Annotated in this window: 109 protein-coding genes, 4 tRNA genes and 1 pseudogene (2 of these 114 only partly in view); 51 read left to right on the top strand and 63 right to left on the bottom strand. The window is 59.5% G+C overall.

All coding sequences use genetic code 11. The features are described 5' to 3' along the window. The 4 genes in view from KHO07_RS04255 to yacG are tightly spaced (at most 1 nt apart) and all read left to right on the top strand, a layout consistent with a single transcriptional unit that may run on beyond the window. On the top strand, positions 1–184 hold the 3' portion of the coding sequence (locus KHO07_RS04255; RefSeq protein ID WP_212626540.1) for a type II secretion system F family protein. It extends 1,034 nt beyond the left edge of the window; 184 of the gene's 1,218 nt are visible here — the last part of the coding sequence; the start codon falls outside the window, past its left edge; the stop codon is at positions 182–184. Between the two features lies 1 nt (position 185). After that, the gene (locus KHO07_RS04250; protein ID WP_212626539.1) at positions 186–1,058 is read left to right on the top strand and encodes an A24 family peptidase; all 873 of its coding nucleotides are present in this window, start codon (positions 186–188) and stop codon (positions 1,056–1,058) included. Beyond that, positions 1,055–1,678: a dephospho-CoA kinase gene (coaE, locus tag KHO07_RS04245; protein WP_212626538.1), complete on the top strand. Its 624-nt coding sequence runs from the start codon at positions 1,055–1,057 to the stop codon at positions 1,676–1,678. The genes KHO07_RS04250 and coaE overlap by 4 nt, the downstream gene beginning before the upstream one ends. Next, positions 1,675–1,875, top strand: coding sequence for a DNA gyrase inhibitor YacG (gene yacG, locus KHO07_RS04240; protein WP_056855639.1), 201 nt, complete (start codon positions 1,675–1,677; stop codon positions 1,873–1,875). Before coaE ends, yacG begins: the two co-directional genes overlap by 4 nt. A gap of 28 nt (positions 1,876–1,903) precedes the next feature. Here yacG and KHO07_RS04235 read toward each other — a convergent pair whose 3' ends face one another. After that, positions 1,904–2,593 carry an energy-coupling factor ABC transporter permease gene (locus tag KHO07_RS04235; RefSeq protein ID WP_150734764.1) on the bottom strand — a complete coding sequence of 230 codons (690 nt, stop codon included), beginning with the start codon at positions 2,591–2,593 and terminating at the stop codon, positions 1,904–1,906. A 250-nt stretch (positions 2,594–2,843) separates the two neighbouring features. Here KHO07_RS04235 and KHO07_RS04230 point away from each other — a divergent pair, with 250 nt between their 5' ends. Next, complete coding sequence (locus tag KHO07_RS04230) at positions 2,844–3,086, top strand: DUF2790 domain-containing protein (protein WP_150734763.1); 243 nt, start codon at positions 2,844–2,846, stop codon at positions 3,084–3,086. Between the two features lie 8 nt (positions 3,087–3,094). On the opposite strand, the gene KHO07_RS04225 is transcribed toward KHO07_RS04230, so the two are convergent. Genes KHO07_RS04225 through KHO07_RS04215 form a run of 3 tightly spaced genes read right to left on the bottom strand, consistent with a single transcriptional unit; the run spans position 3,095 to position 6,947 of the window. Further along, positions 3,095–4,363: an OprD family porin gene (locus KHO07_RS04225; RefSeq protein ID WP_212626537.1), complete on the bottom strand. Its 1,269-nt coding sequence runs from the start codon at positions 4,361–4,363 to the stop codon at positions 3,095–3,097. A 16-nt stretch (positions 4,364–4,379) separates the two neighbouring features. Continuing rightward, complete coding sequence (locus KHO07_RS04220) at positions 4,380–5,600, bottom strand: benzoate/H(+) symporter BenE family transporter (protein WP_212626536.1); 1,221 nt, start codon at positions 5,598–5,600, stop codon at positions 4,380–4,382. Positions 5,601–5,603: 3 nt separating this feature from the next. After that, positions 5,604–6,947 carry an aromatic acid/H+ symport family MFS transporter gene (locus tag KHO07_RS04215; protein WP_212626535.1) on the bottom strand — a complete coding sequence of 448 codons (1,344 nt, stop codon included), beginning with the start codon at positions 6,945–6,947 and terminating at the stop codon, positions 5,604–5,606. Between the two features lie 219 nt (positions 6,948–7,166). On the opposite strand from KHO07_RS04215, the gene KHO07_RS04210 reads away from it, so the two are divergent. From KHO07_RS04210 to KHO07_RS04195, 4 genes are read left to right on the top strand one after another with little or no spacing between them, the layout of a single operon-like run. Next, entirely contained in the window at positions 7,167–7,793 is a 627-nt protein-coding gene (locus KHO07_RS04210) for a DUF1780 domain-containing protein (RefSeq protein ID WP_007970534.1), read from the top strand. Next, a complete protein-coding gene (locus KHO07_RS04205) occupies positions 7,790–8,317 on the top strand; it encodes an MOSC domain-containing protein (protein ID WP_150734759.1) in 528 nt (175 codons plus the stop codon). The genes KHO07_RS04210 and KHO07_RS04205 overlap by 4 nt, the downstream gene beginning before the upstream one ends. A 51-nt stretch (positions 8,318–8,368) precedes the next feature. Next, positions 8,369–8,542, top strand: coding sequence for a DUF3094 domain-containing protein (locus KHO07_RS04200; protein ID WP_008022453.1), 174 nt, complete (start codon positions 8,369–8,371; stop codon positions 8,540–8,542). Between the two features lie 60 nt (positions 8,543–8,602). After that, positions 8,603–9,901, top strand: a complete 1,299-nt coding sequence (locus KHO07_RS04195; RefSeq protein WP_150734758.1) for an NAD(P)/FAD-dependent oxidoreductase — start codon at positions 8,603–8,605, stop codon at positions 9,899–9,901. Between the two features lie 121 nt (positions 9,902–10,022). On the opposite strand, the pseudogene KHO07_RS04190 reads toward KHO07_RS04195, so the two are convergent. From KHO07_RS04190 to rluD, 8 genes and pseudogenes are all read right to left on the bottom strand, one after another. After that, positions 10,023–10,486, bottom strand: a pseudogene (locus KHO07_RS04190) (methyl-accepting chemotaxis protein); the annotation flags it as partial. A 197-nt stretch (positions 10,487–10,683) separates the two neighbouring features. Further along, positions 10,684–10,760 (bottom strand) — tRNA-Pro (locus KHO07_RS04185). 95 nt (positions 10,761–10,855) lie between these two features. Beyond that, positions 10,856–10,931 (bottom strand) — tRNA-Lys (locus KHO07_RS04180). Positions 10,932–10,936: 5 nt separating this feature from the next. Next, positions 10,937–11,013: transfer RNA gene (locus KHO07_RS04175), tRNA-Pro, on the bottom strand. A 9-nt stretch (positions 11,014–11,022) separates the two neighbouring features. After that, positions 11,023–11,098 (bottom strand) — tRNA-Asn (locus tag KHO07_RS04170). A gap of 300 nt (positions 11,099–11,398) precedes the next feature. Beyond that, the gene (clpB, locus tag KHO07_RS04165) at positions 11,399–13,963 is read right to left on the bottom strand and encodes an ATP-dependent chaperone ClpB (RefSeq protein WP_212626534.1); all 2,565 of its coding nucleotides are present in this window, start codon (positions 13,961–13,963) and stop codon (positions 11,399–11,401) included. Between the two features lie 130 nt (positions 13,964–14,093). Beyond that, positions 14,094–14,819 carry a peptidoglycan editing factor PgeF gene (pgeF, locus tag KHO07_RS04160; protein ID WP_212626533.1) on the bottom strand — a complete coding sequence of 242 codons (726 nt, stop codon included), beginning with the start codon at positions 14,817–14,819 and terminating at the stop codon, positions 14,094–14,096. Beyond that, a complete protein-coding gene (gene rluD, locus KHO07_RS04155) occupies positions 14,816–15,778 on the bottom strand; it encodes a 23S rRNA pseudouridine(1911/1915/1917) synthase RluD (protein ID WP_075948414.1) in 963 nt (320 codons plus the stop codon). The genes pgeF and rluD overlap by 4 nt, the downstream gene beginning before the upstream one ends. A 151-nt stretch (positions 15,779–15,929) precedes the next feature. On the opposite strand from rluD, the gene KHO07_RS04150 reads away from it, so the two are divergent. From KHO07_RS04150 to KHO07_RS04135, 4 genes are all read left to right on the top strand, one after another. Beyond that, positions 15,930–16,952, top strand: coding sequence for an outer membrane protein assembly factor BamD (locus tag KHO07_RS04150; RefSeq protein WP_075948413.1), 1,023 nt, complete (start codon positions 15,930–15,932; stop codon positions 16,950–16,952). Positions 16,953–17,089: 137 nt separating this feature from the next. Then, the gene (locus KHO07_RS04145; protein ID WP_212626532.1) at positions 17,090–17,323 is read left to right on the top strand and encodes a PP0621 family protein; all 234 of its coding nucleotides are present in this window, start codon (positions 17,090–17,092) and stop codon (positions 17,321–17,323) included. After that, positions 17,313–18,902, top strand: a complete 1,590-nt coding sequence (locus KHO07_RS04140) for an ATP-binding protein (protein WP_212627585.1) — start codon at positions 17,313–17,315, stop codon at positions 18,900–18,902. The genes KHO07_RS04145 and KHO07_RS04140 overlap by 11 nt, the downstream gene beginning before the upstream one ends. Before the next feature lie 2 nt (positions 18,903–18,904). Continuing rightward, the gene (locus KHO07_RS04135; protein WP_150734754.1) at positions 18,905–20,236 is read left to right on the top strand and encodes a sigma-54 dependent transcriptional regulator; all 1,332 of its coding nucleotides are present in this window, start codon (positions 18,905–18,907) and stop codon (positions 20,234–20,236) included. Between the two features lie 15 nt (positions 20,237–20,251). On the opposite strand, the gene thiO is transcribed toward KHO07_RS04135, so the two are convergent. Genes thiO through KHO07_RS04100 form a run of 7 tightly spaced genes read right to left on the bottom strand, consistent with a single transcriptional unit; the run spans position 20,252 to position 27,027 of the window. Continuing rightward, the gene (gene thiO / locus KHO07_RS04130) at positions 20,252–21,352 is read right to left on the bottom strand and encodes a glycine oxidase ThiO (RefSeq protein ID WP_212626531.1); all 1,101 of its coding nucleotides are present in this window, start codon (positions 21,350–21,352) and stop codon (positions 20,252–20,254) included. 56 nt (positions 21,353–21,408) lie between these two features. Beyond that, a complete protein-coding gene (locus tag KHO07_RS04125) occupies positions 21,409–21,810 on the bottom strand; it encodes a type IV pilin protein (RefSeq protein WP_150734752.1) in 402 nt (133 codons plus the stop codon). Between the two features lie 14 nt (positions 21,811–21,824). Further along, positions 21,825–24,920, bottom strand: coding sequence for a PilC/PilY family type IV pilus protein (locus tag KHO07_RS04120; RefSeq protein WP_212626530.1), 3,096 nt, complete (start codon positions 24,918–24,920; stop codon positions 21,825–21,827). Continuing rightward, positions 24,907–25,386, bottom strand: coding sequence for a PilX N-terminal domain-containing pilus assembly protein (locus KHO07_RS04115; RefSeq protein ID WP_212626529.1), 480 nt, complete (start codon positions 25,384–25,386; stop codon positions 24,907–24,909). The genes KHO07_RS04120 and KHO07_RS04115 overlap by 14 nt, the downstream gene beginning before the upstream one ends. 11 nt (positions 25,387–25,397) lie before the next feature. Then, the gene (locus tag KHO07_RS04110) at positions 25,398–26,111 is read right to left on the bottom strand and encodes a prepilin-type N-terminal cleavage/methylation domain-containing protein (RefSeq protein ID WP_212626528.1); all 714 of its coding nucleotides are present in this window, start codon (positions 26,109–26,111) and stop codon (positions 25,398–25,400) included. Then, positions 26,108–26,557, bottom strand: a complete 450-nt coding sequence (pilV, locus tag KHO07_RS04105) for a type IV pilus modification protein PilV (RefSeq protein ID WP_150734748.1) — start codon at positions 26,555–26,557, stop codon at positions 26,108–26,110. The genes KHO07_RS04110 and pilV overlap by 4 nt, the downstream gene beginning before the upstream one ends. Beyond that, the gene (locus tag KHO07_RS04100; protein ID WP_212626527.1) at positions 26,554–27,027 is read right to left on the bottom strand and encodes a GspH/FimT family pseudopilin; all 474 of its coding nucleotides are present in this window, start codon (positions 27,025–27,027) and stop codon (positions 26,554–26,556) included. Before KHO07_RS04100 ends, pilV begins: the two co-directional genes overlap by 4 nt. Positions 27,028–27,156: 129 nt before the next feature. Here KHO07_RS04100 and KHO07_RS04095 point away from each other — a divergent pair, with 129 nt between their 5' ends. Next, entirely contained in the window at positions 27,157–27,714 is a 558-nt protein-coding gene (locus KHO07_RS04095) for a GspH/FimT family pseudopilin (protein WP_150734746.1), read from the top strand. On the opposite strand, the gene ispH is transcribed toward KHO07_RS04095, so the two are convergent. From ispH to murJ, 6 genes are all read right to left on the bottom strand, one after another. Beyond that, positions 27,683–28,630 carry a 4-hydroxy-3-methylbut-2-enyl diphosphate reductase gene (gene ispH / locus KHO07_RS04090; protein WP_150734745.1) on the bottom strand — a complete coding sequence of 316 codons (948 nt, stop codon included), beginning with the start codon at positions 28,628–28,630 and terminating at the stop codon, positions 27,683–27,685. The genes KHO07_RS04095 and ispH overlap by 32 nt on opposite strands. Before the next feature lie 163 nt (positions 28,631–28,793). Next, on the bottom strand, positions 28,794–29,231 hold the full coding sequence (gene fkpB, locus KHO07_RS04085; RefSeq protein ID WP_172668667.1) for an FKBP-type peptidyl-prolyl cis-trans isomerase: 438 nt from the start codon (positions 29,229–29,231) through the stop codon (positions 28,794–28,796). A gap of 7 nt (positions 29,232–29,238) precedes the next feature. Next, a complete protein-coding gene (gene lspA / locus KHO07_RS04080; RefSeq protein ID WP_150734744.1) occupies positions 29,239–29,751 on the bottom strand; it encodes a signal peptidase II in 513 nt (170 codons plus the stop codon). Continuing rightward, a complete protein-coding gene (gene ileS / locus KHO07_RS04075) occupies positions 29,744–32,575 on the bottom strand; it encodes an isoleucine--tRNA ligase (RefSeq protein WP_212626526.1) in 2,832 nt (943 codons plus the stop codon). Before ileS ends, lspA begins: the two co-directional genes overlap by 8 nt. Continuing rightward, a complete protein-coding gene (gene ribF, locus KHO07_RS04070; protein WP_212626525.1) occupies positions 32,576–33,526 on the bottom strand; it encodes a bifunctional riboflavin kinase/FAD synthetase in 951 nt (316 codons plus the stop codon). Positions 33,527–33,655: 129 nt separating this feature from the next. Then, on the bottom strand, positions 33,656–35,194 hold the full coding sequence (gene murJ, locus KHO07_RS04065) for a murein biosynthesis integral membrane protein MurJ (protein WP_150734741.1): 1,539 nt from the start codon (positions 35,192–35,194) through the stop codon (positions 33,656–33,658). A gap of 388 nt (positions 35,195–35,582) precedes the next feature. Here murJ and rpsT point away from each other — a divergent pair, with 388 nt between their 5' ends. Beyond that, positions 35,583–35,861: a 30S ribosomal protein S20 gene (gene rpsT / locus KHO07_RS04060; protein WP_020798646.1), complete on the top strand. Its 279-nt coding sequence runs from the start codon at positions 35,583–35,585 to the stop codon at positions 35,859–35,861. A gap of 180 nt (positions 35,862–36,041) precedes the next feature. On the opposite strand, the gene KHO07_RS04055 is transcribed toward rpsT, so the two are convergent. The 5 genes from KHO07_RS04055 to rplU form a co-directional block, all read right to left on the bottom strand. Then, positions 36,042–36,506: a CreA family protein gene (locus tag KHO07_RS04055; protein ID WP_150734740.1), complete on the bottom strand. Its 465-nt coding sequence runs from the start codon at positions 36,504–36,506 to the stop codon at positions 36,042–36,044. Positions 36,507–36,518: 12 nt separating this feature from the next. Beyond that, positions 36,519–37,637, bottom strand: coding sequence for a glutamate 5-kinase (gene proB / locus KHO07_RS04050; protein WP_077047080.1), 1,119 nt, complete (start codon positions 37,635–37,637; stop codon positions 36,519–36,521). Between the two features lie 138 nt (positions 37,638–37,775). Continuing rightward, positions 37,776–38,999, bottom strand: a complete 1,224-nt coding sequence (gene cgtA / locus KHO07_RS04045) for an Obg family GTPase CgtA (protein ID WP_075948392.1) — start codon at positions 38,997–38,999, stop codon at positions 37,776–37,778. A gap of 195 nt (positions 39,000–39,194) precedes the next feature. Then, entirely contained in the window at positions 39,195–39,452 is a 258-nt protein-coding gene (gene rpmA / locus KHO07_RS04040) for a 50S ribosomal protein L27 (RefSeq protein ID WP_003281574.1), read from the bottom strand. 35 nt (positions 39,453–39,487) lie between these two features. After that, complete coding sequence (gene rplU / locus KHO07_RS04035) at positions 39,488–39,802, bottom strand: 50S ribosomal protein L21 (RefSeq protein WP_003176051.1); 315 nt, start codon at positions 39,800–39,802, stop codon at positions 39,488–39,490. 240 nt (positions 39,803–40,042) lie between these two features. On the opposite strand from rplU, the gene KHO07_RS04030 reads away from it, so the two are divergent. From KHO07_RS04030 to KHO07_RS04020, 3 genes are all read left to right on the top strand, one after another. Beyond that, positions 40,043–41,011 (top strand): polyprenyl synthetase family protein, encoded by a 969-nt coding sequence (locus KHO07_RS04030; RefSeq protein WP_150734739.1) that lies wholly within the window; start codon positions 40,043–40,045, stop codon positions 41,009–41,011. Between the two features lie 296 nt (positions 41,012–41,307). Continuing rightward, positions 41,308–41,649, top strand: a complete 342-nt coding sequence (locus KHO07_RS04025; RefSeq protein WP_212626524.1) for a zinc ribbon domain-containing protein YjdM — start codon at positions 41,308–41,310, stop codon at positions 41,647–41,649. 207 nt (positions 41,650–41,856) lie between these two features. Continuing rightward, the gene (locus tag KHO07_RS04020; protein ID WP_150734737.1) at positions 41,857–42,114 is read left to right on the top strand and encodes a hypothetical protein; all 258 of its coding nucleotides are present in this window, start codon (positions 41,857–41,859) and stop codon (positions 42,112–42,114) included. A gap of 129 nt (positions 42,115–42,243) precedes the next feature. Here KHO07_RS04020 and KHO07_RS04015 read toward each other — a convergent pair whose 3' ends face one another. The 3 genes from KHO07_RS04015 to KHO07_RS04005 form a co-directional block, all read right to left on the bottom strand. After that, the gene (locus KHO07_RS04015; RefSeq protein WP_053162553.1) at positions 42,244–42,861 is read right to left on the bottom strand and encodes an FKBP-type peptidyl-prolyl cis-trans isomerase; all 618 of its coding nucleotides are present in this window, start codon (positions 42,859–42,861) and stop codon (positions 42,244–42,246) included. 121 nt (positions 42,862–42,982) lie between these two features. After that, a complete protein-coding gene (locus KHO07_RS04010) occupies positions 42,983–43,291 on the bottom strand; it encodes a DUF6482 family protein (RefSeq protein ID WP_212626523.1) in 309 nt (102 codons plus the stop codon). A 215-nt stretch (positions 43,292–43,506) separates the two neighbouring features. After that, on the bottom strand, positions 43,507–43,995 hold the full coding sequence (locus tag KHO07_RS04005) for a TIGR00645 family protein (RefSeq protein ID WP_150734735.1): 489 nt from the start codon (positions 43,993–43,995) through the stop codon (positions 43,507–43,509). Between the two features lie 170 nt (positions 43,996–44,165). On the opposite strand from KHO07_RS04005, the gene KHO07_RS04000 reads away from it, so the two are divergent. Further along, complete coding sequence (locus KHO07_RS04000) at positions 44,166–45,995, top strand: hypothetical protein (protein ID WP_212626522.1); 1,830 nt, start codon at positions 44,166–44,168, stop codon at positions 45,993–45,995. 6 nt (positions 45,996–46,001) lie between these two features. Here KHO07_RS04000 and KHO07_RS03995 read toward each other — a convergent pair whose 3' ends face one another. Then, positions 46,002–46,343 carry a hypothetical protein gene (locus KHO07_RS03995; RefSeq protein WP_075948382.1) on the bottom strand — a complete coding sequence of 114 codons (342 nt, stop codon included), beginning with the start codon at positions 46,341–46,343 and terminating at the stop codon, positions 46,002–46,004. A 318-nt stretch (positions 46,344–46,661) separates the two neighbouring features. After that, the gene (locus tag KHO07_RS03990; protein ID WP_150734733.1) at positions 46,662–49,100 is read right to left on the bottom strand and encodes an ATP-binding protein; all 2,439 of its coding nucleotides are present in this window, start codon (positions 49,098–49,100) and stop codon (positions 46,662–46,664) included. A 276-nt stretch (positions 49,101–49,376) separates the two neighbouring features. Between KHO07_RS03990 and KHO07_RS03985 the strand changes: the two genes are divergently transcribed. The 3 genes from KHO07_RS03985 to KHO07_RS03975 all read left to right on the top strand — a co-directional run bounded on the left by KHO07_RS03985 (position 49,377) and on the right by KHO07_RS03975 (position 52,498). Next, positions 49,377–49,865: a DUF3015 domain-containing protein gene (locus KHO07_RS03985; protein WP_020798660.1), complete on the top strand. Its 489-nt coding sequence runs from the start codon at positions 49,377–49,379 to the stop codon at positions 49,863–49,865. Between the two features lie 102 nt (positions 49,866–49,967). After that, complete coding sequence (locus tag KHO07_RS03980; RefSeq protein WP_212626521.1) at positions 49,968–51,821, top strand: DUF4105 domain-containing protein; 1,854 nt, start codon at positions 49,968–49,970, stop codon at positions 51,819–51,821. A 182-nt stretch (positions 51,822–52,003) separates the two neighbouring features. Beyond that, complete coding sequence (locus KHO07_RS03975; protein WP_212626520.1) at positions 52,004–52,498, top strand: GreA/GreB family elongation factor; 495 nt, start codon at positions 52,004–52,006, stop codon at positions 52,496–52,498. Here the strand turns inward: KHO07_RS03975 and gdhA are convergent. Both gdhA and ettA read right to left on the bottom strand, forming a co-directional pair. Next, the gene (gene gdhA / locus KHO07_RS03970; protein WP_150734730.1) at positions 52,495–53,832 is read right to left on the bottom strand and encodes an NADP-specific glutamate dehydrogenase; all 1,338 of its coding nucleotides are present in this window, start codon (positions 53,830–53,832) and stop codon (positions 52,495–52,497) included. The two genes, KHO07_RS03975 and gdhA, sit on opposite strands and share 4 nt — an antisense overlap. A gap of 358 nt (positions 53,833–54,190) precedes the next feature. Next, positions 54,191–55,855: an energy-dependent translational throttle protein EttA gene (ettA, locus tag KHO07_RS03965; RefSeq protein WP_075948376.1), complete on the bottom strand. Its 1,665-nt coding sequence runs from the start codon at positions 55,853–55,855 to the stop codon at positions 54,191–54,193. A 285-nt stretch (positions 55,856–56,140) separates the two neighbouring features. Between ettA and KHO07_RS03960 the strand changes: the two genes are divergently transcribed. From KHO07_RS03960 to KHO07_RS03930, 7 genes are all read left to right on the top strand, one after another. After that, on the top strand, positions 56,141–59,989 hold the full coding sequence (locus tag KHO07_RS03960) for a bifunctional diguanylate cyclase/phosphodiesterase (RefSeq protein ID WP_212626519.1): 3,849 nt from the start codon (positions 56,141–56,143) through the stop codon (positions 59,987–59,989). A gap of 107 nt (positions 59,990–60,096) precedes the next feature. After that, complete coding sequence (glyA, locus tag KHO07_RS03955; protein WP_150734728.1) at positions 60,097–61,350, top strand: serine hydroxymethyltransferase; 1,254 nt, start codon at positions 60,097–60,099, stop codon at positions 61,348–61,350. 295 nt (positions 61,351–61,645) lie between these two features. Further along, on the top strand, positions 61,646–62,218 hold the full coding sequence (locus tag KHO07_RS03950; RefSeq protein ID WP_150734727.1) for a hypothetical protein: 573 nt from the start codon (positions 61,646–61,648) through the stop codon (positions 62,216–62,218). A gap of 81 nt (positions 62,219–62,299) precedes the next feature. After that, the gene (locus KHO07_RS03945) at positions 62,300–62,854 is read left to right on the top strand and encodes a hypothetical protein (protein WP_212626518.1); all 555 of its coding nucleotides are present in this window, start codon (positions 62,300–62,302) and stop codon (positions 62,852–62,854) included. Between the two features lie 262 nt (positions 62,855–63,116). Then, on the top strand, positions 63,117–64,430 hold the full coding sequence (locus tag KHO07_RS03940) for a C4-dicarboxylate transporter DctA (protein ID WP_150734724.1): 1,314 nt from the start codon (positions 63,117–63,119) through the stop codon (positions 64,428–64,430). 65 nt (positions 64,431–64,495) lie between these two features. After that, positions 64,496–65,200: a FadR/GntR family transcriptional regulator gene (locus KHO07_RS03935; protein ID WP_150734723.1), complete on the top strand. Its 705-nt coding sequence runs from the start codon at positions 64,496–64,498 to the stop codon at positions 65,198–65,200. 24 nt (positions 65,201–65,224) lie between these two features. Further along, positions 65,225–65,914 (top strand): GntR family transcriptional regulator, encoded by a 690-nt coding sequence (locus KHO07_RS03930; RefSeq protein ID WP_212626517.1) that lies wholly within the window; start codon positions 65,225–65,227, stop codon positions 65,912–65,914. Here the strand turns inward: KHO07_RS03930 and yjiA are convergent. The 3 genes from yjiA to KHO07_RS03915 form a co-directional block, all read right to left on the bottom strand. Beyond that, positions 65,911–66,882, bottom strand: coding sequence for a GTPase (gene yjiA / locus KHO07_RS03925; protein WP_212626516.1), 972 nt, complete (start codon positions 66,880–66,882; stop codon positions 65,911–65,913). The genes KHO07_RS03930 and yjiA overlap by 4 nt on opposite strands. A 121-nt stretch (positions 66,883–67,003) precedes the next feature. Next, positions 67,004–67,201: a YbdD/YjiX family protein gene (locus tag KHO07_RS03920; protein ID WP_054616680.1), complete on the bottom strand. Its 198-nt coding sequence runs from the start codon at positions 67,199–67,201 to the stop codon at positions 67,004–67,006. Between the two features lie 2 nt (positions 67,202–67,203). After that, positions 67,204–69,270, bottom strand: coding sequence for a carbon starvation CstA family protein (locus KHO07_RS03915; RefSeq protein WP_212626515.1), 2,067 nt, complete (start codon positions 69,268–69,270; stop codon positions 67,204–67,206). A gap of 159 nt (positions 69,271–69,429) precedes the next feature. Here KHO07_RS03915 and KHO07_RS03910 point away from each other — a divergent pair, with 159 nt between their 5' ends. Continuing rightward, positions 69,430–69,798 carry a PilZ domain-containing protein gene (locus KHO07_RS03910; protein WP_150734719.1) on the top strand — a complete coding sequence of 123 codons (369 nt, stop codon included), beginning with the start codon at positions 69,430–69,432 and terminating at the stop codon, positions 69,796–69,798. A gap of 55 nt (positions 69,799–69,853) precedes the next feature. Here the strand turns inward: KHO07_RS03910 and radA are convergent, their stop codons facing one another. Then, a complete protein-coding gene (gene radA / locus KHO07_RS03905; protein ID WP_150734718.1) occupies positions 69,854–71,221 on the bottom strand; it encodes a DNA repair protein RadA in 1,368 nt (455 codons plus the stop codon). 705 nt (positions 71,222–71,926) lie between these two features. Between radA and mscL the strand changes: the two genes are divergently transcribed. Beyond that, a complete protein-coding gene (gene mscL, locus KHO07_RS03900; RefSeq protein ID WP_150734717.1) occupies positions 71,927–72,340 on the top strand; it encodes a large-conductance mechanosensitive channel protein MscL in 414 nt (137 codons plus the stop codon). Between the two features lie 41 nt (positions 72,341–72,381). Here mscL and KHO07_RS03895 read toward each other — a convergent pair whose 3' ends face one another. Next, entirely contained in the window at positions 72,382–73,158 is a 777-nt protein-coding gene (locus KHO07_RS03895) for a ferredoxin--NADP reductase (protein ID WP_212626514.1), read from the bottom strand. Between the two features lie 336 nt (positions 73,159–73,494). Here KHO07_RS03895 and KHO07_RS03890 point away from each other — a divergent pair, with 336 nt between their 5' ends. Both KHO07_RS03890 and KHO07_RS03885 read left to right on the top strand, forming a co-directional pair. Then, positions 73,495–74,226, top strand: a complete 732-nt coding sequence (locus KHO07_RS03890; RefSeq protein WP_212626513.1) for an autoinducer binding domain-containing protein — start codon at positions 73,495–73,497, stop codon at positions 74,224–74,226. A gap of 161 nt (positions 74,227–74,387) precedes the next feature. Beyond that, on the top strand, positions 74,388–75,512 hold the full coding sequence (locus KHO07_RS03885) for a methyltransferase (protein ID WP_212626512.1): 1,125 nt from the start codon (positions 74,388–74,390) through the stop codon (positions 75,510–75,512). Between the two features lie 74 nt (positions 75,513–75,586). On the opposite strand, the gene KHO07_RS03880 is transcribed toward KHO07_RS03885, so the two are convergent. The 3 genes from KHO07_RS03880 to KHO07_RS03870 form a co-directional block, all read right to left on the bottom strand. Continuing rightward, positions 75,587–75,754 (bottom strand): DUF2474 domain-containing protein, encoded by a 168-nt coding sequence (locus tag KHO07_RS03880; RefSeq protein WP_212626511.1) that lies wholly within the window; start codon positions 75,752–75,754, stop codon positions 75,587–75,589. 85 nt (positions 75,755–75,839) lie between these two features. Further along, entirely contained in the window at positions 75,840–76,847 is a 1,008-nt protein-coding gene (gene cydB / locus KHO07_RS03875) for a cytochrome d ubiquinol oxidase subunit II (protein WP_150734713.1), read from the bottom strand. A 3-nt stretch (positions 76,848–76,850) separates the two neighbouring features. Continuing rightward, positions 76,851–78,287 (bottom strand): cytochrome ubiquinol oxidase subunit I, encoded by a 1,437-nt coding sequence (locus tag KHO07_RS03870; RefSeq protein WP_150734712.1) that lies wholly within the window; start codon positions 78,285–78,287, stop codon positions 76,851–76,853. Between the two features lie 516 nt (positions 78,288–78,803). On the opposite strand from KHO07_RS03870, the gene KHO07_RS03865 reads away from it, so the two are divergent. The 3 genes from KHO07_RS03865 to KHO07_RS03855 all read left to right on the top strand — a co-directional run bounded on the left by KHO07_RS03865 (position 78,804) and on the right by KHO07_RS03855 (position 80,706). After that, entirely contained in the window at positions 78,804–80,042 is a 1,239-nt protein-coding gene (locus KHO07_RS03865; protein WP_212626510.1) for an MFS transporter, read from the top strand. 84 nt (positions 80,043–80,126) lie between these two features. Beyond that, positions 80,127–80,405: a type II toxin-antitoxin system RelE/ParE family toxin gene (locus tag KHO07_RS03860; RefSeq protein WP_212626509.1), complete on the top strand. Its 279-nt coding sequence runs from the start codon at positions 80,127–80,129 to the stop codon at positions 80,403–80,405. A gap of 13 nt (positions 80,406–80,418) precedes the next feature. After that, the gene (locus tag KHO07_RS03855) at positions 80,419–80,706 is read left to right on the top strand and encodes a HigA family addiction module antitoxin (RefSeq protein WP_150734709.1); all 288 of its coding nucleotides are present in this window, start codon (positions 80,419–80,421) and stop codon (positions 80,704–80,706) included. A gap of 6 nt (positions 80,707–80,712) precedes the next feature. On the opposite strand, the gene KHO07_RS03850 is transcribed toward KHO07_RS03855, so the two are convergent. Further along, the gene (locus tag KHO07_RS03850) at positions 80,713–81,264 is read right to left on the bottom strand and encodes a DJ-1 family glyoxalase III (protein WP_150734708.1); all 552 of its coding nucleotides are present in this window, start codon (positions 81,262–81,264) and stop codon (positions 80,713–80,715) included. A gap of 67 nt (positions 81,265–81,331) precedes the next feature. Beyond that, positions 81,332–81,781 (bottom strand): DUF4879 domain-containing protein, encoded by a 450-nt coding sequence (locus tag KHO07_RS03845; protein ID WP_150734707.1) that lies wholly within the window; start codon positions 81,779–81,781, stop codon positions 81,332–81,334. Positions 81,782–82,001: 220 nt separating this feature from the next. Here KHO07_RS03845 and KHO07_RS03840 point away from each other — a divergent pair, with 220 nt between their 5' ends. Both KHO07_RS03840 and trmA read left to right on the top strand, forming a co-directional pair. Continuing rightward, a complete protein-coding gene (locus KHO07_RS03840; RefSeq protein ID WP_075948352.1) occupies positions 82,002–83,297 on the top strand; it encodes an NCS2 family permease in 1,296 nt (431 codons plus the stop codon). Continuing rightward, a complete protein-coding gene (trmA, locus tag KHO07_RS03835; protein WP_212626508.1) occupies positions 83,294–84,373 on the top strand; it encodes a tRNA (uridine(54)-C5)-methyltransferase TrmA in 1,080 nt (359 codons plus the stop codon). Before KHO07_RS03840 ends, trmA begins: the two co-directional genes overlap by 4 nt. 57 nt (positions 84,374–84,430) lie before the next feature. Here trmA and KHO07_RS03830 read toward each other — a convergent pair whose 3' ends face one another. Next, positions 84,431–84,637 carry a 4-oxalocrotonate tautomerase family protein gene (locus KHO07_RS03830; RefSeq protein ID WP_034148192.1) on the bottom strand — a complete coding sequence of 69 codons (207 nt, stop codon included), beginning with the start codon at positions 84,635–84,637 and terminating at the stop codon, positions 84,431–84,433. 119 nt (positions 84,638–84,756) lie between these two features. Between KHO07_RS03830 and KHO07_RS03825 the strand changes: the two genes are divergently transcribed. The 3 genes from KHO07_RS03825 (at position 84,757) to KHO07_RS03815 (ending at position 87,174) form a co-directional block, all read left to right on the top strand. Continuing rightward, a complete protein-coding gene (locus KHO07_RS03825) occupies positions 84,757–85,668 on the top strand; it encodes a LysR family transcriptional regulator (protein ID WP_212626507.1) in 912 nt (303 codons plus the stop codon). Positions 85,669–85,873: 205 nt separating this feature from the next. Next, entirely contained in the window at positions 85,874–86,314 is a 441-nt protein-coding gene (aroQ, locus tag KHO07_RS03820) for a type II 3-dehydroquinate dehydratase (protein WP_150734704.1), read from the top strand. A 5-nt stretch (positions 86,315–86,319) separates the two neighbouring features. Beyond that, complete coding sequence (locus tag KHO07_RS03815; RefSeq protein ID WP_150734703.1) at positions 86,320–87,174, top strand: shikimate dehydrogenase; 855 nt, start codon at positions 86,320–86,322, stop codon at positions 87,172–87,174. Positions 87,175–87,268: 94 nt separating this feature from the next. On the opposite strand, the gene KHO07_RS03810 is transcribed toward KHO07_RS03815, so the two are convergent. Together KHO07_RS03810 and quiC are read right to left on the bottom strand one after the other, a co-directional pair. Beyond that, entirely contained in the window at positions 87,269–87,946 is a 678-nt protein-coding gene (locus KHO07_RS03810; RefSeq protein ID WP_150734702.1) for a TetR family transcriptional regulator, read from the bottom strand. Positions 87,947–88,048: 102 nt separating this feature from the next. After that, complete coding sequence (gene quiC, locus KHO07_RS03805; protein ID WP_150734701.1) at positions 88,049–89,950, bottom strand: 3-dehydroshikimate dehydratase QuiC; 1,902 nt, start codon at positions 89,948–89,950, stop codon at positions 88,049–88,051. A gap of 352 nt (positions 89,951–90,302) precedes the next feature. Between quiC and KHO07_RS03800 the strand changes: the two genes are divergently transcribed. After that, on the top strand, positions 90,303–91,604 hold the full coding sequence (locus KHO07_RS03800) for an MFS transporter (protein ID WP_224791280.1): 1,302 nt from the start codon (positions 90,303–90,305) through the stop codon (positions 91,602–91,604). A gap of 126 nt (positions 91,605–91,730) precedes the next feature. Here the strand turns inward: KHO07_RS03800 and KHO07_RS03795 are convergent, their stop codons facing one another. The 4 genes from KHO07_RS03795 to KHO07_RS03780 form a co-directional block, all read right to left on the bottom strand. After that, positions 91,731–92,609, bottom strand: a complete 879-nt coding sequence (locus KHO07_RS03795) for a DMT family transporter (protein ID WP_150734699.1) — start codon at positions 92,607–92,609, stop codon at positions 91,731–91,733. Positions 92,610–92,739: 130 nt separating this feature from the next. Then, positions 92,740–93,555, bottom strand: coding sequence for a sugar phosphate isomerase/epimerase (locus tag KHO07_RS03790; protein ID WP_150734698.1), 816 nt, complete (start codon positions 93,553–93,555; stop codon positions 92,740–92,742). 2 nt (positions 93,556–93,557) lie between these two features. Continuing rightward, complete coding sequence (locus tag KHO07_RS03785; protein ID WP_212626506.1) at positions 93,558–94,613, bottom strand: Gfo/Idh/MocA family oxidoreductase; 1,056 nt, start codon at positions 94,611–94,613, stop codon at positions 93,558–93,560. A gap of 151 nt (positions 94,614–94,764) precedes the next feature. After that, positions 94,765–95,541: an IclR family transcriptional regulator gene (locus tag KHO07_RS03780; protein ID WP_150734696.1), complete on the bottom strand. Its 777-nt coding sequence runs from the start codon at positions 95,539–95,541 to the stop codon at positions 94,765–94,767. A 173-nt stretch (positions 95,542–95,714) separates the two neighbouring features. Here KHO07_RS03780 and KHO07_RS03775 point away from each other — a divergent pair, with 173 nt between their 5' ends. From KHO07_RS03775 to KHO07_RS03760, 4 genes are all read left to right on the top strand, one after another. Beyond that, positions 95,715–97,463, top strand: coding sequence for an FAD-dependent oxidoreductase (locus KHO07_RS03775; RefSeq protein WP_212626505.1), 1,749 nt, complete (start codon positions 95,715–95,717; stop codon positions 97,461–97,463). Then, complete coding sequence (locus tag KHO07_RS03770; protein ID WP_212626504.1) at positions 97,447–98,280, top strand: aldo/keto reductase; 834 nt, start codon at positions 97,447–97,449, stop codon at positions 98,278–98,280. Before KHO07_RS03775 ends, KHO07_RS03770 begins: the two co-directional genes overlap by 17 nt. Before the next feature lie 213 nt (positions 98,281–98,493). Continuing rightward, the gene (locus KHO07_RS03765) at positions 98,494–99,384 is read left to right on the top strand and encodes a neutral zinc metallopeptidase (RefSeq protein WP_212626503.1); all 891 of its coding nucleotides are present in this window, start codon (positions 98,494–98,496) and stop codon (positions 99,382–99,384) included. Beyond that, positions 99,385–100,344, top strand: a complete 960-nt coding sequence (locus KHO07_RS03760; protein WP_212626502.1) for an alpha/beta hydrolase — start codon at positions 99,385–99,387, stop codon at positions 100,342–100,344. It abuts the gene before it with no gap. 94 nt (positions 100,345–100,438) lie between these two features. Here the strand turns inward: KHO07_RS03760 and KHO07_RS03755 are convergent, their stop codons facing one another. The 3 genes from KHO07_RS03755 to KHO07_RS03745 form a co-directional block, all read right to left on the bottom strand. Further along, complete coding sequence (locus tag KHO07_RS03755) at positions 100,439–101,032, bottom strand: HAD family hydrolase (protein WP_150734692.1); 594 nt, start codon at positions 101,030–101,032, stop codon at positions 100,439–100,441. Continuing rightward, positions 101,029–101,898 carry an acyl-CoA thioesterase II gene (tesB, locus tag KHO07_RS03750; RefSeq protein ID WP_150734691.1) on the bottom strand — a complete coding sequence of 290 codons (870 nt, stop codon included), beginning with the start codon at positions 101,896–101,898 and terminating at the stop codon, positions 101,029–101,031. The genes KHO07_RS03755 and tesB overlap by 4 nt, the downstream gene beginning before the upstream one ends. Before the next feature lie 106 nt (positions 101,899–102,004). Next, positions 102,005–102,574, bottom strand: a complete 570-nt coding sequence (locus KHO07_RS03745) for a GNAT family N-acetyltransferase (protein ID WP_212626501.1) — start codon at positions 102,572–102,574, stop codon at positions 102,005–102,007. A gap of 74 nt (positions 102,575–102,648) precedes the next feature. On the opposite strand from KHO07_RS03745, the gene KHO07_RS03740 reads away from it, so the two are divergent. Both KHO07_RS03740 and KHO07_RS03735 read left to right on the top strand, forming a co-directional pair. After that, positions 102,649–103,569: a histone deacetylase gene (locus tag KHO07_RS03740; RefSeq protein ID WP_150734689.1), complete on the top strand. Its 921-nt coding sequence runs from the start codon at positions 102,649–102,651 to the stop codon at positions 103,567–103,569. 280 nt (positions 103,570–103,849) lie between these two features. Continuing rightward, positions 103,850–105,091 carry a TIGR03862 family flavoprotein gene (locus KHO07_RS03735; RefSeq protein ID WP_212626500.1) on the top strand — a complete coding sequence of 414 codons (1,242 nt, stop codon included), beginning with the start codon at positions 103,850–103,852 and terminating at the stop codon, positions 105,089–105,091. Between the two features lie 116 nt (positions 105,092–105,207). Here the strand turns inward: KHO07_RS03735 and KHO07_RS03730 are convergent, their stop codons facing one another. Together KHO07_RS03730 and yedA are read right to left on the bottom strand one after the other, a co-directional pair. Continuing rightward, positions 105,208–106,545, bottom strand: coding sequence for a DEAD/DEAH box helicase (locus KHO07_RS03730; RefSeq protein WP_212626499.1), 1,338 nt, complete (start codon positions 106,543–106,545; stop codon positions 105,208–105,210). 65 nt (positions 106,546–106,610) lie between these two features. Next, positions 106,611–107,540, bottom strand: a complete 930-nt coding sequence (gene yedA, locus KHO07_RS03725) for a drug/metabolite exporter YedA (RefSeq protein ID WP_212626498.1) — start codon at positions 107,538–107,540, stop codon at positions 106,611–106,613. Between the two features lie 165 nt (positions 107,541–107,705). Here yedA and KHO07_RS03720 point away from each other — a divergent pair, with 165 nt between their 5' ends. Next, positions 107,706–108,161, top strand: a complete 456-nt coding sequence (locus KHO07_RS03720; protein ID WP_212626497.1) for an Lrp/AsnC family transcriptional regulator — start codon at positions 107,706–107,708, stop codon at positions 108,159–108,161. Positions 108,162–108,285: 124 nt separating this feature from the next. On the opposite strand, the gene KHO07_RS03715 is transcribed toward KHO07_RS03720, so the two are convergent. From KHO07_RS03715 to KHO07_RS03705, 3 genes are all read right to left on the bottom strand, one after another. Beyond that, the gene (locus KHO07_RS03715) at positions 108,286–108,897 is read right to left on the bottom strand and encodes a 3'-5' exonuclease (RefSeq protein WP_150734684.1); all 612 of its coding nucleotides are present in this window, start codon (positions 108,895–108,897) and stop codon (positions 108,286–108,288) included. A gap of 22 nt (positions 108,898–108,919) precedes the next feature. Further along, positions 108,920–109,399, bottom strand: coding sequence for an NYN domain-containing protein (locus tag KHO07_RS03710; protein WP_008022614.1), 480 nt, complete (start codon positions 109,397–109,399; stop codon positions 108,920–108,922). A gap of 279 nt (positions 109,400–109,678) precedes the next feature. Then, complete coding sequence (locus KHO07_RS03705; protein ID WP_212626496.1) at positions 109,679–110,440, bottom strand: DUF2076 domain-containing protein; 762 nt, start codon at positions 110,438–110,440, stop codon at positions 109,679–109,681. A gap of 178 nt (positions 110,441–110,618) precedes the next feature. Here KHO07_RS03705 and KHO07_RS03700 point away from each other — a divergent pair, with 178 nt between their 5' ends. Further along, positions 110,619–111,293, top strand: a complete 675-nt coding sequence (locus KHO07_RS03700; protein ID WP_150734682.1) for a YciC family protein — start codon at positions 110,619–110,621, stop codon at positions 111,291–111,293. A 66-nt stretch (positions 111,294–111,359) separates the two neighbouring features. Beyond that, positions 111,360–112,439: an endonuclease/exonuclease/phosphatase family protein gene (locus tag KHO07_RS03695; RefSeq protein WP_212626495.1), complete on the top strand. Its 1,080-nt coding sequence runs from the start codon at positions 111,360–111,362 to the stop codon at positions 112,437–112,439. 15 nt (positions 112,440–112,454) lie between these two features. On the opposite strand, the gene KHO07_RS03690 is transcribed toward KHO07_RS03695, so the two are convergent. Further along, positions 112,455–112,879, bottom strand: the 3' portion of a protein-coding gene (locus KHO07_RS03690; RefSeq protein WP_150734680.1) for a RidA family protein. It continues 1 nt past the right edge of the window; only the last 425 of its 426 coding nucleotides appear in the window; only part of the start codon is in view: it crosses the right edge, with 2 bases visible at positions 112,878–112,879; it ends in the stop codon at positions 112,455–112,457.

Raw genomic sequence — 112,879 nt, 5'->3', positions numbered from 1 at the left:
GTCCGGCGCACTGGATGACATGCTCGACAAGGTCGCCGGATTCTACGAGGACGAGGTCGACAACATGGTCGATAACCTGACCAGCCTGATGGAACCGTTCATCATGGTGGTGCTGGGTGTTATCGTCGGCGGATTGGTGGTTGCCATGTACCTGCCCATCTTCCAACTCGGCTCAGCGATCTGACATGCCCTTGAACGAAATACTGATTCAATACCCGCTGGCGTTCGTTGTGATCGCCGGGGTGATCGGCCTGCTGGTCGGCAGCTTCCTCAACGTGCTGGTCTGGCGCCTGCCGAAAATGCTGGAACGCGAATGGCGCGTGCAGGCCCACGAGATCCTCGGGCAGCCCGGCGAATCAACGCTGCCGACCTTCAATCTGTTTCTACCCCACTCCCAATGCCCCCATTGCAGCCACCGGATACGCCCGTGGGAAAATATTCCGCTGCTCAGTTTTCTGTTCCTGCGCGGCCGCTGTTCAGGCTGCGCAGCACCGATCAGCAAGCGTTATCCGCTGGTCGAACTGGCCTGCGGCCTGGGGTCGGCTTTCATTGCCTGGCATTTCGGCTTCGGCTGGCAAGCGTGCATGACATTGCTCCTGAGCTGGAGCCTGTTGGCCATGAGCCTGATCGACGCCGAGCACCAACTGCTGCCGGACGTGCTGGTGCTGCCCTTGTTGTGGCTGGGGCTGATCGTCAACAGTCTCGGTCTGTTCGTGCCGTTACCGGACGCGGTGTGGGGCGCCGTGGCCGGCTACATGACGCTGTGGTCGGTGTTCTGGCTGTTCAAGCTGCTCACCGGCAAGGACGGCATGGGCCATGGTGACTTCAAGTTGCTGGCGATGTTTGGCGCGTGGGGCGGCTGGCAAATTCTGCCGCTGACGATCCTGTTGTCATCCTTGGTGGGCGCGGTGATTGGCGTGATTTACCTGCGCTTGCGCAATGCCAGAACATCGACGCCGATCCCCTTCGGCCCCTATCTGGCAATTGCCGGCTGGATTGCCTTGCTCTGGGGTGGTCAAATAACCGACTTCTATTGGCAGTTTGTCGGTTTGAAATGAATACCCCTGTGGAAAAACCCTGGATTCTCGGCCTGACCGGCGGCATCGGCAGCGGCAAGAGCGCGGCTGCCCAGCATTTCATCGACCTGGGTGTGCACGCGGTCGATGCCGATCACGCCGCACGCTGGGTGGTGGAACCGGGTCGGCCGGCGCTGGCGAAAATCGCCGAACACTTCGGCCCTGGCGTCTTGCAGGCCGACGGCCAACTGGATCGCGCCGCATTGCGCAAACTGATCTTCGAAGTGCCGGATGAACGTCGCTGGCTGGAAGCCTTGCTGCATCCGCTGATCGGCGAAGAAATCGCCCATCACCTGGCGCTGGCAAAATCACCTTACGCGATCCTGGTTTCACCGCTGCTGATCGAGTCCGGCCAGTACGCCATGACCCAACGGGTGCTGGTCATCGATGCCCCTGAACAGCTACAGATCGAACGCACCTTGCGGCGCGACCAGACCAGCGAACAGCAGGTTCAGGCGATCCTCAAGGCCCAGTCCAGCCGTCAGGATCGCATCAGCCATGCCGACGATGTGGTGGTCAATGACCGCGACCTCGCCTGGCTGCACAGCGAAGTCGAGCGCCTGCATCACTTTTACCTAACTTTGCGTGGAGGCCAGTCATGAGCCAAACCCCAACCGTCGAATGCCCGACCTGCGGCGCCCCTGTCGAATGGAGTGCCGAGAGTAAATTCCGGCCGTTCTGTTCGGACCGTTGCAAACTGATCGACCTCGGCGCCTGGGCGTCGGAAGAACACAAGATCCCCGTCGCCCCCGATGCCGAGGACGAACTGTTCAGCGGCGATTTCGACCCGCGTCACTGATCCTTCTCATCGACGATCCCGGGACTCATCAAGGCTTGGGATCGTCGTCTTTCCACGGCGCCGACAAGTAACGCGTGCGGTTGAACGTCTCCAGCCACTCGGGACAAAACACCACCAGCGCACTGACCACCATGCCGTTGATGAATGCCTCCGGGAAAATGATCAGCCACAGGTAGCCGACGAAATCCTCCAGCCAGTACGGCATGGCAAACACCCCGTCGAACCACAGCAACCAGAGCGCCAGCAGCAGGCACAACAACGCCGACAGCGCCGCCGCGAAGAAGCCGGAAACGAAGATGTACACAAAGGGATTACGCGGCTGCGCGCGCTCCACGAGAATCGCACAGCACTCGGTGACCAGCACCGGTAACGCAATCAGCAAGGCGCCGTTGACCCCGACAGCAGCCAGGTCCTGACGTCCCAGCAGCACCAACCCCATTTGCGCCACCAGCCCGCCGACGAGCGCCAGCGGCCAGTCCAGCAGCAACGTCACCGCCGTCATGCCGATGAAGTGATAGGACACGCCGGTATCGAAATCCCGCCGCACCAGCCACAACAGAAACAATGCGAACACTGTCCCGAACAGCAAATGCTGACGACGGCTGTCGGTAAACAACTCCACCCAGGGCGCCCGCGCAACGGCCCATATCAAAACCGGTACGTAGATCAGCCACCCCACGGTAAGGGTTGCAGATGACAGTAACTCGGCACCGATCATGGCTGGGCGCACTCCCTTGTCTTGCCGTAAGCGAACAGGCCTCCAGTCTACACCGCCTCTTTTGATCTCACGTTCAATGCCGCACATCGTTGATGAGCGAGTCATGCGCGGCGCACAACTTTGGCAATCCGGGAGCGAACAACTCGTGATTGTTACGTTTTCCGCAAGACTGCATCCGGCGTTCGCCCCTTTATCGGAGGGTGGCAAAGACTAAAATTCAAGCATCAACGCCGAACCGGAGCACCACAACATGAAATCGTTAATCAGCCTGTTACTGGCCGTTATCGCCACCTCGGCCATGGCCGCTGAAAACCAAGCTCCTGCGCAGATGTACAACCCCGCGCAGCCACTGGACATCGCCAAAGTGATTTCGATATCCGACACAGCGACCGAGTGCGGGGTTGTGCCGGCGACCATGGAGTATGTCGACCATCAGGGCCAGACCCATCGCGTGACCTACAACGTCATCGGTGATTGCACCAGCAACCTGTGATCAGAGGCTCATAGCAACGTCCACGTGTAACTGAGGATCAAGCGGTTCTCGTCGATATCACTGCGGTAGTTGGAACGCGCCATGGCATTGCGCACGCGAATGCCCAAGCCTTTGAGGCTGCCACTCTGCAGCACATAGCCGATGTCCAGGTCACGTTCACGGTCCTTCCCCTCAAAGCCCTGCCCGGTATCGACATTGTTGCCACTGATGTAGCGCACGGTACTGGTCAATCCCGGCACGCCAAGCGCGGCGAAATCGTAGTCATAGCGCGCCTGCCAGGAACGCTCATCGGTGTAGGCGAACTCGTAGGTCGGCACTTCGTTGCCCAGGGGCGAGATGTTGGCAAACACCCGTGGAAATGCGCTGTCACCGAACATGCCCTGATAGCCGACGTAAAACGTATGGCCGCCACGCTTGGCCGACAGCAACGAGAAGAACGCCTGGTTGTCGATGTTGCCCAGCAGTTTTTTGCCGTCCTCGCGTGAGCCGTAGTAGCCGAGGTTGGCACCGAGAACCCAGTCCCCCACCGGCTCACTGTGCTTCAGACCCAGGAAGCGCTGGTTGTAGATATCTTCCAGTTGCCCGTACCAGGCGCTGACCGAACTGCGCTTGTCGTTGAAAGCATAATCGGCGCCGGCAAAATTGAACCCGTCACTGCTGACCTGGCGCTGCGGCACATGGCCGAGCATTGCTTGCATCTTCTCGTCGCCGGCTTCGTTGCGCAGGCTGGTTGAGCGTAAATGGCCACCCTGCAGTGTCAGGCCATTGATCTCGTTGGAGGTGATACTTGCGCCTTGGTAACTCGGTGGCAGCAGGCGAATATCGCTGAATGCCAACACTGGCAAATTGGGTTGCAGCTCTCCGACTTTCAGCTCGGTTCTGGAGTAGCGCATTTTCAAAGCGCCTTCGAGGCGGCTGTAGTTATCCGCCGCACGACCGTCGTCCTGCACCGGCAACAAACCGGTATTGGTGCGGTCCGGAGCGCTGTCGAGCTTGAGGCCGAGCAGGCCGATGACGTCCAGACCAAAACCGACGGTGCCCTGGGTGTAGCCGGACTTCACGTTGAGAATAAAGCCCTGCGCCCACTCTTCAGCCTTCGACTGCTGGTTGGCACCGACGATGTCGGAAAAGTCGCGACTGAAGTAATAATTGCGCGCCTGCAACGTCGCGCTGGTGTCTTCGATAAAGCCTTTTTCTGCGGCCATCGCGCCTGCGGAAAAACCCGAGACGACAGCCAGGGACAACACCGAACCGGTTGTTGGGAGAGTCTGTTTCATTGTCTTTCTCTTATTGTTATTGATCGACAGGTTGAACAACTTCAGTTGCAGCGGATTTGCGAAGGGGAACGGGACGACGAGCGTTTAACAGCACATGGGTGACCATGCCGAAAATCAGCCCCCAGAAAGCGGCAGACAACCCGAACAGCGACATGCCCGAAGCGGTGACCAGAAAGGTCACCAGCGCGGCTTCGCGATCGCCCGCCACAGCCATGGCGCCCGTCAACGCACCGGCAATGGCGGCGAACAGCGCCAACCCGGCCAGCGCCGCGATCAGTTCTTTGGGGAACGCCGAAAACAGTGAAACCAACGTGGCACCGAAAATCCCGAACAGCAGGTAACACAGGCCGCCGACGACTCCGGCCACGTAGCGTTTACGTGGATCTTCGTGGGATTCGCGCCCGGTGCAGATCGCCGCGGTGATCGCCGCCAGGTTCAGCCCATGGCAACCGAACGGCGCCAGCAGCGCCGTGCCCAGCGCGTTGCTGGCGATGATCGGGCTGGCCGGTATGGAATAACCGCTGGCGCGCAGCACCGCCATGCCGGGCACGAACTGACCGGTCAGCGCCACCATCACCAGCGGCAAGGCGATGTTCAGGATCGCGCCGAGGCTGAATTCGGGCGTGATCCACACCGGCGTGGCCAGGCCGATCACCAACGTTTCACGATGTAAATCGCCAGTGAACGCGGCAATCGAACAGCCCACCAGCAGCACCATCATCACCGCATAGCGCGGCATCAACCGCTTGCAGATCAGGTAGCAGGCAAACATCGCCAGGACCAGCATCGGCTTGTGCTGCATCGACACAAACAACCCGGTGCCAAAGCTGAACAGGATCCCCGCCAGCATCGCCGCGGCAATGGCGCCGGGCAGCTTGCTGATGATCCGGTCGAACGCCCCCGAAATGCCGACCACGAAAATGATCAGGCTGCTCACCAGATACGCCCCCACCGCCTCTGCCATGGAGATTTCCGGCAACAGCGCCACCAGCAACGCCGAGCCCGGCGCCGACCAGGCAATGATCACCGGCACGCGGTAGCGCAGGCTCAAACCGATACCCAGCACTGCGCTGCCAATGGAGATCGCCCAGATCCAGGACGACAGCACTTCCCGCGAAAGATGTGCCGCTTCAGCCGCCTGAAAAATGATCACCAACGGGCCGGCGTAGGAAATCACCGTGGCGATGAATCCAGCCACGGCGGCAGACAGGGAGAAGTCCCGGAAAAAACCTTTCATGACTCAGGCACCGGTCGCTGACAGCGCCGGGCTGACGCTGGAAGCGCTGCGTCGGCTGCTGATGGCGAATACGGTCATGGCCAGGGCTGCCACCGCCCCGGGCAAGGCAAACGCCATGAAGTTCAGTTGCAGGGGCAGGCTGATCCCGAGCAAGGCACCGCCCAGCAGCGGACCGACGATGGCACCGTTGCGCCCGATGCCCGACGCCCAACCCAACCCGGTAGAACGAATCGTCATGGAGTAAAACTGCGCGGCACAGGCGTACAGCAAAATCTGCGAACCAATGGTGGTGGCACCCGCAATGGCGATCAGCAGGTACAACACCGGCATCGGGCTGTTGAAGCCCAGCAGGGTGATCGACACCGCCGCCATGGCAAAAAACACCGCCAGTACTTTCGGCAGATTGAGTTTGTCACCCAACACCCCGCCGCCCACCGCGCCGAAAATCGCCCCGAAGTTCAACACCAGCAGGAACGACAGGCTCGAGCCCAGGCTGTAACCGGCGTTGGCCATCAATTTCGGCAGCCAGGAACTCAGCGCATACACCATCAGCAGGCAGCAGAAAAACGCCAGCCACAGCATCAGCGTGCGCAGCGCACGGCCCTCACGGAACAACTGCAACACCGGGGCGCCCGTGCCTTTCACTTCATCCATGTGCAACTGATCGGACGTTTGTGCGACGTACGCGGGGTCGACGCGTTGAAGAATGTTGCGCGCCTCTTCATTGCGTCCCTGACGCAGCATGAAACCCACCGATTCGGGCAGGAAATACATGATCAGCGGCAACAACAGCAACGGCAGGACCGCCACGTAAAACACCGACTGCCAGCCGAAACTCGGGATCAACACAATGCCCAGCCCGGCGGACAACATGCCGCCCACCGAGTAACCACTGAACATGATCGCCACCAGTGTGCTGCGGATTTTTTTCGGCGCGTATTCGTTCATCAGCGCCACGACGTTAGGCATCACGCCGCCAATGCCGAGCCCGGCAATGAAGCGACAAATGCCGAACTCGGCAGGGTTTCGGGCGAAACCGTTGAGCACGGTGAAACCACTGAAGAGGATCACGCAAAGGGTGATGGCTTTCTTGCGGCCGATCTTGTCCGACAACGGGCCAAAGAACAGCGCGCCGAACATCATGCCGAACAATGCGTAACTCCCCAGTGCACCGGCTTGCAGAGGACTGAGCCCCCACTCTTTCATCAGCATTGGCAAGACCACGCCGTAGATCACCAGATCGTAACCGTCGAAGATGATGATCAGGGCACACCAAAACAGCACCATCCAGTGAAAGCGGTTGAAACGAGCGTTGTCGATAACCTCATGTACGTCGATCTTGCGCATGGCATTCATCTCTTGTTGTTGTTTTTGTAGAGCGTCGGTAACACGGCTTACGTCCGTACAGCCGAGGGTAGAGCCATCCGATACGTGGCAATATCCAGTGCGCGCAGATCACTATCCGTTTTGTGCAGAGCCCTGAATTGGGCATGAGAACCGGAGGAATTGACCCTCTCCGACAAACTGTCTTCTTTGCGATCACATTTGAACGCTAAGCTTGGGCCTATGGATGACTCAGATTACTTACGCCTGCTGACCATCGCGGCCGAGCAAGCCAACGCGTTCCTGTCCAATGCCCGCAAATGGGAGCGTGAGCGTTGGGTCTGCCAACGCCTGCTGCAAGGGCTGAACATTCCCTATCGCGCCGACGAATTCGCCCCGGCCGGGGAACCGCCGGACGTCCTGTTTCGCGACGCCAGTTTCGAAGTGTTCTTCGTGCTCGACGAGGGGCGGCGCCTCAATGATGAGTGGCGCGATGAACTGCAACGCCGGCGCAGCGCGTTCTCCCTGAGCCAGCTGGTGCGACGCGAAGCCAAGCCGCGACGCATCCCCGCCAACGAGTTCCTGCTGCGGCTGGCGCCGACCTTGCGCAAGAAGGCGCATAACTACAAAGAGCGCGGCATGGACTTGGGTGAGTTGGACATCATCGCCTTCGCCAGCCTCAAACGCGAAGTGCTGGACCTCAACAGCCATTTCCCGCCGCCCACCGAATACCTGCGCCAGGGCTGGCGCTCGCTGTCGCTGGTAGGGCCGACGTTCGCCCGCGTCCTGTTCGCCCATCCCGACGCACCGGATTTCCTGCGCAGCAACCTGGGACGCAGCATCGTCTTCGATGTCGGGATCAGCCTGTGAGTCCATTGCAGGCACTGATTGCCGATGTCCCGCAAACCGGCCGCGTGCGCTGGATCGGCGTGCGCCCGGAACGTAACGCGCCGATGATCGAACTGGATGCGGTGGAAGCGCGACTGGAGGCCGGTTTGACCGGTGACCGCGCCCGTCCAGGCGTACGCAATGCGCGGCAAGTGACACTGATTCAGTGGGAACATCTGGCGGTGATCAGTTCGCTGATGGGCCGCCCGAGCGATCAACCGGTCAAACCTGAAGATCTGCGGCGCAATCTCGTTATCAGCGGGATCAACCTGTTCAGCCTCAAGGGCCGGCGTTTCCGGATCGGCCAGGCGATTTTCGAAACCACTGGCTGGTGCCAGCCTTGCGCACGCCTGCAAAACAACCTCGGCCCGGGCACCTTTCAAGCTGTACGCGGGCATGGCGGGATCACTGCCCGAGTGTTACAAAGTGGCATCATTCGCCTGGACGATACGGTGAACGTCGAGCCTGTTCCGGACACCGGCTATGCTCCGTTCATCGTTCGTTAAATCAGCCTGTAGCTTCTACACATTCAGCAACGTCTACCTGACGAGGCCTTTATGACCAGCCGCCTGAACCCCGACGACCAAAAACATGTCGAAGAGTACCTGCAACTGTCCCAGCACCAAGTCGAGCGCCGACCTTTCCGGCCGTGGATGCTCCTTGTACTGGTATTGGCAGTGACCATTGGTTTAGGCCTGTTGAGCCGTTTTATCAGTTACCTGACGCTATGAGCTGCCTTGCGCTCGCGCGGTTGACTGTACCGATTTCTTTTAGCCTTGCGAGTTATCCCCATGTCCCATCGTATTGTTATTGTCGGCGGCGGCGCCGGCGGTCTGGAGTTGGCTACCCGTCTGGGTAAGACTCTGGGCAAGCGCGGCACTGCCAGCGTCATGCTGGTCGACGCGAACCTGACCCACATCTGGAAGCCGCTGTTGCACGAAGTGGCGGCCGGGTCGCTGAACTCTTCCGAAGACGAACTCAACTATGTCGCCCAGGCCAAATGGAACCACTTCGAGTTCCAGCTGGGGCGCATGAGCGGGCTCGATCGCGAGAACAAGAAAATCCAGCTGGCCGCCACCTACGACGAAGCCGGTCTGGAACTGGTGCCCGCCCGTGAAGTGCCGTACGACTCGCTGGTGATCTCCGTCGGCAGCACCACCAACGATTTCGGCACCTTGGGCGCGGCCCAGCACTGCTTGTTTCTCGATACCCGCAAACAGGCTGAGCGCTTCCACCAGCAACTGCTCAACCACTACCTGCGCGCCCATGCCGGGCAGACCGACAAAGTCGAGCAGATCAGCGTGGCCATCGTCGGCGCCGGTGCCACCGGGGTCGAACTGGCTGCCGAACTGCACAACGCCGCCCATGAGCTGGCGGCTTATGGCCTGGACCGGATCAAACCGGAAAACATGCACATCACCTTGATCGAAGCCGGTCCACGGGTATTGCCAGCGCTACCGGAACGCATCGGCGGGCCTGTGCATAAAACCCTGGAGAAACTCGGGGTCAACGTGATGACCAACGCAGCGGTCAGCGAAGTGACGGCTGACAGCCTGATCACCGCGGATGGCAAAGTGATCAACGCCAGCCTGAAAGTCTGGGCGGCGGGGATTCGCGCACCGGGGTTCCTCAAGGACATCGACGGCCTGGAAACCAACCGCATCAATCAGCTGCAAGTGCTGCCGACCCTGCAAACCACCCGCGACGAAAACATTTTTGCCTTCGGTGACTGCGCCGCCTGCCCACAACCAGGCACCGACCGCAACGTCCCGCCGCGCGCCCAGGCTGCGCATCAACAAGCATCGTTGCTGGCCAAATCGCTGAAGCTGCGCATCGAAGGCAAGGCGCTGCCGGAGTACAAGTACACCGACTACGGCTCCTTGATTTCGCTGTCGCGTTTTTCCGCTGTGGGTAACTTGATGGGCAACCTCACCGGCAGCGTGATGCTCGAAGGCTGGCTGGCGCGGATGTTTTATGTCTCGTTGTACCGCATGCACCAGATGGCGTTGTACGGCCCGTTCCGCACGGCGATGCTGATGCTGGGCAGCAAGATCGGACGCGGCACCGAGCCCCGCCTGAAGCTGCATTAATACCGCCCAACCAACGTGGGAGCGAGCCTGCTCGCGATGACGGTTTAACATTCAACTGATGTGCTGAATGTCTTACCGCTTTCGCGAGCAGGCTGGCTCCCACATTTCTATCCGGGAAAAATTACACCCGGAAACGCCGCACCATCCCCTGCAAGGCATTGGCCAACTGCGACAGCTCATGGCTCGATGCATTGGTCTGATCGGCCCCGGCGGCCGAACGCACCGACAGATTTCGAATGTTCACAAGATTGCGATCGACCTCACGTGCCACCTGAGCCTGTTCTTCGGCCGCGCTGGCGATCACCAGGTTTCGCTCATGAATCTGATGCACCGAGGCCGTGATAGTGTGCAGCACCCGCGGTTTTGCTGCCTGGTCGCCAAGGCCTTGAGCAAACGGCTGACTTCGTCATTGCCGTGGGTTTCGATCGGTCGGGTCAGATCGCCCTGTGCCACATGTTCTGCAGCGCTTACGGCTTCGCTCAGAGGACGGACGATGCTGCGGGTCAGCAACATTGCCAGGGCAACGGTCGCCAATGCGGCAAGCGCAATGAACAGGCTGACGATGGTCCGCGATGTGTCGTAGTGCGCTCGGCGGTGTCCACCAGTTGGTCGTGCCCCCCATTCAACCCGTCATCACGCGTTATCGTTGACCACCATCGCCAGCAAGCCGGCTCCTACAGGGGGCGTGTACTCCGACGGGTGGACCCATTGCAGCCGAAGTGCTCACACCAAAAAAAATCCAAAAAAAATCCCCGTATCTTTCGATACGAGGATTTTTAATATGGTCGGGGTAAGGGGATTCGAACTCCTGACATCCTGCTCCCAAAGCAGGCGCGCTACCGGACTGCGCTATACCCCGGTAAAAAAAAGGCACCTTCGAGAGGCGCCTTCTGCGAACAGAGCTTTTGGCGTCTGATCTTAAGATTCGATTCCAGCGTTAACTGGTTTCAAAAATGGTGGGTCGTGTGGGATTCGAACCTACGACCAATTGGTTAAAAGCCAACTGCTCTACCAACTGAGCTAACGACCCAAAAATGGTCGGGGTAAGGGGATTCGAACTCCTGACATCCTGCTCCCAAAGCAGGCGCGCTACCGGACTGCGCTATACCCCGGTTTGAAATTGGCTCCGTGACCAGGACTCGAACCTGGGACCCAATGATTAACAGTCATTTGCTCTACCGACTGAGCTATCACGGAACTACATATTTCAATTTACAACTTTGAAGCTTTACTGCGTTCTCTTCGACTCGTTCGCATCGCTGCGTTCGTGTGTCTGAGGCGCGCTATTCTACAATCTTCAGCACCTCTGTCAACCCCCTAAATTGCTTTCAAGTTAATGATTTGCAACTTATTTTGGATTCCTGCTTGGGGAGCGGAAACCCTGGCGGGTGACTGACTGCGGGGCGCACTTTACAAGCCTTTTCCTTTGAGTTCAACAGCCTAACGAAAAAAAGACCTCGCAATGCGAGGCCTTTTCATTTTTGCTGCCGTCGAGGATCAGGTGAAGACGATTTCGTCGTTTTCCACCACACCATGGGCCGTGTCCCCAGGCATGAATCGTCCCGACAGAATCAACTGCGCCAGCGGGTTCTCGATCCAGCGCTGAATCGCTCGTTTGAGCGGGCGTGCACCGTACACCGGGTCGTAACCCACCGCGATCAGCTTATCCATGGCCTCAGGGCTGAGTTCAAGCTTCAGCTCACGCTCGGTCAGGCGGCTACGCAGACGACCCAACTGAATCTCGGTGATGCCGGCGATCTGATCCCGCGCCAATGGCTCGAAGATCACCACTTCGTCGACCCGGTTGATGAACTCAGGCCGGAAGTGCGTGGAAATGGCATCCATGACCGCCGCACGCTGCGCCTCACGATCACCGACCAGCTCCTGGATCTGCACCGACCCCAGGTTAGAGGTCATGACAATCACGGTGTTCTTGAAGTCCACCGTGCGGCCATGGCTGTCAGTCAGGCGACCATCTTCGAGCACTTGCAGCAAGATGTTGAACACATCCGGGTGCGCCTTCTCGACTTCATCCATGAGGATCACCGAATAAGGCTTGCGACGCACTGCCTCGGTCAGATAACCGCCCTCTTCATAACCGACATACCCTGGTGGCGCGCCGATCAAGCGAGCCACGGAATGCTTCTCCATGAACTCGGACATGTCGATCCGCACCATCGCCTCTTCCGTATCAAAGAGGAACTCGGCCAACGCCTTGCACAGCTCGGTTTTACCGACACCGGTCGGGCCGAGGAACATGAACGAGCCACTTGGCCGGTTCGGGTCGGACAACCCGGCGCGGGAACGCCGTACCGCGTTGGAAACCGCGACCACCGCCTCTTCCTGGCCAATCACACGTTTGTGCAACAGGCTTTCCATCTTCATCAGTTTGTCGCGCTCGCCTTCGAGCATCTTCGACACCGGGATACCGGTCCACTTCGACACGACTTCGGCGATCTCTTCTTCAGTCACCTTGCTGCGCAGCAACTGGTTTTCGGGTTTGCCATGCTGATCGACCATTTGCAGGCTGCGCTCCAGGTCCGGGATCACCCCGTACTGCAATTCGGCCATGCGGTTCAGGTCGCCTTTACGGCGAGCGGTTTCCAGTTCCTGCCGGGACTGTTCGATCTTTTGCTGGATCTGCGCAGAACCCTGAACTTCGGCTTTTTCCGAGTTCCAGATTTCTTCGAGATCAGAGTACTCACGCTCATGCCGAGCGATTTCTTCCTGCAGTTTTTCCAGACGTTTCTTCGCTGCGTCGTCGCTTTCTTTCTTCAGCGCCTGGGATTCCACCTTCAGCTGAATCAGGCGACGCTCCAGGCGATCCAGCACTTCCGGCTTGGAGTCGATCTCCATGCGGATGCGGCTGGCGGCCTCGTCGATCAAGTCGATGGCCTTGTCCGGCAACTGCCGGTCAGTGATGTAGCGATGGCTGAGCTTGGCCGCCGCGATGATCGCACCGTCGGTGATCGCCACCTTGTGGTGAACCTCATAGCGTTCTTTCAAACCACGCAGGATGGCGATGGTGTCTTCTTCGCTCGGTTCGTCCACCAACACTTTCTGGAAGCGTCGCTCAAGCGCGGCGTCCTTCTCTATATATTGGCGATACTCGTTGAGCGTGGTTGCGCCGACGCAATGCAGCTCACCGCGTGCCAGGGCGGGCTTGAGCATGTTGCCCGCATCCATCGAGCCTTCGCCTTTACCGGCGCCGACCATGGTGTGCAGCTCGTCGATGAACAGAATGATCTGCCCTTCCTGCTTCGACAGCTCATTAAGCAGGGATTTCAGGCGCTCTTCGAACTCACCGCGATACTTGGCACCGGCAATCAACGCCCCCATGTCCAGGGACAACAGGCGCTTGCCCTTGAGGCCATCCGGCACTTCGCCATTGATGATGCGCTGGGCCAGGCCTTCGGCGATGGCGGTTTTACCCACGCCAGGTTCACCGATCAGCACCGGGTTGTTCTTGGTGCGGCGTTGCAGTACCTGGATCGTTCGGCGAATTTCGTCGTCACGGCCGATCACCGGATCAAGCTTGCCGTCTTCGGCGCGCTTGGTCAGGTCAACGGTGTATTTGTCGAGCGCTTGGCGCGCCTCCTCGTGGTTCGGGTCGTTGACGGCCTCGCCACCACGCAAGTTGTTGATCGCGTTTTCCAGGGCTTTCTTGCTCACGCCCTGACCGAGCAACAGCTTGCCGAGCTTGCTGTTTTCGTCCATGGCGGCGAGCAGCACCAGCTCACTGGAGATGAACTGGTCGCCCTTCTGCTGGGCCAGACGGTCAGCCTGATTGAGCAGTCGCGCCAGATCCTGCGACATATTGACGTCGCCGGTCGGGTTCTGGATTTTCGGCAGTTGGTCGAGTTCTTTGGTCAGCTCTTTACGCAGGCTGTTGACGTCGAAGCCCACCTGCATCAGCAGGGGCTTGATCGAACCGCCCTGCTGTTCGAGCAAGGCTTGCATCAAGTGGGCCGGCTCGATGGCCGGATGATCGAGGCCGACAGCCAGGGATTGGGCATCGGACAACGCTAACTGCAATTTGCTGGTTAAACGGTCTATACGCATGGGTCACCTTCCTTTTGAGCAGGCCGGACCTATAAAACATCCTGAATGAAGAAACCTGCCAGATATCACAATAGATGTGGTCGATTCTGGGAGTTTCAAGCGTCGAGACGTTGATGCAGATCAGACAAGTCTAGCGTTCGAGCCAGATAAGGGAGGCGAATCGACCGGTGCGGGACGCACGACGGTAGGAAAAGAAGCGTGGATCGGTGACGGTGCAGAAACCGCCGCCATAGACCGCCGTCACACCGCGAGCGGCCAAGCGCAAGCGCGCGAGCATATAGATGTCGGCCATGAACTTGCCGGCGTTTGCGCTGGGCACAAAGGCTTCATCTGCTTGTGGCAGTTGCTGCACAAAGGTTTCGCGTACTTCAGGGCCGACTTCAAAGGCTCGCGGGCCAATGGCTGGGCCGAGCCATACCAAGACTTCGGCAGGTGGCACCTCCAGACTGTCGAGCGTTGCTTCGAGTACACCCGCCGCCAACCCGCGCCATCCAGCATGAGCTGCCGCGACGCGAGTACCGGCACGGTTGCAAAACAGCGCTGGCAGGCAGTCGGCAGTCATTGCCGCACAGGCAATACCTGGGGTGGCCGTCCAACTGGCGTCGGCGGTCACCACTCGGCTCGGGTCCGCGTGCGCCACGACAATGCCGTGAACCTGCTGCAACCAGGCCGGCCGGATGGAAAAATGATCGGTGAGGCGACGGCGATTCTCGGCGACAGCTTCAGGGCTGTCGTCGACGTGATCGCCGAGGTTGAGGCTGTCGAACGGCGCCAGACTGACGCCGCCCGCCCGGGTGGTGACGCAGGCTTTGACCCCGGCCGGCGCGGGCCAGTCAGGAATCAGCCAGTCACTCATCCGATGAACGCCTCGCGGTCTTGCTTGAGCAGGGTCAGCAACCAGACGAAATCTTCCGGCAGCGGCGATTCCCAGCTCATGCGTTGACCGGTCGTCGGATGATCCAGCTCCAGGAACCGCGCATGCAGTGCCTGACGCGGGAAGTTTTTCAGCGACTCGACCATGGTCGGGTTGGCTGCCGGCGGAATCCGGAAACGACCGCCGTAGGCAGGGTCTCCGACCAACGGGTAGTTGATGTGCGCCATGTGCACGCGAATCTGGTGCGTACGACCGGTTTCCAGCTTCACCCGCACGTGGGTGTGGGAACGGAAACGCTCAAGCACGCGGTAATGACTGACGGCTGGCTTGCCGCCTTCCATCACGGCCATGCGCTGGCGTTGCTGGCCATGACGACCGATCGGCGCATTGATCTTGCCACCCGCCGTCACCACACCAATCACGATGCATTCATAGATGCGGCTGACGCTGCGGCTCTGCAACTGTGTAACCAGCTGCGTCTGCGCCTGAATGGTCTTGGCCACCACCATCAGACCGGTGGTGTCCTTGTCCAGACGATGCACGATACCGGCGCGGGGCACATTGATGATGTCCGGCACGTGGTGCAGCAAAGCGTTGAGCAAGGTGCCATCGGCATGACCGGCTGCCGGATGCACCACCAGGCCCGCAGGCTTGTTGATCACCAGGATTTCGTCGTCTTCATAGACGATGTCGAGCTCGATGTCTTGAGCGATCCATTCGCCCTGAGCTTCCTGCTCGGCAGTGAGTTCAAGAATGGCGCCACCGTGAACGATGTCTCGCGGGCGGATAACCGCCCCATCCACAGTCAGGCGGCCGTCTTTGATCCAGGCGGAAAGGCGCGAGCGCGAGTGCTCAGCGAATAATTGTGCGGCGACTTGATCGAGGCGTTGGCCGCCCAATTCGGACGGCACCTCTGCGCGAAGTTCAATTTTATCGGACATGCTCAGACTAGGCGTCGGCACAGCCTTTGGTTTCGGCTGCGCGCTTGTGGTTAAATACGGCGTCTTTTGCCCCGAGGCTATTCAACGGGGCGCTCATCATAACAGGACGGCCACGCCCAAGACAGCGGCCGTCATAGGGACGCAAGCCGCCATGCAAGTGAAACACCTGCTGCTGATCGCCATCCTCGCATTGACCGCTGCTTGCTCATCGAAGGAAGTCGTAGACGAAAACCTGAGTGAAGTCGAGTTGTACCAACAGGCTCAAGCCGACCTGGACAACAACAGCTACACCAGTGCCACCGCCAAGCTGAAGGCTCTGGAATCGCGTTATCCGTTCGGTCGTTATGCCGATCAGGCGCAACTCGAGCTCATCTACGCCAACTACAAGAACGCCGAACCAGAGGCTGCAAAAGCCGCTGCGGAGCGTTTCATTCGTCTGCATCCACAGCACCCGAATGTCGATTACGCGTATTACCTCAAAGGCCTGACGTCTTTCGACCAGGACGTTGGCCTGCTGTCGCGCTTCCTGCCGCTGGACATGACCAAGCGTGACCCGGGGGCCGCGCGCGACTCTTACAACGAGTTCGCCCAGCTGACCAGCCGCTTCCCGAACAGCCGCTACTCGCCTGACGCCAAGCAGCGGATGATCTACCTGCGCAACCTGCTGGCAGCCTACGAGATCCACGTGGCCGACTATTACCTGACCCGTCAGGCCTATGTCGCTGCTGCAAACCGTGGTCGCTACGTAGTGGAAAACTTCCAGGAAACCCCTTCGGTCGGTGACGGCCTGGCGGTGATGACCGAGTCCTACCAGCGTCTGCACCTGGACGATCTGGCCGCCACCAGCCTTGAAACCCTGAAGCTCAACTACCCGAACCACCCATCGCTGGTTGATGGTCAGTTCGTGCCGTCGGTTGCCGAAGCCGACAACCGTTCGTGGCTGAGCAAGGCCACCCTGGGCCTGATCGAATCCCGTCCTCCGCTGCCGCCGGGAGAGACCCGTGCCAACCAGGACGTGCAGAAGCAGTTCCAGGACGCGAAAGAAGCCATTCCGAACGAACTCAAGCCTAAAGATGCTGACGGCGAAGTGATCGAGGAAGAAGAGCACGAAGCGCAAGGCAACAACGAAGACCGTTCGTGGTTCAGCTACATGACCTTCGGCGTGTTCGACTGACACGACCGGCGGTACAAAAAGGGAGACTCTTGAGTCTCCCTTTTTTATTGCCGTTTTTTTGTGAATGCCAATTGCACTGTGCGCCTGTCATGTCCCCGGCTAAACTGCCGGTTCATCAGCCAATAAAGCAGCTCATCATGCTTCGTTTACTCTTCTGGATCGCCGTGATTGCCGCCGCGGTGTGGTTCTGGCGCAAGTACAAGAGCCAGGTGTCCTCCCCCAAGCCCAATGCCGAGCTGGAAGCCGCGCCGATGGTCCGATGCGCCCATTGCGGCGTGCACCTGCCTCGCGACCGCGCGCTGAGCCTTCAACAACAGTGGTATTGCAGCCAGGCTCACCTTGAGCAAGGCCCCGGTTCCAGTGATCGCTGAGGCGTCCAGTCACGGCGGCAAACAGGCTCAGCGACTGCTGCGCCTTTATCATCTCTACCGTTTAAGCGTCGGCATCATTCTGGTGTTGCTGATCTCCAGCAACATGGACAACCAGTTGCTGACGTCAGCCAATGACGACCTGCTGCGCAGTGGCAGCTGGTTGTACCTGGTGCTGAATATTCTGCTGGTGGTCTTCTTCGAGAACACCCGCCGCCCGGCACAACTGTTCAGCCTGGCGCTGCTCGACGTCTTGCTGCTGTGCGGCCTGTTCTATGCCGGCGGCGGTGTGGCCAGCGCCATCGGTAACTTGCTGATCGTCTCGGTGGCCATCAGCAATACCTTGGTGCGAAGGCGCATCGGCCTGTTGATTGCCGCCGTCGCGGCGATCGGCATCGTCGGCTCAAGCTTTCTGCTGGGTTTTACCCACCGCGCCAGTCCCAATGACTACTTGCAGGTCGGCACCCTCGGCGCCCTGTGTTTTGCCGCCGCACTGCTGGTACAAGGCCTGGTCCGACGCCTGGAAGTCAGCGAAACGCTGGTGGAACAGAAGGTCAGCGAAGTCGTCGGCCTTGAAGCGCTCAATGCCCTGATCCTGCAACGCATGCGCACCGGCATCCTGGTGCTCGACGACCAGCGCCGCGTGCAATTGGCCAATCAGAGTGCCTTGGCCCTGCTGGGTTGCGATCGCCTTGAAGGCCAACTGATCGACGACCACTTCCCGTCGCTCGTCGAACGTCTGCACCTGTGGCTCAACAACCCGACACTGCGCCCCCAAAGCCTGAAAATCGCCAGCAGCGGCATGGAGCTGCAACCCAGTTTCATCGCCCTGGACCCGAGCCCCCAACACCAAACCCTGGTTTTTCTGGAAGATCTCGCGCAAATCGCCCAACAAGCCCAACAACTGAAACTCGCCGCCCTCGGCCGCCTGACCGCCGGCATCGCCCATGAAATCCGCAATCCGTTGGGTGCCATCAGTCATGCCGCGCAGCTATTGCGAGAATCTGAGGAACTGAACAGCGCGGATCAACGTCTGACGCAGATTATTCAAGACCACTCTCAGCGCATGAATCGGGTAATCGAAAACGTCCTGCAATTGTCCCGCCGCCAGCAGACCGTGGCGCAACGCCTCGACTTGAAGCCGTGGCTGCAACAGTTCGTCACGCAAACCCGCGAGGCCGCGACCGAGCGCCAGCAGATCCACCTGAACATCGGCCCCGGTGACTTCACGACCCTGATGGACCCGAACCAACTGCACCAGATCATCGACAACCTGATACGCAACGCGTGGCGCCACAGCGCGCAAAACCACGACATGGCGCAGGTCTGGCTTGAGTTGTTCATCGAACCCGGCAGCCAGTTGCCGATCCTCGAAGTGCTGGATGACGGCGCCGGCGTGCCGCTGGATCATCAGGCGCAACTGTTCGAACCTTTCTTCACCACCAGTCACCAGGGCACCGGCCTTGGGCTGTATCTGTCCCGTGAGCTGTGCGAAAGCAACCAGGCCCGCCTAGACTTCAAACCACGCCAAGGCGGCGGCTGCTTTCGCATCACCTTTGCTCACGGACGGAAACAAAGTTGAATATGAGCCCACGGCAAAAAGTCTTGATCGTCGACGACGAACCGGACATCCGCGAACTCCTGGAAATCACCCTGGGACGGATGAAACTCGACACCTACAGCGCGCGTGACGCGAGCGAGGCCCTGGCCCTGCTCAAGCGCGAGACCTTCGATCTGTGCCTGACCGACATGCGCCTGCCGGATGGCACCGGCCTGGAGCTGGTGCAGCACATCCAGCAACGCTACCCCCAGACCCCGGTGGCCATGATCACCGCGTACGGCAACGTCGACACGGCGATTAACGCGCTCAAGGCCGGTGCATTCGACTTCCTCACCAAACCGGTGGACCTTAATCGCTTGCGGGAACTGGTCAGCAGCGCCCTGCTCCTGCCTGCCCCCGGCGGCGTGATTGATCGACGCCTGCTGGGCGACTCATTGCCCATGCGCAATTTACGCAAACAGATCGACAAACTGGCGCGCAGCCAGGCCCCGGTGTACATCAGTGGCGAATCCGGTAGCGGCAAGGAACTGGTGGCCCGATTGATCCATGACCGCGGCCCGCGGGCCAACCAGGCGTTCGTTCCGGTCAACTGCGGAGCGATTCCGTCGGAACTGATGGAAAGCGAGTTTTTCGGTCATCGCAAAGGCAGCTTCAGCGGCGCCATCGAAGACAAGCCGGGACTGTTCCAGGCCGCCCAGGGTGGCACGCTGTTTCTTGACGAGGTGGCAGACCTGCCGCTGCCGATGCAGGTCAAACTGTTGCGGGCGATTCAGGAAAAAGCCGTTCGCAGCGTCGGTGGCCAGCAGGAAATGGTGGTCGATGTGCGCATTCTTTGCGCTACCCACAAGGACCTTGGCGCCGAAGTCGCCGCGGAACGCTTTCGCCAGGATTTGTATTACCGCTTGAACGTGATCGAACTGCGCGTACCGCCCTTGCGCGAACGCCGTGACGACATCGAGCCGTTGGCCAGCCACGTGCTCAAGCGCCTGGCTGCCGACACCGGTCAACCGGTGGCAAAACTGCACCCACAAGCACTCGACGCGCTGAAAAGCTACCGTTTCCCCGGCAATGTGCGGGAACTGGAGAACATGCTCGAGCGGGCTCACACCCTCTGCGAGAACAAACAGATCGAGGCCGGCGACTTGCGACTGGCCGAGGGAAACTGCATGCCTGAGGGTGGGTTGCCGGATTTGACGCAGATCGACAATCTTGAAGCGTATCTGGAAAACGTCGAGCGTCAGCTGATTCTCCAGGCACTGGAAGAAACCCGCTGGAACCGCACGGCGGCGGCTCAGCGGCTGAATCTTTCGTTCAGGTCAATGCGTTACAGGCTGAAGAAGCTGGGTCTGGATTGATCTTTTGGTCCTGCTTCAGATCCGCCCCGTCGGCGCATACGGCGCCGGATCAATGATCGGCTCGCGCCCCAACATCACATCGGCAAACAACTGACACGACGCCGGTGCCAGCACCAAGCCATTGCGGAAATGCCCGCAGTTTAGCCACAACCCGTCAAACCCCGGCACCTGGCCAATGTACGGAATGCCTTCCGGCGAGCCCGGACGCAAGCCGGCCCAATGCCCGACCACTTCGGCATCCGCCAGCGCTGGAATCAGCTCCACCGCCGAGGCCTTGAGGCTCTCCAGGGCCGATTCGGTTGGCGTCTTGTCGTAGCCTTCATGCTCCAGCGTACTGCCAATCAGAATGTGCCCGTCACGGCGAGGAATCGCATAGCGCCCCTTGGCCAGCACCATGCTCGGCAGAAAATCCGCCGCGCACTTGTAGAGAATCATCTGCCCTTTCACGGGTTCGACCGGCAGCGTGAGATCGAGACTCTTGAGCAAGTCGCCGCTCCAGGCGCCGGCCGTCAGGACCACTTGATCACCTTTGATCGCGCCCGTGGAAGTCTGCACACCGACAATCTTCTCGCCTTCGCGAATGAACCCGCTGACCTCACACTGCTCATGAATCGTCACGTTCGGCAGTGCCTGCAGCGCAGCCCTGAGCGACTTCACCAAGCGCGGATTGCGCACGTTAGCGACATCGGCCATGTAGATGGCCCGGGAAAAACCACCACCCAGTACCGGCACCGCGTCGTGCGCCACCGAGATATCCACAGACCGCAACGGACGATTCTCCCGTGCCGCCCAGGCCAGCGCCTCGGCTTCGTCGTCCAGATCGAGCCAGTACAGGCCAGTGACATGCACCTCGGGATCGACCCCGGTGGCAGCAAACAGGCGCTCACCCAGCTGTGGATAAAAATCCTGGGACCAATGAGCCAGGGCGGTGACCGCCGGGTTGTAACGCCATGGGTAGAGCGGCGAAACGATGCCACCCCCCGCCCACGACGACTCTTGCCCGACGTTCGATCGGTCCAGCAGCACAACGCTCTGCACTTCGGACGCGAGATTGAATGCCGTCAGCAGGCCGATTACCCCGCCACCGACAATCACCACTTGCTGTTGCCTGTTCATATTCTGATCCAACCGATAAATAGACAGAGGGCGCAAAAGGCGCCCGAAAAGAACACTCAGCGACCCCAGCAATCCTTGGTGGTCAGGCCAGCCGTGGCGTTGACCATGCTGCGCACGCCAGTATTGGTGATGGTGAAATCACCGCACTTGTCCGTCGCCATGGATGTACCGGCTTTGCGCACAGCCGTCAGCAGGAAGGTCTGGTCGGTCAGGGTCGACGCGATGGTGTAGTAATCGTTACCGGGGCTCAGGCCGGCAACGCCGGTGTAGACATTCTTTTGCGAATAGAACCGTTCGAGAAGCTGCGCCTGCTCGGACAGCAGACCGGCCACTTCGGCGCGACGGCCCTTCTTCAGGTACTCGGTGAAGCTCGGTGCCGCGATGGTCATGACAATCCCGATGATCGCAATCACGATCATGATTTCGATCAGGGTAAAACCACGATTGGATCTGTGCATGCCTCAACTCTCACTTACTGTATTTGTCGCCACATGATGCGACGGCTGCCGCCACCGGATTTTTCCACCAGTGTGGTGATGCCGCCACTGGAATCGTTCACGACCTTGCGGGTCCCGCCATTGACGATGGCGTTCAAGGTCGGATTGCCACCGGTGAAAATTACACCGCTGGACACCGTATCGTTGCTGTCGACCAGGCCATCGCCATTGGTGTCGAGCACGGCGTAGTTGAGCATCTTACCGCTGAACGCATCGAGTTCGACCAGTTTGCCGGTACCGAAGCTGGCACACGGATCAGTGGTGTCGACGCTGGCCGTGGTAAAGACGATTCGCCCAAGGATCAGACTGGCCTGATTGATCACCCGCTCGCCAGTCAGTGCGCTGTTGTACACCAGCGGCAAATACCAGCCTTTTTCCGCCGGATAGGTCACCTCGTTCTGGCTGGTGGTGATGAATTGGCCTGAGCTGCCCGAGAACACACCGGTCACCGCCTGCACCTGCAGGTTCGAGGTGCTGATCTGCCCGGAACCGCCATCCGCATCCCACACCGCGTAGAACGCCTGTAAATCCTTGTTGGTCTTGTCCGCCGTTTCGTTGAATTTCCCCGTGCCGAAAAATACCACCTTGCCACCCAGCGAGTTATCCGCCAGCAGAGGTTGCGCGGTGATTGGCTGGGTCGCGCCCCCCGCAGCGGTAAACAACGGTTTGCCGGAAAACGCTACGCCCCAGGTGTCCGTGGCGGTACCGCTCAAATCAAACTTCCACAGCCGCCCCTTCAAGTCTCCGCCATACGCGGCCTGCACGACGTTCTGCGAGTTGACCTTGAGCTTCACCGAGGACAACCCGTTGCTGGTTTCGGTGTTGTCGATGATGATTTTCCTGATCAGCGAGCCGTCGCGAACATCGACCACGTACAACGCCGCGACCCCGGAGTTGCTGCCGTAGCCATTGGAAATGAATGCAGCCCACCGACCGTCAGCCAAGCGTGCCACTTCCGGACGGGCATAGGCATAACCCAGATCATTGAAAGCGTTGGCCGTGTTCGGGGTGGCCGGCGCGCTGATTTCCCACAACGCCCTGGTCGCGTTACCGGCCGATGCATCGAACAATTGCAGCGCATAGAACGTTCGCCCTCCCGCCCCGGTGCCGCCCAGCGCGAGGGTTTTCCAGGCACTGTTGAACTGGGCATCGAACACCCCCACCTGGCCGTCCACCAGGAACTTGTGGCTGACACCGTTGATGTACGCCGTATCGGCGATATAGCGCAACGACGGCAGCACACTCGACGGCATATAGGCGTAACGTCGAGCGCCGTTGGCGGAGTTGATGACGTTTACAAAACCGTCGTTGGCGTTGACCACCAGGCTGGCATTCATGTTGGCCGCTTTGCTGGCCAGGTAAGTGCTGTAGGTGTTGTCGCCGGAAAGATCGGAAGCGGTTTTATCCGTTGGTGACGCCAGGGCCAACGGTGAGTTGATGATGTCTCCCAACAGAACACTGCGCACTTTGAGTCCGGTCTTGTTGATGCCTTTGCTCCACTCCACCAGATCACTGCCGGTGATGCCGGTGGGCAGGCCCTGATTGAGGGTGGTTTGCTGGATTGTGGAAAAGTTGGCGTAGGCTAACGTCACGGCCGTGTTGGTTTGGCTGTTCCAGGACTGATAGACCGGTGCTGTGGCTGCGGGCACGATGGCTGTGTCAGTCGTCCACAGCACTGCACTGGTATTGACCGCGCCACTGGCGGTAAAGCCGTAGGCCTTGATCGTGCCGCGCCAGTCCTTGGGGTCGTAGCTGGTCTGGAAGTAGCTGGTGCCGCTGGCGAGAGTCGTCCCGCTGGTGGCGCCGCTGCCGCCGGAACCGGCCTTCGAGGTGATATCGCTCAGAGCGTTAGACAGCGCGGCGTTCAAGCCGGCGCTGTCCGTCGCCTGATAGTACTTGCCCTGACCGTAGCTGGCGGCATCCGACAGCATCTGGTTCGCCGCAGTAAAACCGACGGTGTAGGTGTTCATGTTCTGCTTGGGGAAATCGCTGGCGTCCCAGCTTTTACCCGCCAGGTCGGTCCCGGTGGAACGCATGTCGATGTCAAAGGCGAATTTGGCGATGTCGTCGAGGTAAAGAGCGTCGCCTTCTTCATCCCCGGTTTCCGGAGCATCTCCATCGTTGTTGACACTGTCCCAATTGGGAAGTCGAGGACCTCCTTTGGTGACAGCCTGGGGATCATTGCCCGGGAGGGTCCGGTCGAACGTGGGTAAACCATCGGTGATCACTACACCGTAATTTTTCTGACAACGATACTGAATCGGACTGGTATAGGTGGCGGGCGACGAGTTGTAGTAAGGCGCCATCCCACGCATGTAACGGGTCACTTCGTAGTAGGTTTCCGCCAATGGCGTGTTGGCGACGGCGCTCAGGCCATTGATCGAAGAAATCAGCGCGTTGTAGTTGGCGTCCACCGACAGATCACTGACCGCCCGGGCAATGTAGCCGCCGTTGCCTGGGTTATTGCTGACGGGGGGATTGAACGTCGCCAGACCGATACGCAACGAGCGATTGCTGGTGACCAGATTCTTGGAGACGTCCTGTGCAACGCTGATCCGGTACTCATCGGGAATGGCATTGGCGCCCGAGGTGAAATCGCGATTTGAACCGTTGGCCAGCCCCAACAGATACGCCAGATAGTTCGCCGTGTAGCGGGTGTTTTCATTGCCGACGGGGTCGGGCAGTTTCAGGCAGATCCGCGTCAACCCGAGAAATCCGCGATAGAAACCGTACCAATTGCCGTTGGTCGAGCAACCACCGCGGTTCAGGCTCGACAGGGCGATGTTGGTGTCACTCATATCGAGATTCTGACCACCGATGCATGACAGGTTGGAGTTGCACATCGCAATCTGCGCACGACTGGCCGTGGGATCGAAGCCCGGCGCCCAGATGATGTTGTTCATGCTCCCCGAATTGTCGATCATCAACATCACATTCGGCGCCACGGCCGCCGCGCTCAATAGCGGCGAGTCCGACGGCGTGAAGGCATAGACCGGTGCCGCCAGATACAGCCCCAGAGCAACGCCACACAGCATCCGCCACAGCCCGGCGCCCCCATCAGTACTTCGCATAAATACTCTCCACCACACTGCGCGAACTACCCGCGATGCCCACGGCGGTCACCCGGTACAACGTCGCCGACGTGTTGCTCGGCACGTTCACGGCCGTGAGGGTGGTGCCAATATTCTGCACCCCATAAAAGCCATTGCCCGAAGCGATCCAGGTCACACCCGAGGTGGCATTGAAACCGGCGGCCTTGACGGTGGCAGACTCGGCCGGCGGCGCGCACTGACTGGTGCCGCTGCACACTGCCAATGAATAGCTGTCGAGTTGCACCGCACTTTCACCGACACGCAACGCCGCTTCGGCGCCCTGAAACGATTGATTGCGCAAGCTCACACTGCCGGCCATCTTTTCCTGCAGGGTGGCGTTCTGCATCGATGAAACACCAATCAACGTCAGCAACAACAGAAACACCAGACTGACCAGCAACGCCATGCCACGCTGAGGATGAGAAGCCACGGCAGAGAAATTCATCGGCCCTCCGCTCATGGCAGGCGGTTGCGCAGCGCGGCAACCACGTTGAAGGTTTGATTGCTGACCCGGTTTTTAGGGTCGGTGAGGGTCAGGCTCAATCGCACGCTACGAATGCGCGCGGGGTCAGACGGGTTGCTGCTGTAACTGGAGGCCGACGAATCGGCCGCAGAACTGGCGAGGCCGAAACTCACGTTGAAGGCACTGACGTTATCCACCAGCACCTGCTGGGCCGGTGTGCCTCTGCCGACACCCATCGTCAACTGGCCATTCTTCAAGCTGTAGATCAACCGTCGGATCGGGAATGCCAGTTGCCCCGAGGCCGGCGTGCGCGAGTCGCTATAGGCCGTCGCCGTGTTTCGACAATCCGATATCACCGTCCAGGTCGGCGTCCCGCCGCTGCTGCCGACGTCCGCCGTCACCAGGGTCAGCTTGAGATTGGCGTTATCCCAACTGATCGGGGTAATTTGAGCCCCGTTGAATTCACCTGCCGAACTGGCGTCGGTAATCGTTCCCAGACAACCGAACATGCCCACCATGCGGATTTCCTGAATCATTTTGCTCAGCACGAAACGTGCGTCTTCCTGCATCGCAGCGGCGGCGTTCTGGCTGACGTAGGTGTTTTTCGAGGCAATGAAAACCTGCACAACCCCCAGCACCACCACCAGGCTCAAGGCCAGGGCGATCAGCAATTCGATCAGGCCGAAGCCTCTTTGCCGGCGGTTCATGGCGTCGATACCGGGTCGACGGTGGCACGGCTGGTGAGGACGAAGCTGCGACGCGAATTGGCACTGTTGGCAGCCCGGGAGTCGTCCCAGGTGATGGTGATCGTATAAACCCGCTGATTGAGCGCAATGCTGCCCGTGGCGGTGGGACCACCGAAATTGACGATATTGCTGGTGAAGTCGTAGAGATCCTGGTCCCGGGCTACGTTGAGGTTGCCGGAAGTCGGCGGTGTCACGGTGTAGTCGGCGGCTGAATTGGCGCGGATGCGGTCCATCATGTCGTAGGCGATGAAACTGGCCTGACTGGTCATGCGCGCACTGTCGGTGTATTTCAGCGCATTCAATTGAAAAGCAGCAGCGCCCAGTAGCCCTACGCTCAGAATCAACAACGCCACCAGAACTTCAATCAACGTCATGCCGTCCTGTGCATGCTTGCGCCCTTGCCTCATCCGCAACTTCCACCCAATAGAATTCGTCCGTTCAAACACACATTCAGCGTCCTGCTTTGCGCCCCCAGTACATAGCTGATCACCACCGCCGTAGACGATGACGACAGCCCTCCGAGATTGTTGAAATCAATGGCGGTCACTCCTGAGGTTAGCGTCAGAGTCGCTCCGCTGCCCATCGCTGGAACAACCCGCAATACATTGGCCGAAGTGCCAGTACTGTCATAAACCGCCAGCTCCCCGGTCCAGACGCTGCCGCCCGCCGTGGGCCGAAGCCGTGTCGTCACGCCCCGGTCAATGGCCTCCAGCCGGGCGAAATTAAGACTGCGTTGCAGGTCGCCGATTTCCGTGTCGGCCCTGGTCGTTTGTGCCGAACGGGTAAACGCCGGGACGGCCAGAGTGATCAGCACCAGAAAGATCCCCAACGCGATCAGCAACTCGACCAGCGTGAAACCTTTTGAACGATGTTCCATCAGTGCCCTCCGTTGCCGTCGGCTATACCTGCAGTTACACGCTAGAACATTCAGCCGCCCCAGCGCGGTTGATTTGCCATCTGCCGTGCATGGATTGTGCGGACCACACCACTCCAGGGAGGGGATGTCATGCGTCAGCAAGGTTTCAGCCTGGTTGAACTGCTTATGGGACTGACGATTGTCGGGATTGTTCTGCATTTGGTCAGCCCGGCGTTCGCCGCAGTCACCGAATCGAACCTTCGCGAGCAGGCGGCAGAGTCGCTTTACAGTGGCATCCGCACCGCCAGAACCGAGGCCATTGCGCGCCATCAGAGCGTGATGATCCACGCCATCAATGGCGACTGGAGCCAAGGGTGGCGAATCATTCTGGATATCAGTGGCAAGGGACAAAAAGACGCCAGCAATCCGCTGCTGGTGGAGCGTCAGAGCGGTACGCGGGTGCCGATCGTCGGCAACCGACCGGTCAGCACATTCGTGCGTTTCAGCAGTCTGGGTGAGCCACAGTTCGCCAGGGGGGAATTTCAGGCAGGAACATTACATGTTTGCGCCGCTCGCGAACCGGTGAGCCAGTACCAGGTGGTGCTGGCGCCGACCGGTCGCGTCAGCCTGCGCAGCGTGCAGGCTGAGCAGGCGTTGTGCGCAGAGGGGAAAACGCTTAAAGCAGGGAGCGCACGCGCAGTTCTTTAGGCATGGAGAACGTAATGTTCTCCTCACGACCGGCCAGTTCATCGGCACCGGTAGCGCCCCAGGCCTGCAACTGCTGGATCACACCACGCACCAGCACTTCCGGTGCAGAGGCACCAGCGGTAATGCCGATGCGCTCGACACCGTCGAACCAGCTCTTTTGCAGATCTTCGGCACCATCAATCAGATAAGCCGGCGTGGACATACGCTCAGCGAGTTCACGCAGGCGATTGGAGTTCGAGCTGTTCGGACTGCCGACCACCAACACCACATCGCACTCGTCAGCCAGTTGCTTGACCGCGTCCTGGCGGTTTTGCGTGGCGTAGCAGATGTCGTCCTTGCGCGGGCCACCGATGGCCGGGAAACGCGTACGCAGGGCGTCGATGACGCGGCTGGTATCGTCCATGGACAAGGTGGTCTGGGTCACGAACGCCAGTTTTTCGGGGTTGTTCACTTGCAGTTCGGCGACATCCTTTTCGTCTTCGACGAGGTAGATCGCGCCGCCATTGCTGGCATCGTACTGGCCCATGGTGCCTTCGACTTCCGGGTGTCCGGCGTGGCCGATGAGGATGCACTCACGACCGTCGCGGCTGTAACGGGCGACTTCGATGTGCACCTTGGTCACCAGCGGGCACGTGGCGTCGAACACTTTCAGGCCACGGCCGGCAGCTTCGGTACGCACGGCTTGGGACACGCCGTGGGCACTGAAGATCACGATCACGTCGTCCGGCACCTGATCCAGCTCTTCGACGAAGATCGCCCCGCGGTTACGCAGGTCTTCGACGACGAATTTGTTGTGGACCACTTCGTGGCGCACATAGATCGGCGGCCCGAATACTTCCAGGGCGCGGTTGACGATTTCGATCGCCCGGTCCACGCCGGCGCAGAAGCCACGGGGGTTGGCGAGTTTGATTTGCATGCTGTGCCTCGTGTCTTGCGCGCAAGAAATAGCGAAAACTATGGAAACCTGCCGTGGGAGCGAGCCTGCTCGCGAAAGCGGTGTGTCAGACGACATCAATGTTGAATGTCAGTCAGCCTTCGCGAGCAAGTTCGCTCCCACATTTTTGACCGTGTCCGATCAGTTACAGCGCTTTGACGGAAATGATTTCCACGTCAAAGGTCAGCGTCTTGCCAGCCAGCGGATGGTTGAAGTCGATGGTCACTTGCGCGTCATCGAACTCTTTGACCACACCCGGCAACTCAGTATTGGCCGCATCGTTGAAGATCACCAGCAAACCCGGCGACAGGTCCATGTCCTGGAACTGTGAACGCGGGATGATCTGCACGTTTTGCGGGTTGGGCTGGCCGAAAGCATTTTCCGGCTCAATGCTCAGGGTACGCTTGTCGCCAGCCTTGAAACCGAACAGCGCCGCTTCGAAACCTGGCAACAGGTTACCGTCGCCGACCTTGAAGGTCGCCGGGGCTTTGTCGAAGGTGCTGTCCACCGTGTCGCCGTTCTCCAGGCGCAATGCGAAATGCAAGGTGACTTCCGTGTTCTGGCCGATGCGTTGCTCAGCCAATACCTGTTCAGTCATGAACGGCTTCTCCGGTCTTTTTACTTTTGAACATATCCAGGGCCAGCATCACGGCACCGACAGTGATTGCACTGTCAGCAAAGTTGAATGCCGGGAAGTACCAGCGGTTCTGCCAGTGCACCAGAATGAAATCGATCACATGGCCCAGGGCAATGCGGTCATACAGGTTGCCCAGCGCGCCACCGAGCACCAGTGCCAGCGCAACCGCCAGCCAGGTTTCGTTTCGCCCCAGACGCTTGAGCCACACCACCAGCACCGCGCTGACCACAATTGCGATCAGGGCAAACAACCAGCGCTGCCAGCCGGAGCTGTCAGCCAGGAAGCTGAACGCCGCGCCAGTGTTGTAGGCCAGGGTCCAGCTGAAGTAATCGGGAATGATCACGATCTGCTGGTACATCTCGAGCTTGCCTTCGAAGTAGAACTTGCTGGCCTGGTCGATGACCAGGACCAACAAACTCAACCAGAGCCAGCTCAGTCGCCCGAAGCGACCAACGGCATTAGGCATAGTGACGGACCTCGCCGGCGCCGCTGATGTTGTCGACGCAACGACCGCAGATTTCCGGATGCTCAGGGTTCACACCGACGTCTTCACGGCAGTGCCAGCAACGGGCGCACTTGGCGAAGGCCGACTTGACGATCTTCAGCTTCAGGCCGCTGACTTCAGTAACGACTGCATCGGCAGGCGCCTGTACGAATGGCGCAACGCTGGCGGTCGAGGTGATCAGTACAAAACGCAGCTCGTTGCTCAGCTTGGCCAGATCGGCGCTCAAGGCGTCTTCGGCGAACAGCGTCACTTCGGCTTGCAGGTTGCCACCGACGGCCTTGGCCGCCCGCTGGATTTCCATCTCTTTGTTGACCGCGACCTTCACTTCCATGATGCGATCCCAGTAGGCGCGACCCAGCTCGAAGCCTTCCGGCAGTTCGGTCAGGCCTTCATACCAGGTGTTGAGCATGACGGACTCGTTACGCTCGCCCGGCAGGTACTGCCACAGCTCGTCGGCGGTGAACGCCAGGATCGGCGCGATCCAGCGCACCAGCGCTTCGCTGATGTGGAACAGCGCGGTCTGGCACGAGCGACGGGCCTTGCTGTCGGCACCGGTGGTGTACTGGCGGTCCTTGATGATGTCGAGGTAGAAACCGCCCAGTTCCTGCACGCAGAAGTTGTGGATCTTCGAATACACGTTCCAGAAACGGTATTCGCCGTAGTGCTCTTGCAACTCGCGTTGCAGCAGCAAAGTACGGTCCACGGCCCAACGGTCCAGTGCGAGCATTTCTTCAGCCGGCAGCAGGTCGGTGGCCGGGTTGAAACCGGTCAGGTTGGAAAGCAGGAAGCGCGCGGTGTTACGGATACGCCGGTAGGCGTCCGCACTGCGTTGCAGGATCTGCTCGGACACCGCCATTTCACCGGAGTAATCGGTCGAGGCAACCCACAGACGCATGATGTCGGCGCCCAGGGTGTCGTTGACCTTTTGCGGTGCAATCACGTTGCCCAGGGACTTGGACATCTTGCGGCCGGACTCGTCGACGGTGAAACCGTGGGTCAGCAGCTCGCGGTACGGCGCGTGGTTGTCGATGGCGCAACCGGTCAACAGCGACGAGTGGAACCAGCCACGGTGTTGGTCCGAACCTTCCAGGTACAGGTCGGCGCGAGGACCGGTTTCGTGACCCATCGGGTGAGAACCGCGCAGGACGTGCCAGTGCGTGGTGCCCGAGTCGAACCAGACGTCGAGGGTGTCGCTGATCTTGTCGTACTGCGGTGCTTCATCGCCCAGCAGCTCGGCGGCATCCAGCTTGAACCAGGCTTCGATGCCTTCGACTTCGACACGCTTGGCAACGTCTTCCATCAGCTCAACGGTCCGTGGGTGCAGCTCGCCGCTTTCCTTGTTCAGGAAGAACGGGATCGGCACGCCCCAGTTGCGCTGCCGGGAAATGCACCAGTCCGGACGGTTGGCGATCATCGAGTGCAGGCGCGCCTGGCCCCAGGCCGGAACGAACTTGGTGTCTTCGATGGCTTTGAGCGAGCGTTCGCGCAGGGTGTCGCCCGTGGTCGGCTGCTTGTCCATGCCGATGAACCACTGCGCGGTGGCGCGGTAGATCAGCGGGGTCTTGTGGCGCCAGCAGTGCATGTAGCTGTGTTCAATGACAGTGGTGTGCATCAGCGCACCGACTTCGGTCAGTTTGTCGACGATGGCCGGATTGGCCTTCCAGATGAACTGGCCGCCGAAGAACTCCAGCGAGGTCGCGTAAACGCCGTTGCTTTGAACCGGATTGAGGATGTCATCGTTGACCATGCCGTATTTCTTGCAGGTCACGAAGTCGTCCACACCGTAGGCCGGCGCGGAGTGAACCACACCAGTGCCTGCGCCCAGTTCAACGTAGTCGGCCAGGTAAACCGGCGACAGGCGGTCGTAGAACGGGTGGCGGAAGTTGATCAGCTCCAGCGCTTTACCGGTGGTGGTCGCGATGACCGAACCTTGCAGCGAATAGCGCGCCAGGCACGACTCGACCAGCTCTTCGGCCAGCACCAGCAGCTTGTCGCCGACATCGACCAGGGCGTAGTTGAATTCCGGGTGGACGTTCAGCGCCTGGTTGGCCGGGATGGTCCACGGGGTGGTGGTCCAGATCACGATCGAAGCAGGCTTGGCCAGCGATGGCAGACCGAACGCGGCAGCCAGTTGGGTTTCATCGGCAATCGGGAACGCCACATCGATGGTCGAGGACTTCTTGTTCTCGTACTCGACTTCGGCTTCGGCCAGGGCCGAACCGCAATCGAAGCACCAGTTCACGGGCTTGAGGCCCTTGAACACGAAACCGCCTTTTACGATTTCAGCCAAGGCACGGATTTCACCGGCCTCGTTCTTGAAGTCCATGGTCTTGTACGGGTTGGCGAAGTCGCCCAGCACGCCCAGACGGATGAATTCGGACTTCTGGCCTTCGATCTGCTCGGTGGCGTAGGCACGGCACAGTTCGCGGGTCTTGTCCGCGCCCAGGTTCTTGCCGTGGGTCACTTCGACTTTGTGCTCGATCGGCAGACCGTGGCAGTCCCAGCCCGGAACATAAGGCGCGTCGAAGCCCGACAGGGTCTTCGAGCGAATGATCATGTCCTTGAGAATCTTGTTCAGTGCGTGACCGATGTGGATCGTGCCGTTGGCGTACGGAGGACCGTCGTGCAGGACGAACTTCGGACGATCCTTGCCAATCTCGCGCAACTTTCCGTACAGGCCAATACTGTCCCAGCGCTGCAGAATCTGCGGTTCGCGCTGTGGCAGGCCGGCCTTCATTGGGAAGGCGGTGTCCGGAAGGTTTAGCGTGGCTTTATAGTCGGTCATTTAAGGCTCTTCATTAGCGATTGGCGCTAGGTGCGACAGGGCACGGGCGGCGGCGACATCCGCATTGATCGCCGTCTTAAGCGCCTCCAGAGAGGCGAAGCGCTGCTCTTCACGCAGCTTTTGGTGGAAAACCACCGTCATACGCCGGTCATACAGATCGCCGGCAAAATCTAAAAGATGGACTTCGAGGTGGGCTTTGCCATCCCCTTGGACCGTAGGTCGAACGCCGATATTGGCGACACCCGGCCAGGTCTTGCCGTCGAGGTCGACACTGACCAGGTAAACCCCGGTGAACGGCACGCGACGGCGCTTGAGTTGAATATTGGCAGTGGGCGTGCCCAGTTGGCGCGCCAGTTTCTGCCCATGCAGCACGCGACCGGCAATCCGGTACGGGCGACCGAGCAACCGTTCGGCGAGGCCAAAATCGGCAGCCGCCAGGGCATTACGCACCTGGGTACTGCTGACCCGAATGCCATCGAGCTCGACGGTCTGCGCCGCTTCAACGGTGAAGCCCTGTATGACGCCGGCCTGTTGCAGGAAATCGAAATCCCCTACCCGGTCACAGCCGAAACGGAAGTCGTCACCGACTTCAAGATGCTGCACGCCAAGGCCATCCACCAGAATGGTGTCGACGAACTCGCTGGCGCTGAGCTTGCTCAGGCGATGGTTGAAAGCCAGGCACAAGACCCGGTCGACGCCTTCGGCGGCCAGCAGTTGCAGTTTGTCACGCAAACGGGCCAGACGGGCCGGTGCGGTGTCCGGCGCGAAAAACTCTCGCGGCTGCGGCTCGAAAATCACCACGCAGCTGGGCACGCCCAACTCCAGCGCACGCTCACGCAAACGCGCCAGGATAGCCTGGTGGCCACGGTGTACACCGTCAAAGTTGCCAATAGTGGCGACACAGCCCCGATGCTGGGGGCGCAGATTGTGGAGGCCTCGAACCAGCTGCATAACGCGCTTCTTGCTCATAAAGTGGTCGATTATAACCACACCCGGCGGCCGACGACAGGCAACACCGTATCCCAAAGTAATCGAGCCGACAAAAATGTCGGCTCGCCCGTATTTATGGAGGTTTTATCTTCAGCCCAGCGCCTTGCGGTTGAAGTCACGCAAACGGAAGCCCATCAACATTAACATGCCGAAATAGGCCACCACACCGGCAATCACCAAGGCGCCCAGGCGCAGGAAACGCTCAAGCATCTGCCCCTCGCCCCAGGCCGGCATGAAATGCATCCCGGCCAGCAACACGCCAGACATCACTGCCACCGCAATCACCAACTTGAAGCCGAACTTGGCCCAGCCCGGTTGCGGCTGATACATCTGCTGTTTACGCAGTTGATAGAAGAGCAGCCCGGCATTGAGGCAAGCGCCGGCACTGATGGCGAGCGCCAGGCCCGCGTGAGCCAGCGGACCGATCAGCACCAGGTTGAACAACTGCGTGACGACCAGTGTGAAAATTGCGATTTTTACCGGCGTACGGATGTTTTGTTGCGCATAAAAGCCCGGCGCCAACACTTTGATCACGATAATCCCGAGCAATCCGACGGAATAAGCGATCAACGCGCGCTGGGTCATGGCCGCGTCATGGGCATCGAACTGGCCGTACTGGAACAGCGAAACCGTCAGCGGCTCGGCCAGTATCGCCAGCGCCAGGGCACACGGCAACACCAGCACGAAACACAGCCGCAGCCCCCAATCGAGGATGCGCGAGTACTCGTGGCGATCCTTACTGGCGTACGTCTTGGCCAGGGTTGGCAGCAGGATTGTGCCCAACGCCACACCCAGCACACCAGACGGCAACTCCATCAGACGGTCGGCGTAGTACATCCAGGACACGGAACCGGCGACCAGGAACGACGCGAAGATTGTGTTGATGATCAGCGAGATCTGGCTCACCGACACCCCGAGAATCGCCGGCAGCATCTGCTTCATCACCCGCCAGACACCGGTATCGCGCAAATTCAGGCGCGGCAGCACCAGCATGCCGATCTTTTTCAGGTGCGGCAGTTGATAAAGCAATTGTGCAAGGCCACCCACCAGGACCGCCCAGCCGAGCGCCATCACGGGCGGATCGAAGTACGGCGTCAGGAACAGCGCAAAAATAATCATGCTGACGTTGAGCAGCGTTGGCACGAACGCCGGCACCGAAAAACGGTTCCAGGTGTTGAGGATTGCGCCCGCCAGCGAAGACAGGGAAATCAGCAATATGTAAGGAAAGGTCACCCGCAACAGGTCGGTCGTGAGCTCGAATTTTTCCGGGGTATCAGTGAAACCCGGTGCGGTGACCCAGATGACCCAGGGTGCGGCAAGCATGCCCAACGCCGTGACCAGCGCCAGCACCAGCGTCAACAGGCCCGAAACGTAAGCAATGAATGTTCGCGTCGCCTCATCGCCCTGCTGGCTTTTGTATTCGGCGAGAATCGGCACGAAAGCCTGGGAAAATGCCCCTTCGGCAAAAATTCGCCGCAACAGATTGGGCAATTTGAAGGCGATAAAGAAGGCGTCGGTCGCCATTCCCGCGCCAAATGTGCGCGCAATGAGGGTGTCACGAACGAACCCCAGAACCCGGGAAAGCATCGTGATAGAGCTGACGGCGGCCAACGATTTGAGCAGATTCATTGAAAGAGTTTGTGCCTATCGATAAACAGCAGGCGAATAAAGCGCCCACTTATGCGATACTCCGCGCCGCAACAGCACAGAGCCAAAGCTCGCGAGTTTACAGGTCACACGCCGGAAAGAAATATTCTGTGCCACCGACCTCATGAAAACGTGACGAGCGAAGGCAAGACAAGGCGAAAACAGGCGAGAAAGCGGAGTTGACGAACGTCAATGAGCATTTCGAGGCTGTTTTCAACGCAGTATTGTCGAGCGCAGTAGTTTTCATGGGGTCGGGACCGACCACTTAGCGGAACGTTTCCTCCGCCCTTGACAAGACTTCAACTCATCGGCATGATTCGCGGCCTATTTTGTTTGCTATTTCCTAAAAAGTCTTTCGAGGAGCTCGACGGTGGCCAACTCACCTTCCGCCAAAAAACGTGCAAAACAGGCTGAGAAGCGTCGCAGCCACAACGCCAGCCTGCGTTCCATGGTTCGTACCTACATCAAGAATGTAGTTAAGGCCATCGACGCAAAAGACGCTGAAAAAGCTCAAGCTGCTTACGTTCTGGCTGTGCCAGTTATCGACCGTATGGCCGATAAAGGCATCATCCACAAGAACAAGGCTGCTCGTCATAAGAGCCGCCTGAATGGCCACGTTAAGGCCCTGAACGTTGCCGCTGCTGCCTAAGCGACCCGTTCATTAAAAAACCGACCTCAGGGTCGGTTTTTTATTGCCTGCGATTTAGTGAACGCAAAAAAACTGCGGGAGCGAGCCTGCCCGCGAAGAGGTCGTCACATTCAACATTATCGTTGACTGTTACACCGCTTTCGCGAGCAGGCGCGCGCCCACAGTTTGAATTGCGTCAGATTATTGGGCGCTTGCCCACGGCAAAATCGGAATCGCCGTTACCGCATTCTGCGGACTGCCCTCGATCAAACGATCGCTGTAGACCAGATACACCAGCGTATTGCGCTTCTTGTCGAGGAAACGCACCACCTGCATGGTCTTGAACACCAGCGACGTGCGCTCCTTGAACACCTCATCACCATCCCTCAGCTCACCCTTGAAGCTGATCGGCCCGACCTGACGACAAGCAATGGAGGCTTCGGCGCGATCCTCGGCCAGACCCAGACCACCCTTCACACCGCCGGTCTTGGCGCGTGACAGGTAACAGGTCACACCGTCGACCTTCGGATCATCAAACGCTTCGACCACGATCCGGTCGTTCGGCCCGACAAACTTGAACACCGTCGACACCTGACCAATTTCTTCAGCCGAAGCCAACAGCGGCATCGCCAACAGCAGCCCCAGTAATCCTTTTGCCAAACGCATTCAGATATTCCTTTAAACCAGAATCAGGTTATCGCGGTGAACCAGTTCCGGCTCCGCCATGTAACCCAACAAACCGACAATCGCATCAGACGACTGACCGATGATTTTTTGTGCCTCCAGCGCGCTGTAGTTGGCCAGGCCACGGGCAATCTCACGACCGTCCGGCGCCACGCACACCACCATTTCGCCACGACGGAAGCTGCCCTGAACCAGCTTGACCCCAACCGGCAACAAACTCTTGTTACCTTGCGACAACGCCGTCACAGCCCCCGCATCGAGCACCAGGGTGCCGCGGGTTTGCAGATGCCCCGCGAGCCACTGCTTGCGCGCCGCCAGCATGCCGCGCTCAGGCGAAAGCAAGGTGCCGATGCGCTCGCCCGCCTTGAGGCGATCGAGCACACGCTCAAGACGCCCGCCGACGATGATGGTATGAGCACCGGAACGCGCCGCCAGACGCGCAGCGCGCAGCTTGGTCTGCATGCCGCCACGCCCCAGCGCACCACCGGTACCGCCCGCCACCGCATCGAGCGCCGGATCATCGGCGCGCGCTTCGTAAATCAGCTGCGCATCGGGGTTGTTGCGCGGATCGGCGTCAAACATGCCGTCGCGATCCGTCAGGATCACCAGCAAGTCCGCCTCGACCAGGTTGGCCACCAGCGCCGCCAGGGTGTCGTTGTCGCCGAAACGAATTTCGTCGGTGACCACGGTGTCGTTCTCGTTGATCACCGGGATAACCTTCAGCTCGACCAGCGCACGCAAGGTGCTACGGGCGTTCAGGTAGCGCTTGCGGTCAGACAAGTCGTCGTGGGTCAGGAGAATCTGCGCCGTGTGCCGACCATGCTCGGCAAAGCTCGACTCCCAGGCCTGCACGAGCCCCATCTGGCCGATTGCAGCAGCAGCCTGAAGTTCGTGCATTGCACTGGGTCGCGAGGTCCAGCCCAAACGGCTCATACCAGCCGCCACCGCCCCGGAGGACACCAGCACCAGCTCGACGCCCGCTTCATGCAGGGCCACCATCTGCTCTACCCAGACACCCATTGCCGCGCGATCCAGGCCTTTGCCGTCCGCCGTCAGCAAAGCGCTGCCGATCTTCACGACCCAACGCTGCGCACCTGTCACCTTGCTCCGCATCATCTTCAACCTTAGCTTGAGGAACAGTGCGACCTGGCACTGCCCATGACGTTATTCGTGGTTATTCGTGACCAACGATCGATTTCCGGATACTAAAACGCCGCTCGATTGAGCGGCGCTTAAGTTTATCGCAACGAATCAGTCACGCACGTAAATGATTTCCGGACCGTCTTCATCATCCACATCTTCTTCGTCCCAATCATCGTCGCCGATGTCGTGGACCGACTTCACGCCACTGCGACGCAGGGCACGCTGATCGTCCAGCGCCTGCAACTGGGCACGGGCTTCATCTTCGATGCGCTGATCGAGATCGGCCAGCTCTTCCTTGTAGGCGGGATCGTTGGCCAGGCGGTCAGCACGATCCTCCAGGTAACGCATGATGTCGTGGCACAGACGCTCGGTGTTTTGCTTGGCGATGGCCGAAATCACGTACACCGGACCGGTCCACTCCAGACGATCAACAATCTCTTTGACGCGAGCATCGTGCTCTTCGTCGAGGATCTGGTCGCACTTGTTCAGGATCAACCAACGATCGCGCTCAGCCAGGGACGGACTGAACTTGGTCAGCTCATTGACGATGACTTCAGCGGCGTCCGGGGCACTGGTTTCATCCAGTGGCGCCATGTCGACGAGGTGCAGCAGCAGACGAGTACGCGACAAGTGCTTGAGGAAGCGAATCCCCAGGCCCGCGCCATCGGAAGCGCCTTCGATGAGACCCGGGATGTCCGCGACCACGAAACTCTTCCAGCGATCAACGCTGACCACACCCAGGTTCGGCACCAGAGTGGTGAACGGGTAATCGGCGACTTTCGGCTTGGCGGCCGATACCGAACGAATAAAGGTGCTTTTGCCGGCGTTCGGCAAACCCAGCAGACCCACGTCAGCCAGTACTTTCATTTCCAGCTTCAGGTCGCGCTGCTCACCCGGCTTACCTGGAGTGGTCTGGCGCGGCGCACGGTTGGTACTGGATTTGAAACGGGTGTTGCCCAGACCGTGCCAACCGCCCTGCACCACCATCAATTTCTGGCCAGCCTTGGTCAGGTCGCCGATCACTTCTTGAGTGGCCGAGTCGATCACCGTGGTACCAACAGGTACACGCAGGATCAGGTCCTCGCCCTTCTTGCCGGTGCAGTCAGTGCTGCCGCCGTTGGAGCCACGCTCGGCATCGAAGTGCCGGGTGTAACGGTAATCGACCAGGGTGTTGAGGTTTTCGTCGGCCATCATGTAGATGGAACCGCCGTCACCGCCATCACCGCCGTTCGGGCCACCGTTCTCGATGAATTTTTCCCGACGGAAACTCATGGCGCCATTGCCGCCATCACCAGCCTTTACGCGAATCGATACTTCATCAACAAACTTCATAACAAACGCCTCTCGCCATACGGACGAGCCGAAAAACAATCAAGACATAAGACTCTTGCAAAAATGAGCGCAGCGACCCCAAACCACGACACCTACATCGTACGCCGACAGCCCATACAAACAGCTTTGCAAGAGACTCACCCCACAAACGAAAAAGCCCCGTCGCGAGACAGGGCTTTTCCAGCGATCGCGCAATTAAGCTGCGACTACGCTCACGTAACGACGACCGAAGGCGCCTTTTACTTCGAACTTGATCACGCCTTCGACTTTAGCGAAGAGAGTGTGATCTTTACCCATGCCAACGCCGTAGCCAGCGTGGAATTGGGTGCCGCGCTGACGCACGATGATGTTGCCTGCTTTGATAGCCTGGCCGCCATACATCTTCACGCCAAGGCGTTTGGCTTCTGAGTCGCGACCGTTACGGGTACTACCACCAGCTTTTTTGTGTGCCATGAGTTCAATTCTCCTAGTGAGGAATTAGGCTGAAATTAAGCCTGAATACCGGTGATTTTGATCTCGGTGTACCACTGGCGGTGGCCCATACGCTTCATGTGGTGCTTACGACGACGGAACTTGATGATGCGGACTTTATCGTGACGACCTTGGGAGATCACTTCAGCCACAACGGTAGCGCCAGCAACAACTGGAGCACCGATATTCACGTCGTCGCCGTTGGCAACCAACAGAACGCGATCAAAGGTAACGGATTCGCCGGTAGCGATTTCCAGTTTTTCGATCTTCAGGTATTCACCTGGGGCGACTTTGTACTGCTTGCCGCCAGTAACGATTACTGCATAAGACATGGTATTTCTCCGATAATCCTGCTCACCCAGCTCTTTATAAGAAGAGGTATTGGCTGGCATGGCTGCATGGGGCTGGAAGGCCCGCTTGCAATTGCGTAAGGCAGGTGCTGCCCAGGAAGTTCAGGGTGCGCGATTGTACGCAAGGCACGAGCGCCTTGCAATAGGCCGTCTATCGCGCCTTGACAGGCCCGGACGTGGGTCCTAGCATGCCGCGCAACCCTTCTGGAGCGACTGTCGCTGATGCAACCCCAAGCTTTCTACCGCGCGGTGGCGGACGATTTTAGCGCCGTCGACGGCATCATCAAGAAGCAGCTGACTTCCCGAGTGCCGCTGGTATCGAAAATCGGCGATTACATTACCTCGGCCGGTGGTAAACGCCTGCGTCCTTTATTGGTGCTGCTGTCTGGCAAGGCCCTTGGACGTGAAGGCGATGACCTGCGACTTTTGGCCGCGACCATCGAATTCCTGCACACCGCCACCCTGCTGCATGACGATGTGGTCGACATGTCCGGCATGCGCCGTGGCCGCTCGACCGCCAACGCCATGTGGGGCAATGCACCGAGCGTGCTGGTGGGCGACTTCCTGTATTCGCGTTCTTTCGAAATGATGGTCGAGCTGGGCTCCATGCCCGTGATGAAGATCCTGTCGCAAGCCACGCGCATCATCGCCGAAGGCGAGGTGTTGCAACTGTCGAAGGTTCGCGACGCCAGCACCACCGAAGAAACCTACATGGAAGTCATCCGCGGCAAAACCGCGATGCTCTTCGAAGCTTCGACCCACAGCGCCGCGGCCTTGGCCGGTGCAACGCCGGAACAGAGCGAAGCACTGCGCATGTTCGGCGATCACCTGGGTGTGGCGTTCCAACTGGTCGACGACCTGCTCGATTATAAAGGCGACGCGCAAACCCTGGGCAAGAACGTCGGTGACGATCTGGCCGAAGGCAAGCCAACCCTGCCGCTGATCTACACCATGCGCGAAGGCACGCCGGAACAGGCCGCCCTGGTGCGTAAGGCGATCCAGAAAGGCGGCATCGAAGACCTCGAGAGCATCCGCGCCGCCGTGGAAGCCTCGGGTTCGCTGGAGTACACCGCGCAACTGGCTCGCGATTACGTCGCCCGCGCGATCAAATGCCTCGACGTGTTGCCGCCGAGCGAATATCGCGATGCGCTGATTGAGCTGAGCGAGTTCTCGGTCGCGCGCACGCACTGATACGCGCTCTGTAGGAGCCGGCTTGCTGGCGATTCATGCAATTCGGTGTTTCAGGAACTCCGGGGTGATGCAATCGCCAGCAAGCCGGCTCCTACAGACAAAGCATCCATCGCCAGCAAGCCGGCTCCTACAGATAAAGCATCCATCGCCAGCAGGCTAGCTTCTACAGATAAAGCATCCATCGCCAGCAGGCCGGCTCCTACAGGGAATCGGCGCCAGCCAGCATCCCACCCCTCTCCCGCCTAAAACCCTATACAATGTGCGCTTTTTAGCGATCCTGAATCCAAGGAGCCTTAGTGAGCACGTTGCCACCCTGCCCGAAATGCAATTCCGAATACACCTACGAAGACGGCGCCCAGCTGATCTGCCCTGAGTGCGCCCACGAATGGTCGGCCGTCGGCGAAGCCGAGAGCGTGTCCGATGATGCAGTGAAAAAGGATTCGGTCGGCAATGTCCTGCAGGACGGCGACACCATCACCGTGATCAAGGACCTCAAGGTCAAGGGCACGTCGCTGGTGGTCAAGGTCGGCACCAAGGTCAAGAACATCCGCCTGTGCGATGGCGATCACGACATCGACTGCAAGATCGACGGCATCGGCCCGATGAAGCTCAAATCCGAGTTCGTCAGAAAAGTCTGAGCCTGCCGTATTCCATCCCGCGCCCGGCGTGGGATGGTGCTTCGCCCTCCCCCGCTTCACCCAACAAATCCTCGCGATAGCCAAACGCCAGCCGTTTTGACCTTACGCAATCTTTACCCAGAAAAAAGCCCGAACCGCTAATAGGCCCTTGCTATTTATTGAATAGGAATTATTCTCATTGAACCCAATCAATGGAAATGAGAACCCATGACTTATTTGATCGATGCCTGGCTGGACCGCCCGCACCCTTACCTCAGGATCCTTCATCGGGAAACCGGGGAAGTCTGTGCCGTACTGGAAGAGGAGGCCTTGAGCGAACTGCAGGATCAGGGCGACCTGGACCTCAATGGCTTGAACTCGAGCGAGCCTGTGGTGCTTAAGGAGGTGGTGCGAAACCTGTTTCTGTTCTGCTACGCCCGGGCATTGCGCCCGTCGAATGAGCTGCATCACAAGATAGAAATATGATGCTGCACAAAAACTGTGGGAGCGAGCCTGCTGGCGATTGCGACCTGACAGTCGACATTGCTGACTGACACACCGCCTTCGCGAGCAGACTCGCTCCCACATTAGCCCGATGTCATATCGGGCCGGGCATTACAGAACGTCGAGCAGCTCGACGTCGAATACCAGAACGCTGTGCGGCGGGATGCTGCCAACGCCTTGAGCGCCGTAAGCCAGTTCGCTCGGAACGTAGAGGCGCCATTTGCTGCCGGCATTCATCAGTTGCAGGGCTTCGGTCCAGCCAGCGATCACGCCGCCAACCGGGAATTCTGCAGGCTGGCCACGATCGTAGGAACTGTCGAACACAGTGCCGTCGATCAGGGTGCCGTGGTAGTGGGTACGCACGGTGTCTTCACGGGATGGCTTGGCGCCTTCACCGGCAGTCAGTACTTCGAACTGCAGGCCCGAAGCCAGGGTGGTGATGCCGTCACGCTTGGCGTTTTCAGCCAGGAAGGCCAGGCCTTCGCCAGCGGCCGCTTCAGCCTTGGCTGCAGCTTCGGCTTGCATGATTTCACGGATCACTTTGAAGCTGGCGGACATTTCTTCCTGGCCAACGCGGCTTGGCAGACCGGCGAACGCGTCGGTCAGACCTGCCAGGATTGCGTCCAGGCTAACGCCCGGTGGCGGGTTGTCGCGCAGTTGGTCGCCCAGCTGACGGCCGATACCGTAGCTGACGCGCGTTTCGTCGGTGGACAGATTTACTTCGGACATGACACTGCTCCGCTGTGCGGACGGCCCGGGAACTTGCCGTGCGTGCACAGCGCGTCCCGGAGCGCCCGGAACCAAAAGGGCCAGCAGACTAGCACAGATGCCATGGCGTTGATCAGGGGGGTCAGCCCTGACGTGGGGAGCGCTGCTCGAGCGGCACCTTCAGGCTTTCTTCAATGCCACCGAGCCCGCACATCTCGTCATGCACCAGCGTATGTACGAGGTTGAAGTTCAACTTGGGAAAGGAACGCAGCACATCACGGGCATGTTCCACCGATCGCAGGTGCATCATTTGTCCGCGGGTATCACTCAACGGATACGCCGCGCCATGCATCCGCGCTTCCAGCAGATAGATGCCACCCTCCATCGAGATCAGATTCAGCTCGTCGACCTTCCCGGCGACGGCATAAGCATTCAGCTCTTGCAGGTTCATGAAACACACCTCACGCATTGGCGAGCCACGACCCTTACAGGCATATGCCTAGGCGCGTCAAAGCACAAGCCACTGGCTGGACCGTTTGTCTGTTATCGCGGGAGTTCGTGGCGAGCGAGTTTGCTCGCGTCGGGCTGCGCAGCGGCCCAAAAAAGCGGGATTGCTTCGCAATCCAGCGGGAGCAAGCTCCCTCGCCACAAGGGAGCTTGTCCGGATCAGTGCTTGGTCAGTTTATCCAGGTAACCCATGGCAAACGCTGACACCACGAAAGTCATGTGAATGATCACGTACCACTTCAAATGCTCGGGATCGACATTTTTGGCGTCCATGAAAATGCGCAGCAGGTGGATGGACGAGATCGCCACGATCGAGGCAGCCACCTTCATTTTCAGCGACGACGAGTCCATGGTGCCCAACCAGTTGAGCTTTTCCTTGTGATCGTCGATGTCCAGTTGCGATACGAAGTTTTCGTAACCGGAAATCATCACCATCACCAGCAAGCCGCCTACCAGCGCCATGTCGATCAGCGACAGCAAGACCAGGATCAGGTCCGATTCAGCCATCGAGAAAACATTGGGAATGACGTGGAAGACTTCCTGGAAAAATTTAAGCGCCAGTGCCAACAACCCTAGGGACAAGCCGAAATAGATCGGCGCCAGCAACCAGCGGGAGGCATACATTGCGTTTTCGATAAAGCGTTCCATTGAATCTCACAGGTGGTCTGAAAATGGAAGCGAGTATAACAGCCACCTGCCCATACTCAGAAGTCGTCATAAACCAACGGTAAATCCGTTACCTGCGCGTGTAAGGCGAAGTTTTTCTGCTAGTGTCCAAATCATTGACATCGCCGTGACATCGGACAGGAAGACTGGAAATGGATGTGCGACTACCCCTGACGAGTGCCGGAATCTTTCTAGCCTTGCTGCTGAGTGGCTGTTCGCCAAGCGAAGAGAAACGCCAGATCAGCCTCGAGGAAAAGACCGCGCAGTTCGAAAAGTCGCTGGACGCAATCGAGGATCCGAAACTCAAGAATGCCGTGGCCGAGCTCGGCGGTTCGCTGCTTTTACTCGAGCGGGCGCAACTCAAGCTCGACAGCAAACCGCTGGAAACCGAATACGGCGAAGACGTCCTCGCCGTGCTCAAGCACTACCCCACGCCACAAGCGCTGGTCGACACCTACATCAACGGCCTGTTCGTGCTGCTCAAAGACTCCAGTTCCGACTACCTGACCGACCTGCAGCCGGTGTTTCCCTTCAACTTCAGTATTCCGGCGGCCTTCCTCTTTCCCCATGGGCTGGAATGGCAATCGGTCACCCTGAGCAACAAACGCGTGATTGCCTTTCAACCGGAATGGTCGGAAACCGATCCGGGCATTCAATTGAGCCCATCGAGTTCAAACCTGACCAACCCTGATGACCTGACCGTGGCTTATCCCTTCATCGATGGGCTTGACGCCGACATCAAGAACCAGCCGCAACCGGTGAGCCTGCAAGGCACGGTGGAGGTCATCGCGCCACGTCGCCTCTATAGCTTCGACCTGACAAAAAACGACGTGGGCCAGACCCGCACCAACGACAATCTCAGCGTCACGCTGCTCAAGCTGGGCACCAACTACGCCGAAGTCGAGTTCAGTAACAGTGCGCCACAAGCACCCGAAATCGGTGAAGTTCCACTGAACCCGCTGATCGTCCAGGCCAGGGACGCCACCGGGCAATTTCTCTCGCGCTCAGGATCCATCAACGAAACCGCTGCACAAATCGCCTTTTATCAAAAACAGTTGGCGAAGATGCAGCAACAGAAAGTCTGGAGCGAGGCGCTGGAAAAACAGCTTGATGACGAGCAACGCAACTTCGAGAAACAACAGACCCATCGTTACTCGAAGGTATATTTCAACGGCCCCATCGAAACCCTCGAAGTCAGCCTGCTGGATTTCTCGACCGCTACAGTGACCCGAAAAGACTTGAACCTGCCGCTACGCCGCTTCGACCGCATCACCACGGAGAAAACCATCCAGCCGCTGAACCTGCCCGTGGTGGTGTATGACGATCAAGCCCCGAGCTGGCTCAAGGGTGCGGCGTTGACCGAGGAACAACTGAAAAAAGGCGTGAACATCAGCCAATCGGTCGAAGACCCCAGTGCCGCACGCATCGAGTTCAATCACCTGCGAAGCTTCAATGATGAGTTGCTTGGGACGTCATTCAACCCCGGCGAAAGTCCTGTCAGTTTCTTCACCGAGGACAGCCGCGGCAAACGTGACGAACCCATTGAATTGCCACCGGAGGCCTATCAGGTCGACCCGTTGCGCGGCAGCATCACCTACGATCTGAACCTGTTTCCGCAAACCCCGGCTTATGTGGTGGGCTCCATTCCGTTGTTTCTTGCGACAGTCGATAAAAAGACCCTCGATGCCCATCAATTGCCCAAAGGGCTTGAGCTCAAAGGCAACACGTTGGTGGTGGACCTGAAGCTGTTTCCCGAGCAGGACTGGCGCTTCTTCGCCAAGGACGACAGCGGCCATTACCTCAAGGAAATTCTCGCGGTCAATCACGTCGCGAGCACAGAGGGGCCGGCGCTGTTTGCCGTGCATTATTTCTACGGGCAACCGACGCGCCTGGAGACCTATCAACGAACTGACCTCGCCACCGTGCCCTACGGGTTCGAGGTCAAGCTCGACAAGGCCGATCTGACCAAACTGCCCCAATAGCCGGGGTCAGTGTTCGGGGCGAAACTCGAAGCCACCGACGTTCCGGCAACGACCGCCATTGATTTCCCGCAATTGGGCTTGCAGATGCAGGCACCAGATCTGCGGATCATTGGCCAGCTCATAGCCGTGCAGCGTCAGGCTTTCAACAATGGTGTCGAGGATGGATTCAGCCGCGAACGGGCCATGGAACGGGCCTTGGGCTTTGATGGCTGAAGGTTGCTCGCCTGCCATTCCGGCGGCGAAGAGCAAGGTCCACATCCCCGTATCCCCGGCCAACGGCTTGATGGCGCATTCGATACGGGTCACAAGACCCAGGCATTGACGAGTGAGGCAGAGGTTGCGCGACATGGCGGCGACCCTCGGTCGATCCGGTATTCAGCCCCCATCGGAAGGCTGTTTCGATCCAGTGATTACTGTCCTTGTCCTTGAGCAGAGAATAGAAGAAAAGTACGAGATGCAGGCCAATCGACACCAGAAGGCGCCGAATGGTCATAGTGTGAATATTGACGTCAGAGTGATGGCGTTTTTCGTAGATACAGCGGGTAAAAAAAGGGGAGCGAGACGGCTCGCGATGGCGGTGTGCCAGACAACACAATGTTGAATGTCAGACCGCTATCGCGAGCAGGCTCGCTCCCACATTAGATCGAAGTGGAGCTCAGGCTTGCATCAAGCCGGCTTGGCTTCCACCAGCGCCTCGACCGCCATTTCCTTCTCGGCTTCTTTCAGATCGTCCTCGCTGATCATCTCCGCGATGACCCGCAAACGCTCCACCACCCGTGCGTTAACGCTACCTTCAGGGAATTCGCCGTTCTCGTCCGGCTCACCCGCAGGCTCACCAACCAGCAGGCTCAGCGCCTCATCGGCCTGGCGTACCGCGTAAACGTGGAACTGCCCGGCGCGCACCGCCGCCAAGACTTTTTCATCAAGCATCAGCGTGGCGACGTTGGCCTGAGGAATGATCGCCCCCTGCTCGCCAGTCAACCCACGGGCTTCGCACAGACGGAAGAAGCCCTCGATTTTCTCGTTGACCCCTCCCACTGCCTGCACTTCACCAAACTGGTTGATCGATCCGGTGATCGCAAAGCATTGCTTGAGCGGGGTTTTCGACAAGGCCGAAATCAGCGTGCACGCCTCACCCAGGGACGCACTGTCACCATCCACGTAACCGTAGGACTGCTCCAGGGCGATACTCGCGGAAATCGCCAACGGGAATTCCTGGGCGTAACGGCTGCCCAGGTACCCGGTGAGGATCATTACGCCTTTGGAGTGAATCGGCTGGCCGAGGTTGACCTCACGCTCGATGTCGACGATGCCGCTGCCGCCCGGGTACACCGTGGCGGAAATCCGCGCCGGCACACCGAAGGCCGAATCGCCGACTTCCAGCACCGTCAAACCGTTGCACTTGCCGACTGCCGCGCCATCGGTGTCGATCAGGATGATCCCGGCCAGCATGTCATCGAGAATCCGCGCCGACACACGTCCGGTGCGTGTCGCCTTGGCCTTGAGCGCACGCTCGATGTGCCCGGCGTCGGTCATCTCATCGCCGGCCAGATGGCGAATGAAATCCGCTTCGCTGACCAGTTGGAACAAATCACCGATACGCGCGGACAGGCGCCCCTGATGCTCGGCCAGACGCGCGCTGTAGGTTGCCAGACGCGCCACTGCATCGGCGGTCAGCGGCGCCATGCCTTCTTCGGAAGTACGGGTTTTGAGCAACTGGGCGAACTGCTCCAGGCTCTCGTCGACCATCGGGATGTCTTCGTCGAAATCCACCAGGACGCGGAACATCTCCTGGAAGTCCGGATCGAGGTCCTGCAGTGTGTAATAGAGCGAACGGGCACCGATGATGACGACTTTGACCTGCAACGGAATGTGCTGCGGATTCAACGTGACGGTGGCGAAACGGCCCATCTCACCCAGCGGCGATTCCATTTTCAGCTTGCGCGATTGCAGGGCGCGTTTCAGCGCGTCCCACACGAACGGTTCACTGAGCATTTTCTCCGCTTCAAGGATCAGGAAGCCGCCGTTGGCCCGGTGCAACGCACCCGGACGCAACTGGCGATACGTGGTGTAGAGCGCACCCTGATCGGTGGTGTACTCGATGCGGCCGAACAGATTTTCGTAAGTCGGGTGCGGCTCGAAGACCACTGGCGCACCGCCGCTGAACGGATGACCGACCACCAGGCTCGGCGCGTATTGCTCCTCCAGCAGCTTGCGGGCAACCGCATCGGTCTTGCTGTCGTCCACCAACTGCTCGACCACAGTCTTGAGCAGATATACCTGCATCGCTTGCAGATAACCACACACGGCGGCGTTCTCGGCGTACTTCTCCGACAACGGCGACAGCAGCGGCTGCAAAGCCAGGGTGATGGTTTCTTCGTTGAGCTGGCGCAATTGATTGCTTGATTCGCGCTTCCATTGCGGCAGGCTGGCGAGTTCCTCGTTCAGGCGCTCTTCGAGGTTGGAGATATCCTCGTGGAAACGTTCGCGCTCGGCTTCAGGCAATTGGGCGAATTCCGCCTCGTCCAGCGCCTTGCCTTCGAGCATCGGCGTGAAGGCGATGTTGCTGGCATCGCGGTACAGCGCGACTTCTTTTTCCAGGGCCAGGCGCTCGATCACGTCCAGCGCCTTGTCATAACGCTGGTTGAAAGCGCGGTCGATGGCGCTTTTTTTCTGCTGGTAGGACGGGTGCTCGAACACCGCCGGAAAGGTCGCCAGCAGGTTATCGATCAAACCGTTGATGTCACCGATGAAAGCACCGGCGGTGCCCGAGGGCAGCTCCAGGGCACGCGGTTCGCGCGGCTCATCGAAATTATTGACGTAGACCCAGTCCGCCGGGGTCTGCAGGCGTTTGCCTTCGGCCTTCAAGTAGCGTTTGACGAACGAGAACCGGCCAGTGCCGGGTTCGCCCATGACAAATACGTTGTAACCGGGGCGTGGCATGGCCACACCGAACTGCAAGGCTTCGACCGCACGTTCCTGGCCAAGCACACCGCGAAAGGGCTCCAGATCATTGGTGGTAGAGAAGCTGAACTGTTCAGCGGAAAACGGACGGGTCAGCGCTTCGGGCGCTAGACGCAAGCTGGCAGCAACAGGATCAGGCATCGGGCTTCCTTACATCAGGCGGGGCAGATAGCGGCATTCTGGCGCTGCCTGTGCCTGACTGGCAAGGAGCGCCTAAGGCCAAAGCATAGACAAGTCGGTGCGCCACGGCGGGCGTGCGTCAAATCACTGTTTTCAACGAATGTTTTGCAAAAAATCACGGAACCGCGCGATCGTGCCTAAACTCCAAACTGCGCGGCTGGATTAATAACCGGCCCACTGGCACCGGAACGGGCCAGATCCCTTGTCCATTGGTTTGCACATAAAGAGAATAAAGCTATGAAACGGATTCTTCTCGGTACTCTCTTCACCGCTGTATCCATCAACGCCATGGCTCAGGCGCCAGGCGGCCCGGATTGCGGTTGGGGCAACATGCTGTTCGAAGGTCAGCGTGGCACCCCGGCTCACTTCCTGGCATCCACCACCAACGGCACCTCCGGCAACGCGACCTTCGGTATGACTTCCGGTACCAACGGTTGCTCGACCAACGCGTCGCTGACCTATGGCGGCAAATCCTGGTTTGCCATGAATGGCATGATGAACGAGCTGTCCGAAGACATGGCCAAGGGTCAGGGCGAAGCGCTGACCACTTACGCCGTGGTACTGGGCGTGGCGCCGGAAGACCGTGCGCACTTCGCCGCTGTCACTCACGAGCACTTCCAGCAGATCTTCAGCAAGGCTGACGTGACCGCGGAAGATGTGCATACCAACACCCTGGCCGTTCTGAAGAGCGATCCTCGTCTGGCCAAGTACGCAACTCAGGCTTAAGCTCGACCCGCCCGCTTCTCGTTGGGAAGCGGGTTTTATTTTTTCGACTTTCGGCGTTTTTCCGTACCGGGTCTTTATTTTTTTCGACTTAAGTTGCCGACTATGCTCAAACGCCTTGCCTGGCTGGCGCTCTGTGTCTGCGCCCCGCTGTCCGCCGCGCCAATTATCGACAATCAACGTTTGCAGCAACTGGCCAACGACCCTTTCTGGATTTCCCTGGGCCATTACGAAACCGCCAAGCTCGGCGGCTGGCGCAGCTATGTCAGCGATAAAAAATTCTTCCTCGCCGCCGATGGCAACGAACACCCGGACCGTGAACTGGCGGCCACCGTGCAAGCGCTGTACGCGCCTGCCAGCGCCGGTGAACAGCACGCGCAATGCGTTTATCCGGCGCGCACCCGCTGGCTCAAAGCTCAGCTCAACCTGACCGATCTGCCGGTACTGGAGTGCGCCGAATTCAAGCAATGGTTCAAGGATGTCTCGCCCCACAGCGCGGTGATGATCTTTCCGGCGGCGTATTTGAACAGCCCGTCATCGATGTTCGGCCACACTTTGTTGCGCATCGATCAGGCTGATGTGCAAAGCGACAAAACTTCGCTGCTCAGTTACGCCATCAACTTCGGCGCCTACATCGAAGGCTCCGACAACAGCATCCTGTACGCGTGGAAGGGCTTGATGGGCGGTTATCCCGGCCTGTTTGCGCTGGTGCCGTACCAGGAAAAACTCTCGGAATACCGCAGCCTGGAAAACCGCGACCTGTGGGAATACCGCCTGAACCTGACCCAGCAAGAAACCGCGCGCATGGTCGAGCACGTGTGGGAGCTGAAACAGATCCAGTTCGACTATTTCTTCTTCGACGAAAACTGCTCCTACCGCTTGCTCGAACTGCTGCAAGTGGCGCGTCCGAGCCTGCGTCTGACCGAGCAATTCCCGCTGACCGCCATCCCCACCGATACGGTTAAAGCGGTGAAAGAGGCCGGGCTGGTGGAGTCCATCCAATACCGTCCTTCCCGCGAGCGCGAACTACTGAGCCGCGCTGAACCGTTGAGCGACGAAGAACAGCAATGGGTACTGAAAGTCAGCGCCGACCAGAAGCAGCTGCAAACGCCGGAATTCAAGGCTCAGGCCCGCGACCGTCAAGCGTTGATCATCGATGCGGCCTATCGCCTCGAACGCTATCGCGCCAACGGCCAGGAGCGCGATCCGCAGCGGGCGCAGCGCAGTTTCGAACTGCTGCGGGCGATCAATCAGAACCCGGCACCGGAGCTGGACATTCCTCAACCCGGGCTACCAGAGGATGGCCACGAATCCCGCACCTGGCAGGCTGGCCTCGGCACCCGCGGCGACCGCGCCTTTGGCGAATACGGTTTGCGCATGGCCTACCACGACCTCAACGACAATTCCGAGAGCTTCCCGCTCGGTGCGCAGATCGAAATCCTGCAACTGAAACTGCGCCAGTACGAAGGCAATGACTGGCAGGTTCAGCAATTGGACCTGGCGACCATTCGCTCCCTGACCCCACGCAACGAGCTGCTGCAACCACTGTCGTGGCAGGTCACCGGCGGCCTGGAGCGGGTGCCGGGCAAGCATGACGACGAGAACCTGGTCAGCCACGTCAATGGGGGCGGCGGTGGTACCTGGCAACTGGCCGATGACATGCTCGGTTTTGCCTTGGGCACAGTGCGCGTAGAGCACAACAATGACTTCGCCGAATTCATTTCTCCAGCAGCGGGCTTCAACACGGGGCTGTTGTGGAAAAACCCGCTGGGCAATTTGAGCCTGGAGGCAAAGGGTGATTTTTTCACCAATGGTGAGGTGCGCCGTAGCGTGAGTCTGAACCAGCAGTGGGAGTTGTCGCGCAACCTCGGTTTACGCTTGAGCGCCCAGCGCGAATTCAGCCACTGGGCGACACCGGAGAATGAAGTGATGCTCGAGGTGAAGTGGTATCACTACTGAAGGGGTCGGCCACCTGTAGGCGCCGGCTTGCTGGCGATTGGCATCGACGCGTTTTTTCATACTCACCGCGGCGTTGACATCGCCAGCAAGCCGGCTCCTGCAAAGGGTCTGTCGCTCGCGATAACATCCGCTGAAACTAAAAACCTGCAACCATGGCCCAAACCCTATAACGGGAGAACGCCATGAGCCGCGCCTTCGTCAATGAAGATAATGCCGCCGCGCAAGCCGATCAGCCGGTCGAAAGGCAGGTCAGCGCGCAGCCCAATTACGTCACGGCCACGGGCCTCGCCCAATTACAGGCGAAGGTCACCGAGTTGCAAAACCTGCTGGGAGAGCTGAGCGCACAGGGAGACTTGGCGAACAAGCAGCGTGAGGCTGACCTGCAGCGCGACTTGAGATACTTCAATCAGCGCCTGCAAAGCGCTCAACTTGTGCCGCCCGCCCACTCAACGGAAAAAGTGCAGATCGGCAGTCGAGTGACGTTTGCCGATGAACAGGACACCGAGTTGACCGTGCAACTGGTCGGTGAAGATCAGGCCGACGCGCCGGCCGGCCTGATCAACTGGGGGTCACCGCTGGGCCGGGCGTTGCTCGGGGCGCAACTCGGTGACGAGGTGCTGTGGCAACGCCCGGCTGGAGATCAGATGATCGAGATCATCCGCATCGAACCGGCTTAAACCACGCCCTGGGCGAGCATGGCGTCGGCGACTTTGACGAAACCGGCGATGTTCGCTCCCTTGACGTAGTTGACCTGACCGTTCTCTTCGCCGTAATGCACACAGGCGTGGTGGATAGACTGCATGATCGCGTGCAGCTTGCTGTCAACTTCACCGCCAGTCCACAGCAGGCGCATGGCGTTCTGCGACATTTCCAGCCCGCTGACGGCAACGCCCCCTGCATTGGACGCCTTGCCCGGCGCGAACAAAATGCCCGCCTCGATGAACAGGTCCACTGCTTCCAGTGTGGTTGGCATGTTGGCGCCTTCGGCGACGCAAATGCAGCCATTGCGCAGCAGTGTCCGAGCCGCCTCGGCATCCAGTTCGTTTTGCGTGGCGCATGGCAGCGCGATATCGCAGCTAAGCCCCCACGGGTGTTTACCTGCCAGGAACTCAAGGCCAAAGCGCCCCGCCAACTCGCTGATGCGTCCACGCTGGACGTTTTTCAGCTCCAGCACCGCTTGCCATTGCTCTTGCGTCAAACCGCTTTCGCAGTACAGCGTACCTTCGGAATCCGACAGTGAAATCACCTTGCCGCCCAGGTCCATGACCTTGCGCGCAGCGTATTGCGCGACGTTGCCGGAACCGGAAATCGCTACACGCTTGCCCTCGACGGTCTGTTCCCGACGCTTGAGCATTTCCTCGGCGAAGTACACGCAACCGAAACCGGTGGCTTCCGGGCGGATCAGGCTGCCGCCGTAACTTGGGCCCTTACCGGTCAGCACGCTGGTGAACTGATTGCTCAGGCGCTTGTACTGCCCGAACAGGAAACCGATCTCGCGGGCACCGACGCCGATGTCACCGGCCGGCACGTCCACGTCGGCACCGATGTGCCGGTACAGCTCGCTCATGAAGGCCTGGCAGAAGCGCATGACTTCGGCGTCGCTTTTGCCTTTCGGGTCGAAGTCCGAACCGCCCTTGCCGCCGCCCATGGGCAACGAAGTCAGCGAGTTCTTGAAGGTCTGCTCGAAGGCGAGGAATTTCAGTACGCCGAGGTTCACCGAAGGGTGGAAGCGCAAACCGCCCTTGTACGGGCCGATGGCGCTGTTCATCTGGATGCGGAAACCGCGATTGACCTGCACTTTGCCGTGATCATCGACCCACGAAACCCGAAACACGATCGCCCGTTCCGGCTCGCAGATTCGCTCCAGAATGCCCGAGGTCAGGTAGTGCGGATGGGCTTCAAGAAACGGCCACAGGCTACGCAGCACCTCTTCGACGGCCTGATGGAATTCAGGCTGGTCCGGATCGCGTTTTTTCAGGCGGGCAAGGAAGGATTCGACGGATTCGATCATGGAAAAGTCTCGGCAAATTTATTGTCGTTGGAAGATTTTGAGCCGGACTGTAACAAACGAATCGCGCACAGGAATAGAGCAGAATGTCGCCTTTATGAAATTAAATGGTGCACAGGATGTAAATTAATGCTGGTTTTTGGGCAAAGTTGCACCTGAATGAGGATTAAACAATCAAGTTATGCACCAACAGTTACACCGCTATCGCTGGCAAGCCAGCTCCTACAGGGATGAGTAATGCCCGGACATCGCTGAACCTGCAGGAGCTGGCTTGCCAGCGATGAATACACCGCGGTGCCACTGAAAAAACGCAAAAAAAACGGAGCCCGAAGGCTCCGCTTTTGATGCAACCAGCCCGACATCAGGCCAGTTTTTTGTGGCGTACCCGGTGCGGCTGGGCAGCGGCTTCGCCAAGACGCTTTTTGCGATCGGCTTCGTACTCGGTGTAGTTGCCTTCGAAGAACACCGCTTGCGAGTCGTCTTCGTACGCCAGGATGTGCGTCGCGACGCGGTCAAGGAACCACCGATCGTGAGAGATCACAATGGCGGCGCCCGGGAAGTCCAGCAAGGCTTCTTCCAGGGAACGCAGGGTTTCAACGTCGAGGTCGTTGGACGGTTCGTCGAGCAGCAGGACGTTGCCGCCCTCCTTGAGGGTCAGGGCCAGGTGCAAGCGACCGCGCTCACCACCGGACAGGTCCTTGACGAACTTCTGCTGATCGCCGCCCTTGAAGTTGAAGCGACCGACGTAGGTACGCGACGGGATCTCGTAGTTGCCGATGCGGATCTGGTCGGAACCGTCGGAGATCTGCTGGAACACGGTCTTGCTGCCGTCCAGGTCTTCGCGGCTCTGGTCCACGCAGGCCAGTTGCACGGTTTCGCCGACTTCGATGCTGCCCGAGTCCGGCGTTTCCTTGCCCATCAGCATGCGGAACAGGGTCGACTTACCGGCACCGTTACCGCCGATCACGCCGACAATGGCGCCTTTGGGCATGGAGAACGACAGGTTGTCGATCAATACGCGATCGCCGTAGCCCTTGGTGACGTTCTTGAACTCGATGACCTTGTCACCCAGGCGCGGACCGGCCGGGATGTAGATCTCGTTGGTTTCGCTGCGCTTCTGGAATTCCTGCGATTGCATTTCTTCGAAGCGTTGCAGACGAGCCTTGGATTTCGACTGGCGGGCCTTGGCGCCTTTGCGCACCCACTCCAGTTCTTCCTTCATGGCTTTTTCGTGAGCCGACTGCTGCTTGGATTCGGCAGCCAGACGATCGGACTTGGCTTCCAGCCAACCCGAATAGTTGCCCTCGTAAGGGATGCCCGCGCCGCGGTCGAGTTCCAGAATCCAGCCAGCGACGTTGTCCAGGAAGTAACGGTCGTGCGTGATCGCGACCACGGTGCCCGGGAAGTCGTGCAGGAAGTGCTCCAGCCAGGCTACCGAATCGGCGTCCAGGTGGTTGGTTGGTTCGTCGAGCAGCAGCATGTCCGGAGCGGAGAGCAGCAGGCGGCACAGGGCCACACGACGCTTTTCACCACCGGAGAGGAATTCGACCTTGGCGTCCCACGCCGGCAGACGCAGCGCATCGGCGGCGACTTCCAGTTGGCGATCAAGGTTGTGACCGTCGCTGGCCTGCAGGATGGCTTCGAGCTTGGCCTGTTCGGCAGCCAGTTTGTCGAAGTCGGCATCTTCTTCAGCGTAAGCCGCGTAGACCTCGTCCAGGCGTGCCTGGGCGTTCTTGATCACGCTGACCGCTTCCTCGACCACTTCACGCACGGTCTTGGTCGGATCAAGTTGTGGCTCTTGCGGCAGATAACCGATGTTCAGCTCGGGCATCGGGCGGGCTTCGCCCTCGAACTCGGTGTCGACGCCGGCCATGATTTTCAGCAGCGTGGATTTACCCGAACCGTTGAGACCGAGCACGCCGATCTTGGCGCCTGGGAAGAACGACAAGGAGATGTTTTTCAGGATTTCCCGCTTCGGCGGAACAACTTTACCCAGCCGATGCATGGTGAATACGTATTGAGCCATGGAGAACCTAGGGTCAGTGACAGATGAATGATTAGGGCGCAGGGGATGCCTGGCCAGGCCGTGCGCGTCGCCCGATTGAAAGCTATCAATATGTGCGCGCTGAAAAAGCCTGATTTTAGGAGCTGGAACGCTCCCGCGTAACCGGCAAAGCTACCTGAATGACGGAAGGCCGTCCAGCCGAGCAGGGCTGGCACTTTGCCACAACTCAAGGCATGCTAGCCGCCCTTCGGGCGTCCGGCTTATAGTGCACGTCGCGCCAGCCCAGCCAAACCGCAGGATTAAAGTTTGTCCAACGTCCCTCCGCCCCTGACCACCAGTGCACCGACTGCGGCGCCCGGTTCGCCCCTGCGCGGAACCCTGAAAAGTGCGCTGGCAATACTGGTGCTGATGCTGCTCGCCCTGATGTTCTGGCAGTTGCTGGATCAGTTGCGCGAAACCCGGAAAACCCAGCGCCAGTACACCATCGACCACACCGCCGACCTCGCGGCACAAGTCAGCCTGAACATGGCGCTCAACGCCCAGATTGCCCTGAATCTGCTGCCGATTGTCGAGCAGCCGCAAAGTGCCGACGAACAGCAGGAGTTGCTGCGCAAGCTGCAAAAGTCCTTGCCCGACCTGGTCAGCCTGGCCCTGCTCAGTCCCTCGGGCAGGATCCTCAATGACAGCGCCAGTAACAGCGAGGATGCCGATTATCTGGCCGAGCTGGTCCGGCGCAGTCGCGCCCAGCCACATTATTTCAGCAATGCCGTTGATGGCTCTGTGGTGCACCTGTTGCTGCACCAGGCCAGCGGCAGCACTCGCGGTTACTGGGCCTTGCGCCTCAAGCCGACGTTTTTCTCGTCCCTGACCAACATCAATGAAACGGGCGACCGCCCCCTGTGGCTGGTGGAAAACCGCTTCAACCACCAGATCATCAGTCGTGACGAATCACTGCCTCTGGTCAATCCCGGCACGCTGACCGAGGACGATGTGTCCAACAGCGTGCTGACCGTTCCCTTGAGCAGCAGCGACTGGCAACTGCGCGGTTTGTTCGATCGCCAGCGCGTGCTCGAAGAGCTGTTGCCCGCATTCATCGGCAAATGCCTGTTGGGACTGGCCTTCTCCATGCTGCCGTTCATCGTTCTATTGAACATGCGCCGCCGCCAGCGCCAATTGCATGAAGGCCGCCGCCGCTATCAGGAGATTTTCGAGGGTACCGGCGTTGCGCTGTGCGTGCTCGATATGGCCAGCCTCAAAAACATCTTCGACAAGGCCCAATTGCACAGCAATGAGCAACTGCATGCATGGCTCGCAGTCCCGGAACAACGCCGGCAATTGCTGCAGGAAATGCGGGTGACCGAAGTCAACCAGGTCGCCCTGCAACTGCTCAACGTCAACACCTCCCAGCAGGCCTGGGACTTGCTGATAGACGGCAATCCAGTGGATGGCAGCGCCATCGGCAATCAGATGCTCGAAGCAGTGCTCAATCAGCAGGAACAGCTGGAGCTGGAAATCAAACTGCTGGACGCCACCGGCCGCGACCAACATCTGTGGCTGGTGCTGCGCCTGCCGCACAACCCGGCCGACTATAAGGCCGTGATCCTGAGCATCACGGACATCACCAGCCGCAAGCTCATCGAGCTGTCGCTGCAAGAGCGCGAACGGTTTTGGTCCGATGTCGTGCGTACCGTGCCCGATCACCTGTATGTGCAGGACGTGATCAGCCAGCGCATGATTTTCAGTAACCACCACCTGGGTCAGACCCTCGGCTACAACCGCGCCGAGCTGCAACAGATGGGCGAGTACTTCTGGGAAATCCTCCTGCACCCCGACGATGCCGACTACTACCACCGTTCACGCCAGAGCCAGCGCCAGGGCGGTTACAGTCAACTGATGCAATGCCAGTTGCGCTTCCGGCACCGCGACGGCGAATGGCGGCGCTTCGACATTCGCGAGCAGGCCCTGGCGCGGGACAAACACGACCAGGTGACTCGCATCATCGGCGTGGCCAAGGACGTCACCGAACAGATCGAAGCCAGCGAGTCCCTGCGCGACAGCGAACAGCGTTACCGGATGCTCGCCGAAAGCATCAGCGACGTGATTTTTTCCACCGACAACCGCATGACCCTCAATTACGTCAGTCCGTCGGTGCAAGCCGTGCTGGGCTACGACGCCGAGTGGATTTTCCAGAACGGCTGGCAATCGACCATCGCCAACCCTCAACAATTGACCGGTATCTACAGCCTGATGGAACGGGTCAACGAGGCGCTGGACCAGCCCGACCAGTTGGCGCTGTTGCGCAACCAGGTGCAGACCCAGTTGTTCCTCTTCGACTGCCTGCGGGCCGACGGCCGCAAGATCCCGATCGAGTTGCGCCTGGTGCTGGTCTGGGACGAGCACGGCGCCTTCGAAGGCGTGCTCGGTGTCGGACGCGATATCAGTCAGCAACGGCGCGCCGAAAAAGACCTGCGCATGGCCGCCACGGTATTCGAGCACTCGACCTCGGCGATCCTGATCACCGACCCGGCCGGCTACATCGTCCAGGCCAACGAGGCCTTCAGCCGAGTCAGCGGTTATGCCGTGGAGCAAGTGCTCGACCAGCTGCCGAACATGCTGACCGTCGACGAGCAACAGGAAGCCCACCTGCGTTATGTGCTCAAGCAACTCAATCAGCACAGCACCTGGGAAGGCGAAGTGTGGTTGCGGCGCCGCAACGGTGAGCACTACCCGGCGTGGGTCGGCATCACCGCGGTGCTGGACGACGAAGGCGACCTCGCCAGTTATGTGTGCTTCTTCAGTGACATCAGCGAGCGCAAAGCCAGCGAGCAGCGGATTCATCGCCTCGCCTATTACGACGCGCTGACGCACCTGCCCAACCGCACCCTGTTCCAGGATCGTTTGCACACGGCACTGCAGGCCGCCGAACGGCAGAAGTCCTGGGTGGTGCTGATGTTCCTCGACCTCGACCGTTTCAAACCGATCAACGACTCCCTGGGCCACGCCGCCGGCGATCGGATGCTCAAGGAAATGGCCACGCGCCTGCTCGGTTGCGTCGACGATGACGACACTGTCGCGCGCATGGGCGGCGACGAGTTCACCCTGCTCCTGCAACCGCGTGCCAACCGCGAAATTGCCTTGAACCGGGCCATTCACGTGGCCGAACAGATTCTTGCCAGCCTGGTGAAACCGTTCGTGCTCGAAGGCCGCGAATTCTTTGTCACGGCCAGTATCGGCATCGCCCTGAGCCCGCAGGACGGCAACGAACTCAGCCAGTTGATGAAGAACGCCGACACGGCGATGTACCACGCCAAGGAGCGCGGCAAGAACAACTTCCAGTTCTATCAGGCGGACATGAACGCCAGCGCCCTGGAGCGTCTTGAGCTGGAAAGCGACCTGCGCCACGCCCTGGAGCAGAACGAATTCGTGCTGTATTACCAGCCGCAGTTCAGCGGCGATGGCAAACGTTTGACCGGCGCTGAAGCCCTGCTGCGCTGGCGTCACCCGCGCCGTGGCCTGGTGCCGCCGGGGGATTTCATTCCGGTGCTTGAAGAGCTCGGGCTGGTGGTGGATGTGGGGGACTGGGTCATCAGCGAGGCCTGCCGTCAACTCAGGACCTGGCATCAGGCGAAAGTGCGCGTGCCGAAGGTATCGGTGAACATTTCGGCGCGACAATTCTCAGACGGCCAGCTCGGCACGCGGATCGCCACCATTCTCAAGGAAACCGGCCTGCCGCCGGCGTGCCTGGAGCTGGAGTTGACCGAAAGTATCCTGATGCGTGAAGTCAGCGAGGCCATGCAGATTCTCGATGGCCTGAAAAATCTTGGCCTGAGCATTGCGGTGGACGACTTCGGCACGGGTTACTCATCGCTCAATTACCTCAAGCAGTTCCCGATCGACGTGTTGAAGATCGACCGCACTTTCGTCGATGGCCTGCCCTCGGGCGAGCAGGATGCACAGATTGCCCGCGCCATTATCGCCATGGCCCACAGCCTCAACCTGGCGGTGATCGCCGAGGGCGTGGAAACTCATGAGCAGCTGGATTTCCTGAGGGAACACGGTTGCGATGAGGTTCAGGGCTACCTGTTTGGCCGGCCGATGCCGGCCGGGCAATTTGAAGTGCAGTTCAGCAATGATGCGCTGTTCATGTTCGATTGACGCGCATGAACACCACTTGTCTGTGACATGACGCCGTTTCATATGCCATCTAAAACCCATTGGGTTAGAATGCCCCCCTTTTCTGCCCCCGATCCTTGAGGACCGCCATGTTCAGCCGTGATTTGACTATTGCCAAGTACGACGCCGATCTCTTTGCCGCCATGGAGCAAGAAGCTCAGCGCCAGGAAGAGCACATTGAGCTGATCGCTTCGGAAAACTACACCAGCCCTGCGGTGATGGAAGCTCAAGGCTCGGTACTGACCAACAAGTACGCCGAAGGCTACCCGGGCAAGCGCTACTACGGTGGCTGCGAGTACGTCGACGTTGTCGAGCAACTGGCCATCGACCGCGCCAAAGAACTATTCGGCGCCGATTACGCCAACGTTCAGCCGCACGCTGGCTCCCAAGCCAACGCCGCGGTCTACCTGGCCCTGCTGTCGGCCGGTGACACTATCCTGGGCATGAGCCTGGCCCACGGCGGTCACCTGACCCACGGTGCCAGCGTTTCGTCTTCGGGCAAGCTGTACAACGCCATCCAGTACGGCATCGACGCCAACGGCCTGATCGACTACGACGAAGTCGAGCGCCTGGCCGTTGAGCACAAGCCAAAAATGATCGTGGCCGGCTTCTCTGCCTACTCGCAGATCCTCGACTTCCCGCGCTTCCGTGCAATCGCCGACAAAGTAGGTGCTTACCTGTTCGTCGATATGGCTCACGTGGCCGGTCTGGTCGCTGCTGGCGTCTACCCGAACCCGGTTCCGTTCGCTGACGTCGTGACCACCACCACCCACAAGACCCTGCGCGGTCCACGTGGCGGCCTGATCCTGGCTCGCGCCAACGCCGAGATCGAGAAGAAGCTCAACTCCGCGGTATTCCCTGGCGCCCAGGGTGGCCCGCTGGAGCACGTTATCGCTGCCAAGGCGATCTGCTTCAAGGAAGCACTGCAGCCTGAGTTCAAGGCTTACCAGCAACAAGTGGTGAAAAACGCCAAGGCCATGGCCGGCGTGTTCATCGAGCGCGGTTTCGACGTGGTTTCCGGCGGCACTGAAAACCACTTGTTCCTGCTGTCGCTGATCAAGCAGGAAATCTCCGGCAAAGACGCTGACGCCGCTCTGGGCAAAGCATTCATCACCGTGAACAAGAACTCCGTGCCAAACGATCCACGCTCCCCGTTCGTCACCTCCGGCCTGCGCTTCGGCACTCCGGCTGTGACCACTCGTGGCTTCAAGGAAGCAGAGTGCAAGGAACTGGCAGGCTGGATCTGCGACATCCTGGCTGACCTGAACAACGAAGCGGTGATCGACGCCGTTCGCGAGAAGGTCAAGGCTATCTGCAAGAAGCTGCCGGTGTACGGCGCTTAATTGCGACGTTAATCCGCAGCAGGAAAAACCGGCCAGTGATGGCCGGTTTTTTTTCGTCTGCACGAAATGGCATGGCCTTGTCCTGACTGCAACTGGAGCCATTCCAACGCCATCAACTTTAAAAGCCTGAAACAATAAGCACCGGCAAAACGAGATATTAAAGACCACTTAACTGATACTGTCAGCCACGCTCAACCCACCACTAAAAATCGTCACCAATTATACTTTTTAATCTAATACCAATATTCACCAAACCCACATTCAAACCAACCCAATGGAATTCAAGGATGAATTCATGAGTACCAATAGACAAAAGTCTTTCATCGCAACACTGGAACTTGATGATCAACACGTCGACCTGCTCGGCGAGTTACATGGCACTCCGGTTTTACGCCATGACACATTATTTTCAGGCGGCTTTTATACCGGGGCATCAACCACCCGGGACGACTCCCACCTGCTGGGATCTCGTTCTATTCAGGAAGTCCAAAAACACCCGCCGTTGACGATTTACTTTCGTTGCACGGATGATTACTACCACCTCTATATTCGCTCACACCCCACTTACACCGGATATTGCATCAGCAATGGCGCCGACCGGGTGCTGGGCGCCTATCGGCCTGCGGGCAGCGCCACCACGTCTTTCAACCTCCTGAACCTTGATAACCGAACCGTCACCTTGCAAGACATGGGCGGCGTCGAGCAAAGGGTTCGGCTACAGGCCCGTCATTCGCAGCCCATTGGGCACATTCGGCGCGCGGGCGCGCCTTATCGCTATCTGGCCGAAATCGAAGGCCAGGGCGTGGTTTTCAAGCTGCGCATCATCGAGCGCAACGCCTCATTCCTGAGTGATCCGGACGAGGTTTGATTGCCCACTGTAAACATTCCAAAGCGCTGTACTTCTTCGGTTATACGGCGCCGCCAACATTTATAACTATCAGGTAATACCATGAGCACCGACCAGGAAAAATCCTTCACGGCAACAATGAGCACCCGTTACGGCTTCCCGCACTTTCCCAAGTTGACGTATGGCAGAACAGTCACTACTCCACGCCCCGATTATGAAACCTTTTCCTTTTCCCATCATCTGGACGTTTCAAACTATCTCTTCCTCAAGCCCGATGTAGCACCCGACGCACTGACCTTTTACTTCCGGTGCCTCCACGACTATTACACCCTCTATATTTTCACCCCCGGCGAGTATTACTACAGAACCATCAGCCGTGAAGAAAAAGACTTCCTGAATTCTTATTCAACCGTAGATGGAGACCAGACCACGTTCAACTTGCTCAACGCCAAGGGCAACATCATCACCCTCGATCAGATCGACACGGATACGCCCACCGTCAGAATACAGACCCGAGGTGGTGCGCTGTTGTGCGCGGGGCAGAGTCGCAATAAACGCGATCCTAAAGTGGGCACTTTCGTGCGCACCGACCCGAATCGCAGCGCAGGTGTTCTCGACTTCAAACTGAACATCCTTCAGCGCAACGTGCCTTTTTGAGCTGTCTCGTAACCCGTAAAGCCAACCCCTGCCGCCCGGCCATCAAGGCCGGGCATCTCTTATCAGGGATTCACCTGCAAATACTGATCGATCACCACTGGTCAGACCGGTCATGCCAATTTCGTGATTCCCTCTTGTATTCCAGAAAAACCCGAGCGTAGACTGCGCCTGCACTGGACATACCGGTAAGACCACAATAATTAAGTCCTGAATCTGATGTGCCCCGCACACGGCAGCCAGGACACCGACCAGGATTCCTCCCATGCTCAGATGGTGCTCGCGTTCAATCTTCCTCCAAGTGGTTCTCGGACTGGTGCTCGGCATCGTCTGCGGGCTGACCCTTCCCGAATACTCCGCTCAGCTCAAACCACTCGGTGACGGTTTCATCAAACTGATCAAAATGCTCATCGGCCTGATCGTGTTTTGCGTGGTGGTCAGCGGCATCAGCGGTGCGGGCGATCTCAAGAAGGTCGGGCGCATCGGCCTGAAATCAGTCATCTACTTCGAAGTGTTGACCACCATCGCCCTGGTGATCGGCCTGGTGTTCGCCTTCAGCACCGGAATCGGCAGCGGCGCGAACATTCATCTGGACCAGCTCTCCGCCGCCGACATGGGCGACATCGCCCAGCGCGGTCAGCACATGCACACCACCACACAGTTCCTGATGGACTTGATCCCGACTTCGGTGATCGGTGCTTTCGCCGACAACAACATCCTGCAAGTCCTGCTGTTTTCCGTGCTGTTCGGCAGTGCACTGAACCTGGTGGGCGAGGCGGCGTCGGGCATTTCGCGATTGATCAACGAACTGAGCCACGTGATCTTCCGCATCATGGGCATGATCGTGCGTCTGGCGCCGATCGGCGTGTTCGGCGCCATCGCCTTCACCACCAGCAAATATGGCCTGGATTCGCTTCAGCACCTGGGCAGCCTGGTCGGTTTGTTTTACCTGACCTGTGTGGCCTTCGTGGCGTTGATTCTCGGCCTGGTGATGCGCCTTTCCGGCCTGAAGATGTGGCCGTTGCTCAAGTACCTGCGCGAAGAACTGATGATCGTCATGGGCACCGCCTCGTCCGACGCCGTGCTGCCACAAATCATGCGCAAGCTTGAGCATCTGGGCATCGGCAGTTCGACGGTCGGGTTGGTGATTCCTACCGGCTACTCGTTCAACCTCGACGGTTTTTCGATCTACCTGACGCTGGCCATCGTGTTCATCGCCAATGCCACCGGCACGCCGCTGGCCATGACCGATCTGCTGACAATTCTGCTGGTGTCGTTGATCACCTCCAAGGGTGCACACGGTATTCCGGGTTCGGCGCTGGTGATTCTGGCGGCCACCCTGACGGCGATTCCCGCGATCCCGGTGGTGGGTCTGGTGCTGGTGCTGGCCGTGGACTGGTTCATGGGCATCGGCCGGGCGCTGACCAATCTGATCGGCAATTGCGTCGCCACTGTGGCCATCGCCCGCTGGGAAAAGGACATCGATATCCAGCGTGCAAACAAGGTGCTTTCCGGCCAGGTGGGTTATACCTTCCAGCCGAGAAAACCGGTCGCATCGGCGCACCAGCAGGAATTTTGAATGAACGCCGTGCCTGCTCCCGGGCAGGCACGGCCAACAACGTTTTAAAGCTCGTGGAGCGAACAGTGATTACCTCATCGACCGTTGTAAATTCAGTGGTAGAAAAGCTTCGGGCCGCGCTGGCCCGTGGTCAGTGGCGCTCCGGTGAAATGTTGCCCGGGCAGCGCGAGCTGGCCGAACAACTGGGCATCAGCCGCCCGAGCCTGCGTGAAGCGGTCACCGTTCTGGAAACCCTCGGCCTGGTGCGCTCGATGCCGGGCAAGGGCGTGGTGGTGCTGGAAGCCAATCTCGCCGACAGCCAGTCACATGACAGTGCGGTGGCCGCGGCGAGCCTGGAAGACGTGCTGCAACTACGCTACACCCTCGAACCGTTCATCGTCGGTCTCGTGGCGCAGTCCATCAGCAGCAAGGAAGTCGGGCAACTGCGCCTGACCTTGATGGACATGCGCGAAGCGCTGGAAGCCAACGACAGTGAAGCCGGTGTGAATGCCTACATCGCCTTCCACGAAGAGCTGTTCACGCTGACGTCGAATCCGATCTTCCAGAGCGTGGTCCAGCAGACCAGCAACGCCCTCAAGCAAAGCGCCGAGGTGCTGCGCAACTCGCCGGAGCATCTGGCTGAACGCCTGGAAGAAAACGAAGCCGTGGTGCGGGCAATTCGCGGCAAGAACAGCGCTCAGGCGAGCGCCGAGATGCGTCGACACATTCTTCGCGAGGGCCAGCGGATGGGCATTGAACTGAACATCCCGGAAGACAACCTCGGCAGTTGAACCTCTTTGAACCGGAGAAAGGCCATGAACAGCTTCGTTTCAGCGCAAACGCTTACCACCCTACCCTTTCCACCGGTGCCGGATGATCTGTACTCGCGGGTCCTCGACGCCATTCTTGAACAGCGCATTCATGAAGCCAGTCGCTTTAGCGAGGAAAGCCTGGCACAGATGTTCGATGCTCGACGCAGCGACATTCGTGGTGTGCTGACGCGACTGTCCCATCAGCAGATCATTGTTTTGCGGGTCAATCATCGTCCCCGCGTCGCGGCGCTCGGTGTCGATCAAGTTCGGCAAACGCTGCATGCCCGGCGACTGACCGAGCTCATGCTGGTGAGGCTGACCTGCCAGAGACCCTGCACGCATGCCATCAAGCGCCTGCGGACGCTGGTCGATAGTGAGCGCCGATGCGCCGAGCGTGGCCAGGCGATTCGTCTGTCGGGTGAGTTTCACCTGCAGTTGGCGCAAATGGCGGGCAATGCTCCGTTGGCGCATTTTCTCGGCAGCCTCGTGCCTCTGACCTCCTTGGCGATTGCGCAGTTTGATGCGTGTGTAGAGGACAGTTGCGGCTGGCAACTTCACGGGAAAATAGTCGATGCGATAACGCGCATGGATACCGCGATGGCCGTGGCATTACTGGATCGTCATCTGGACCACCTGGAAGCGGCGTTGCTGAGCGCTCGACCGCTACCCCGTCAAAACCGTATTGCCGGTTAGCTCGCCGCCACTCGGGCGAAGCCCTGGCGTATCTTTTCCTGCGGCAAATCATCGGCAATGAACACGATCACGCTTTCACGCACTTCGTCATCGGCCCATTCGGTATCCCAATCAAAACCGTAAAGCTTCAGCACCCCCTGGAACACCATGCGCCGTGGCTCGCCGAGAATGTTCAGCACGCCTTTGTAGCGCAGCAGTTGTTTGCCGTGATCTTCCAGCAACTCGTTCATGAACTCGCTGAGTTTGTCGATATCCAGCGGCTTGTCGGTACGCAGCACGAGGCTGGAAATGCGATCGATGGACGGAGCCTGGCTCACCGGGCGCAAACTTACGCCACCGCCGAGGTCGGCATTGAGATTGAAACCGCGCACGTCGAGCAATTCGGCCAGGTCGATGTTGCCGTGATCGACCACTCGGATCGGGGCTCGGCGGTTGATACGGGTCAGGCGTTCGCTCAATGCGTTGAAGGCCGGCTCGTCCACCAGATCGCGCTTGCTCACCAGCAAGCGGTCGGCAAAGCCGATCTGCGCCTGGGCGATGGTCTGCGCCAAGTGAGTCTCGGCATGCGCCGCGTCGACCAGCGTGATGATGCCGTCGAGGATGTACCGCTCGCGCAATTCTTCATCGATGAAAAAGGTTTGCGCCACAGGCGCCGGGTCGGCCAGGCCGGTGCATTCGATCACCAGACGGTCGAAGGCGATGTCGCCGCTGTCCAGGCGTTCGAGCAGCAGGTACAGGGCTTTGGTCAGATCGGTGTGGATGGTGCAACAGACGCAGCCGTTGGACAGTGTCATTACTTGCACCGGCTCGTCGCCCAAGAGTTGGGTATCGATGCCGGCGTCGCTGAATTCGTTTTCGATCACGGCGATTTTCAGGCCGTGCTCGGCTTTGAGCAGGTGGCGCAGCAAGGTGGTTTTACCGGCGCCGAGGAAGCCGCTGAGGATCGTGACGGGGATTGGAGCTGACAAAAGAAGATCTCCCATGCGCTGAAAAAACTGTAGGAGCCCGGCTTGTCGACGATAGCGACCTGAAGATCGCTATCGCCGGCAAGCCGGGCTCCTACAGTGGTGTGTGCCTAGACCTCATGCATCAACAGCACTTCGGCCCACCCTTGCCACCGTAACGGGCTTCCTGACGTTCGCGAAAGAACATCTCGTAGCTCATCACCGGTTTGTCCGGGTGCTTGTTTTGCATGTGCTCGACGTAGTTGTCGTAGTCGGGCATGCCGACCATCAGGCGCGCGGCCTGACCGAGGTATTTACCGAGGCGACTCAGGTCATTGAACATGATCAGGCGTCCGGCAGCGCTTGGTAGGGCGCTTCTTTATCCGTACGTTCTTTTTTACCCCAGGCGGCAATGCCGACCTTGAGCGCATAGAACAGGATGCTGAACACCACGAACAGGAACAGCGCGGTCAGCGTTGCGTTGGTGTAGGCGTTGAAGATCACGTGCTGCATCTGAGTGATGTCCTTTGCCGGAGCGAGGATCTGGCCGTTGGCCAGGGCATCGCTGTATTTTTTCGCCAGGGACAGAAAGCCGATCGCCGGGTTAGCGTCGAACAACTTGATGAAGCCCGCCGTCGTGGTGCAGATCAGCAACCAAACGGCCGGCAACATGGTGACCCAGACATAACGCTGGCGTTTCATCTTGATCAATACGACGGTGCCGAGCATCAGCGCGATACCGGCCAACATCTGGTTAGAGATACCGAACAGCGGCCACAGGGTGTTGATGCCACCCAGCGGATCGATCACGCCCTGGTACAGCAACCAGCCCCACATCGCCACACAGCCAGCGGTGGCGATCAAGTTGGCGGTCCAGGACTCGGTGCGTTTCAGCGCCGGCACGAACGAGCCAAGCAAGTCTTGCAGCATGAAGCGACCGGCACGGGTACCGGCGTCCACTGCGGTGAGGATGAACAGCGCCTCGAACAGGATCGCGAAGTGGTACCAGAACGCCATGGTGTTTTCACCCGGCAGCACACTGTGCAGGATCTGCGCGATACCGACCGCCAGGGTCGGCGCACCACCGGCACGGGCCAGGATGGTGGTTTCACCGATGTCATGGGCGACCGCTTGCAGCGCTTCCGGGGTGATTGCGAAGCCCCAGCTGCTGACCGCTGTCGCTACCGACACTACATCACCGCCGACCACCGCCGCCGGGCTGTTCATGGCGAAGTACACGCCTGGCTCAATTACCGAAGCGGCGACCATGGCCATGATCGCCACGAACGACTCCATCAGCATGCCGCCGTAACCGATGTAACGGGCGTTGACCTCGTTATCGAGCAGCTTCGGCGTGGTGCCGGAGGAAATCAGCGCATGGAAACCGGAGACCGCACCGCACGCGATGGTGATGAACAGGAACGGGAACAGACCGCCCTTCCATACCGGACCGGTGCCGTCGACGAACTGGGTCAGTGCCGGCATTTTCAGCTCGGGCATGGTCACCAGAATACCGATGGCCAGGGCGACGATGGTGCCGATTTTCAGGAACGTCGAGAGGTAGTCTCGCGGCGCCAAAATCAGCCACACGGGCAACACTGCCGCGACAAAACCGTAGCCGATCAGCATCCAGGTGATCTGGATACCGCTGAAGGTAAAGGCCTTGGCCCACACCGGATCGGCAGCAATCTGCCCACCGAGCCAGATCGACCCCAGCAGTAACAGCACGCCGATGATCGAGATCTCGCCGATACGTCCCGGGCGGATGTAGCGCATGTAAATGCCCATGAACATCGCGATCGGGATGGTCGCCATCACCGTGAAAATACCCCAAGGGCTTTCGGCCAGGGCTTTGACCACGATCAGCGCCAACACCGCGAGGATGATGATCATGATCAGGAAGCAGCCGAACAGCGCGATGGTGCCAGGGATGCGGCCCATTTCTTCACGGACCATGTCGCCCAAAGAGCGACCGTTGCGGCGGGTGGACATGAACAGGACCATGAAGTCCTGAACGGCACCGGCCAGCACCACCCCGGCGATCAGCCACAGTGTCCCGGGCAGGTACCCCATCTGCGCCGCCAACACCGGACCCACCAGTGGCCCCGCGCCGGCGATGGCCGCGAAGTGGTGACCGAAGAGGATGTGTTTGTTGGTTGGAACGTAGTCCAGACCGTCATTGTTGAGTACGGCGGGGGTAGCCCGTCGCGGGTCGAGTTGCATCACATTGTTAGCGATGAACAGACTGTAGTAACGGTACGCGACCAGATAAATGGCCACGGCAGCGACCACAATCCACAAGGCATTGATTGCCTCACCTCGGCGCAGTGCCACTACACCCAGGGCGCACGCCCCTACGATTGCCAGCACCAGCCAGGGTAGATGGCGTAGCAGGCTATTATTATTTTTCATTTTATTATTCCAGCCAGAGTGGACAAGAAAGACAGCCACACCGAGTTTAGCTCTCCTGACGGTAAAGGCCATACCCCAACGTTGGTCTAGAGCCCTGTCCTGGCTGGCAGGTTTGAACAATGCGGGTCTATAGTCAGCCAACATCCAGAGGATTACGCCATGAGCGAGCACCCCGCCAATCGCCGTCGCTTCAAACGAATTGCGTTCGATGCCAGGACCAGGCTGAGCCAGGGCGAGTACATCTGGCCGGTAAAGCTGATCGACCTTTCGCTCAAGGGGCTGTTAATCGAGCGGCCCGAACCCTGGCTGGGTGATCGTGAGCAGGACTTTCACGTCGACATTCATCTGGACGATGGCGTCGATATCGAAATGGATGTGCAACTGGCCCATGAAGAAAACGGCCAGCTCGGATTCGTTTGCCGGCACATCAGCCTGGAATCGATCCAGCGCCTGAGACGATTGATTGAGCTGAACCTGGCTGATCCGCAGGAACTGGAGCGGGAGTTGGGTGCGTTGATCGAAGTTTGAACGCTGCCCCGTGCAGGCGCTGACGCGAGCTGCTCCTGCACAGGGGAGATTGTCGTTATTCGAAGAGTGCGTCGAGGGCTTGTTCCAGACGGGTCACGGCGATGATCTGCAACCCTGGCGGTGATTCCTTCGGCGCATTGCCCTTGGGCACGATGGCCCGCTTGAACCCGTGCTTGGCCGCTTCCTTCAGGCGTTCCTGACCGCTGGGCACCGGGCGTACTTCGCCGGACAGACCGACCTCGCCGAACACCAGCAAATCGTGGGGCAGCGGCCGATTGCGCAGACTGGACATGACGGCCGCCATCAACGCCAGATCGGAGGCGGTTTCCAGCACCTTCACCCCGCCAACCACGTTGAGGAACACATCCTGATCGTGGGTCGGAATGCCGCCGTGTCGGTGCAGCACCGCCAGCAACATCGCCAGGCGGTTCTGATCCAGCCCCAAGGTCACCCGCCGAGGGTTGGCCAGGTGGCTGTCATCCACCAGCGCCTGGACTTCCACCAGCATCGGACGGGTGCCTTCCCATGTGGCCATGACCACGCTGCCCGGGACTTCTTCCTGAGCACGGGTCAGAAAAATCGCCGATGGGTTGGAGACTTCTTTCAAACCCTTGTCCGTCATGCCGAACACACCGAGCTCGTTAACCGCACCGAAACGGTTTTTCACCGCCCGCAGCAAACGCAAACGACCATCGGACTCGCCTTCGAAATACAACACGGTGTCGACCATGTGCTCCAGCACCCGTGGACCGGCCAGCGCGCCTTCCTTGGTGACATGCCCCACCAGGAAAATCGCCGTCCCGCTCTGCTTGGCATAACGCACCAGCAATGCCGCGCTTTCGCGCACTTGGGACACGCCGCCCGGCGCAGATTGCAACTGCTCGGTGAAGATCGTCTGGATCGAGTCGATCACCATGACCTTGGGTTTCTCGAGCCGCGCCGTGGCGATGATGGTTTCGATACAGGTTTCGGTCATGACCCGCAGTTGATCCTGCGGCAAGCCCAGACGCCGGGCACGCATCGCCACTTGTTGCTGGGATTCCTCTCCCGTGACGTACAGGGCCGGCATGGTTTTGGCGAGATTACACAAGGTTTGCAGCAGGATGGTCGATTTGCCGATGCCAGGGTCACCGCCGATCAGCACCACCGAGCCGTCGACGAGGCCACCGCCCAACACCCGGTCCAGCTCACTCGACGCAGTGGAGAAACGCGGGATCTCTTCGACACTGACTTCAGCCAGGGTTTTGATTTGCGCCTGTTGACCGGTCCAACCCGTGCGTCCAGTGGGCGCCGCCGCCCCGCCGCTTTCCACCATGGTTTCTGTCAGCGTATTCCAGGCGCCGCACTCGCCGCACTGGCCGGCCCATTTCGGGAAGGTTGAGCCGCACTCCGTGCAGCCGTACATGCGCTTGGCCTTGGCCATCTGAACTCCCGGCAAAAACCGCGATGATAGCTCAGGTGAGAGCGATCAGCGCGATGCTGTGGTCGGAACGGGTGGAGAATTGTATCTGGCGGTTCTGAACATGATGGCCAATATCTATCACTGCTATAAACCAAGTGACAAACAGGCGGTTGAAGTCTCATCGTACACTCGATAAGAAATAACTCTGACGCAAAAATCAAAGCATCCTGTACAAGTTTTCGGCAACACACTCCATCACACTCAATGAACTGACAACAAAACCTGTACAACAGTTAACGATCTTAATTCCAAATGTATAACTATCAAAGATTATCGAATACTGTAATGTAAACTCACGCTCGAATAACCACACTTTGGCCCGGGACAATATCGATAAATCCGTTAATAAAATCCAGTCTTTCAAAACTACCGATAAACACAGGAACCCGGAGCAGACAACTGTTACGACTTCGTCAGTAAAGACGCATACAGTTGCCATTCATTTGCGCGATCTGCCGTTGAGCTCATGATTAACAATCAGCAACGCCCCCCCTCAAAGGTTCGTCCGGAAAGCGCTCGGCTCCGTGTGGTGGGCTCGCTCGCTAAACTTTTCGCCATGGGCCCGGTCGATTGCAGGCAAGCTTCGTAAGCAGTTGTTTCGGGCAGGCAGCCCTTGACTGATTTACACTGCGTTGACCAATCTCATCTGTAACAAGGAAATAACCTATGGGCGTGATAAACGAGTTCAAGGCCTTCGCGGTCAAAGGCAATGTGATCGACATGGCCGTCGGTATCATCATCGGCGCCGCTTTCGGCAAGATCGTGACGTCGTTCGTGGGCGATGTGATCATGCCTCCCATCGGACTGCTGATCGGTGGTGTGGACTTCAGTGACCTGGCCATTACGCTCAAGGCCGCTCAGGGAGACGTCCCGGCGGTAGTGCTGGCATACGGCAAATTCATTCAGACGCTGATCGACTTCATCATCGTCGCCTTTGCGATCTTCATGGGTGTCAAAGCCATCAACCGTCTCAAGCGTGAAGAAGCTGTCGCCCCTACCTTGCCGCCGGTTCCGACCAAGGAAGAAGAGTTGCTGGGTGAAATTCGTGACCTGCTCAAGGCTCAGAACAGACTGCCCTGAATACCTGCTCAAAAAATGGCGCCCCCGAGGCGCCGTTTTTTTTACCAGAAATTTTCCACTGCCACCTGACCAGGGCGGCGGCTGAGGCTTAAATGCATATCGCGCTGTTTGAGCAATTTGCGCGTGTCATCGATCATCTGCGGATTACCGCAGAGCATGACCCGCGAGTGCTCAGGCGTCAGGGCCACCCCGGCAGCGCGCTCCAGTTCGCCGTTTTCAATCAGCGTAGTAATCCGGCCGTTCAGGGCGCCGGGATGTTGTTCTCGCGTCACCGTGTTGATGAGCTGAAGCTTGTGGGCGAATTCCGCCAGATACTCGCGCTCTGCCAGGCCCGCAATCAGTTCCTGATACGCCAGCTCGCTGGATTCGCGCACGCTGTAGACCAGGATGATTCGCTCGAATTTCTCCCAGACTTCAAAGTCCTGCAGGATCGACAGAAACGGCGCAATGCCGGTTCCAGTGGATAACATCCACAGATCACGCCCGTCGACAAAACGGTCGAGGGTCAGATAACCAAAGGCCTGGCGATCGACCAGCAAGGTATCTCCGACACCCAGTCGGCTCAGTTCACTGGTGAATTCGCCTCCTGGAACAACGATGGAAAAGAACTCCAGAAACTCGTCATGAGGTGATGACACCATGGAATAGGCGCGCCACACCGTACTGCCATCGGCCCGGGTTACACCCAGTCGGGCGAACTGGCCTGCGCGAAAGCGATACCCGGGATCCCTCGAAGCCCGAAGGGTGAACAGGTTTGGGGTCAATGACCGGACGTCGAGCAGGGTCTGGCGAGTAAATTTCTCTTCACTGACACTCATGGGGCTCTCCAATCAACAGACGATCCCAGTGTCTCGCAAAGAGCGCGGCATAAACACCGATGAATTGTGGTGCCTTTACAGGGTTTCCAATTCTCACTTCCATTTGAATATATCCACCAAAACTAACTACGCGGTTAAATATTCACTGTTTGTATTAAACCCACCATGCAAATTCACCCTGCCATCATGGGTAATGTTCAGAACCAGAAACAGCGTTAAACGTGTACTAGCAAAACAAAAAAATCTCAGTGAACCCTCAGACTTATCCTACAATCCAATTCGCGCCCTATTTGGATCCAAGCGCCCCCAAGCTAAATTTACAAGACGGAGCCGATAATGGAACGGTGGAAGGAGCTACAACTCATACAGTTGTCCAGAACAACGGAAATGAAGAGCGCCTATCAGGTCTCGTTGAGTTTTGCGAAAAACATCGGGTACAAATTTTTTTCTTTTTCAACAACTTGCCCGGCAGAAAATGAATATTTTCACTCGGTACGTTTTAACAACTATCCGAACGACTGGAATCGCGAATATGAAAAAAACAAGTTAAGTACCATTGACCCAGTAGTAGCACACTGCAATCAATCCATGCTGCCAGTCCTGTGGACTGAGGAACTCTTCAGTAACACGCCATGGTTATGGGATGCATTGGAGCAACAGGGGTTGCAGCATGGTTGGTCACAAGCCATCCATGACGAGGAAAGTGGTCTTTGCAGCATGTTGAGCCTGGCCAGAAGCCATTGCGCGATCAGCGCGTGGGAGCTCTATGAAAACCTCGGTTTCTCTCTGTTTATCGGCAATCATTTGCATAAGCTGATGGTTCAGGCGATGCCCCAGGCAGCGAAACCACCGCCAATGACGCAGCTGACGCCACGTGAAGTCGACGTATTGAAGCTGGCGGCAGATGGCAAGACAGCCTACGAAAGCGCCAGGATCCTCAATCTCAGTGCTCGTACTGTCAATTTCCATGTACAGGAATCCATTCGCAAACTCGGAGTCAACAACAAGATTTCCGCCGTCATTGCCGCCGTCAAGGCGGGCTATCTGAATCGCAATGCGATGCGCTGAAGCGAAACCTGCGAGTAATCCGATACAAAAAAACGTACCATTCGCGGTCCCTCCTGAGTGATGACGTGTGACTTGTCCACGACGCAGTCCACTCGGTCGGCCCCGCCGCCAACACGCCTCCGGGCCGCGGGATACCCGTTGATTACCCAGAGCCCCGCCCCATGCCTTTGCTCGAAACACCTTTCGCCAGCCTCGACCTGATCCGCCAGCCCGAACAGCAGAATGAACCGCTGCAAGCCTTCGATGCGGCAGATGAATACCTGCTCAATCATCTGGCCGAACAGCAGCCCTCGATCGATACACGGGTCCTGGTGCTGAACGACAGCTTCGGCGCATTGGCAGCCAGCCTGGCCGGCAAGGTCAAGGTGCTCAGCAGCGGTGATTCGTTCCTGGCCTATCATGCGCTGGAAAAAAACCTGGCCCGCAATGGTCAAGCGTTTGATGCGGTGTCGCACGTGCCTGCCAGTGAAATCGTTGCCGGGCCCTTCGACCGAGTGTTGATCCGGGTGCCCAAGACCCTGGCCTTGCTGGAGGAGCAGTTGATCCGCCTGCAAGGGCAACTCGCACCCGGTGCCCAAGTGGTCGCCGGTGCAATGATCAAACACCTGCCGCGGGCGGCGGGTGACTTGCTCGAGCGCTACATCGGCCCGGTACAGGCGTCGCTGGCAGTCAAGAAAGCCCGGCTGTTGATTGCCACGGTTGAAGACAAAATGCCTGCTACATCACCCTACCCGACCCGCTATCGTCTCGACGAGCCGGCCATTGAATTGCTTAACCATGCCAATGTGTTCTGTCGGGAAGGGCTGGACATTGGCACCCGGGCTTTTCTGCCGCACCTGCCAAAGAATCTAGGCACGGCGCGCGTTGCCGATCTCGGTTGCGGTAATGGTGTGCTGGCGATTGCCAGCGCACTGCAAAACCCTGACGCCCAATACACACTTGTGGACGAGTCGTTCATGGCAGTGCAATCGGCTGGCGAGAACTGGCAGGCTGCATTGGGCGACCGCGACGTCATCGTGCGTGCCGGCGACGGGCTGGCCGGGCAGGAACCTCAGTCGCTGGACGTGGTGCTGTGCAACCCACCGTTTCACCAGCAACAAGTGGTCGGCGATTTCCTCGCCTGGCGCATGTTCCAGCAAGCCCGGGAAGCGTTGGTAGTCGGGGGCGCGTTGTACATCGTCGGCAACCGTCACCTGGGTTATCACAGCAAACTCGCGCGCTTGTTCCGTGGTGTCGAGCAAGTAGCGGCCACGCCGAAGTTCGTGATCCTCAAGGCGCGTAAGTAACGGCAAAAAAAAACCCTCCACCAGGAGGGTCATAAATCCGTGCCGCAAGGCAGCGGGATAGGATGTAAGGGGTTTCAGTGAGTGGTCAGGCCGGCGGCGTTCATGAACATCCGCATCAGGCTGGCGACGATGAACAGCGCACCGACGCTGCCGGCCCAGATCATGGCCAACCAGCCGAGCCGCTGCCACAGCGGTTTTTTTTCGGCTTCTTCGATGTCGTGCAGGGAATGTTTTCCGGGCATGATTCAATTCTCCAGTAAGGGGTGATGGCGTCTATGACGGCGCCATCGCGAGCAGGCTCGCTCCCACATGTTTCAGCGCTGCAGCCTAGTGGTAACCGTCTTCGTGGGTGACCTTGCCGCGGAATACGTAGTAGCTCCAGAAGGTGTAGCCCAGGATGAACGGGATGATGAACAGCGTCCCCACCAGCATGAAGCCCTGACTCTGAGGTGGTGCGGCGGCGTCCCAGATCGAGATCGACGGCGGCACGATGTTCGGCCACAGGCTGATTCCCAATCCGCTGTAGCCGAGGAAGATCAGCACCAGCGTCAGCAGGAACGGCGTGTAGTTCGCATTGCGCGCCACCGCGCGAATCAGACCGTACAACGTCACCAGCACCAGAATCGGCACCGGCAGGAACCAGAACAGGTTCGGCAGGGTGAACCAGCGTGCGGCAATATCCGCGTGGGCCAGCGGGGTCCAGATACTGACGATACCGATCACCGCCAACAATACAAACGCCAGCGGCCGCGCCAGGTCATGCATCTGTTCCTGCAACTTGCCTTCGGTCTTCATGATCAGCCAGGTGCAGCCGAGCAACGCGTAAGCCACCACCAGCGCGGCACCGCAGAACAGGGTGAATGGCGTCAGCCAATCCAGTGAGCCACCGGCAAACTGCCGATTGACCACCGGCAGTCCATCAATGAACGCCCCCAGCGCCACGCCCTGGAAGAACGTCGCAGCCACCGAACCGCCGATGAATGCCTTGTCCCACAAATGGCGTTTGTCGTCCTTGGCCTTGAAGCGGAACTCAAACGCCACGCCACGGAAGATCAAGCCGACCAGCATGAAGATCAGCGGCAGGTACAACGCCGAGAGCACCACAGAATAGGCCAGCGGGAAAGCGCCGAACAGCGCGGCGCCGCCCAGCACCAGCCAGGTCTCGTTGCCGTCCCAGACCGGCGCAACGGTGTTCATCATCACATCACGGTCGGTCTTGCCGGGAATGAACGGAAAGAGAATGCCGATGCCGAGGTCGAAGCCATCCATGACCACGTACATCATGATGCCGAAGATGATGATCACGGCCCAGATCAGCGGAAGATCAATACCCATGATTCAAATCTCCTTGGTCACGGTGTGGTCGGCATCGGCGTGTTCATCGTCGGCTGCGGACAATGGACGTGCCGGCGTGCGTTTCTGGCCGGGACCGCCGTCGTTGGTTTCTTTGCCTTCATCGATCTTCGGCCCTTTGCGCACCAGGCGCATCATGTAGCCCAGACCCGCACCAAACAGCGCGAAATACACCACGACGAACAGGATCAGGGTGATGCTCATCTGCATGAAACTATGGTTTGAAGACGCATCGGCCGTGCGCATCAGCCCGTACACCACCCACGGCTGACGGCCGATTTCGGTGGTGAACCAACCGGCGAGGATCGCGATCAATCCGGATGGGCCCATCCACAACGCCAGGTAGAGGAACGGTCGCGATGTATAGAGCTTGTCGCTTTTGCGCAGCCACAGGCTCCACAAACCGGTGAAGATCATCAGCAAGCCCAGGCCGACCATGATCCGGAACGACCAGAACACGATGGTCGAATTCGGCCGGTCTTCAGGCGGGAACTCCTTGAGCGCCGGCACCTGTTTATCCAGCGAGTGGGTCAGGATCAGGCTGCCCAGGTAGGGGATCTCGACCGCGAATTTGGTCCTCTCTTCTTTCATGTCCGGCCAGCCGAACAGGATCAACGGCGTCGGCTCGTCGCCTTTGTTTTCCCAGTGGCCTTCGATCGCGGCAATTTTCGCCGGCTGATGCTCAAGGGTATTGAGGCCGTGGAAGTCACCGATGACCGCCTGGATCGGCGCCACGATTAGCGCCATCCACATCGCCATCGAGAGCATGGTGCGAATCGCCGGGTTGTCCTTGCCGCGCAGCAAATGCCAGGCTGCCGAAGAGCCCACGAAGAACGCCGTGGCCACAAACGCCGCCGTCGCCATGTGCATCAGGCGATAGGGGAACGATGGGTTGAAGATCACTGCCAGCCAGTCGGTTGGAATCACCTGGCCGTTGATGATTTCAAAGCCCTGCGGTGTCTGCATCCAGCTGTTGGAGGCGAGAATCCAGAACGTCGAAATCAGCGTACCGATGGCCACCATGACAGTGGAAAAGAAGTGCAAGCCGCGCCCGACCTTGTTCCAGCCGAACAGCATGACGCCCAGGAATCCGGCTTCGAGGAAGAATGCCGTGAGCACTTCATACGTCAGCAACGGACCGGTCACCGCTCCGGCGAAGTCCGAGAATCGGCTCCAGTTGGTGCCGAACTGATAGGCCATGACCAGCCCCGAAACCACGCCCATGCCAAAGTTGACGGCAAAGATCTTCGACCAGAAATGGTAAAGGTCCCGGTAAGTGTCGTTATTCGTTTTGAGCCACAAGCCCTCGAGTACCGCCAGGTAACTCGCCAGACCAATAGTGATGGCCGGAAACAGGATGTGAAACGAGATGGTGAACGCGAACTGGATTCGGGCGAGATCAAGTGCCTCTAAACCGAACATAAGTCTTCCTCTATCAGGTAGTACGGCTGCGGGCTGAAAGCCTGCACCCACGGCCCCCACGGATATGGAGTGTGGCGAATCTCTGTTTGTTCTTTTTTTTCACGCATCGCAACGCAGGGAGTCTGGCCAACTGGCCGCCGAATCAATTCCCTTGGGAGGGCGTTGATCTGGATCAAGCAACGTAGAAAGAGTAGTCCCAATTTCGGGGATAAACCGCGTGGCCTTTTGCCGCGTGACAAGTTGCCCCATAGGCCTTTGGTATTCACTGTGGCGAGCGAGCTTGCTCGCGCTCGACTGCGCAGCAGTCGTCATACCGATGAATGCGGTTTACCTGAGGCGCCCAAATGCCAGGGTTTGAGGCCGCTTCGCAACCTGACGGGAGCAAGCTCCCTCGCCACAGGAATCTGGCTCAGCTGAAGATCGGTATCTAGCTAACTAAATTTTCTATCATGGCAACTTCCTGTTACAGGTTGGTGATAACCTCACCCTTCCCTCCTCCCCAAGATTTGCCCGCAAATGCCCAGCCAAGAGCCCTTGCTGTTACGTCACCATCGCCCTTTCCTTGCGTTCTGGCTGGCCCGGGTGTTTACCGCCAGCGGTTTTCAGATGCTCACGGTGGCCATTGGCTGGAATCTGTACCAATTGACCGGCAACGTGCTCGATCTGGGTCTGGTCGGGTTGGTGGAGTTCGCCCCGCGAGTGCTGTTCATGCTGCACACCGGGCATGTCGCGGACCGCTACGACCGGCGCAAGGTCGCGGCCCTCTGCCAATCCCTGCAAGCGCTGATCGCCTTGTCGCTGGCCATTGGCAGCGCGACTGATCATGTCACCCGGGAAATGATCTTCATCCTCGCCTTCTTGCTGGGAGCCGCCCGCTCCTTCGAGATGCCGACCACCCAGGCCTTGCTCCCGAGCATCGTGCCAAGCGCCCTGTTTCCACGCGCCGTAGCCGCCGCGCAATCGGCCCAGCAATCGGCAACCATCGTCGCCCCGGCCCTCGGCGGTTTGCTCTATGCGTTTGGCAGTGTGTGGGTCTATGGCCCGACGGTCGTTTTGTACATCATCGCTTGCGCGTTGATGCTCAATTTGCCCGCTCGGCAAACGCCGCTGAACAAGGGCAAGGCGACCCTGGATTCGCTGCTGGCCGGTATCCGTTTCATTCGCAGTCGGCCGGATATCCTCGGGGCGATTTCCCTGGACCTGTTCGCCGTTCTGCTCGGTGGCGCCACGGCGCTGCTGCCGGTCTTCGCCAAAGACATCCTGCTGACCGGCCCGTGGGGATTGGGCCTGTTGCGTTCAGCCCCGGCGGTGGGCGCGCTGTTGATGTCGCTGTACCTGGCGCGGTTTGCCGTGGAGCGCAATGTCGGGCGGGTGATGTTCACCGCCGTGGGCGTGTTTGGCGTGGCGACCATCGCCTTCGGCCTGTCGACCTCGTTCTGGTTTTCCCTGGCGGTGCTGGTGGTACTGGGCGCGGCCGATATGATCAGCATGGTGATCCGCGCGTCCTTCGTACAACTGGAAACCCCGGACGAAATGCGCGGTCGGGTCAGTGCCGTGAACGGTCTGTTCATCGGCGCCTCGAACCAGCTGGGCGAATTCGAATCCGGCCTGACCGCCCACTGGTTCGGCACCGTGCCAGCCGTGGTCATGGGCGGCATCGGTACGCTGGTGGTAACCGGGACCTGGATCAAGCTGTTCCCGACACTGGCGAATCGCGACCGCATGCATGTGCCAAAGGAAGAGGTGAAGGTTTAAGGCCGTTACCAACCACAGATTTGCCGACCAGGTGCAATACATAGATACCGCATAAAGTGTAATGTATCGCCTTACACTTTCCCCATGATCAAATCCTTTCAACACAAAGGCCTTCGTGGCTTCTATGAAACAGGTTCGACTCGCGGGATTCGAGCAGATCATGCGAAGCGCCTGGCTCGCATGCTGCAATTCATGGATCGCGCCACGGTCCCTGATGACCTCGACCTCCCGGGCTGGCGATTGCATCCGCTGCGGGGAGAGTTGACCGGGTTCTGGTCGCTGAGTGTCTCAGGGAACTGGCGAGTCGTTTTTCGTTTTATTGGCACAGATATCGAACTGGTCGACTATCTGGACTACCACTGACAGGAGGCAGGACATGCCTATGCACAACCCGCCGCATCCTGGCGAAACACTGTTAATGGATGTGTTGCCCGAACTGGGTATCAGTGTCGCGGAACTTGCCCGGCACCTGGGATTCGCTCGCCCGCACTTGTCGCGAGTACTGCATGGACACGCGCCAATCAGTCCGGACCTGGCAGTACGCCTGGAGCGGGCCGGGATTGGTAAGGCGCGGACATGGCTAGGGGTTCAGACCGACTACGATCTCTGGCAGGCGGAGCATCGTGAGCAACCGCTCATCAAACCCATCGCCGCTCACGCCTGACGCTGCCTAACCCCCCAACTCCCCCGTCACCGTCGTTCGCATGGCTTTGCCGCAGAGCTGTTCGACCAGTGCCAGAGCAAACATCAGCGCTGCCCCCGAACCCTGGGCGGTGATGCAGTTGCCATCGACCACCACCGGTTGATCAACAAAATTGCACCCGGACAGTTGATGGCTGGATGAAGGCAGACACGTCATGCGCCGCTGACGCAGCACCCCGAAAGCCTGCAGTACTTCGGCAGGCGCTTCGGCAATGCCGGCGAACAGGCGACCGGCTGCGGCCTGATCCTTGATCAGTTGTTGCAGTGGTGGATGGGCGGCCAAATGCTGCGCCCCCACAGCGCCACCGGGCAGGACGATCAGGTCGAAAGGCTGGGCCAGCAAATCCACCAGCATGGCATCCGCGGTCAAGCGAGTACCGCGTGCGCAGGTCAGCATGCGCCGCCCTTCGATGCTGGCCACCACGACTTCAACCTTGGCGCGGCGCAGTACATCAATCAGGGTCACGGTCTGCAGGTCATCGGTGCCCTCGGCGAGGGTAATCAAGGCTCGAAAGGTCATGGGAACAATCCACAGGAGGGTTCTTGAAGCGTAGTCAGCTTTCCTTACCCTTGTTCGAGCCTGGTCGTTACTTGATGTAAAGCTGCGTCGACAGCGTGTTGCGCGGCGCGTTGATCGAGGTATTGCTGAAGGTGAAGGTGCCTTCCTGCTTGCCCGCCAGACTGAAGATGTACAAGTTGCCGACGATTTTTGTTCGTTGCGAGCAATCCGTCAGGTTGCCGTTTTCGTAAGCGCAGACGGGCGTACGGGTGCCATTCACTTCGAAACCATCCAGCGTGGCATGGGGCTGGCTGCGGCCATAGCCCACTTCCAGCACGTAGATCCGGATATTCGGGCCATTGTGATTGCAGCGCGTCTGCGTCTGCCCTTCATCAATGTTTTCAAAACCACATTCAGGCGATTCGACCTTGAGCACTTTTACCTGGGTCAACGGCGGTGCCGAAGCCGCCGAGGCGCCATGTGCCGCCAGCAGCAATGCCATCAAGCCACTGGACAAGATCGACAGACGCTTTTTCATCCAATTACCCCCCCAAAAAACCAGCGCGCAGTATGGCTGGTTTACGTTAAACGCAAAACATCGACGACGATCACCGCCATAAGCAGCCATAACCCTGTGCGGCTGGTATGATGCGCGGCTTTTTCCGACCCACAGAAAAATCCCAGGCGCCTGCAGCGGTCTGTGCTTTGCTGTTGAGGTCGATACATTCACGGCGCCGGGCGCGCCACGGGGAGCAGACATGCTGGAAAGGCTGTTTCAACTCAAGGCACACAACACCAACGTACGCACCGAGATTCTGGCGGGCGTCACGACCTTTTTGGCCATGGCCTACATTCTGTTCGTCAACCCGAGCATCCTCGGCGAGACCGGCATGGACAAGGGCGCGGTGTTCGTCGCCACCTGCCTGGCAGCCGCCATCGGCTCGACGGTCATGGGCCTGATCGCCAACTACCCGATCGCCCTCGCACCGGGCATGGGCCTGAACGCCTTCTTCACCTACACCGTGGTCCTGCACATGGGCCACACTTGGCAAGTGGCGCTGGGCGCGGTGTTCATCTCGGCCGTGTGCTTCTTCCTGCTGTCGATCTTCCGCATCCGTGAATGGATCATCAACAGCATCCCGCTGCCGCTGCGCTCGGCGATTGCCGCCGGTATCGGCCTGTTCCTGGCGTTGATCGCCCTGCACAACGCCGGCATCGTCGTCAGTAACCCGGCGACCATGGTTGGCCTCGGCGATCTGAAACAACCGGCACCGATCCTCGCCACCCTTGGCTTCGCCCTGATCGTCGCCCTTGAGGCTCTCGCGGTGCGCGGCGCGGTGCTGATCGGCATTCTGGTGGTGACCATCGCCTCCATCGCTCTGGGCTTCACCCCGTTCGGCGGCGTGATGTCGATGCCACCTTCGCTGGCCCCGACCTTCCTGCAACTGGACATCAAGGGCGCGCTGGACATCGGTCTGGTCAGCGTGATCTTCGCCTTCCTGTTCGTTGACCTGTTCGACAACTCCGGCACCCTGATTGGCGTCGCCAAACGCGCCGGGCTGATGGGCAAGGACGGCCACATGCCGAAAATGGGCCGTGCGCTGATCGCCGACAGTACGGCGGCAATGGCCGGTTCCCTGCTGGGCACCTCGACCACCACCAGCTACATCGAATCCGCCGCCGGCGTGAGTGCCGGTGGCCGCACCGGCCTGACCGCCGTTGTCGTTGCATTCCTGTTCCTGCTGGCGCTGTTCTTCTCGCCACTGGCTTCAAGCGTCCCGGCGTTCGCCACGGCCCCCGCGCTGCTGTTCGTCGCCGTGCTGATGACTTCCGGCCTGGCCGAAATAGACTGGGACGACATTACCGTCGCCGCGCCAGTGGTCATCACCGCACTGGCGATGCCGTTCACTTATTCCATCGCCAATGGCATCGCCTTCGGCTTCATTGCCTGGACCGCTATCAAGCTGATGTCCGGTCGTGGCCGTGAGCTGAACCCGGCGCTGGTGATCCTGTCGATTCTGTTCGTGATCAAGCTGGGTTGGTTTAACGCATGACTTTTGATTCCCAGGCCTACGCCGTTCAGCTCGAAGACAAGGTCACGCGTTTGCGTGACCTGCTGGCCCCGTTCGATGCACCCGAGCCCGCCGTTTTCGATTCGCCGCTGCAGAACTTCCGCCTGCGCGCCGAATTCCGCCTGTGGCGCGAAGCCGGCGAGCGGCACTACGCGATGTTTTCCCAGGAAGACAAGCGCACGCCGATTCTGATTGAAGAGTTCCCGATCGCCAGCCTGCGCATCAACCAGTTGATGCCGCAACTCAAGGCAGCCTGGCAAGCCAGCGCACCGCTCAGCCACAAGCTGTTCCAAGTGGAGTTCCTGACCACCCTGGCCGGCGACGCGATGATCACCCTGTGCTACCACCGTCCGCTGGACGAGCACTGGCACGCAGCGGCGTCGAAACTGGCAGCCGACCTGAACGTCAGCATCATCGGCCGCTCCAAGGGCAAGCGCGAAGTCATTGGTCACGATTACGTGGTCGAGCAGCTGGAGGTCGGCGGCCGCACCTTCAGCTATCGCCAGCCAGAAGGCGCGTTCACCCAGCCCAACGGCACCGTGAACCAGAAGATGCTCAACTGGGCCTTCGACGCGCTGGGCGATCGCCCGGACGATTTGCTGGAGCTGTATTGCGGCAACGGCAACTTCACACTGCCGCTCGCCACCCGCGTGCGCAAAGTGCTGGCCACCGAAATCAGCAAGACCTCGGTCAATGCAGCGCTGAGCAACCTCAGCGAAAACGCTGTGGATAACGTCACGCTGGTACGTTTATCCGCTGAAGAACTGACCGAAGCGCTGAACGAAGTGCGACCGTTCCGTCGCCTGCACGGCATCGACCTCAAGAGCTACGAATTCGGCAGCGTCTTCGTCGACCCGCCTCGCGCCGGCATGGACCCGGACACCTGCGAGCTGACCCGGCGCTTCGACAACATCCTGTACATTTCCTGCAACCCGGAAACCCTGGCGGCCAACATCGCCCAACTGCACGACACCCACCGCATTACCCAATGCGCGATGTTCGACCAGTTCCCGTGGACTCATCACATGGAATCCGGGGTGTTGTTGACCCGGCGTTGATCGCAAATGCCAAACACAAAAACCGTCTCAATGACGGTTTTTGTGTTTTAAAGCCCATCACCCAGGCTGATTTTTTCGGAACTCAGTCGTGGTAATGCCTTTGTATCCCCAATTATCGGTGTCGATTTCCTCGATCACGATATGGGTCAGCTCCGGCGGTTTGCCGAGCACACGTTGCAGAGTCTCGGTGATTTCGGCGATGACTTGGGCTTTCTGCTCCCGGGTAACGCCGTCACGGGTGATGCGTACGCTGACGAAAGGCATGCTGCGTCTCCTGCTCGCTGGTTGAGAAAGGTTACCTACGTTGAAGCGACTGTATCTGTGCGCGCACATTTGAGAAATACTGAACCGAACACTTCAATTGATCCTCGGTGTAATCAATCATGCAACGACAATTCGACGATCTTCAACTGGGCAGCATCGAGCTGTTTTGCCTGGCCTCCGAGGCCGGTAGTTTCACGGCGGCGGCGTTGGTGGCGGGCGTCACGCCAGCGGCGGTGAGCCGTTCGGTGTCGCGCATGGAGGAGCGTCTGGGCGTGCGGTTGTTTGCCCGCACGACCCGCAGCGTCAAGCTGACCGACAGCGGTCGGCGCTACTACGAAGAATGCCGCCAGGCTTTGGCCCAGTTGGTCGAAGCTCAGCGCGAGGTCATGGGCCAACAGCAAGTGCCGTCCGGCACGCTGCGTATCAGCATCCCGACCACCTACGCCCACCACCGGATCCTGCCGTTGATGCCGGCCTTTCGCGCGCGTTTCCCGGCGGTGAAGGTCGAGTCGCACATCAGCAATCGCAACATCGATTTCGTCGGCGAGGGCTACGACCTGGCGATTCGCGTGCGGGCGATTCCGGATTCCGGCTTGATCGCCCGGCCGTTGGAGGACGCCACGCTGGTGATGATTGCCAGTCCCGAGTACCTCAAGCACGCCGGTACACCGCAGACCCTCGACGATTTGCAGCAACATGACTGCATTCAGTACGAACTGCCCAGCAGCGGCCGACGCATTGCCTGGTTGTTCAATGACGACGGCGTACAGCGGGAGATACTGGCCGAAGGCAATTACGTTTGTTCCGATGATGTTTTGGGCGGCGTGACCCTGGCGAAACATGGCGCCGGTCTGTTCCAGACCTATCGTTTCATCGTCGAAAAAGAACTGGCCGATGGCTCGCTGGTGGAAGTGCTCAAGCCCTATGGCGGGCGTTCGCGGCCGTTTACTTTGTTGTATCCGCAGAGTCGGCATATGCCTCTGCGATTGCGGGCTTTCATTGATTTTCTGGTTGAGCATTTGCCTCGTTAAACGATCGCAGCCTGCGGCAGCTAACGGGGAACGCGTTTCAAATCCAGGAGCTGCCGCAGGCTACGATGTTTTTCCTGTCCGATCACCGCACACAAATCGCCTGCAAACCGGCTCTTCAATTGACCAAATTAACTAGCTAGTACAATTTATCTCCACAGGCTGAAACCTACGGCCAATGCCAAAAACAATAAGTGGAGAAACATCGATGTCCCCCATCATTCTGGTGCTCAACGGCCCGAATCTGAACCTGCTCGGCACTCGCGAACCGGCCACCTATGGCCATGAAACCCTCGCTGATATTTCTGCGCTGTGCGGCCGTGCCGCCGAAGAGTTCGGTCTGGCGGTGGAGTTTCGCCAGACCAACCACGAAGGCGAACTGCTCGACTGGATTCACGCCGCTCGGGGCCGCTGTGCCGGGATCGTGATCAACCCGGCCGCCTGGACTCACACCTCGGTAGCCATCCGCGATGCTTTGGTCGCCAGCGAGTTGCCGGTGATTGAAGTTCACCTGTCCAACGTCCACGCCCGCGAAGCTTTCCGTCACCATTCCTTTGTGTCAGCCATTGCCACTGCGGTGATGGCGGGGTTCGGCAGCCATGGCTATCGCCTGGCGCTTGAACACTTCAGCCAACGTCTGAAAGGGTAACCATCGTGAGCCAGAACCAAGCGGTATTAGCCGGACTGATCGGCGCCGGCATCCAGGCATCCCGCACCCCGGCATTACACGAGCATGAAGGCGATGCCCAAGGTTTGCGCTACCTCTATCGCCTGATCGATCTTGATCAGTTGCAACTCGACAGCACTGCCCTGCCCGACCTGTTGAGCGCCGCCGAGCGCATGAACTTCACCGGGCTGAACATCACCTTCCCGTGCAAGCAGGCGATCATCCCGCTGCTCGACGAATTATCGCCGGAGGCCCGGGGGATTGGCGCGGTAAACACTGTGGTGCTCAAAGATGGCAAACGCATCGGCCACAACACCGATTGCCTGGGCTTTGCCGAAGGTTTTCGCCGAGGCTTGCAAGGCGTTGCCGTTGAGCGCGTTGTGCAGATGGGCGCCGGGGGTGCCGGTGCGGCAGTGGCCCACGCGCTATTGAGTGAAGGCGTACGGCAACTGAGCATTTTCGATGTGGAAATCAGCCGTGCCCAGAGCCTGGCCGACAACCTCAACCAACATTTCGGCAGCGGGCGCGCGGTGGCGGGTCATGATTTGGCGCTGACGCTGACCGACGCAGACGGCCTGGTGAACACCACGCCGATGGGCATGAAAAAACTCCCGGGGATGCCGGTGCCGGTCGAATGGCTTCGGGCTGAGTTGTGGGTGGCGGAAATTGTGTATTTCCCGCTGGAAACCGAACTGCTGCGCAACGCCCGCGCGCTGGGTTGCCGGACGCTGGATGGCGGCAACATGGCGGTGTTCCAGGCCGTGAAGGCGTTCGAACTGTTCAGCGGCGTGGAGCCGGACGCGCAGCGGATGCTGGCGCATTTTCAAAGCATGAATGGTTGATGCAACTTGTAGGAGCCGGCTTGCTGGCGATGGCGATTGTACAGACGCTATCGCCAGCAAGCCGGCTCCTGCAAAGGTGATTCACACTGCCGAATTACGCCTGCAAATATCGCAAAACCGACTCGCAAATCATCTCGCGATGACGCTGCTTGATGCTTTCGTCCGGCAAGTCGATCTGAAAGATCTCGCCAAAGGTGTGGCGGTTCGACACCCGATAGAAGCAGAACGAGCTGATCAGCAAGTGCACATCCAGCGCATCAAGCCCCGAGCGGAACAGCCCTTGCTCGGCGCCGCGACGGAGAATCTCGCCCAGTGAATCGAGGATGGTGTTGTTCATCGCCTTGATCGCATCGGAGCGCTTCACATACTCGGCGTTGTGAATGTTCTCGATACTGACGATACGCACGAAATCGACGTTGCGATCATGGTGATCGAAGGTGAATTCCACCAGCCGGCGAATCGCCAGCACCGGTGCCAGTTCAGCCAGGTGCAATCGGCTTTCGGTGTTGCGAATATCCCCGTAGAGCTTTTCCAGCACTTCGACGTAGAGCTGTTCCTTACTGCCGAAGTAGTAATAGATCATGCGCTTGGAGGTGTGGATGCGCTCGGCGATGGCATCGACGCGGGCACCTGAAAGACCCTGCTGAACAAACTCGACAATCGCTTCCTGAAGGATGTTCTCGCGGGTTTTTTCCGGGTTGTTCTTGCGACTCTTGCGCGGCTCGGCCGTCGCTTGCTCGGGCACTGCGGAGAGTTCTGAAATTATCGTCATTGCGGGCTCACGGCCATCACTGCACAGGCTGGCGATTATGAGCCGCGCCGCACAGCGAAGGAAGCCGTGCGGCAGCGGTTTGTCGGCGTAGTTACGATTTTCCTACAACTTTGCCTGACGTACGGCACCGCTTCGGGATTTGGCCATGGCCGCCAGCCGCACCGCCACGTTGGCCGCGCCGTAACCGGCATAGCCGTTCTTGCGCTGGATGATCTCGAAGAAGAAACGGCCCTCGAACGGCTCGGTGTAAACATGAAACAGCTCGCCGCCCTGGGCATCACGGTCGTACAGCACGTTGTAATAGGCCAGTTCACTGAGGAACTCGTCGTCAAAATCGAAACGTGCGGCCAGGTCATCGTAGTAGTTGAGCGGGATATCGAGCAGCGGCACGCCGGCCTCTTTCGCGCGGCTGACCTGAGCGAAAATATCGTCGCAATCAAACGCTATGTGATGCACGCCGGAGCCGCGATAACTCGACAGCGCGTGTGAGATGGCGGTGTTGCGGTTTTCGGAAATGTTCAGTGGCAGGCGAATCGAACTGTCGCGGCTGCGCAGTGCGCGGCTTTTCACCAGGCCATAAGGATCGGGCAGCACCACTTCGTCATCGGCTTCGAAGTCCAGCAGGCTCTTGTAGAACAACACCCAACTGTCGAGGCTGTCGGCCGGCAATGCCATGGCCATGTGGTCGATGCGCTTGAGGCCGCCAGCGGTCTGCGCCTGCGGGAACAGATTGAAGTCAGTGCCATAGACGTCGGCCTGCTGGTCGACCAGGTAAATCAGGCTGCCATCCGGCGCACGCACGGCCGCGAGCTCCAGTTCGTTCGGCCCCACCAGCCCGCGATAGGGCTGGCCTTTATAAGCCACGGCCCGAGCCAGCGCACTGGCGCTGTCCTTGACCCGCACGGCGGTGGCGCACAATGACGGACCGTGCGCCTCGAAGAAGCTGTGGGCGAACGAGTACGGTTCGGAATTGAGGATCAAATTGATATCGCCCTGGCGCAGCAGGCTGACGCTCTTGGAGCGATGCTGGCCCGCCTTGACGAAGCCCAGTCGTTCCAGCCAATGGGAAAGCTTGGCGCCGAGGCTTTCGTCCACGGCGAATTCAAGAAACTCGATGCCGTTGTATTCGCTGGCCTTCGGCGTCTCGAACAGGATGTCGAGGTTGGTCGAGGGCTTGGCTTCCTGTTCCAGGCGCTGGCGGGTTTTCTCTTCAAGGTAAAGCAACGAGCGCAAACCGTCGGCTGCATTGGCCCGGGGCGGCGCGGCACGGAAACCGTCGTTGAAGATTTCCAGCGACAGCGGCCCGGTGTAGCCACTCTTGATGATTGGTGCGAGGAAGCCTGGCAGATCGAATTCGCCCTGACCGGGGAAGCAACGGAAATGCCGGCTCCACTCCAGCACGTCCATGGCCAGGATCGGCGCGTCGGCCATTTGCACGAAGAAAATCTTGTCGCCGGGAATCTCGGCGATGGCGCTCGGGTCGCCCTTGAGCGACAGCGTATGGAAGCTGTCGAGCAACACACCGAGGCTAGGATGATCCGCCTGGCGAACAATGTTCCACACCTGTTGCCAGGTGTTCACATGCTTGCCCCAGGCCAACGCTTCGTAACCGATACGCAGGCCACGGGCGCCCGCGTGTTCGGCCAGCAAGCGCAAATCATCGACTAAAATCTGCTCATCACCGACGGAGTCTGCCGAGGCATTGCTGCACACCAGCACCAGGTCCGTGCCCAGCTCCTGCATCAGGTCGAACTTGCGCTCGGCCCGTTCCAGATTACGCGCCAGGCGGTCGCGGCGGCAGCCTTCGAAGTCGCGGAACGGTTGAAACAGGGTGATGGCGATCCCGAGATCGGCGCACATCTGCTTAATTTCCCGCGGACTGCCGTCGTAGTAGAGAAGGTCGTTTTCGAAAATCTCGACACCATCAAAACCGGCAGCGGCGATGGCTTCGAGTTTTTCCGGCAGGGTACCGCTCAAGGACACGGTGGCAATGGAACGCTGCATGTTTCGACTCCTGATGGTGGAGACATCTTGTTAGGGGCATCGCACGCGGGCTCTGTCTCGGAGCTGCCGAAAGCAGCGCCGACAGGGATTGCGTTTAGCTTTGATTGAATTATTGGCTGCGTGATCCTTCAGGGCAATTTAAAGTGTACTACCCGGTTAGTTTTGCGTGCGATTATCGAACACAATGGCCGTTGGCGAATTGACGATTTTTTGTTCACTGCTCAACATCAACGCCACATTGAGCCAGGTCGAAAACCATCCGGCTCGGTTACCAAAGACTCGGAACACCACATAAAAATAATCGGTGGACTACATGAATCCTTCCCAAAGTTCTCCCGTGGAGCACGCCTCCATGACTACTGCCACTGGTGGCATCGGCGACAAAATCCGCGGCGCCATGGCTGTCGGCAAAACCCGTTGGGGAATGCTGGCGCTGGTGTTCTTCGCCACCACCCTGAACTACATCGACCGCGCCGCCCTCGGCGTCATGCAGCCCATCCTCGCCAAGGAAATGAGCTGGACGGCGATGGACTACGCCAACATCAACTTCTGGTTCCAGGTCGGCTACGCCATTGGCTTCGTGCTGCAAGGCCGATTGATCGACCGGGTCGGCGTCAAGCGCGTGTTCTTCTGCGCCGTGCTGCTCTGGAGCCTGGCGACCGGTGCCCACGGCCTGGCCACGTCGGCGGTCGGTTTCATGGTCTGCCGCTTCATTCTCGGCCTCACCGAAGCCGCCAACTACCCGGCCTGCGTGAAAACCACGCGTCTGTGGTTCCCGGCCGGTGAACGTGCGGTAGCCACCGGTATTTTCAACGCCGGTACCAACGTCGGTGCGATGTTCACGCCGATGCTGTTGCCATTGATCCTCCACGTATGGGGCTGGCAAGCCGCGTTCCTGTGCATGGCGTCACTGGGCGGGATCTGGTTGCTGTTCTGGGGCCTGAAATACTTCAACCCGGAAGATCACCCGAGCGTTAAAAAATCCGAACTGGACTACATCCAGAACGAAGTCGAACCTGAGCAAACCCGCGTACCGTTCTCGAAAATCCTGCGCATGCGTGGCACCTGGGCTTTCGCCCTCGCCTACTCGATCACCGCGCCGGTGTTCTGGTTCTACCTGTACTGGCTGCCGCCGTTCCTCAATCAGCAATACAACCTGGGCATCAACGTGACCCAGATGGGTATTCCGCTGATCATCATCTACCTCACCGCCGACTTCGGCAGTGTCGGTGGCGGGATCCTCTCCTCGTTCCTGATCGGCCGCGGCGTCAACCCGATCAAGGCGCGACTGATGTCCATGTTCCTGTTCGCCTGCTGCATCATCGGCGTGATCATGGCAGCCGGTTCCAGCAACCTGTGGGTCGCGGTGGCTGCCATTTCCCTGGCCATCGGTGCGCACCAGGCCTGGACCGCGAACATCTGGAGCCTGGTGATGGACTACACGCCCAAGCACATGATGAGTACGGTGTTCGGTTTCGGCGGCATGTGTGCGGCGATTGGCGGGATGTTCATGACCCAGTTGGTCGGCCATATCCTGACAGTCACCAACAACAACTACACCGTGCTGTTCACCCTGATTCCGGCGATGTACTTCATCGCGCTGATCTGGATGTACTTCATGGCACCGCGCAAGATTCCGACCATCACTGACTAACGTTCAACGCATGATCCCTGTGGGAGCCTGCCTGCTGGCGAAAGCGAATTGTCATTCAACATTGATGTTGCCTGACCCGACGCCATCGCCAGCAGGCCAGCTCCCACAATTGTTTGCGCAGCCCTTCTACTTACGGCTTTGCTGCCAGGCCGCCGCCAGGCCACTGCAGCAAATCACGGCGATACCGATCACGGTGGTCAGGGTCGGCGTATGGGAAAACAGCAACCAGCCCAACAGGCCGGCAAAGATAATCTGGCAATAGCTGAACGGTGCCAGCAATGCCGGCGCCGCGAGACGGAAAGCCTGGGTCAGAAACAGGTGCGCCGTCATCCCGCAGGCCCCCAGCGCGAGCATCATCGCGCCATGCGCCAGGCTCGGTGTCTGCCAGAAGAACGGCACCAGCGCACTCATCACCAACGTGTTGCACAGCCCCGCGAAGAAGTTGCTGGTGGTCGGGCTGTCGATGTTGCTGAGTTTGCGCGTCAGCAATTGGTAGAAGCAGAAAAACAGCGCCGAGCAGAATGGCAACAACACCGCCGGAGTGAACAAATCACCGCCCGGGTGAACGATGATCAGCACCCCGACAAAGCCAAAAATGACCGCCAGCCATTGCCCGCGCGTGACTCGCTCGCCCAACAACGGCACCGACAATGCGGTGACCAGTACCGGTGCGAGGAAGTTGACCGACGTGGCCTCGGCCAGCGGGATGTACATCAGCCCGGTGGTGAAAAACAGACTGGTGCCCAGCAGGCACAGTGCGCGGATCAACTGCAGCAGCGGCCGCTTCGTGCGTAAAACCCGCAGCCCCGATTGCGGCAGGAAAATCCCGGCCATCAGCAACGTGTGAACCACATAACGCGCCCAGACCACCATGACGATCGGATAGAAACCGGAGAGGTACTTCGAAAATGCATCGTGACTGGAAAACAGGAACGTCGCGACAACGATCAGCAGGATCCCCTTGAAGGGCTGATTGACGCCGGAGAGCGGGGTGCTGACGGTCATGAAGGCCTCTAAGTGATATGGGTATTTGGCGAGGGAGCCTGCTCCCGCTGGACTGCGCAGCAGCCCTGAAACAACATCGGCGACCGCTTCGCGCTCGAACGGGAGCAAGCTCCCTCGCCACAAAAGCAAGTCAAATCCGAGCCAACAGTTCCCTGGTTTTATCCAAAGCCATCTGCGCCCGATCCAATCCACTCACCCCCTGTTCCAGCAACTGCACAGTGGGAATCTCCAGGCTCAATGGAATGTTAGCCGGCAAACAGCGCAACAACCCCGACAGATCGCAATCACCGTCACCCGGGAAACGTCGCTCGTTACGCGCCTGACGCAAAATCTCGGCCATGTCTGCCGGTCGTGGTCCGGCGACGTCGCACAACTGCGCATACCGTAACCGTGAAGGGGTGACGCTTGCCAGATCTTCCAACCGCGATCCCGAGCGGTCGAAGTGAAACGCATCCACCAGCACCGCCGCGTTTTCCCGGTCGGCGTTCTCGACGATACGCACGGCTTGTTGCAGATTGCGCGCGTCGGTCCAGGGCATGAATTCCAGATGGGGATGCAGGCCATAGGGTTTCGCGAGATCACAAAGCCGGGCAAAGTTTTCCGTCAGCCGTTGCTCGTCAGGATCGTTACCGGCCACCAGCAACTCACTGGCCCCAAATTCGGCACCGACCGCCAGAATGCTCTCGAAGTCGGCGACGACGGTATCCGGTTTCAGACGCAGGATTTCAACGTCCAGCACACGAATGCCGGTGTCGCGCAGACGGGCCAGGGTCTGACGGCGTAAATCGCCATCGGCCACCAGGGCAAAATGGTGTTCCTCCGGTGTCGCCGGTACCAAGCGCAAACCGACGTGACTGTAACCGGCCCGGGCCGCGACCTCGACCATCTGCGGTGGTGACAACTCCAGCACGGTCAGACTGGCCAGGGAAAAGATTCGTTCGCTCATGGTCAGCCCTCGATCAACGACGGTACGCAAGCGCGACCGGTTTCGGCCGCTTCGCGAATGGCTTCGATCAGCGCCAGCGTGCGCGCGGCATCGGCGGCGCTCACCAGCGGCTCGACCTCCCGGCGCGCAACGCGCACGAAATGCTGCAACTGCAAACGCAGGGCTTCATCGGCACTGAAGCTTTCCTGAGCTTGCAGCAATGGCTGGTGCCAGCCGCCATCGACTTCGTTGTAGTGCCAGCGTTTAAGTTGCGGAATGCTCAACGCGCCACCGGTCCCGGCCAGCAAATAACAAGGCTGGTCGGCCTGATGCGGATACACCGGGTTCTCCCCCGAATCCAGTTCCCAACTCCAGGGCGCGGCCACCGCATCGGAGCCGGTCAGACTGCCCAGCGCGCCGTTGTCGAATTGCAGCAGCACTGCCGCGCAATCCTCGTTGGCAAACCCGCGAATCGCATTGCTGGTAATGGCCTGCACCTGACGCACTTCGCCACACAAATGCCGCAGCAGATCGAGGTCGTGGATCAGGTTGGTCAACAACATCCCCGCACCGGCCTCGCGGCGCCAAGGCGTTTCGAAATAGCTGTCGGGCTTGCGCAACTGCCAGAGCGCCGTGACCGTGGTCAGCCGGCCCAGCGCGCCGCTGTGGATAAGTTCATGGGCCCGGACGATCAATGGATTGTGGCGACGGTGATGGCCGACCAGCACCGGTACGCCGCTCGCCCTGGAGGCAGCCACCAACTCTCGAGCTTCATCGAGGTGCACACCCACCGGTTTTTCCAGCAACACCGGCACGCCAGCCGCGAGACAATCGAGCGCAGTGCTGACGTGCAGTGTGTTGGGGTTGGCGACGATGACTGCGTCTGGCTTCGCCTGCTCCAGCATCTGACGGTAATCGGCGAAATAGCCTACCCCCCACTCAGCCGCGAGGGCGACCGCTTGCGGACCGGGATCAGCCACGGCGCACAAGGTCGCTTCAGCCAGAGACTTCAGATGTTGGTAATGCTGCTGGCCCATATTGCCAGCGCCGATCAATGCGATTCGAAGGGGCCAATTCAAAATGCGGTCCTCTTGGGGTTCTTGTTGGAATGTGAATTCCATTAATTTAGAACCGAGTTCCACAATCTTACACAGACCGACAGGGAAAGTGTTCGAACAGCGCACAGCTTCGCAGGCAAATTGCAATTGAACCTGTGGGATTTGCGTTAGCTCATACAAACAACTCCGACGCCAGACTCGCCGCCGCCAACTCTTCGGTAAACGTCAGCAACAAGGGCGCCAGTTCATGCAACCGCGCCCCCGGCATCCGTGCACTTGGCCCGGCGATACTGAGCACGCCAATCACCCGCCCATCCCCCGGATGACGCACCACCGCGGCAATCGCTGAGGTGCCGACGGCTGAACTTTCTTCGACGCAGGCGTAACCCTGCTCCCGCGCCAGCCGCAGGCGTTCGAGCAGTTCGATGTTCGAGCGCGGCGCATTCGGCCCGAGCTCGAGCGGCCGGTCAGTCGCTTGGCGCTCCACCAGCGACAGGGCCTCGGCATCGCTCATGCACGCCAGCCAGGCATGCCCCGAAGCGGTGTAGAACAAGGGCGCATCACGGCCCATGTCCGGGTCGTAACGCAGGCCCGAGCGAGCGCCCTGGGACTTGGCGATCCAGGTCTGGCGCTCGCCCTCGATCACCCCGAGACGCACCAGCTCTCCGGTTTCCTGAGCCAACCGGTCGAGCACCGGTTGCACGATATCCGCACCACTGCTCGACAGATAACGGAACCCCATTGCCACCAGTTTGGTCGACAAGTGGTAACGCAAATTTTCCGGATTCTGCCGCACATAGCCCAACCGAATCAGCTCGGCGAGCAGGCGGTGGGTCGCGCTTTTTGGAATGTCCAGCTGCTCCGCCAGCGTCTGCATCGGCAAGCCGCGGGGGTCGCTGGTGAGGCTTTCGAGCACACTGAAAACACGTTCGATCTGACTGCCGGCCATGGGAGTTTCCACGCAAAATTTGCTCGATTCTAGAAGACAACCCGCCGAATGCGAAATCTGGAACTGCTTGTCCGATAACCGCCCGCTTTACGGACCTTTCACTTGCTCGCTTCGGGCAGCCTCTTATATTTTCTGGAATCAGATTCCAAAACAACAATACCGGAGCTCCTGCCATGCCTGCCGATCCGCACTTTCTCCCCGACGTCGATTGCGATGTACTGATCGTCGGCTCAGGTGCGGCGGGACTGTCAGCCGCCGTGACCGCGGCCTGGCACGGACTGAAGGTGATTGTGGTGGAAAAGGACCCGATGTTCGGCGGCGCCACGGCCTGGTCAGGAGGTTGGGCCTGGGTGCCGTGCAACCCGTTGGCGCGACGTGCCGGCATCGTCGAAGACATCGAGCAACCGCGCACCTACCTGAAACACGAATTGGGTGAACAGTACGATCCGGCAATGATTGATGCATTCCTCAACGCCGCTCCGCACATGGTCGCGTTTTTTGAACAGCACACCTCGTTGCAGTTCGCTGATGGCAATGCGATAGCCGACATTCATGGCGATACACCCGGCGCCGGCACCGGTGGCCGCTCGGTGATCGCGGCGCCCTACGACGCAAGAAAGGTCGGCAAACTGCTTAAGCGTTTGCGTAAAACCATGCGGGAAACATCCTTCATGGGCATGCCAATCATGGCCGGCGCAGACCTTACGGCCTTCCTCAACCTGACCCGCTCGCTGTCGGCGGCCTGGCACGTCACCCGGCGTTTTAGCCGCCACGTGTTCGACCTCGTCGTGCACGGTCGCGCCATGCAACTGGTCAACGGTGTGGCCTTGGTGGCGCGTTTGGCAAAGTCTGCCGAAGACCTTGGCGTGTTGCTTTGGGAGTCGGCGCCGGTCACGCAATTGCTGCGCGAGAACAATCAGGTGCAGGGGGCGATCGTCAGCACCGCCAACGGCTCGGTGCGCATCCATGCACGCAGGGGCGTGGTGCTCGCAGCCGGCGGTTTTGCCAATGACATCGAACGGCGCAAAGCGCTGTTTCCGCGCACGCCGACCGGGCATGAGCATCTGGCTTTGCCGCCGCTCGGCGTGTCCGGCGATGGCCTGCGACTGGGCGAAAGCGTTGGCGCCAAAGTGGATGTCGACATGGCCTCCCCCGTAGCCTGGGCCCCGGTTTCGCAAGTGCCGCACCGCGACGGCAGCGTCGGCCATTTCCCGCACATCATCGAGCGCGGCAAGCCCGGGATCATCGGCGTCTTGAGCAACGGCCAGCGCTTCGTCAACGAAGCCAACGGTTACTACGACTACGTGACGGCCATGGTCGCCGCCGCCCCGCAAGGTGAAGAGGTCGCCTCCTGGCTGATCTGCAACCATCGCTTTCAGCGGCGGTATGGCTTGGGCATCTCTCGGCCGTTTCCCGTGCCGCTGTCGTCCTTTATCCACAGCGGCTATCTGAAAACCGGCAACAGCCTTGAGGAATTGGCGTCGGCCTGCGGCATTGATCCAATCGGCCTGAGCACAACCGTGTCGGATTACAACCGCCATGCACGCCATGGCGAAGATCCGCAGTTCGGTCGCGGCTCGACCCCCTACAACCGCAAACAGGGTGATGCGTTGCAGCAACCCAACCCGTGTGTCGCGCCGATCGAACAGGGTCCGTATTACGCCGTGAAAGTCCAGCCCGGCAGCTTCGGCACGTTCGCCGGGCTCAAGGTCAACCCGCACGCCCAGGTGCTGGATGACGCAGGCCAGGCCATTGCCGGGCTGTACGCGGCGGGCGGCGACATGGCGAGCATCATGGGCGGCCACTATCCCGCCGGCGGCATCAACATCGGCCCGGCGCTGACCTTCGGCTACATCGCCGCACGCCACATCGCAGGCGTCACCGCTTTTGAAAAGGAGATCGACCATGCAGCACATCGTTAACCCACAGGGTTTGAACATGCCGAAACTGGGCCTCGGCACCTGGCCAATGCTCGCAGATGAGTGCACCCGCGCCGTGGAACAGGCCTTGGCGATCGGATATCGGCACATCGATACGGCAGCGGGCTACAACAACGAGGACGCTGTCGGGCAAGCGGTGGCGAACAGTCCGACACCCCGCGAGCAGATCCACATCACCACCAAGGTCTGGTGGGACCAACTGCAACCCGATGCGATGCGCCATTCCCTGGACCGCAGCCTCAAGGCCTTGCGCTGCGATTACGTCGATTTGTTCATGATCCACTGGCCCAGCACCGATTGGGATCTGCCGCGCACGATTGAAACCCTGGTGTCGCTCAAGGAGCAAGGCCTGGCACGCAACATCGGCGTGGCGAACTTTCCTCTACCACTGTTGCGCAAAGTCGTTGAAGAACTGGCTGCGCCGCTGTCAGCCATTCAGGTCGAATACCACGTACTGCTCGGACAAAACGCACTGCTGAACTACGCCCGTCAACACGACCTGGCGCTGACAGCCTACACACCACTGGCTCGCAACAAAGTGTCGGACATCCCTGCCATCCAGCAAATTGCCGCTAAACACGGGGTATTGCCGACCCAGGTCGCGCTCAAGTGGTTGCTGGATCAAGAGAACGTGGCGGCAATTCCCAAGGCCAGTAGCCAGGCCAATCAGTTGGCCAACCTGGCGGCATTCAAAGTCAATCTGGATGATCAGGATCGAGCCTTGATCGCCAGCCTGTCCAAACGCGAGCGTCAGGTCAGCCCGGACTTTGCCCCGGTGTGGGATGCATTCGACGAGTAATCCGCAGGGCCGGCGATCGCCCTGTCGATAAAAACCCATCGCCGAACGGAATTCGATGGGTTATCCGCGTTCAATACAAGCCTGAATCGTTCTCGGCAGCCGCCACGGATTGCCGGGAACAGCGGTGTGCGTGGAAAAAAGCCGGACGACCGGACTGGCGCCGCTCCCACTTGGCAGCAACACTCATCGCACGGACAACCAGAGGATTCCCACATGCTATGGAAAAAAGGCCGACGCAGCGACAACGTGGTCGATGCCCGTGGCGGTGATGTCGGCGGTGGTGGCGGAATGCGCTTTGGTGGCGGCAAGGGCCTGAGCCTGACCGCAATCATTCTGATCGTCGGGGTCGGCTGGCTTACCGGCCAGGACCCGATGCAGATCCTCGGGGAACTGACCGGCCAGATGGGCGAGCAATCGGCACCGGCCACCAACCAGACGCGCAAGGCGCCGCCGGCCAATGATCAAAGCGCCGAATTCGTGCGTTCGATCCTTGGCGACACCGAAGACACCTGGCGGCAGATTTTCCAGCAGGGCGGCCGGCAATATAAGGACCCGACCCTGGTGCTGTTCAGCAATCGGGTGAATTCGGCCTGCGGGCTGGCGACGTCTGCGACCGGTCCGTTCTATTGCCCGGCAGACCAGAAAGTCTATTTGGACATGGCGTTTTTCCAGGAAATGTCGCAGCGCTTTTCCGCTGCTGGCGACTTCGCACAGGCCTACGTGATCGCTCACGAAGTCGGACACCATGTGCAGACCTTGCTCGGCGTTTCCGCGAAAATTCAGGCAGCCCGCCAGCAGGGTCGGCAGATGGAAGGCGACGGTGGCTTGCTGGTGCGCCAGGAACTTCAGGCCGACTGCCTGGCCGGGGTCTGGGCCAACAATGCGCAGCAACGGCTGAACTGGCTGGAACCGGGCGACATCGAAGAAGCATTGAACGCTGCAAACGCCATCGGCGACGATCGCTTGCAGCAACAGGGTCAGGGCCGTGTGGTCCCGGACTCGTTTACCCATGGTACGTCAGCGCAACGGGTGCGCTGGTTCAAAACCGGATTCGCCCAAGGCCAGGTTGGCCAGTGCGATACCTTTGCGGCGAAAAATCTGTAAATGAAGAAGTGGTTGTTGGTTTTGCTGTTCACTTGCGCAACGTCCCAGGCCGCCGAGCATGGGATCAAAGAGCTCAGTCCCGGGCGCCTGCTGTTGAAGTCAGGTGAAATAGCGGTGGGCATCAGCCCTGCTCCGGCAAAAATCGAGCGCGTGTTGATCATCGTCCATGGTCGGTTACGCAATGCGCAAACCTATCTCCAGAGCGGTAACCGCGCGGCTGAGCTGGCCGGTCAACGCGACACGACCCTGGTGATCGCCCCGCAGTTTCTCAATGAAACCGACGTTGCAGTACATCCTGTGGCTGACACTGTACTGCGCTGGCAGGGCAATGAGTGGATGGCCGGCGGCGAATCCACCGCACCTTTTCGCATGAGTTCCTTCGAGGCGCTGGACGAAATCATCGCCCGGCTGGGTGATCGTCAGCAGTTTCCAGACGTGAAGCAAATCGTCATCGCCGGTCACTCCGGCGGTGCGCAGGTGGTGCAGCGCTACGCCTTGCTGGGCCACGATCAGTCGGCACTGGAGGCCGCTGGGGTAAAGCTGCGTTATGTGATCGCCAACCCTTCGTCCTATGCGTATTTCGATGAACGCCGGCCGGTTGCCTTCAACCATGCCGCTTGCCCGGACTTCAATCGCTGGAAGTATGGGCTGACAGATTTACCCGCCTACGCCGACGGACAAACCGCTGCGCAATTGCAGGAAAAGTACCTCAAGCGTGACGTCGTTTATCTGCTGGGGCAGCAGGACACCGACCCGAATCATCCGGCGCTGGATAAAAGCTGTGAAGCCAAGGCCCAAGGCCCGTATCGACTGGCCCGTGGGCGTTTTTACTTTAATTATCTGAAGCGCTTGCAACCGCAAGGGTTGAATCAGCAGCTGATTGAAGTACCCGGCGTCGGGCATAACGGGGAAGGGATGTTGACTTCGCCAGAGGGGCAGAAGGCGTTGTTTGGCCAATAACCTGCGTTGTCAGGTCCGACGCATTCGCGAGCAGGTTCGCTCCCACAATGAAATACGATCACCTGTGGAGAGCAAGCCTGCTCGCGAAAGGGCCTCAAGCCGACAACATTGTTCGCAGCACGACACAATCCGCCGCATGCCAATCCGTCAACTCCGGCCACGGATTATCCGGCAGATTCACTAACACCGTTCGCGCGCCTGCTGCCCGTCCGCAGTCCAGATCAAAACGGTAATCACCGACCATCACCATCTCGCTGGCCGGCACCTTCCAGGCTTCGGCCAGTTTCAACAATCCACCAGGATGCGGCTTTGGCGGTGCCTCATCGCGACCGAGCACATCCTCCGCCGCAAAACAGTCGGCCAGGCCAATCGCCTCAAGCGTGACATGCGCCAACTCGCGGGCATTGCGCGTGAGAATGCCCAGGCGATAACCGCGCCCGGCCAACTCACGCACCAGTTCCACCGCACCCGGCGCCGGTTTCGAGCCCAGCGCCAGATCCCGTTCATGCTCCAGCAGCCAAGCGTGCTTGGCCGCCGCTTCATCGGCGGGCAGCGCCGCGAGGTGCGTCAGGATGTCGTCTTGCGCCGGGATCGCCAAGGCCACGCGAATCGCCGCGAAATCATGCACGGCCACCGTCAGGGTGCCGTCCATGTCGAATACCCAATGGCGTACGTCGGTCAGGCTCATGCCCAGTCCTTGCGATGGCGGATCAGGCCTTCCTGAGTGACCGAGGCCACCAGTTGCCCGGCGCGGTTGAACACGCTGCCACGGGAGAACCCACGGGAATTGCCGGCCCACGGACTGTCCATCGCATAGAGCAACCAGTCATCGGCGCGCAGGTTGGCGTGGAACCACAACGCATGGTCGAGGCTGGCGACCTGCATGTCCTTGTGCCAGACCGATTTGCCGTGAGGTTGCATCGACGTGGTCAGCAGACCGAAATCCGATGCGTAGGCCAGCAGGTATTTGTGCAGTGCCGGCGAGTCGGCCAGCGCACCGTCGGCGCGAAACCAGACATACTTGATCGGATCGGACGGCAATGGGTTGTAGGGATCTTTCTCGGTCACCGGGCGAAATTCGATCGGCTTCGGGCACAGCAGCTTTTCGCGCATTTTCTCGGGGATCAAGTGCGCGCGTTGCTGGGTCAACTCCAGCTCCGACGGCAGGTTCTCCGGGCCGACCACTTGCGGCATTTCACTCTGATGCTGGAAGCCGACTTCGTCGTACTGGAACGAAGCGCTGCACGTGAAGATCGGGTGGCCCTTCTGGATTGCCGTCACGCGGCGCGTACTGAAACTGCCGCCGTCGCGAACCCGGTCAACCTGGTACACCACTGGCAAACCGGCATCGCCCGGACGCAGGAAATAACCGTGCATCGAATGCACATGACGCGCCTCTTCCACCGTCTGACTGGCCGCCGACAGCGACTGACCGAGCACCTGGCCACCGAACAACTGACGAAACCCCAGATCCTGGCTACGGCCACGGAACAGGTTTTCTTCGATCGGCTCCAGCGTCAGCAGGTCGACCAGATCTTCCAACACTTGGCTCATTCAGACTCTCCTCACACAACGCAATACCGCGCAGTCTTGGCTGCGGCGGTCAATTCATTTAATGGCCCGGGCCAACATGGGGTCCATTGTAAACGTCCGTGTCAGGTTATCCATGCAAGGTTTGCAGCCATTGTTCACGGCTGATGCGGTACAACACGTGATGCCGCAGGCGATGACCGACGGCAAGATTCGGGTGTTCGAAGTCATCAGACGGGTCATGGTGCATGCCGATGGCCTGCATGACTTTCTGCGACGGCAGATTACTGTCAGCGGTGAAGGACACGACTTCGTTCAGCAGCAAGCGGTCGAACCCGCAGCGCAGAGCCGTCCACGCCGCTTCGCTGGCATAGCCAAGGCCCCAATGCTCCCGCGCCAGGCGCCAGCCGATCTCGATGGCCGGGGTGAATGGCGCCTCGAAACCGACCACGCCGAGCCCGGTAAACCCGATGAACTGCCCGGTATCCTTGCGCTCCAGCGCCCACAGGCCAAACCCGTGCTCGGCAAAATGACCGCGAACCCGCCCGATCAGCGAAGCGCTTTCCAGTCGGCTCAAGGGCGCCGGAAAATAGCGCATGACCTGTGGGTCGGCACACATCGCCGCAAACGCCGGCAAATCCTCGTCACGCCACTGACGCAAAAGCAGTCGTGCGCTCGCCAATTCCAGTATCGGCTCCATCGTGTTCCCCCGTTTGCGTGCCGCAAGTCTACATCGCTGGTAGGATCCTTCACTCATTCCCGTATGAAATCATCATGCCGCTGCCGCTGATTTATCACGAAGACTACAGCCCCGAGTTTCCGGCGGATCACCGCTTCCCGATGGACAAGTTTCGCCTGCTGCGCGATCACCTGGTGGACAGTGGCCTGACCCGCGACGCCGATCTGCTGCGCCCGCAACTGTGCCCGCCAGAGATTCTCGCCCTGGCCCATGACCCTTCGTATATCGAACGCTACATGACGGGTGAGTTGTCCCGTGAAGATCAACGGCGCCTCGGCTTGCCCTGGAGCGAAGCGCTGGCGCGGCGCACAGTGCGGGCGGTCGGCGGCTCGCTGCTGGCGGCCGAACAGGCGCTGGAACATGGGCTGGCCTGTCACCTGGCGGGCGGCACTCACCACGCGCATTACGATTACCCGGCGGGCTTCTGCATCTTCAACGACTTGGCAGTGATCAGCCATTACCTGTTGGAAAGCGGTCGTGTGAATCGGGTGCTGATCTTCGATTGCGATGTGCATCAGGGCGACGGGACTGCACGCATTCTGCACAACACCCCGGAAGCCATTACCGTTTCCCTGCATTGCGAAAAGAACTTTCCTGCACGCAAGGCCGAAAGTGACTGGGACATTCCGCTGCCCAATGGCATGGGCGATGCCGATTACTTGAAGGTGGTGGACGATGCGCTCAACTACTTGCTGCCGCTCTATCAACCGGATCTGGTGTTGTATGACGCCGGCGTCGATGTGCACAAGGACGACGCCCTCGGTTATCTGAAACTGACAGACGAAGGCGTCGCCGCCCGCGATGAAAGCGTGATGCGCCATTGCCTGGGCCGGGATATTCCAGTGGTGGGCGTGATTGGCGGCGGCTACAGCAAGGACCGCAAGGCTCTCGCCCGTCGCCACGGCATCCTTCATCACAGTGCACAGCGCGTCTGGCAGTCATCAGGTTGTCACTGACCTGTGGGTGCCTTACCCACAATGCCTGTGGAACCGCCTGTGGATAACCTGAGTGAAAGGGACTACAGCCCACGCGGCGTATAGGCTACAGACCACTGATTGTTTTTTAACCAGCACTGGCAAACACCACTGAACCCTGTGGGAGCGGGCTTGCCCGCGATGAGGCCGGCACATCTACATCTTTGTTGACTGACCGTCCGCTATCGCGGGCAAGCCCGCTCCCACAGTAATCGTGTACTGCTAGAATGCGCGCCAAATCCGCCACACCGCAGCTTCTACCATGACTCAGCCCAGCACTTCCCTCCCCCCTCAAGTCGCCATCATCGGCGGCGGCCCCGCCGGGCTCATGGCGGCCGAAGTGTTGAGCCGGGCCGGGATCAAGGTCGATCTGTACGACGGCATGCCTTCGGTGGGAAGAAAATTCCTCCTGGCCGGTGTCGGCGGCATGAACATCACCCACTCCGAAGCCTACCCGGCGTTCCTCTCGCGCTACGCCGAACGCGCACCACAGATTGCGCCGCTGCTGCGCAGCTTTGGTGCCGATGCGTTATGCCAGTGGATTCATGAGCTGGGCATCGAAACCTTCGTCGGCAGCTCCGGTCGCGTCTTCCCCACCGACATGAAAGCCGCGCCGCTGTTGCGCGCCTGGCTCAAGCGCTTGCGCGACAGCGGCGTCGTTATCCACACCCGCCACCGCTGGCTTGGCTGGAATGACCAAGGTGATTTGCGCATCGCCAGCACTGAAGGCGAAAAAACCGTTCAAGCCGATGCCACCCTGCTCGCCCTCGGCGGTGGCAGCTGGTCACGCTTGGGGTCGGATGGCGCGTGGAGGCTGCCGCTGGAGCAACGCAGCGTAGGACTTGCGCCCTTGCAACCGAGTAATTGCGGCTTCGAAGTGCAGGCCTGGAGCGATTTGTTGGTCAGCAAATTCGCCGGAGCACCGCTGAAAAACATCGCCATCGGGCTCAACGACGACGTGCCCCGGCTCGGTGAATGCGTGATTACCGCCACCGGTATCGAAGGCAGTTTGATCTACGCCCTGTCCGCATCGATTCGCGAGGCGATCAACCAGCACGGTTCGGCCACGATTCACATCGATCTCCTGCCGGGCCGTCCTGTGGATAAAGTCCAGGCAGCGCTGAGCAAACCACGGGGCTCACGCTCCATGGCCAAGCACTTGCACAGTCAGTTGGCCATCGATGGGGTGAAAGCGGCGCTGTTGCGAGAACTGACCACTGCCGACACCTTCACCGACTCGGCGCTGCTGGCCAAAGCGATCAAGGCGCTGCCGCTGACACTGGTGAAAACCCGTCCACTGGACGAAGCCATCAGCAGCGCGGGCGGTGTGTTATTCGAGGCGATGGATGAGCGCTTGATGCTCAAGCAACTGCCGGGTGTGTTCTGCGCGGGGGAAATGCTGGATTGGGAAGCGCCGACGGGCGGCTATCTGCTGACCGCGTGTTTTGCCAGCGGGCGTGTGGCGGGAATGGGGATGGTGGAGTGGTTGCGACGCAAGGGCTGAAAACCGAGTCGTCCCCATCGCCAGCAGGCTGGCTCCCACAGGGGATTTGTGTCGTTCACAAAAAACTGTGGGAGCCAGCCTGCTGGCGATGACGGCCTAACAGACGCCGCTTGTAATCAAGGCTTACGCTTACGCGGCCCAGTGTTGAACACCGGCACTTTTCGCACAGGCTTGATCGAAGGTTCCGCCGGCGCAACTTCCCCGCTGTCCACCCACTTACCCAGGTTACGCTTGCCGCCACCACCCGAGGCCTTTGGCTTCTTCGGTTTCTTCGGCTTCTTGACCACTTGCCCGCTGGCATCGGTATCCGGCACGCGGTGCTCGGGTTCGAAGTCCGGTTCGTTCTGACGCTTCAAGGTCTGGCGGGTCAACATCTCGATGGCCGACAGCAGATTCACTTCATCGGCGCACACCAAGGAAATCGCCTCTCCAGTCGAGCCCGCACGGCCGGTACGACCGATGCGATGGATGTAATCCTCGGCGACGATTGGCAGGTCGAAGTTGACCACCAACGGCAAGTCTTCAATGTCCAGGCCACGGGCCGCCACGTCAGTGGCAACAAGGATCTGCACGTCACTCGCCTTGAAACGGTCCAGTGCGCGTTGACGGGTGGCCTGGGGTTTGTCGCCATGGATGCCGTCGGCGTTGATGCCCAGCCCCTGGAGTTTTTCCACCAGTGCGTCCACGCCGTTGCGGGTCTTGGCGAACACCAGCACTTGCTTCCACTTGCCCTTGCGCATCAGGTGCACGAAGAGTTCCGGCTTGCGCTTCTTGTCCACCGTCACAATCCATTGCTTGACGGTGTTGGCCGCAACGTTGCGCGGGCTGACTTCAATGCTCAGCGGGTCATTGAGCATTTGCCCGGCCAGCAGGCGGATGTCGTCGGAGAAGGTTGCGGAGAACAGCAGCGTCTGACGTTTCTTCGGCAGCGCGCGGTAAATGTTCGCCAGTTCCTCGGAAAAGCCCAGGTCGAGCATGCGGTCGGCTTCGTCCAGCACCAGGGTTTGCAGCTGGTTGAACTTCAGCGCGTTCTGGCGGAACAGGTCGAGCAAGCGGCCCGGGGTCGCCACCAGCAGGTCGACGCCGCTGCGCAGCTTCATCATTTGCGGGTTGATGCTGACGCCGCCGTAGACCGCGTAGGTGCGCAGCGGCAGGTTCTCGGCGTACTGGCGCACCGCTTCGTGAACCTGCTCGGCCAGTTCGCGAGTCGGCACCAGGATCAGCGCGCGCACCGAGTTGGCGGTGACTTTCGGCCCTTCCATGGCCAGCAGTTGCAGCAGCGGCAGGGCGAAACCGGCGGTCTTGCCGGTACCGGTCTGGGCGGCGGCCATCAAGTCGCGACCGGCCAGCACTGCCGGAATGGCTTGCGCCTGAACCGGCGTCGGAGTCTGGTAGCCGAGCGTCTCGAGGGAGCGCAGCAAGGGTTCGATCAGGCCAAGGGTGGCGAAAGTCATGGGAATACCGTAGGAAAAATCAGCGCGGTTGTGCGGAACAAGTGTGCAATGCCGCGCAGTTTACCCTAATTCACACGAGATTCTGTCGGCACCACCTTCACCGCTGGTAGCGCCGGAGCACGACGCCATTGCGGCAAGCCGATCAGCACCACGGCGCTGATGATCACTGCCATCGCCAAGGCTTCCTCGATGCCGATGGTCTCGCCGACAAACACAATCCCCAATAACACCGCCACCGCCGGGTTGACGTAGGCATAACTGGTGGCGGCCGCCGGGCGCACATGTTTCAACAGGTACATGTAGGCGTTGAAGGCGATGATCGAACCGAACACAGTCAGGTACGCGAGTGCGGCCCAGCCTTCGATCGGTGGCACCTTTTCCAGATGCTCACCACTGACCGCGCTGGCGATCAGCAGCACTACGCCGCCGACCAGCATCTCCACGGCACTGGCCATCGCACCTTGGGGCAACGGCAGGTGTTTGCTCCAGACTGAACCGAACGCCCAGGTCGCCGCCGCAAAGATCAGCAGTGCAGCGCCCAGCGGGCTCGATTGCAGGTTGGAGCCGAGGTTGAGCATGGCGATACCAATCAAGCCCAGCACAATCCCCGCCCATTCGAGACGGGTATTACGTGCGCCCCAGAAATATCCGCAGAGCAAGGTAAACAACGGCACCGTCGCCACCGCCAGCGCCGCCACCCCGGACGCTACGCCGGTGTGCTCGGCCACGCTGACCGCGCCGTTGCCACAGGCCAGCAGCAAAATCCCGATGATCCCGGCGGCTTTCCACTGCGCCCAGGTCGGTGCCGGCGCCCCGCGCCAACGCAGGAAGGCATACATCAAGGTCCCCGCGATCACGAAACGAATCCCCGCCAGCAGCAGCGGCGGCCAATACTCCACGCCAATACGAATCACCAGATAGGTCGAGCCCCAAATCACGTACAACGCGAAGAAGGCAGCGATTAACGGCAAGGGAAAGCGACGTAGACCAGGCATGGCGGGCAGCTCACAGGCAAGACAAGTGAACGGCTATTCTAAAAAGGCGGGCGCGTAAAAATAAGTTACAAAACCTGTTTAAACCGCCGGTACACTTTTCAAAACACGGAGTTCAGCGCTATAAACCGTGTTTTCGAAAGTCGGCTATTTTCAGGAGTCACCCCGATGGATAAGTACGACCGCATGCTGCTCAGCGCCCTGCTGGAAAACGGTCGCGCGTCCTACGCCGACCTCGCGCGCAAGGTCAACCTGTCCGCCCCGGCCGTGGCCGAACGCGTGGCCAAACTGGAAGCCAGCGGCGTGATCACCGGTTACCAGGCCAAGGTCGACATGGCCAAGCTTGGCCTGCCGATCCAGTGCGTCATCGAACTGCGCCTGAACCAGCACGGCAACCAGAAAGCCTACGACGACCTGATCAAAATCCCACAGTTAACGGAGTGCCACCGGGTGACGGGCGATCCGTGCGTGATTATGCAAGCGGCGGTGGGCTCGATGCCGGAGCTGGAAGAGTTAATCAACCGGATTGCCACGTTCGGGTTCAGCAAGACGTCGATTGTGTTGTCCAGCGCCATCGAGAAGCGGGTGCCGTTGGGGCATATCGAGGGGAATGGAAAAGTTTGATACGACACAGCTCCTGTAGGAGCCGGCTTGCTGGCGATTTCGGTTCGTCATTCAACATTGCTGTAGACCGATACACCGCTATCGCCAGCAAGCCGGCTCCTACAGGCGGATTGCGATCTGTCTGTCAGAACCCACGATGGCGTTTGAGGTGTTCGCCAATCTTCGCCGCCGGCACCTTCTGCAACTTGCACAGCAGATCATGGGACAACTCGCGCAAGCCATGCTTTTGGCGCAGCTCTTCGGCCAGATGCGCCGTCAGGTTCGCCGCCATCTCCGCATCCGCCATCGCCCGGTGAGCCTTGCCGGTGTGCGGCAAGTTGGCAAACGTGGTGAGGGTGCCGAGTTTGTGGTTCGGCGCGGCGGGCATCAGCCGGCGGGCCAGCAGTAGCGAACAGGCAAAGTTTTGCAGGCGGGTGCGTTTGATCCGGCCCAGTTCGAAGTCCCAAAACTTTTGGTCGAATGCGGCGTTATGCGCCAGCAAAGGCGTGATGCCGACGAATTCATTTACTTCGTTCATCACCTGCTCGGCCGAGGGCGCGGTGCGCAGCATGGCGTTGCTGATGCCGGTGAGTTGCTCGATGAAGGCCGGGACGCGCACGCCAGCGTTCATCAGGCTCTGGTAACGCTCGACGATGCGCCCCTGTTCAAGGATCACCACGGCAATTTCCGTGGCCCGGCAGCTGCTGCTCGGGGAGATCCCGGTGGTTTCAAAGTCGATGACTGCGATGCGTTCCAAACCTGTTTCAACTCCGTAAAAATCAATTCTTGAGCAGCAAGGCGCCTTCGATCGGCACATAGCGGCTGGCAGCGCGGATCAGCGAATTGGCGGTCAGACCCGGCACGCCGTAGGCGACCGCTTGCACCCCGTGTTTGCTGATGATGCGTTCGAGCAGCATGTCGAAATCACCGTCACCGGAGGCCAGGACGATTTCGTCGACGTGGTCGGCGGCGTCCATGATGTCGAGGGTGATGCCCACGTCCCAGTCGCCTTTGGCCGAGCCGTCGCTGCGCTGGATGTACGGCTTGAGTTTCACCGTGAAACCGAGGTTGCGCAGGATCTGCTGGAACTGCTGCTGCTTGCTGTCGCCACGGTCGATCGCGTAGGCATAGGCCTCGACGATCTCACCCTGTTTGCTGACATCCGCCCACAGCGCGGCGTAGTTGAAGTGGCAACCATAGGCCTGACGCACGGTGTAATAGAGGTTCTGGACATCGGCGAACACAGCGATCTTTTTCACCGCACATCCCCTTGGGCGCAGGCAGGATCAGGCACCAGGCCCGAAAAGTTGCCCAGTATGCCAGCCAAAAGGAGTGTTCCGCGAATAATCGCCCGCAAGCACTTGGGCGGCGCAGACGAATGGCACTGTCGAATGACAACCTGTGGCGAATGAAACCCTGTGGCGAGGGAGCTTGCTCCCGCTGGGCTGCGTAGCAGACCCTCTTCTTTGTACACAGAGAGCAGGGGGCCGCTTCGCGACCCAGCGCGAGCACGCTCGCTCGCCACAGGTTCGGGGTTGTCAGACGTAGGAGTCGTCGTCGCCAAAGAACGATGAATTGTCATCGCTGTAGTCGGCGTCGCTGAAGCCGCCTTGGTCGTTGCCGTAGGAATCGTTGCCGGCCATGCGCTGGTCATCGCCCCAGCCGTTATTGCCCTGATCGTTGACCTGGGCCGGTTCTTCCTTGATGACTTCGACGATTTCGTCCGGTTGCTGGTTGTGATGGAACAGGCTGCTGATGCCTTGCGCCAACATCACGCCACCGGCGACACCGGCTGCGGTTTTCAGCGCGCCACCGAGGAAACTGCTGCCCGCCGCTGCCTGCTGTGGCGGTGCGTAGTTTTGCGGCGGTGCGCCGAAGTTTTGCTGGGGCGGCTGCGAGTTGAACGAGGGACGCGCCGGCTCACGCCAGCCGCCACCGTTCGACACCGGGGCACTTTGCACGGGCGCAGGCTGCGGATCACGATTGCCGCCACCAAAGATGCTCGACAGAAAGCCACCGCTGCTCGGCGCAGGCGCGGCTGTCTGAGCCTTGGCCTGTTGCAACTCGGCCTGTAAGTGCTGGACTTGAGCGCTGAGTTGTTTGTTCTGCTCGTCGAGGCGCTTGATGGCCGCCTCTTGCACCAGAATCGCCTGGGTCATGAAATAACCTGCCGCTGGTTGGCGTGTCAGGTGTTCCTTGATCCGCGCCTCGGCCTGGGCGTCGCGCGGGGCTGAGTCCGTTTCGGCTTGTTGCAGCCGGGAAAACAGTCCATCGATCAGGGTTTGTTCTTCGCTGTTCATGGCGACCTCGTAGATTGCCGGGGAAATCGTTGCCCTTCTCCACAGAAGATAAGGGACTCGACCTTAATGGAGGCTGAAACAAGATGTTTCAATGGCCTTTACCGAACGTTTACGTTTGCGTCACGAAGGCCTTCATCGGTTAAAGTGGGCCACTGCTTTCAACCTGCGATACCGACTGATGAATCCGTTAGATGTGCTGCGTGACTCCCTGTATTTCTTCAAGCGCAATCTTCGCCAGATCGTGCAGCTGTGCCTGCCGCTGGTGATCGTCGAAGCCCTGTTGCAACAAGTGGTCGACCACTCCACCGAGCCGGACAGTTTCCCCGGCATCAGCGTGATCGTCGGCCTGCTGGTGTATCCGCTGTATACCGCCGCGCTCATTCTGTTTCTCGACGCCCGCAGCCGTGGCGAAACACCGAGCAACCGCGATCTGTTGTCGAGGTCGGCCTACCTGTGGCCGCGCTTCGCCCTGCTGACCGCGCTCAACACGCTGTTGATCCTGCTCGGCCTGTCGCTGTACTTCCTGCCGGGTATCTGGCTGATGGTGACCCTGGCGTTCGGCGAATACCTGCTGGTGCTGCGTGGCCTGGCGCCGTTGCAAGCGATGAAAGAAAGCCTGCGCCTGACCCGTGGCAATTTCTTGCGCATCCTGGTGTGCATTTTGTGTGTGATGGGGCCGTTGTGGCTGCTCAGGGGCGCAACGCTGGCGGTGTATCCCGAACCGCAGAACCCGGTGATTTCGCTCTTGATCGACAGTGCCCACAGCTTCCTGCAATTGTTCACCAGCGTGGTGCTGTTCCGCCTGTTCATGCTGATCAGCGATGTGCCGGAAAAAATCGACGGGCCACGCTGACCTTGGGTGGCCGCCCGTCACTCGGGTATGCTCAGGACCAACTTCCGTAACGCTATAAGCCGAGCCATGACCCGACTGCTGCGCTACACCTTGCTGGGATTGTTGATGGTCGTCGGCCTGGCTGGCGTGATGATCTACAGCCTGACCTGGCGCCCCGAGGTTCGCGAAGTGCTGCCGGTCAGTTGCAGCACCCGGGCGCCGACCCTGGCTCCCGGCCAGGCACTGAAGGTGATGACCTGGAACGTCCAGTACCTGGCGGGCAAGCGCTATGTGTTCTGGAATGACCTGGCCCAGGGCACCGATGAGAATCCTACGCCGGAAGACATGGCCTTCAGCCTCGATGAAGTGGCGCGGGTGATTCGTGACGAGCAGCCGGATGTGGTGCTGTTGCAGGAGCTCGATGACGGCGCCAAGGCCAGCAATTACCAGCACCAGCTCAAACTGCTGCAGGAACGGCTTGCCGACCTGTATCCGTGCAGTACCAGCGCGTTCGACTGGAAGGCTGATTTTGTCCCTGATCCCCACATCTTCGGCAGCGTCGGCCGGCAATTGGCAACCCTGAGCCGCTACCAGATCGACCATGCCCAGCGCCTGCAATTGCCGGTGACGCCGGCCAACCTGATCAGCCGCCAGTTCCAGCCGAAAAACGCCATGCTGGTCAGCTACCTGCCGGTGAACGATGGCGGTCAGGTCGCGATCGTCAATACCCATCTGGACCGCGCCACGCAACCCGACGAAAGCCTGCAAGCGCAGGTGTCGGCCGTGGCCAAGGTCCTCGATAAATTCGAAAGCCGCGGTACGCCATGGCTGATCGGCGGCGACTTCAATCTGTTGCCGCTGGGGCAATATCAACGCCTGTCCGCCGAACAACGCTCACCCTACTCCGCCGACAGTGCGTTGCACGTGCTGTGGGACAAGTACCCGATGATCCCCAACAACAACGAAGCCAGCGGGATCGACCGCACGCGCTGGCTGACCCAATACCCGAACGATCCCGGCCTGAGTGGCCCGGACCGTACCGTCGACTACCTGTTTTACAGCCCGCGCATCAAACGGGTCGAGGCCACGGTGAGGCAGGACGATACGTTACGCATCTCCGATCATTTGCCGGTGATTGCGCGCTTCCTGCTGCCCGCCACGCCATAACCCGCCGAACACAGGTCAGTCTTTTTTCCAGTCGTCCGGAATCACCGCGATCACATCGATTTCCATCAGCCATTGCGGTTGGCCGAGCCCGGAAATCACCAGGCCGGTGGAGATCGGGAACACGCCTTTCAGCCATTTGCCCACGACTTGATAAACCGGCTCACGGTATCGCGGGTCAATGATGTACGTGGTGGTTTTGACGATGTGCGACAGATCGCTCCCCGCCTCTTCCAGAAGCTGCTTGACGTTTTTCATCGCCTGCTCGGCCTGGGCTCCCGGGTCACCAAGGCCAACCAGGTTGCCCTCGAAATCGGTGCCGATCTGGCCGCGTACGTACACCGTGTTGCCCGCGCGCACGGCCTGGCAAAGATCATTGTCCAGTGACTGATTGGGATAGGTGTCTTTGGTATTGAACATGCGAATGCGTGTGTGAGTAGGCA

Source organism: Pseudomonas sp. PP3, assembly GCF_905336995.1.
GTDB classification, from domain to species: Bacteria; Pseudomonadota; Gammaproteobacteria; order Pseudomonadales; family Pseudomonadaceae; genus Aquipseudomonas; species Aquipseudomonas reinekei.
The sequence above is the reverse complement of the archived record's forward strand: the minus strand, read 5'-3'. Positions and strand labels throughout refer to the sequence as shown.

Excerpts from the sequence above, each read along its gene's own strand:
- KHO07_RS04250 (WP_212626539.1), top strand. The coding sequence starts at position 186 with ATGCCCTTGAACGAAATACTGATTCAATACCCGCTGGCGTTCGTTGTG.
- coaE (WP_212626538.1), top strand. The coding sequence starts at position 1,055 with ATGAATACCCCTGTGGAAAAACCCTGGATTCTCGGCCTGACCGGCGGC.
- yacG (WP_056855639.1), top strand. The coding sequence starts at position 1,675 with ATGAGCCAAACCCCAACCGTCGAATGCCCGACCTGCGGCGCCCCTGTC.
- KHO07_RS04235 (WP_150734764.1), bottom strand. The coding sequence starts at position 2,593 with ATGATCGGTGCCGAGTTACTGTCATCTGCAACCCTTACCGTGGGGTGG.
- KHO07_RS04230 (WP_150734763.1), top strand. The coding sequence starts at position 2,844 with ATGAAATCGTTAATCAGCCTGTTACTGGCCGTTATCGCCACCTCGGCC.
- KHO07_RS04225 (WP_212626537.1), bottom strand. The coding sequence starts at position 4,363 with ATGAAACAGACTCTCCCAACAACCGGTTCGGTGTTGTCCCTGGCTGTC.
- KHO07_RS04220 (WP_212626536.1), bottom strand. The coding sequence starts at position 5,600 with ATGAAAGGTTTTTTCCGGGACTTCTCCCTGTCTGCCGCCGTGGCTGGA.
- KHO07_RS04215 (WP_212626535.1), bottom strand. The coding sequence starts at position 6,947 with ATGCGCAAGATCGACGTACATGAGGTTATCGACAACGCTCGTTTCAAC.
- KHO07_RS04210 (WP_007970534.1), top strand. The coding sequence starts at position 7,167 with ATGGATGACTCAGATTACTTACGCCTGCTGACCATCGCGGCCGAGCAA.
- KHO07_RS04200 (WP_008022453.1), top strand. The coding sequence starts at position 8,369 with ATGACCAGCCGCCTGAACCCCGACGACCAAAAACATGTCGAAGAGTAC.
- KHO07_RS04195 (WP_150734758.1), top strand. The coding sequence starts at position 8,603 with ATGTCCCATCGTATTGTTATTGTCGGCGGCGGCGCCGGCGGTCTGGAG.
- clpB (WP_212626534.1), bottom strand. The coding sequence starts at position 13,963 with ATGCGTATAGACCGTTTAACCAGCAAATTGCAGTTAGCGTTGTCCGAT.
- pgeF (WP_212626533.1), bottom strand. The coding sequence starts at position 14,819 with ATGAGTGACTGGCTGATTCCTGACTGGCCCGCGCCGGCCGGGGTCAAA.
- rluD (WP_075948414.1), bottom strand. The coding sequence starts at position 15,778 with ATGTCCGATAAAATTGAACTTCGCGCAGAGGTGCCGTCCGAATTGGGC.
- KHO07_RS04150 (WP_075948413.1), top strand. The coding sequence starts at position 15,930 with ATGCAAGTGAAACACCTGCTGCTGATCGCCATCCTCGCATTGACCGCT.
- KHO07_RS04145 (WP_212626532.1), top strand. The coding sequence starts at position 17,090 with ATGCTTCGTTTACTCTTCTGGATCGCCGTGATTGCCGCCGCGGTGTGG.
- KHO07_RS04135 (WP_150734754.1), top strand. The coding sequence starts at position 18,905 with ATGAGCCCACGGCAAAAAGTCTTGATCGTCGACGACGAACCGGACATC.
- thiO (WP_212626531.1), bottom strand. The coding sequence starts at position 21,352 with ATGAACAGGCAACAGCAAGTGGTGATTGTCGGTGGCGGGGTAATCGGC.
- KHO07_RS04125 (WP_150734752.1), bottom strand. The coding sequence starts at position 21,810 with ATGCACAGATCCAATCGTGGTTTTACCCTGATCGAAATCATGATCGTG.
- KHO07_RS04120 (WP_212626530.1), bottom strand. The coding sequence starts at position 24,920 with ATGCGAAGTACTGATGGGGGCGCCGGGCTGTGGCGGATGCTGTGTGGC.
- KHO07_RS04115 (WP_212626529.1), bottom strand. The coding sequence starts at position 25,386 with ATGAATTTCTCTGCCGTGGCTTCTCATCCTCAGCGTGGCATGGCGTTG.
- KHO07_RS04110 (WP_212626528.1), bottom strand. The coding sequence starts at position 26,111 with ATGAACCGCCGGCAAAGAGGCTTCGGCCTGATCGAATTGCTGATCGCC.
- pilV (WP_150734748.1), bottom strand. The coding sequence starts at position 26,557 with ATGAGGCAAGGGCGCAAGCATGCACAGGACGGCATGACGTTGATTGAA.
- KHO07_RS04100 (WP_212626527.1), bottom strand. The coding sequence starts at position 27,027 with ATGGAACATCGTTCAAAAGGTTTCACGCTGGTCGAGTTGCTGATCGCG.
- KHO07_RS04095 (WP_150734746.1), top strand. The coding sequence starts at position 27,157 with ATGCGTCAGCAAGGTTTCAGCCTGGTTGAACTGCTTATGGGACTGACG.
- ispH (WP_150734745.1), bottom strand. The coding sequence starts at position 28,630 with ATGCAAATCAAACTCGCCAACCCCCGTGGCTTCTGCGCCGGCGTGGAC.
- lspA (WP_150734744.1), bottom strand. The coding sequence starts at position 29,751 with ATGCCTAATGCCGTTGGTCGCTTCGGGCGACTGAGCTGGCTCTGGTTG.
- ileS (WP_212626526.1), bottom strand. The coding sequence starts at position 32,575 with ATGACCGACTATAAAGCCACGCTAAACCTTCCGGACACCGCCTTCCCA.
- ribF (WP_212626525.1), bottom strand. The coding sequence starts at position 33,526 with ATGCAGCTGGTTCGAGGCCTCCACAATCTGCGCCCCCAGCATCGGGGC.
- murJ (WP_150734741.1), bottom strand. The coding sequence starts at position 35,194 with ATGAATCTGCTCAAATCGTTGGCCGCCGTCAGCTCTATCACGATGCTT.
- KHO07_RS04055 (WP_150734740.1), bottom strand. The coding sequence starts at position 36,506 with ATGCGTTTGGCAAAAGGATTACTGGGGCTGCTGTTGGCGATGCCGCTG.
- proB (WP_077047080.1), bottom strand. The coding sequence starts at position 37,637 with ATGCGGAGCAAGGTGACAGGTGCGCAGCGTTGGGTCGTGAAGATCGGC.
- cgtA (WP_075948392.1), bottom strand. The coding sequence starts at position 38,999 with ATGAAGTTTGTTGATGAAGTATCGATTCGCGTAAAGGCTGGTGATGGC.
- rpmA (WP_003281574.1), bottom strand. The coding sequence starts at position 39,452 with ATGGCACACAAAAAAGCTGGTGGTAGTACCCGTAACGGTCGCGACTCA.
- rplU (WP_003176051.1), bottom strand. The coding sequence starts at position 39,802 with ATGTCTTATGCAGTAATCGTTACTGGCGGCAAGCAGTACAAAGTCGCC.
- KHO07_RS04030 (WP_150734739.1), top strand. The coding sequence starts at position 40,043 with ATGCAACCCCAAGCTTTCTACCGCGCGGTGGCGGACGATTTTAGCGCC.
- KHO07_RS04020 (WP_150734737.1), top strand. The coding sequence starts at position 41,857 with ATGACTTATTTGATCGATGCCTGGCTGGACCGCCCGCACCCTTACCTC.
- KHO07_RS04015 (WP_053162553.1), bottom strand. The coding sequence starts at position 42,861 with ATGTCCGAAGTAAATCTGTCCACCGACGAAACGCGCGTCAGCTACGGT.
- KHO07_RS04010 (WP_212626523.1), bottom strand. The coding sequence starts at position 43,291 with ATGAACCTGCAAGAGCTGAATGCTTATGCCGTCGCCGGGAAGGTCGAC.
- KHO07_RS04005 (WP_150734735.1), bottom strand. The coding sequence starts at position 43,995 with ATGGAACGCTTTATCGAAAACGCAATGTATGCCTCCCGCTGGTTGCTG.
- KHO07_RS04000 (WP_212626522.1), top strand. The coding sequence starts at position 44,166 with ATGGATGTGCGACTACCCCTGACGAGTGCCGGAATCTTTCTAGCCTTG.
- KHO07_RS03995 (WP_075948382.1), bottom strand. The coding sequence starts at position 46,343 with ATGTCGCGCAACCTCTGCCTCACTCGTCAATGCCTGGGTCTTGTGACC.
- KHO07_RS03990 (WP_150734733.1), bottom strand. The coding sequence starts at position 49,100 with ATGCCTGATCCTGTTGCTGCCAGCTTGCGTCTAGCGCCCGAAGCGCTG.
- KHO07_RS03985 (WP_020798660.1), top strand. The coding sequence starts at position 49,377 with ATGAAACGGATTCTTCTCGGTACTCTCTTCACCGCTGTATCCATCAAC.
- KHO07_RS03980 (WP_212626521.1), top strand. The coding sequence starts at position 49,968 with ATGCTCAAACGCCTTGCCTGGCTGGCGCTCTGTGTCTGCGCCCCGCTG.
- KHO07_RS03975 (WP_212626520.1), top strand. The coding sequence starts at position 52,004 with ATGAGCCGCGCCTTCGTCAATGAAGATAATGCCGCCGCGCAAGCCGAT.
- gdhA (WP_150734730.1), bottom strand. The coding sequence starts at position 53,832 with ATGATCGAATCCGTCGAATCCTTCCTTGCCCGCCTGAAAAAACGCGAT.
- ettA (WP_075948376.1), bottom strand. The coding sequence starts at position 55,855 with ATGGCTCAATACGTATTCACCATGCATCGGCTGGGTAAAGTTGTTCCG.
- glyA (WP_150734728.1), top strand. The coding sequence starts at position 60,097 with ATGTTCAGCCGTGATTTGACTATTGCCAAGTACGACGCCGATCTCTTT.
- KHO07_RS03950 (WP_150734727.1), top strand. The coding sequence starts at position 61,646 with ATGAGTACCAATAGACAAAAGTCTTTCATCGCAACACTGGAACTTGAT.
- KHO07_RS03945 (WP_212626518.1), top strand. The coding sequence starts at position 62,300 with ATGAGCACCGACCAGGAAAAATCCTTCACGGCAACAATGAGCACCCGT.
- KHO07_RS03940 (WP_150734724.1), top strand. The coding sequence starts at position 63,117 with ATGCTCAGATGGTGCTCGCGTTCAATCTTCCTCCAAGTGGTTCTCGGA.
- KHO07_RS03930 (WP_212626517.1), top strand. The coding sequence starts at position 65,225 with ATGAACAGCTTCGTTTCAGCGCAAACGCTTACCACCCTACCCTTTCCA.
- KHO07_RS03920 (WP_054616680.1), bottom strand. The coding sequence starts at position 67,201 with ATGTTCAATGACCTGAGTCGCCTCGGTAAATACCTCGGTCAGGCCGCG.
- KHO07_RS03915 (WP_212626515.1), bottom strand. The coding sequence starts at position 69,270 with ATGAAAAATAATAATAGCCTGCTACGCCATCTACCCTGGCTGGTGCTG.
- KHO07_RS03910 (WP_150734719.1), top strand. The coding sequence starts at position 69,430 with ATGAGCGAGCACCCCGCCAATCGCCGTCGCTTCAAACGAATTGCGTTC.
- radA (WP_150734718.1), bottom strand. The coding sequence starts at position 71,221 with ATGGCCAAGGCCAAGCGCATGTACGGCTGCACGGAGTGCGGCTCAACC.
- mscL (WP_150734717.1), top strand. The coding sequence starts at position 71,927 with ATGGGCGTGATAAACGAGTTCAAGGCCTTCGCGGTCAAAGGCAATGTG.
- KHO07_RS03895 (WP_212626514.1), bottom strand. The coding sequence starts at position 73,158 with ATGAGTGTCAGTGAAGAGAAATTTACTCGCCAGACCCTGCTCGACGTC.
- KHO07_RS03890 (WP_212626513.1), top strand. The coding sequence starts at position 73,495 with ATGGAACGGTGGAAGGAGCTACAACTCATACAGTTGTCCAGAACAACG.
- KHO07_RS03885 (WP_212626512.1), top strand. The coding sequence starts at position 74,388 with ATGCCTTTGCTCGAAACACCTTTCGCCAGCCTCGACCTGATCCGCCAG.
- KHO07_RS03880 (WP_212626511.1), bottom strand. The coding sequence starts at position 75,754 with ATGCCCGGAAAACATTCCCTGCACGACATCGAAGAAGCCGAAAAAAAA.
- cydB (WP_150734713.1), bottom strand. The coding sequence starts at position 76,847 with ATGGGTATTGATCTTCCGCTGATCTGGGCCGTGATCATCATCTTCGGC.
- KHO07_RS03870 (WP_150734712.1), bottom strand. The coding sequence starts at position 78,287 with ATGTTCGGTTTAGAGGCACTTGATCTCGCCCGAATCCAGTTCGCGTTC.
- KHO07_RS03865 (WP_212626510.1), top strand. The coding sequence starts at position 78,804 with ATGCCCAGCCAAGAGCCCTTGCTGTTACGTCACCATCGCCCTTTCCTT.
- KHO07_RS03860 (WP_212626509.1), top strand. The coding sequence starts at position 80,127 with ATGATCAAATCCTTTCAACACAAAGGCCTTCGTGGCTTCTATGAAACA.
- KHO07_RS03855 (WP_150734709.1), top strand. The coding sequence starts at position 80,419 with ATGCCTATGCACAACCCGCCGCATCCTGGCGAAACACTGTTAATGGAT.
- KHO07_RS03850 (WP_150734708.1), bottom strand. The coding sequence starts at position 81,264 with ATGACCTTTCGAGCCTTGATTACCCTCGCCGAGGGCACCGATGACCTG.
- KHO07_RS03845 (WP_150734707.1), bottom strand. The coding sequence starts at position 81,781 with ATGAAAAAGCGTCTGTCGATCTTGTCCAGTGGCTTGATGGCATTGCTG.
- KHO07_RS03840 (WP_075948352.1), top strand. The coding sequence starts at position 82,002 with ATGCTGGAAAGGCTGTTTCAACTCAAGGCACACAACACCAACGTACGC.
- trmA (WP_212626508.1), top strand. The coding sequence starts at position 83,294 with ATGACTTTTGATTCCCAGGCCTACGCCGTTCAGCTCGAAGACAAGGTC.
- KHO07_RS03830 (WP_034148192.1), bottom strand. The coding sequence starts at position 84,637 with ATGCCTTTCGTCAGCGTACGCATCACCCGTGACGGCGTTACCCGGGAG.
- KHO07_RS03825 (WP_212626507.1), top strand. The coding sequence starts at position 84,757 with ATGCAACGACAATTCGACGATCTTCAACTGGGCAGCATCGAGCTGTTT.
- aroQ (WP_150734704.1), top strand. The coding sequence starts at position 85,874 with ATGTCCCCCATCATTCTGGTGCTCAACGGCCCGAATCTGAACCTGCTC.
- KHO07_RS03810 (WP_150734702.1), bottom strand. The coding sequence starts at position 87,946 with ATGACGATAATTTCAGAACTCTCCGCAGTGCCCGAGCAAGCGACGGCC.
- quiC (WP_150734701.1), bottom strand. The coding sequence starts at position 89,950 with ATGCAGCGTTCCATTGCCACCGTGTCCTTGAGCGGTACCCTGCCGGAA.
- KHO07_RS03800 (WP_224791280.1), top strand. The coding sequence starts at position 90,303 with ATGACTACTGCCACTGGTGGCATCGGCGACAAAATCCGCGGCGCCATG.
- KHO07_RS03795 (WP_150734699.1), bottom strand. The coding sequence starts at position 92,609 with ATGACCGTCAGCACCCCGCTCTCCGGCGTCAATCAGCCCTTCAAGGGG.
- KHO07_RS03790 (WP_150734698.1), bottom strand. The coding sequence starts at position 93,555 with ATGAGCGAACGAATCTTTTCCCTGGCCAGTCTGACCGTGCTGGAGTTG.
- KHO07_RS03780 (WP_150734696.1), bottom strand. The coding sequence starts at position 95,541 with ATGGCCGGCAGTCAGATCGAACGTGTTTTCAGTGTGCTCGAAAGCCTC.
- KHO07_RS03775 (WP_212626505.1), top strand. The coding sequence starts at position 95,715 with ATGCCTGCCGATCCGCACTTTCTCCCCGACGTCGATTGCGATGTACTG.
- KHO07_RS03770 (WP_212626504.1), top strand. The coding sequence starts at position 97,447 with ATGCAGCACATCGTTAACCCACAGGGTTTGAACATGCCGAAACTGGGC.
- KHO07_RS03765 (WP_212626503.1), top strand. The coding sequence starts at position 98,494 with ATGCTATGGAAAAAAGGCCGACGCAGCGACAACGTGGTCGATGCCCGT.
- KHO07_RS03760 (WP_212626502.1), top strand. The coding sequence starts at position 99,385 with ATGAAGAAGTGGTTGTTGGTTTTGCTGTTCACTTGCGCAACGTCCCAG.
- KHO07_RS03755 (WP_150734692.1), bottom strand. The coding sequence starts at position 101,032 with ATGAGCCTGACCGACGTACGCCATTGGGTATTCGACATGGACGGCACC.
- tesB (WP_150734691.1), bottom strand. The coding sequence starts at position 101,898 with ATGAGCCAAGTGTTGGAAGATCTGGTCGACCTGCTGACGCTGGAGCCG.
- KHO07_RS03745 (WP_212626501.1), bottom strand. The coding sequence starts at position 102,574 with ATGGAGCCGATACTGGAATTGGCGAGCGCACGACTGCTTTTGCGTCAG.
- KHO07_RS03740 (WP_150734689.1), top strand. The coding sequence starts at position 102,649 with ATGCCGCTGCCGCTGATTTATCACGAAGACTACAGCCCCGAGTTTCCG.
- KHO07_RS03735 (WP_212626500.1), top strand. The coding sequence starts at position 103,850 with ATGACTCAGCCCAGCACTTCCCTCCCCCCTCAAGTCGCCATCATCGGC.
- KHO07_RS03730 (WP_212626499.1), bottom strand. The coding sequence starts at position 106,545 with ATGACTTTCGCCACCCTTGGCCTGATCGAACCCTTGCTGCGCTCCCTC.
- yedA (WP_212626498.1), bottom strand. The coding sequence starts at position 107,540 with ATGCCTGGTCTACGTCGCTTTCCCTTGCCGTTAATCGCTGCCTTCTTC.
- KHO07_RS03720 (WP_212626497.1), top strand. The coding sequence starts at position 107,706 with ATGGATAAGTACGACCGCATGCTGCTCAGCGCCCTGCTGGAAAACGGT.
- KHO07_RS03705 (WP_212626496.1), bottom strand. The coding sequence starts at position 110,440 with ATGAACAGCGAAGAACAAACCCTGATCGATGGACTGTTTTCCCGGCTG.
- KHO07_RS03700 (WP_150734682.1), top strand. The coding sequence starts at position 110,619 with ATGAATCCGTTAGATGTGCTGCGTGACTCCCTGTATTTCTTCAAGCGC.
- KHO07_RS03695 (WP_212626495.1), top strand. The coding sequence starts at position 111,360 with ATGACCCGACTGCTGCGCTACACCTTGCTGGGATTGTTGATGGTCGTC.